This window comes from Massilia pseudoviolaceinigra (assembly GCF_030846505.1).
In the GTDB taxonomy this organism is placed as follows: Bacteria; Pseudomonadota; Gammaproteobacteria; order Burkholderiales; family Burkholderiaceae_D; genus Telluria_A; species Telluria_A violaceinigra.
Genome location: NZ_JAVCWL010000018.1, coordinates 57,511 through 168,911 on the forward strand (window position 1 = coordinate 57,511; position 111,401 = coordinate 168,911).

Below are 111,401 nucleotides of genomic sequence, written 5' to 3' on the forward strand. Positions count from 1 at the left end.
GTTCGCCGGTCGGGCGGGATAGCGATCTTCACCCCGCAGGCGACCGAACGCGTCCGCTTGTTTGTCTGCCTTGCGAGGAGAAATGTAGTGCGCTGGTGTGGGCAATGAGGTCGGTAATGCGGCCAGCTTCGAGCATGGCGGCATTACGTCGGGTTTTACGCGTCGGCTGGAGCAGCGTCTCCATCGGCGCTGGCGGGTGGCGCAAAACTGTCGAGCCAAGTGCGCCACAGGGTCTCGAAACGTTCGTCGAACGGACGTGCGGTGGCGGCGGTCAGGATCAGCGCGCGTTTCGGTCCGATCAAAAAGGCGGCCTGGCGCTGGCGGATCGTCTGGGCTCCGTTCTTGTACTGCGCCTCGATCCGTTCGCCCGACATTTCCGGCTGGTGCGAGCCAAGGCGCTCCGGCGCGCGTGCCAGCAGTTTGTGGCCGGGCATGCGCGCCTTGAGCAGGCCAAGCTGGCGGTCGACATACGTGGTGAGGGTTTCGCCCTCGGCCAGCCAGTCGCGCGCGATGCTCAGGTTGGGCTGGTTTTGCAGGTCGGCCGGCACGAAGATATTGGTGGTGTTGTCCTGGTAGCCCGGAGGCAGTCCGATGCTGCCTTCGTGGATGCCGACGCGGGGCGCCGGCTCGGTGCTGCTTGCTGCTGTGTTCTCGCTCATGCGCTATATCCGTTTTCTGGGGAGTCAAAAAGTAATCGGCGTGGTGCTACTTGGTCGAGTAGCGTGGCGGCGTGCTGATGTTCGCGCAGCGCGGCGGACGCTGGCCGATGCAGCGCTCCAGCATGGCGACCATGGCGGGCAGGGCGCGCCGGCGCGCGATGGCCAGCGCGTTTTCGCCGCGCGCGTTACGCAGGGCCGGGTCGGCGCCCTGGTCCACCAGGAAAGCGCTCAGTTCCAGATTGCCGCCTTCGATGGACAGCATCAGCGGCGTAGCCGCATGCACCCCGGGCTGGTCAATCACGGCACCGAGCTTGAGCATCATGTCGGCCAGCGTGGCTTGCCCGCGCACGTCCGCGTGGTGGGCGCTGTTGGCCAAGTGGTGCAAGGCTGTGTTGCCGTCGTCGTCGCGCTGACGCGTATCGGCGCCGCGGTCGAGGAGGGCGCGGGCGGCGGACCACTGGCCGCTGGCGAGCGCCGCGTGCAGCGCGGTGCCTCCGTGCGCGCTTTGCGGCGCATCGAGCACGGCGCCGGCCTGGTGCAGCATATGGATGGCGTCGACATCGCCTCTGGACGCCGTCATTATCAGGGGCGTGACACCGCCATGGCATGCATTCGGATTGTCGCCGGCGGCCAGGGCTTTTTTCAGCGCGGCGTGGCGCTCCTTGCCGAGGGCGCCAAAGATGCGTGGCGCGCGGACAGACGGCTTGTCGGCCGCGCGGCGTTGGTCGGCCCCGTCGTCGCTGGCGGGACAGCGCTGGAGCGCGGAAGGCTGGTTTGGCAGCGGTGCCGCCCAGGCAAGTGGCAGGCTCAGCACGCAGGCAAGCAGCATCGCGGCACGGGGAGCGTTATTCATTGCCGGGCAGCGAAACGGTGGTTTTTTGGCATGCGTGTCCCAGGTCGGCGAGCAGGTGATCTTGCTCGACCATATGTTAAATATAAAAACAATAAGATTGATTCTAGCAAATCATGCCATCGTCGACAATTCGTACCGTATGCGCATGCATTCCTTTCGATCTGCCAGAAGGCGGCGCCAGCGGCGGAGCGATTGCCACGTCCGACAGCGACAGCGTGGCGCAAGCCCTCGGGCGGCCGATCCGGTTAACATGTTTCCTGCTCATCGGCATGCGTGTCGCCTTCAAGCGCCCCGCGTGAGAATATCTTCAGACAGCGCGTGGCTCCGGCCGTAGTTTGATGGCAGGGTCGCCCAGCACCACATAGTTGCGGCAGTCATCCCGGGCGATACGCGCCGCCAGCAACGCGGATTCGCGCACCGCCTTCCCATACAGTTTTTCCTGCAGCATATTGACCAGTTCCGTACTTAACACCCCCCACTGGCCATTGAATTGATTGGTGGCGTGGCCGATGCGCTGGCCTGCCATGAGCAGGCCGAGCACGTCGCGGAACCCTTGTGTCTGGGCCACGCCACGCTCGGACTGGAAGCTGGAGGCCCACGCCCGATCGACATGTCCCAGCGAAGCGAGCACACCGCCTTGCGGCAAGGCCATCAGTGTTTGCGGTAGCCGCGATGTCGCCGGCTTCGGCATGATGCGCGACTGCGTTTCTTGAAAGTGAAAGTTATCGAACTCGGGTGTGCCAGCCCCATAACAGGCAAAGAAAAAATGAATCATTCCGTGCACGTTGGCGTCCGCCGGCACATCGCTGGCAGCGAACCAGTGCTCGCTGGAGATGCCGCCATAGCCGGGCCACTCGTGGCAGACCAGTGCTCCCTGGTTTTCCGCCTGTCGTTGATCGTCGACACTGAACGCCATGCCGTGCGTCCCGGTGAACAGGATCGATGGTGGTGCGCCGACATTGTTGAGAATGCGCGTCAACGCTTCCTTGGTTGCCTGCTCTTGCAGGGTGGGATTGAGCGAGAAGCCGAATTTTTTTCCCAGAGGGACTGCTTTTGCGCCGCCGGTGCTCCACGGAATGGCGACCTGCTTGGTGAACAGTTGCGAAGCGCGGTCAAAGTCGTGGCATGTGGCAAACAGCTCGATCTGGCGCCTGGTCATCAGGGCCGCGTTGTTTTCAAAGGAAACCACGCTGCGCGCGTAGGCCGACAAGTCCGCCAGCGAAGTGAAATCGAGCCGGCCGACTGCCGCGACAATATCGAGTGCGTATTGAAACTCGAACGGCACGTCGGTGGGCGGGCCGACAATTGTCAGATAATAGGGTACGCCTGAGTCGGGGTCGATCAGGGTGAATGCCGAGCCATGGCGGACCAGCCATTGATTGGCGGTCTCGCCGGGCCGATAGCCGTCGGGGCCACTGAAAATGCGAAAATATTCGCCTGCTTGCCGGCGTCGCAAGGCCACCAGCTCATCCATGGCATCCAGGTAAGGAGTAGGGTCCGCGCCGGCCGCGAATATGATGCCCCAACCGGCTTCCGCGAGATTGTCCGGATCGATTTCGCTGGGCACGCCAAACACATCGCCGCTGCGATCCATGGCTTCGGTAAGGGTGCGCAATTTGACTTCCGCCGCGTGCATGCGCGTCGCGTCCAGGCCCTCGCTTGCATCGCCCAGCGGCCTGCCGGTATCGGCATGGATACCGAATGACAGAGGGGCGTCCGATTCGTCCGTCATGCGGCCTCCTGCGCGGACATCGCCGCTTGCCAGATCAGATGCGCCACTTCAGGCCCGGCAATATCGCTGTGGGCGCCGGACAGGCCATCGAGCTTGCGAATGTATTGGCTGCCGTCGACGTTGTAGACGCAGCCGGGCGCGAACTGATAGGCATCCGCTTGCGCATGCATGAACAGTGCCTTGCCATCGGCAATGCCGCAGATGCCATGAGTGCCGATCGCGCCGAATTGCGGCAGGCCGAAAGAAACCTGATTGGCGACACCAGCCGCCCACGGATAGATTTTTCCCACGGCGTAGTCGTATTTCGATTGCGTGCACACCAGCGGACCACGCACCAGTTTATTGGCCAGTATGTTGCTGAAGTAGCCTGGCACATCGCTTTGAAGTGGATTGGACCTGGCGAATGCCCACAGGGAGGTCGCTCCCTGCACCAGGACGCACGAGTCGATCGGACGCACAAGCGCGGCGCCAGCCTGCCGGCCGAGCACGGCGGAGCTCATGACGATGCAGCCGAAACTATGCCCCATCAGATGAATTCTGAGCGCGGGGGCCGATTGCTGCAGTTTTACCAGTAAAGGATGAAGGCCGTCCTCACCTACGGTCTTGGCCCGCTTCTTCATGGTCCAGAAGGTCAGCTGGCGCAGCGGTGCGAGCAATCTGCTGGCAAGCGCGCCGCCACCGAACGCCACGTTGTCGTCGTCCACCAGGGCTTGGTCAGGATCGAACTTCGCCCGATCCGCCGCGCCGTCGCCGGGCGCGCCGCCATCGCCCAGTGCGAGCGCCTGGTCGAGCTCCAGATACGCTTCGCGGGCCGCGTCGGTCAAGTCATATTCAGCGCAATTGGTCCGCAAATCGGCGAACAGCTTGTGCAGCGCGGCGCGCACAGCGGGCGTATCACCCAATTCGCTGGCGTAGTGATCTTCCAGCGATTGCACGGAGGCGCCGGATCCGGGCGCGAAACTGGCGCCCGGTGCCAGCGCTTCATTGCCCCAGGCCAGGCTGGGCCAGTGAAATCCGATGTGCATTTCCTTGAAACCAGGCTGGCGTTGCAGCATCTGCGCGCGATCCGCGCTGCGGGCGGCAAAAGCGCCGATCCAGCGGTCGTATTGATCGACGGCGTCGCGCACAGCGCCTTTCCAGCCGTGACTCCACAGGAAGACGTCGGTGATGCCGTCCTCCACTACCGTTTGGATCGCGCGTGCGCTGATCGGTCCTTGCGGCCAATCCGGATCGGGCGACGGTTCGCCGCCTTGTGCATTCACGGCCACCAGCACATAGCTGGCGTCTGTTCCTGGAATGGCGCGGTAAGGCATGGGTATCTCCTTGAGGTGGTCATTGCGGCGCGCTGCATGGTGTCGGTTTCTCCGTCACGCCCTTGAAATACGTTCTTAGGTCCTTGTCGCTGAAACTACGTCGATTGGCGAGGAAACATGCCTTGCTTATCCAGGTCTCCGGGCGCAGGTCCCAGATGGCCGTGCCTGCGCGCGAAGAGGTGGCTAACCATTTTCCATCCTTGGAAATAGCCAGCGAGTTGATTGCCGAGTCATGAAAATCATTCGCGATTTTCATGGGGAAGAGGAACTCTGGCTGAAACACCTGCAGACCTCCCTTGGCGTCGCCGATGGCGACGATTCCGTTGTCACTGATCGTCATGGCACTCGGCGGCGTGCTCGATTCTTCTTGAATCCCGGTGCCATGTGGATCTCCCTTGGCGAGAGCGACCGAGTACACCCGCCCAGTGTACTCAGCTACCCATAAATATTTTCCGCTCGGGTCGAATGCGGCAAACTTGACTTTGCCCTTCAGTTGGCCCAGCACCTCGGGGTCGTCGCGAAACGCAGGGCACCCTCCGGCCTTTTCCGTGGCACGCCAGAAGTGCAACTTACCGTACCGCACCGTGACGACATCACTACCCGATGGACGAATGGCCACGACCTCCGTTCGGGGAGACATGCCCCCGGGTAAATTAACGCACTCCGTGGCGCTAAAATTCGGCTGCTGCAATGACCAGATACGGGTGGACAAATCGGTACTCACGATCAATAGCGAGCCGTGCTTATTGACCTGGATCGATTGGAAGAACCCGTCGATGTCGGGCGGCACTCTCAACGGCACACTTCCCGGCGCGGTGTCGCGGACCGCCACGACATGATGGTCTTGCACCAGGAAGGTCGTCTTTGCCAGCTCGGCGCGTGCCGCCCCGGCAATGCGAGGCAATGACCACTGGATCGGCATCCGCGGCTCCGGCACGCTTCCGTCCAGATCGGCCGCAGTCAAGCTGTTCATCGCCGCCACCGTGAGGCGCAGCGTCTTACCGGTCTGGCTCAGGTCGACGAAACTGCTGCTACCGTGCAGGAAATGCCCGAACGGATGGACATCGGCCGTTAATGCCACGTTGAGCAGGTCTCCCTTTTTAGTGGTGACGAATGCACTGTGTCTTTTCGCGTCGACTGCGAAGCTCGCCAGTTCATCAGGAAGCTCGACGATGATTTTGCCGACCGGCGCCGCATTTTCATTTTCTGGAAATGTCCAGTACTTCAGCTGGCCATCCCTCCCGATCGACACCAGCTCCTTATTGTGCAGGTACTGGAGTTGCACTACGTCCTCGTCATGGGCCTCGATGCGCTGGATGTGGGTTTTCGTCGCGGTATTCCAGATAAGGATGTGGCCGCGCCACGTGCCCCCTGCAACGAATCGCCCGTCCGGACTGATAGCGACGCTTGAAAAGAGATCGGCACCATTGTCTTCCCTGAGAATGGGGGCAAACCGCGCTTGTACCGTCCCGTCCCGGGTCTTCAACAAGGTGACCGGTTTCTTGCTTGGAAAGTGCGACACGGCCAAGGATTCTCCGTTGGCCGATAGTGATAGCGCGGGATACACTCCGGTCGCCCTGAACGTCCACACCGGCTCGGTGCTGCCGTCTCGTGCGGATCGTAGATTCCAAGCTGCAACGACGCCACCATAGTATCCTGAGTAAAGAAAGTCCCTATCAGCGACCATGGCGCCAACTTTCTCATGCATGTGACGTGCGAGGGGATTCCTGGTCGCCCTCAGCGCAGGGCCATCCGGCTGTCCGGTTCGGACATCCCAAAGCTGAATACTCCCGTCGTCGTTGCTGCCAGTCGCCAAGCGCCCATCGCCAGGCAGTGCCACAGTCTGAATGCCATTGGGATGGATTTTCTTCAAGAGATCCGCATCGATTTTCCACATTGGCCGCTTGCCGGTGAGGTCGCTTATTTCCACCGCAGAACGGCTGCCAAACCGTACGACGACGCGGTGGTGCTGATCCTGGAAGACGTGCTTCGATACGCGATTACTTTCAGATTCATATTCCATGCTCTTGATATTTCGGGTTCGATTCAGGTAATCGCTCATCATCGTCTTGAAATTGAACGCCACGGCCTTCGGGTTCGCGGTCTGCAAATTCATGCCCTCGACGACTGCACGTGCTTCGAGGCCGATGCCAGGATGACTGCCAATGATCGAAAACACGCCGGCTTGGGAGACGGTGATGTTGATCAGCTTGGCCTGCGTCCTGCTTTCCTCATATTTGTACCCGATGACCACCGTGGCCACAACGATGCTGGCGTAGATGATTCTTAGCAGTCGCTGGTGGCGCATGAAGGTTTCATGCGCTGCCACAAATCTGGTTTCCACCTCGGAGTACGCATCCTCGGCTGACGGCTTCGGGATATTCCGCCTGTTGTGGCGCGACAAGGTCTTGAAGTACGCACCGAGCTCGCCGCCGAGTTGCCATGCGCGCGACAACTGCTGCCAGGCTTCCAGGTTCTTGACGCGCCAATTCTCGATACTTCTGCGCATGGGAATCGCCAGGCTGTCGTGCGATAACTCATACCACTGCCCATCCTCGCGAATCTGGCGGCGGATCAGGTGAACCTCTTCGAGAGAACGGACCTCGGCGGGCGATGGACATTTTTTATCGGCCGTATCGAGCATCGCCGGCGCCCGCAAACCGCTCGGCGTGAGCAGGCGCTGGTCGATCCAGTCGCGCAGGAGACTGGCACGCCTCGGATTGGTGGCGGCGCGCTCCAGGGCATTGTCGCAATACTCCTGGAGCGCGTTGTCCGGATTGTAGTTGACGACGTCGGCGATCCGGATCGCATCGACCTGCTGTCCATGTGCGCTGAGGCGGTTCCACAAGTCCAGGCAGATGACTTGTAGCTGCACCGATTCCACCTTGCCCCCATCGCGTACCGTCGTCGCGCCGCTTGCGTCACGCCCCCGCACTTTGCTCAATTCGCGCACCAGGCGGGTGGCCGCGTCTTCGCCATCTTCCGCCGGGAACGCGACGCCGGCCGCCTGTGCCGGACCTTTGATGGCGGCAATCGCCTGTTCGGTGCTGAGCAAATTGAGGCGGAATGTATTGGTCAGGCGGGTGGGAACGGCATCGCGGAATGGATCGAGCCACGAAAAATACTCTTCCCGCATGCTGAGGATTGTCCAGATCGGACTCACCTCGCGCGACAGCAACTCGCCCAGCTGCTTGAAAAAGTCGCGCTGCTCGTCGAGCGAGGCGCCGTTCAAAAAGACCTCTTCAAACTGATCGATCACCAGCAGCAGGCGCTTCGGCGGCTGCGACTTGGGGATGTCGATGCGATTGACATAGTCGAGCAAACGGTCGCCATCTTGCACTGGCCCGTAAGCGCTCGCTTCAAGCTGGCGCAGGATCGCCTTGACCGGACCGGTACCGTTATCACCACCTACCCGCAGTATCGGCAAGGCCAGGAAACGGGTTTGCAGCTGCGCGAGCAATCCGTTTTTTGCGGTCAGCAGCGATGTCTTTCCGGCGCCGGAAGGGGAATACAGAACGATGATGCGGTCGGCCACCAGGCGCCAGTGCAGTTCTTCGATCTCGCTCTCGCGGCCGAACAGGTCCTGCTCACGGCCGATCGGGCCGGGGCCGACGTAAGGAGCGATCATCGCTGCTTCTCTTGCGAGCGTTGGTTTAACTCGGAGATGAAGGCCGGTACATCGCCCCAATACAGGCGCAATTTGGCTTTCGCCTGCAGATATTTTTCGATGTAGCGGCGCGCGCTGCCAGGGTCCAGCATGCTGTTCGGATCGATCTGGACCGAGAAATGTTCATAATCCGAGCGCAGGTCGCTGCCCTCGAGCTGCAACAGGCTGCGGAACAGGACGCGAAATTCCCACGAATCGGCCTGGAAGCCGATGAACAGCAGCGCGCTGTCGCTCAGTTGAAAACGCACCGACGTGGGAACCACTTCCTTGGTGGACGCAGCTTTGGTCAGATAATCGAAAAACTGATCCTCGGTCATCACCAGCGATGCCGGCTCGGACAGATCGCCGAACAGCTTCACCACGATTGGAAATGCACGCGTTGCCTTGACGGGCAGCCCCGGATGCAGCGCGTTGATTTGCTGAGCGTACTGTTCGTCGCAGCGCTCCGCCGCTTCGTTCCAGCGCAGCAGCCTGACCCGGGGCGTGACGCCTCGTTCCCTGAGCGCGTCGACCAGCAAGTCGCTCGGGTCGGTGGTGATATACACGGCCAGTTTATAGCTGGCCAGGACGGTGTGCGGATCGACAGGGTCGCGCCGGCGGATTGCCGCGCCCACGGTGGAAACAAGCGCGCCCAGTTCGTCGATGACGCCACGGTCGTCCAGGTCGAGAAAGTTTGCCGGTACATCATCCGGATATTTGTCGAGAATGCGACGATAAATACTCTTGTAAAATTCGCGTCTTGGAAACGCGCCCTGGCGTGTAATGGCCAGATACTGCGCCACGCGCGGCAGATCTTCCGCTTCGCGCCCGCTCATGGGATAGCGGTATATGTCGCCCCAATAGCTCGCCAGTTCCCCTCGCGATCCGAACAGGGTTTCGTTCATGGTCGGGCCGAGGATCGGCGTACACGCCGCTGCCTTCAGATTGCCCACGATCGACTCCCAGGGATCAGCTCCCGCTTCGGTGATGCCAAAGCCCGGCGGATACCAGATCCGTGCGCTGTCCAGGCGGGTGAACACGACCGGCATCCACCAGTCGGGATGGTCCATGACCCGGCTGCGCGCCGTCGCTGCGGCCCGGTCGACTTCACCGTGATCGGCGAGATGCTGGAAGAAGGTGGGCATGAACTGGCTGGCGGTTTCCATCGTCAAGTTGCCTTGCATGGCCAGCACGGCGGGCACGCCTTCCCTGGCGAGCATGGGACCGAGGGCGGCCAGGGCATCGCGTGCGGATGACCCGACGCCGGCGCTTTGGCAGGAACAGAGAACGATCAGGCTAGGCGGCCGCGCGAGCGAACCGATGCGTGCGGCGAAATCCTCGCCGGTGACCAGCGCGGCATTGCCGGTCTCGTCTTCCAGCCACAGGGCGGGGCCCTTCGGTCCCAGGGTGCCATGGCAGACCAGATACAGGATGTCGACATCGTTGCTCAAGCCATCGATGATATTGTCCAGCGTGGCAGCGCCAGGCGCTTGCAGCGTTTTGGCCGGTACCGGATGCAGCGCACCGCGGGCATTGCTGATCTGCTGATCGACGTCGATGGGCGTGAAGTCATCGGCGAGATCTTGCGGATTCGCCACGGCCAGCAATGCCTGGATGCCCTGCTTGGCGCGCAGCAGGGGAAGCCGGAATTCTGCAGAGAACAGATAACGCGAGAATACGCACTGGCCGTTGCGCAACAGGGGTTTCTGGCTTGCCGGGTCGACCATCGTTTCCCAGGGCAGGCTATGCAGGATCGACGCCCCCGGATCGATGCGCAGTCGTATCCGCAACGCCATGGCACGGTCGGCAGCGCGCACGCGCGCGGCCACGTAGGCGCTGGCCAGTTCGGCGGGGCCGAGGAGTATCTCCGACAGCAGCTTGCCTGCATCGATCGGTATTGCCGCGAGCAGCCGCGGATCCTTGAGATCGAGCTGAATCGGTACGAATGGGGTAATGGCATCGCCTTCGTCGAGGCGCTGGCGGGCATTTGCCTGGAAACCGTCTAGTGAATCTCGCTGGATAACTATTTCAAGTTCGGAATAGCCCTTCATGCATCACCTTCCAGTCGATTAAGTCTGTCAGAAGTTTTAATACAGTGAAATCAAGGGCTACCAGCCAGCAACACACGGTGCGGCATGTATTGCGCAAAGGAATGAAGGACGACTTTCCGGGAAGTCAATATGACATCACGCTGCAAAGATGGCAATTCGTTTTTGATAAGCTTGTTGCAGAAATGGTTTGACATGGAATGCGAGCGGCACCTGCGCCGGGCCGTTCGCAACGACGTCGTTCAGCATGAGTTTGTCGGCGCGGACCTCACCCGGTCGCGGGCGCGCACGGCGGCCCGCGCGGGGCTGCTTAGCGCGGCGCCATTTGCGCAGGGGACAGCGTGATATTGGTATCCGGCCCGGCGTCGAGAAGGATTTTCTGTGCGATATGCTTGTTGGCCGGCGCCAGCACGTTGAAGTGATCGGCGCCCTGAACCGGAACGAAGCGGATCTGCGGGTTGCGCGTGGTGCCGCGCATGGCTAGCAGCGAATCGATATTGCCGCCCGCGCCTTCGATCACAAAGACGGGCGAGCGTACCGATGCGAGCCAGCGTCCGGGCGAGCGCAGCGCCGCTTCGCGCGGATTGGCGGGATTGAAGCCCGTGAAGCGGCCGCCGTAGCCGTCGATCTCGTCGACCGGGCCGAATGCAAAGACGGCGCGAAAGCGGGTTGAGGTTTCTGCGGTGAGCAGCGCCAGGGTGCCGCCGGTACTGTGCCCGCCCAGGTAAATCCGGTCCGGGTCGACGTACGGCTGTTTTTCCAGGTAGGCGGCGGCGGCCAGCACGTCGTCGACTTCGCCGAGGAAGCCTTCTCGCACGCCGGGATTGTCGTTCCCGCCCCGCAGCGATGGGAACATCATGATGATGCCCGCCTTGCGATAGGCGCTTGCCGTCTGGTCGTTGCTGACCGGCCCCGGCTCCCACAGATCGTCGATGCTATTGGAGTCGCCGCCGGTGATCCAGATGATGGCCGGATGCTTTTTGCCGTCGCGCGGATCGGGTGTCAGGTAGGCACCCAGCTTGCCGGAAGCGGCGTCGTAACGCACGAGGTTGAACACATCGGCCGGCGGTGCCGGGATGGGCGGCTGCGGGGGCATCTTGCGGATCAGGGTGGTGCGAAAGCCCTTGCGCGCCTCGGCCAGGGTCCCGGCATCAGGGGATTTGGCCGCGCTCGCGGTCTGCGCCTGCGCGGCGGCGTGCAGGTGGGCGCCAAGGGCGGTCGATAGCACCAGTATCAGCGCGGGCAAGCGGGGCAAATTCATCGTACATCCTTTGATAGTGACGCCGTGGCGTTGACAGGCATGGGGGAGGTGCGCGGCGTGAAGCACGGTGCGCGCTCAAATGCGTTGTGAGGCCGGCAGGCGAATAAGGCTTTTTCTCCGGCGCAGCAACCTTTGCAATATAGAAAAACTTTGCGGCTGTGGCAAGGTTTTTTGGGAGGAGGCGGGCGCAATGTGCACGCGTTTGAGCCGGCGATCCGATGGATGGCCGGGTATTAATGTGATGCCGATTTCCTCGCGCTTACTTGCGGCGGCTCAGTTCAAGCAGGACCACGTCATTTTCACGCAAGGGCAGTTTGATGGTGAAACGCCCGTCGGCGCCCACGCGCACCGTTTTTTGCTCATCAGGCTTGCCGCTGGCGAGCGATTTCAGGGCCGCGACCTGGCTTTTCCCCAGCTGTTTCGGCGAACCCATGCCGATGTAGGCGGTGAACGCATCGTTGCGTTTGTACCCGACCGTGGAGATCTTCATCGTGTAGCTGCCGGTTTTCAGTCCGCTCATATTCACCTCGGCCTGGCCTTTGTCCCTGGAAGGCAAGTCCTTGATGAAATACTGCTGATTGTTGACACCCTCCGGAAGTGTGCGCGTGTAATCCCACAGCAGCAGCTGGACGTTGCCCCGTTCGTCGGTGGTGGCGAATGATTGGCTGTCGCTGTTTTTCAGCGCGGTCGGCCCGAGCTGGTTGAGGAACTGATAGGCGAAATAAGCGGGTTTCTTTATTCCCTGGGTGTTCATCAGGCCAAAGCCGCCGTGAAAGGCTTCGATGCGCGGCCCGGCTTCTTCAAAGATATCGGTGAACACCCAGTAGGACATCGATTGCGCCGCGCCGCCGACCTGCTTGAGCTTTTGCAGAATGTAGGCGGCCTGGTGGTAGCTGTCGTGCGTGGGATCGGATGGCGTGTACGACGAACTCCATTCCGTGTAGTGGAGTTCCAGCTTTGGCATCGCCGATGCCGCGATTTCCTTGCGGTTCCTGAGCACGTCGCCGCTGACCGCGCCCTTTTCCTTGCTGAGCACCGTGCCGGTGGTGCCGTATTCATCGAGGAAGCCTTGATCGACGCCGTAGGTGTGCGTGCTGACGAAATCGAGCGGCACCGCATTGCTGGCACAGTAAGCGATCATTTCCGGTATCCACGCGGCACCGGCGGTGGCCGGGCCGCCCACCTTGTAACTGGCATTGACGCTCTTGATCGCACGCGCGGCATGGCTGTAGAGCTTGAAGTAGGCGTCCTGCGAGGCGGCCCAGAAACCGTCCAGGTTCGGTTCGTTCCACACTTCAAAATACCAGCTGGCCACTTCCTGCGCGCCGTAGCGTTCGGTGAAGTGTTCGGTCAGGGCTTTGATCAGGCGTTCCCATGCGGCATAGTCTTTGGGTGGGGTGACGTTGCCGCGCCACCAGAAGACGGTTTTCTCGCCGCTGGCCATCTGCGACGGCATGAATCCGAGTTCGACGAAGGGTTTCACGCCAATGCTCAGCAGATAATCGTATAGCGCGTCGACATATTGAAAGTTGTACTGCTCCTTGCCCTGCGCATCAACCCGGTACACCGCCATGTCGTCGGAAAGCAGGCCGTGCATGCGGATATATTTGAATCCCGCATCGCGCTTGATCTGGGCGAGCTGCTGCTGCCAGTCGGCGCGCAAGCCCTCGTTCGCGCGGCCGGCACCGATGGAAAAATTGAAAGCCGGGTCGAGCTGTCCCGCAATGGCGGTGGTGTCGATGTCGATCACGCGCGTTTGCGCCTGGCTTGCCAGCGGAAGCGCCAATATGGCACTGATTAGTAAAACGCCGATGTTCTTTGGACTCATGTGTCGCTCTCTCGCAGGATGTAGGAATACAGCAATCCTGCATTCTGGAAGAGATGCATCGGTGCCGCCATCATGAAAACTGCGTAATGGCTTTATGAAATTAGACACCGGTGCTCCTGACTTGCCGTATGCGGTTATGGTTAAATGAGTTCCTTTTCCGATTGGAACGACGATGACCGCAGATACCGCAACCGCCCCCAAATGGGGCATGGCGCTCGACCTGGAACGCTGCATCGGATGCCACGCCTGCTCGGTGGCTTGCAAAGTCGAAAACTCAGTTCCACTAGGAAACTTCCGCACCAAGGTGTATTACTACGACTTCACTGCCATCAATCCCTTCAACAAGAAGGAAACAATGAAGCGCGCCTTTTTGCCGACGCTGTGCATGCAGTGCGAGGACGCCCCCTGCCTGAGCGCCTGCGAACAGGACGCGATCACGCGCGACGCCGACGGCATTGTGCGTATCAACGAGGACAAGTGCGACGGTGATCGCTCGTGCATCAAAGCCTGCCCTTACGGCGCGATCCACCAGGACCCGGTGACCAAGCTGGCCGACAAATGCGACTTCTGCTCGCACCGGCTGGAGGCCGACCTGCTGCCCGCCTGCGTTGAAGTGTGTCCGGCCGATGTATTCGCCTTCGGTGACCTGAACGACCCGGCCAGCCGCATCAATGCGTTCAACCAGCGGCACGGCAAGGAACTGTCGGTGCTCAAACCCGAAGAGAAGACCAGGCCCGCCGTCAAATACCGCGGCATCGGCACGGTGGCTCCGCGCGCGATGGAAAAGAAAATCCCCAAGGGCCGCAACCACGACCCTTTCTCGTATGAAGTCGATACCTGGAGCCAGCTGCAATCGACGTTCGCTCGTTCCACCGTGAAGAAAGGCTGAGAACATGGACCGCAGATCATTCATCAGGAACGGCATCGGATCGATGGCGACGCTCGGCGTGGGCGAACTGATTCTCCTTAACCCGTCCACCGCGCAGGCGATGGCGTACCGGCCGGTGGCAAACGGCAAACAGCGCAAGATCAAGAACAACTACAAGACAGCCACGCGCGTCACCAGCGTGTGCCTGAACTGCTCCACCGTGTGCGGCATTGAAGGCTTTGTGCAAGATAACAAGGTGATCAAGATCCGCGGCAATCCGCTCGACCCGAACATGGGCAGCCACATGACGTGCGCCAAGGGCCAGTCCGGCCCTAACGTCAACGATTATCCGGAGCGCTTGCTCTACCCCCTCAAGCGCGCCGGCGAGCGTGGTTCGGGCCTGTGGAAGCGGATCACCTGGGAAGAAGCGTATGAAGAGATTGCCCGCCGCATTCGCGCCAGTGTCGATGCCGGCCACCCGGAACGCGTGTGCATCCACCAGGGCCGCTCGCGCATCGAGGCGGAGATCGGCCGCTTCCTCGACGCCATCGGCACGCCGGTATTGCTCAATCACCGCGCGATCTGTTCGTCGAACAAGCGCGCGGCCAATTACGTGTCGCTCGGCGAGACGGACTGGGAATCGATCGATGCGGAGCGCTGCACCTACTTCCTTAACTTCGGCTCCAATTTTTATGAAGCGCACCAGGGGGGACTGCACCTGGTGTCGCGCGTGGTCAAGGCCCGCTACGACCACGGGGCCAAGCTGGTCACGTTCGACGTGAGGCTGTCCAACACGGCCGGGCGCAGCGACGAATGGCATCAGCCGTTTCCGGGCACCGAAGGGGCCATTGCCCTGGCCATGGCCCACGTGATCGTGCGCGAGAACGAAATCGACCGCGATTTTATCGACAAATTCGTCCAGCCAGGGCTGGAAACCATCCGCACCTGGCTGGCGCCATGTACGCCAGCATGGGCGGCGAAGCTGTCGGGCGTAGCGGCGGCCGACATCACCCGGCTGGCGCTGGAATTCGCGCGCAAGCGGCCGGCGGTGGCGGCCTTCACCAATCGTGGCACGGGCGCGCACTACAACGGTTTTAATGCCGAACGCGCGGTCGTCATGCTCAATGCCTTGGTGGGGTCGGTCGCCAAGGAGGGCGGCTATTGCTACGGTCTCGATGAAAAGCTGTCACCGGCGCGCTATCCGGCCCCGGAGCCAAGGCCGCCCAAGCCGACCATCAGGACCGACCTGGAAGACCCGCCGGAGTGGCCGCTGGCGAACCGCTGGCAAAAGATGAAGGTCGGCCAGGTCGTGTTCGATTATTTGCGCCAGGGGCGCGCCAAGCTGGACGTCTACCTCAGCTATACAATCGCCGCGCCGATGACCTGGCCGGAAGGACGAAGCACGACCGTCGAGGTGCTCAAAGATGAAAAGCTGATTCCCTTCCACGCCTGTTCGGATGTGGTGTATTCCGAAATGGCGCACTACGCCGACATGATACTGCCCGATGCCACTTACTTGGAACGCTGGGGCATGGACATCCGCAACAATATGGAGCTGCAGCATTTTGTAACGCTGCGCCAGCCGATGGTGACCCCGCCCGGTAGCGCAACCAGCTTTGCCGATGTGCTGTTCGAAATCGGCAAACGGCTCGGTCCCGAGCAGGCGAAGTACTTCAGGTTCGGCAAGCACGAAGACTTTGTGCGGCATCAGTGTTCGAAGCTGCCGACCAGGGGCGCGGACGGGAAGGTATTCAAGGATGGCTTCGAATACATGAAGCACTATGGCGTGTACGTCGATAGCGCGGCGCCCAAACCGTACGAGGTGTACCGCAAGCCGCTGGCCGCGGCGCTGGTGCAAGGCAGCCGCGTGGACGGGAAAACCCGCGTGATCTACAAGGCCGATGACAAGGGCAAGGAAAAGGCGATCGGGCTGATGGTCGGCGAGGTCCCGGTGCGCGGTTTCACGACACCGTCGCGCAAGTTCGAGATCCATGCGCCCGAGGTGGCGAAGGTGGCTGCGACGATCGGCATGGTTGACGACGGGCTGCCGACCTTCCATCAGGTTCCATCGCACGTGGGGCTGGCGGCCGATCGCCTGATCCTGACCACGTTCAAATGGAACGTGCACACGCAGGGCAGGACCGCGTCGCAGAAGTATCTGGCCGAGATCGTGCATGATAATCCGATGTGGATTCATGCGGCGACCGCGAAGAAGCTGGGTATCAAGACCGGCGACACGGTGGAGCTGACCACGTATCGGCCGCTCAGTGGTGCGGTAGGGGACAAGGCGTACCGGGGCACGGGTGAGGTACTGGGCTCGGCGACGGTGAAGGCATTCGTCACCAAGGGTATTCATCCGCGGGTGGTGGCGGTATCCAATTCGCTGGGCTGGATCACGGGTGGACGCTCTTGCGAGGGTGAGCGCGGGCGGCGCGTGGAGGTGGCGGCCAAAGGGCTGGCGCCCGATGCGGCGCAAGCGTTCGGGCCAGCGCCGGCGGTCGACGATCTGGAGTTCGGCTTATGGTGGGACGAGAAGCATGGCGGACGCGGAAGCGGCGTGAATATCAATGCGATTCTGCCGATCAATCCGCAGCCCTTGGTAGGGATGCAGGCGTGGTTCGATACGGTTTGTTCGATCCGGAAAATTGTCTGAAGGCACGAAAAACACCGATAGCGCGGTGTGCCATTGCAGCCGGGGCGGCTGATGTTTGTGAGTGCCCATGCGTGACGAGTGTCAGCGCATTGGGCAGCCTGCAAGGATCTTATTGTTTGGCGATGAACTGCTTTTGCTTGCGGCGCGCGGCCAGCAATACTGCCAGGCCCGCACCCAGCATCAGGTAGCTTTCCGGCTCAGGTACTGCCGAGATGGTCCACGTGCCTTGTTCGTTCCATACCGCAGCGGCGTGAAGCGCTGTGTCTGTGTGGAGCGCGATATCGTGAGCGTCATTCGGGGCGAAAAAACTGTAATTCGTGGACAGGGATTGAAGGTTGCTCGAGCCGCTTTCGATGTTGAAAAACCATCCTTTCATGGCGCCCTTTTCAAACGTAAAGTCATACGTCAACAAGGCACCCGGCGTGTTCGAATTCATACTGATTTTCCCTGCACTGCCACTCCATGCTCCAAGTGGTTCCATCCACGGCATTCCAGAGATTGTTCCGGAAAAGTCATCCGCGATATCAAGTGTGAAACTAGCCAGCATTCGGCTGCTGGTCGTGTTAATGGTATCGAAGGTCAATGCGTTACCAGTGTAGTTGTACGTGGCCGCTTGGGCGGAGAGCGCACTGGCTGCGGTCAAGAGGAGCGCAGCGGTAAGGCGGAGTAAGTTCATTGATATCTTTCGATAAATTGGCGGAATGTCATCCTATGCCGAATTTATCCAAAGAGCAATTTTAATGTTTAATTTGAACGTTTTGTTGTTGTGAGTCCAAATTCGGCGTGGTGGTTGAGCTGCAGCCTGCCCAACCGATGCTTCTACGGTGGACGAGCAAGGCCAACCCCGGCGCAACGCCATGGAGGATGGCGGGCCGGGCAGGAAGTTTTAGGAAAGGATGAATGCGAGGACTGGTCGGGGTGAGAGGATTCGAACCTCCGGCCTCTGCGTCCCGAACGCAGCGCTCTACCAGGCTGAGCCACACCCCGACGGGTGGTCAGATCACAGGTATTAAATTATGCCGCTCAGTGGTTCCTGTCAACTGCGAAGGTACACAGTTGCATCAAGCTTTGTTTGTACAGGCTGTCCGGCAAACCAGCGATGGCGTTGGCTGCGCGCTTGGCGGCAATTTCCGCCTCGCGCCGCGTGAAGTCCAGGGCGCCGCTGCTGGTCACAGCCGCCAGGATGACGTCGAAATGCTGCTCGTCACCTTGCTCGATGCAGTTGCGCACCAGTTCACGCTGTTCCGGCGTGCCGTTTTCCATCAGCCAGATCAGCGGCAAGGTCGGCTTGCCTTCGCGCAGGTCGTCGCCGACGTTCTTGCCGATTTCGCTGGCGTCGCCCGCGTAGTCGAGCACGTCGTCGATCAGCTGGAAGGCCGTGCCCAGCGAGCGGCCGTATTCGCCGGCCGCGCTGATCTCGTCATCGCTGGCGCCGGAAATGAGCGCACCGAGTTCCGCCGCCGCCTCGAACAGCTTGGCTGTCTTGGAGCGGATCACTTTCAGGTAGCTTTCCTGTGTGACATCCGGATCGTGCATGTTCAGCAGCTGCAGCACTTCCCCTTCGGCGATCACGTTGGTCGCGTCCGACAGGATCTGCATGACGCGCATATTGTTCAGGCCAACCATCATCTGGAACGAGCGCGAGTACAGGAAGTCGCCCACCAGCACCGATGCCGCATTGCCGAACAGGGCATTGGCGGTCTGGCGCCCGCGCCGCATCGACGATTCGTCGACCACGTCGTCGTGCAGCAGGGTAGCGGTGTGGATGAATTCGACCACGGCCGCCAGTTCATGGTGGGCCGTGCCCTTGTAGCCATAGGCGTTCGCCACCAGCAGCACCAGCACGGGGCGGATGCGCTTGCCTCCGGCACTGATGATGTACTCGGCGATCTGGTTGACCAGGCTGACCTCGGAATGCAGGCGCTCGCGGATCACCGTGTTGACTGCCTCCATGTCCGGAGCAATCGATTGGGCGATGGTATTTTGTTGTGCGTGTAAGATGGCGGCGGACAAGGCGAACCTGCAATGGACGTTAGGTGCGGCGATTATACGACACCGCGCCTGTTTCCGTCCCATGCTCAACGGTTACGCCCGCCCGCAGGCACAGCCCGCGGCCGGCCGGCGCAGCGCCTTGTAGTTGTCGACATACCACGAACCTGTGGCCTTGTGCATGTCTTTTGACGAAAAAAACCAATCCATGTATAATCTGCGGTTCCCCCGGCTCCGGCCAGGGAATTTTTTAACATCTGATGAGGTTTCCTATCATGTACGCGGTCATAAAAACCGGTGGCAAACAATACAAAGTTGTCGCTGGCGAAAAACTTAAAGTAGAACAGATACCGGCAGACATTGGTTCCGAACTCACCATCGATCAAGTTCTCGCAGTAGGCGCGGGCGACACCATCAAGTTTGGTGCGCCATTGGTCGAAGGTGCAACGGTACTGGTAACTGTTGTGGCACACGGTCGTCACGATAAAGTGAAGATTTTCAAGATGCGTCGTCGTAAGCACTACCAAAAGCATCAGGGCCATCGCCAGAATTTCACCGAAATTCAAATCGTTTCGATCAACGGTTAATGCCGTGTGCCAGGCTCAATGAGCCCGGCTAGATCAGTCCAAAGTAACCAGCTATCCAGGAGTATTTAAATGGCACACAAAAAAGGCGGCGGCACAACGCGCAACGGCCGTGACTCAGAATCAAAACGCCTTGGCGTTAAAGTCTACGGCGGCCAGACCATCAATGCCGGCGGCATCATCATCCGTCAGCGCGGCACCCCAGTGCGCGCAGGCGAAAACGTCGGCACCGGCAAGGATCACACCCTGTTCGCGCTGGTCGACGGCAAGGTGAAGTTCGTTGTCAAGGGCGCAGGCTCGAAGCAGTTCGTTACCGTTGTTGCTAACGACCCAGCTCCAGCAGCAGTCGCAGCGTAAGTTGTATCCGCGCTGTCATGGCGCACATTTGTAAGGCGCAAGCCTTCCATTGAAAGGCTCTGCCCACGGTAGAGCCTTTTTAGTTTTAGGGCGGCACAAAATATGAAGTTTATCGACGAAGCAAAAATCGAGGTCATCGCTGGCGACGGCGGCAATGGCTGCGCATCGTTCTGTCGCGAGAAATTCCGGCCTTTCGGCGGCCCGGACGGCGGCGACGGCGGCAAGGGTGGGTCCATCTGGGCGGTTGCGGATCGCAACATCAACACCCTGGTCGACTTCCGTTACTCCAAAATGCACAAGGGTAAGGACGGCGAGCCCGGACGCGGCGCGGATTGCTACGGCAAGGGCGCGGAAGACATCTACATGCGCATGCCGGTCGGCACCTTGATCGTCGATAACAACAACGGCGAGATCATCGCCGATCTGACCGAGCACGGCCAGACCGAGCTGCTGGCCAAGGGCGGCGAGGGCGGCTGGGGCAATATCCACTTCAAGTCCTCGACCAACCGCGCCCCGCGTCAAAAGACCGAAGGCAAGGAAGGCGAACGGCGCGAGCTGCGCCTGGAACTCAAAGTTCTGGCCGACGTGGGCCTGCTGGGTATGCCGAACGCCGGCAAGTCGACCTTTATCACGGCCGTGTCCAACGCCAAGCCGAAGATCGCCGACTACCCGTTCACGACCCTGCACCCGAACCTGGGCGTGGTGCGCGTGTCGCACGAAAAGAGTTTCGTCATCGCCGATATTCCCGGCCTGATCGAAGGCGCCTCCGAAGGCGCGGGCCTCGGCCACCAGTTCCTGCGTCACCTGCAGCGTACCGGTCTGCTGCTGCACATCGTCGACATGGCACCGTTCGAGACCAATGTGGATCCGGTCAAGGAAGCCAAGGCCCTGATCAAGGAACTCGAAAAGTACGACGAGTCGCTGGTCGACAAGCCGCGCTGGTTCGTCCTCAACAAGCTCGATGTGGTGCCGGAAGAAGACCGCAAGAAGCTGGTCAAGGATTTCGTCAAGCGCATGGCCTGGAAGGGTCCTGTGTTCGAGATTTCGGCATTGAGCCATGAAGGCTGCCCGGAGCTGGTCAACGCCATCTACCTGCACCTCGAGACCGTCAAGAAGAGCGAGCACCGCGCCGAAGAAACGCAGATGACCGAAGAAGCACGCGGCATCGCGTCGATCGATCCGGACGATCCGCGCTTCAAGATTCTCGACTAAAATTGGCAGTACCCATGCTTAGACAGAAGCTGCGTGCGCAGCTTCTGAACCTGATCGCCCTCGCCAGTTCGCTGGCCGCATTAGCGGCTTTGCTGGACCCGGACCGGGTGGCGATCGCCATGGGCGTGTTTCTTGTTGGCGTGAACGGCTACAGCCAGTTCTTCGCCATGTATGTCGGCGTGAGGGCAGCTACAGCAGCCCTGGCGCTGCTGGCAGCAAGGCAGGCCGACCAGCCTGTCCTCGGCGATATCACCGCATTGTTCGTCCTGGCGCAGCCGGCCGGCCGCTTTGTCGCGGCCTTTGCCATTGGCCTGCCCCAGGGATTGTTGTTAGTCGTTTGCGGGATCGAACTGGCGGCAGGGCTCCTGCTGCTCGCCTTGCGCCCGCGCTTAAGAGCCGCTGCCCCATGAACTCCGTCATCCAGACTGCTACCCGCATCATCATCAAAGTCGGCTCCTCGCTCGTCACCAATGACGGGCGCGGGCTCGATCACGCCGCCATCGCGCGCTGGGCCGCGCAAATCGCCGCCCTGCGCGCCCTCGGCAAGGAAGTCGTGATGGTCAGCTCCGGCGCCATCGCCGAAGGCATGCTGCGCCTCGGCTTCGAGAAGCGCCCGACCGATATCCACGAACTGCAGGCCTGCGCCGCCGTCGGCCAGATGGGCCTGGCGCAGATCTACGAAACCAGCTTTCGCGCGCACGGCCTGGGCACGGCCCAGGTGCTGCTCACCCACGCCGACCTGGCCGACCGCGAACGCTACCTGAACGCGCGCTCCACGCTCACCACCTTGCTGCGCCTGGGCGTGGTCCCGATCATCAACGAGAACGATACCGTCGTCACCGACGAGATCAAGTTCGGCGACAACGACACCCTGGGTGCGCTGGTGGCCAACCTGATCGAAGCCGACGCCCTGGTCATCCTCACCGACCAGCATGGCCTGTTCAGCGCCGATCCGCGCAAGGACCCGCAAGCGGTGCTCATCGCCGAGGGCAAGGCGGGCGACCCGGCGCTCGAAGCGATGGCCGGCGGCGCCGGCAGCAGCATCGGGCGCGGCGGCATGCTGACCAAGATCCTGGCCGCCAAGCGCGCCGCCGGATCGGGCGCGCACACCATCATCGCGTGGGGCCGCGACAGCGACGTGCTCACGCGCCTGGCCGCCGGCGAGGCGATCGGCACCCAGCTGCGCGCCCAGACCGGGCGCCTGACGGCGCGCAAGCAGTGGATGGCGGACCATCTGCACACCGCCGGCAAGGTGGTGCTCGACGCCGGCGCGGTGCAAAAGCTGTCGAAAGAGGGCAAGTCGCTGCTGCCGATCGGCGTGATCGAAGTGCGCGGCGAATTCGGACGCGGCGCCGTCATCACCTGCCTGGCCGAAGATGGCACGGAAGTGGCGCGCGGCCTGTCCAACTACACCAGCAGCGAAGCGCGCCGCATCCTGCGCAAGCCCTCGTCCGAAATCGAAAAGCTGCTCGGCTTCCTCGAAGGCCCGGAACTGATCCACCGCGATAACCTGGTCCTGCTCTGATCGGCTTCGGCGCCGTTCCGTATGAAAGAATTTTTCTTCAAATTCCTCGGCTGGATCGGCGTGCTGGTGTTCCTGCTGTTCGGGTTCCTGTACTACGTGTTCACCTTCAGCGTGTTGCTGTTTTTCGTGACCCTGCTCGCGATGCTGGTGTGCGCGCCGCCGTCGCGCCAGTTCATCATCGACCGCACCGGCTTGAACCTGTACGGGCGCGGCATGGCCACCGCCTTCGTCGCGCTGTTCATCGCGCAGGCGTGGGTCGGCATTTCCGAGAACGTGGAAGTATTTGAGCAGGCGGAGGTCCAGAAGGAGCGTGACGCCGCCCGGGCCCTGGCCAACGCGCGCGCCGGCGAACGGGCGCGCTTCCTCGCCGCCAAGCCGGCCATCGTCGCCGACATCGCCGCCAAGCGCGACCAGGGCATGCTGACCGAAGCGCTGGCGCTGATCGACAAGCACGCGGCGCGCACGCCCGATCCCGATCTCGACAAACTGCGCCTGTCGATCCGGATCGCCGAAACCGAAGCGGGCCTCAAGGACGAAGCGGCGGTGCCGCTGCGCCAGCGCCTGGCCCTGTACAAGCTCCTGGCGACGCTCGATCCGTCCAGCACGCGCTACGCCGGCAGGGTGGCCGTGCTCGACGCGGAACTACAGGAGACCAGCGCACGCGAACAGGCGGAGACTGAGCGCGTGAGCGCCGCCAATGGCCGTAACGCCATGCTGGCGCGCCAGTTCGACAAGCGCAGCGGCGCGCACCTCAAGCTGCAGGCGGAACTCAAGCGCACCATGATGAACCCGGCCAGCTACGCGCACGTGGAAACCACCTTTCTCGATACCGGCAAGGGAATGAGCGTGTGGACCACCTTCCGCGGCAAGAACGCAGCGGGCGACACGGCCGAGAACAGCGTCGCCGCCACCGTGGACGACAGCGGCAACGTGCTCACCATCGAGGACTAGCGTCCCGTCAGCGGCAGATCGCGTTGTTCCGGCGAAAACGGCGCCGTCCCGGTATCATGGCATTCTTGCCACCGATTCACCGAGCCACATGATCAATTCACTCAAGCGCTTCTTCACCCGCCCGCAAAGCGTCGTCCCGGCCGCGCCCACCGGCGAGACGACCTTGTACAACGTCTACTGCACGCGCCATACGATCGCGCAGCCGGCCTTCGCGCACGAGCTGCAAGGGCGGCGCGACCTGTCCGATGGCGAGCTGCTGACGCACCTGCATACCTTCTGCGGCTATGTGTTCGCCCGCGGCACAGAAGCCATGACGCGCGATAAATACCACGTCATCCTGCACCTGCAGCGCGTGCAGCATCACCTGAGCATGGCCGTGGCCGACAACGAACTGCCGGCGCTGCATGCCTGGGCGCGCGACTCGAACGCGCTGCTGTTCACGCCCGACGGCCATGTGCGCGATCCTGACGGCCATATCCTGATCAACGTCGCCGACGGCCAGGCCGCCGCCGGCGCGAGCGTGCCGTATCCGGCGCCGGCGTGGACGCGCAAGAGCGCCACCGAAGCGGCGCTGGCGGCGCGCTCGATCGAGGTGCCAGCGAGCCTGCCGCCGCTGGCATGTGAAGAAGAACTGACCCTGCGCGACCGGGACGAGGTCATCGGCCGCGCGCGCGCCTTGCTGCTGGTGGCCCTGCGCGCCGAATCGGTGGCTGCGGGCGAGCCGATGCCGGTCGCCACCTTGCTCGATAAAATGCCGCTGGCCGACGACAGCCTGTCGCCGGCGGAACGCGCCTTCCTGGCGCTGGAGTCACCGTCCGAGCATGAGTGCGCGCAGTTCCTGTGGCGTTACGAGAGCCTGTACGTGCTGCAGTGGGCGCTGGGCATGGTCGACGCGCTGCCGTTTCCGGATGCGCCCTGCGACACCGCCGCCGCCGTGGCGCGCCAGATCGAGATGCGCGGGCCCGAACTGCGTGACGCCGGCCAGATTGTCGACGCGCTCGACCAGACCTACCGCCTGCACTGGCATATCCGCCAGATCCGCCTGAAAAAGACCGGCGCGGAATTCGGCGCCGATGCCGACGTGGTGATGGAACGCCATCACGCCCTCAACTGGCTGATTCGCTTCCAGCACGCCGACTGGGACGAGGTCGACACGCCGACCTGACGGCTAGCGTTTGAGCAGTTCGTCCTGATACAGCGCCAGGTCGTCGGCCGAAAAGCAGCAGAACACCACTTCACGAATGCCCGGTGCCGTGAGCAGCGCTTCGCGCACGCTGGCCACCGCGGTGCCCGCAGCCAGTGCCACCGGGTAGCCGTAAATGCCGGTGCTGATCGCCGGGAAGGCAATCGACTCCAGATCGCGCGCGGCGGCGATGCCGATGGCGCGCCGGTAGCAGCTCGCCAGCAGCGCCGCTTCGTCGTTGCCGCCGCCGCGCCACACCGGGCCAACGGTGTGGATGATGCACTTGGCAGGAAGGCGATACGCTTCGGTGGCCTTGGCGTCTCCGGTTTTGCAGCCGCCGAGCAGGCGGCATTCATGGACCAGTTCCGGTCCGGCGGCGCGGTGAATCGCGCCATCGACTCCGCCGCCGCCGAGCAGGGAGGAGTTGGCGGCGTTGACGATGGCATCGACCTGCAAGGTGGTGATGTCGGCGCGCACGGCCCGCAGTACAGCGCCGTTCTGGTGAGCCGGGTGTTGCGTCATGAGATTCTCCAAAAATCGTCGTGCCAGGCCCGCGCCGGAACGCGCGGCTACTTCACCGCCGGCGCCGGCGTCTTCGCCTTGTACTCGCACAAATCGGCAATCATGCAGTTCCAGCACAAGGGTTTGCGCGCGATGCAGGTGTAGCGGCCGTGCAGAATCAGCCAGTGATGCGCATCCTGCAAAAACTCCTTGGGCACGAACTTGAGCAGCTTCTGCTCGACCACCACCACGTCCTTGCCGGGAGCGATGGCGGTGCGGTTCGACACCCGGAAAATATGCGTATCGACCGCGATGGTCGGGTCGCCGAAGGCCGTATTGAGCACCACGTTGGCCGTCTTGCGTCCCACCCCCGGCAGCGCTTCGAGCGCCTCGCGCGAATGCGGCACTTCGCCACCGTGCAGGTCGATCAGCATCTGGCAGGTGGCCATCACGTTCTTGGCCTTGGTGTGATACAGGCCGATGGTCTGGATGTACGACTTCAGTTCGTCGATCCCCAGCGCCAGGATGGCCGCCGGCGTGTTGGCCACCGGGTACAGGCGGCGCGTGGCCTTGTTCACGCCCACGTCGGTCGCTTGCGCCGACAGCAGCACCGCGATCAGGAGTTCAAACGGCGTGGTGTACTCGAGTTCCGTGGTCGGATGGGGATTGGCGGCGCGGAAGCGGCTGAAAATTTCAAAGCGTTTGGCTGGATTCATCGATTATTCTTCCGCGGGCGGCGCCGCCTTCTGGCGCGCGCGTTCCATGGCGGCTGCGATGATGGCGCGCTTACGCTCCTTCTCGGCGATTTCCTCAGGCGTGTTGGTCGGCTGCGCCGTCACTTCCTGCATCTTGGCGACGGCCTTGGCGGCCAGGCGCGCATCGTTTTCCTCGCGCTCGCGCTGCAGGCGGGCGGTGCGGAAGTCGTGCCGGTCGCGCGCGGCGTCGGCCTGTTCCTGCGACCACGCGGCCCAGCCGGTGCGCTCGCCCGTCACCGGCATCATGCTGATGCAGTCGACCGGGCAGGGCGCCACGCACAGGTCGCAGCCGGTGCACAAACCCGGCAGGATGGTGTGCATCTGCTTGGCCGCGCCCATGATCGCGTCGACCGGGCAGGCCTGGATGCACAGCGTGCAGCCGATGCACAGCGCTTCATCGATAAACGCCACCGGGCGCGCTCGCTCGACGCCATTGGCCGGATTGATCGGAATGACCTTGCGGTTCAACAGCGCTGCCAGGCGCGCCACGCCTTCGATACCGCCCGGCGGACACTGGTTGATGTCGGCCGTGCCATCGGCGATGGCCTCGGCGTACGGACGGCAGGCGGCGTATCCGCATTTGGTGCACTGGGTCTGCGGCAGCAGGTCTTCGATGTGGTCGGCCAGGGTCTTGGTCACGGCGGCGGCGGGCAAGCAGGGTGGGAAAGCGACATTATAGTCGCCGCCCGGCTTCCTCACCGGCGCTGCGGGCGCGCGGCGAAGCGCGACGGACGAAAAAATGCCGCGCGTGGAACTTAACCCATGCGCGGCATTTTCAGGAGAGAACGGGAATCAGCCGTGCTATCAGCCGTGCTTCTGGATGAACTCGCCGATCTTCGGGCAAATCACTTCGCGCCAGCGACGGCCCGAGAAAATGCCGTAGTGGCCGCATTTCGGCGCCACGAAATCCTGCTGCATCTCGGCCGGAATGCCGCTGCACAAATCATGCGCGGCCTGGGTCTGGCCGGCGCCGGAGATGTCGTCCAGTTCGCCTTCTACCGTGAACAGCGCCACCGTGGTGATGTCCTGCGGACGCACCAGGTTGCCGCCGACAGTCCACGTGCCCTTCGGCAGGCGGTGTTCCTGGAACACGGTCTTGATGGTGTCCAGGTAGTATTCGGCCGGCATGTCGAGCACGGCGTTGTACTCGTTGTAGAACTGGCGATGGCCTTCGGCCGGTTCATCGTCGCCCGCCACCAGGTGGTTATAGAACTCGCGGTGGCTCTGCGCGTGGCGGCCCGGATTCATGGCGATGAAGCCGGCGTGCTGCAGGAAGCCCGGATACACCTTGCGCCCGAACCCAGGATAGTTGGCCGGCACCGCGTAGATCACCGTGTTCTCGAACCACGAAAACGGTTTTTCGATGGCCAGGTCGTTGACCGCGGTGGGCGACTTGCGCGGATCGATCGGGCCCCCCATCATGGTCATGGTTTTCGGCAGCTTCGGATCCTTGGCGGTCGCCATCAGCGAGATCGCGGCCAGCACCGGCACGGTCGGCTGGCACACCGAAATGACATGCAGATCGGGTGCGAGCAGGCGGATAAAATCCTGCACGTAGAAGATATAGTCGTCCAGGTGGAACGGCCCTTCCGACTGCGGCACCATGCGCGCATCGGTCCAGTCGGTGATGTACACGTCGTGGCCGGTGAGCAGCCCGCGCACGGTATCGCGCAGCAGGGTCGAGTGGTGGCCCGACAGCGGCGCGACCAGCAGCACCTTCGGCTGGCCCAGTTTTTCGATGGCCTTGTCGTTCAGGTCTTTCTTGAAATGCAGCAGGCGGCAGAATGGGCGGGTGACCACCACCTGCTCGATGATACCGATAGTTTCACCGCCGATGACGGTCGATGTGATGTCGAAAGGCGGTTTTTCGTAATCCTTGCCGAGTCGGTACATCAGCTCGTAGCCAGCGGCGATACGCTGCGCAAACGGCGTGTGCGCGAACGGGGACACTGGATTGGAAAAGAGTTTGGAGGACGCGTCGGCCCACTGCATCAGTGGCGTCAGGAACGAGCGTTGCATCTCGTGCAATTGGTAAAGCATACATATTCCTTCGTTGTAATCGTTGCCTTGCAATCGTTTGCGTAAGGTGTGCTGATTAATTATAGGCCATTTGAAAGGCGTGCCTGCAATTTAGCATTCTTGTTGGAAATTCAGCGCGGCTGTCAGTTTCAGGCAAGCCAAGCGTGTTGGATACACCGTTTTAACACACAACGGTGCGCTTCGTTTATGAGCTACCTAACGCAGCATGAAAAATGCCCCGGCTGAGCGGGGCATATGTTGTGGCGGTAAGACTTATCCGGCCGAGCTTGCTGCAACCAACTCTTAGTCGAAGGTTGGCGTCTCGACGCCGAGGATCTTGTGCAGTTTCGGCGATGTCGTCGTGTACTGCATGTGGATCTTCTTGTCCGGGAAGATGTAAGGCGCCGCGCCGAAGGCAGCCAGCGCCGCTTCGTGGAAGCCCGACAGGATCAGCTTCTTCTTGCCCGGATAGGTGTTGATGTCGCCCACCGCAAAGATGCCCGGCACGTTGGTTTCGAACTTCTCGGTGTTCTGCACCTTGAGCTGGCGGCGCTCGATGTCCAGGCCCCATTCGGCGATCGGGCCGAGCTTTGGCGACAGGCCGAAGAATACCAGCAGCATGTCGAGCGGTACGCGGCGGGTGACGCCGTCGGCGCCGGTCACTTTCACTTCGCTCAGCTTGCCGTCTTTTTCATCGAAGCCGGTGACCTGGCCGATGATCAGTTGCATTTCGTACGCTTCGCACAGCGCCTTCATCTTGGCCACCGATGCCGGCGCGGCGCGGAAGTCTTCGCGGCGGTGCAGCAGCACGACCGATTCGGCCTTGCCCACGAAGTTCAGGGCCCAGTCCAGCGCGGAGTCGCCGCCGCCGCAAATGACCAGGTTCTTGCCTTCGAACTGGCTTGGATCCTTGACGCGGTAGTGCACCTGGGTGCCGTCGAACGCTTCGATGCCGTCGACCTTGATGGTGCGCGCCTGGAACGAACCGACGCCGGCCGCGATGAAGATGGTCTTGGTGATGAACTGGGTGCCGGTCGAGGTTTCGACGTTGAAGCGGCCGTCTTCACGGCGCTGCACCACGGTCACTTCCTGGTTCAGGTGGAAGGTTGGCTCGAACGGCTCGATCTGCTTGAGCAGGTTGTCGGTCAGTTCCTGGCCGGTGCACACCGGCACGGCCGGGATGTCGTAGATCGGCTTGTCGGGATACAGTTCAACGCACTGTCCGCCCACGGCCGGCAGCGAATCGATCACATGGGCTTTAATTTCCAGCAAGCCGAGCTCGAACACCTGGAACAATCCGACCGGGCCTGCGCCGATGATCACGGCATCGGTATCGATGGCGCCGGCAAAGGAACTATTGGCAGCCAGGCTGCCTGCTTCATGGTTGGCGATGATAGTCATGCGCTTACTTCCTGTTGATTTTGGGGTAGGGTGCAGCTTGCAGCAGTGCATGGAGCGTTGCTGCGAATGGCCGACAGTGTGCCACGATGGAGACGATCTTGCTGGCGCGAACCTGAAATGCCGGGCCGCGAGGGCGGTCCGGCAGGGCTGCTGGCTGGCTTAACGGATCAGCTGATCGATCTTGTCCTTGACGTCTTTCCACTGCTCCGCTTCGGGCAGCGCCGGTTTGGTCTTGGTGATGGAGGGCCAGGCGCGCGCCAGTTCAACGTTGATCTTGATGAACTGCTGCTGATCGGCCGGCACATCTTCTTCCGCGTAGATGGCGTTGACGGGACATTCGGCCACGCAGACGGCGCAATCGATGCATTCGTCCGGATCGATCGTCAGAAAATTCGGGCCTTCCCGGAAACAATCTACCGGGCATACATCGACGCAATCGGTGTAACGACAGCTGATGCACGATTCGGTGACAACGTGGGTCATAACAGTCCTATCAGTGAAAAGGGTGCTGCGGGCCGGTGGCGAGGGGCATACGCCGACCATAGCAAAGCACTGTATTTTAAGGCAATTCGCTTATTCCTACAATTCAGGCTTATACACAATCCACATAAGCAAATGCGCCGTTGCACCCGCACACACGGGCTTTTTTGCTCAAAAACCAAGACTTGTTTTCTTGCCACCCAAGCGAGCTGAACAGAAATGGTCGCCCTGATAACGGTGCGCGGGTTTGATGCAGCGCAAGGTGCGCACCAAATTGCGTTACAGCAGGAACATGATCATCGCCATGATGGTCGGCGGCAGCGCGCCCGCCAGCAATCCGGCCACGCCGATCGATTCATCCTCGAAGCCATCGCGCACCAGGGCCGCGCCCGCCGGATTGGGGGCGTTGGCGATGATGGTCAGGCCGCCGCCGGCCACCGCGCCGGCTACCAGCATGTACTTGGCCTGGTCGGACAAGCCGACGATCAGCGAGCCCAGATAGGTGAGGGCGGCATTGTCGGTGATTGCGGTGAGAAAGGTGGCGCCGAAAAACAGCGCGGTCGGGCCCAGGCTGGACACGATCGGCTGCAGCCACCACTGCTGCATGCCGCCCAGCACCACCAGCCCGGCCAGGAAGAATCCGACCAGCAAGCCTTCCTTGAGGATCAGGGGATTCTGGTATTTTTCGTAGGCGTGGGTAAAGCCGATGAAGAACATGAACAGGCCCATGAAGATGACCGGATGGTGCGCAAAGCCTACCACGGCGGCCAGGAAGGCCAGGTGGATCGCGCTCACCAGCAGCGGTACCTTGAGGGCGCCCGGCGCCGGCGCGGGCGCGTCGACGATGTGCTTGCGCAGCATGACGGTCACGACGGTGGCGTTGATGAGCACGGCGATGGCGGCGCGCCAGCCGAAGGTTGACGCCATGAACGCGCTATCCCAGTTCCAGGCGGAAGCGACCATCAGCACCGGCGGCGCGGCGAACGAGGTGAGCGTGCCCCCGATCGACACATTGACGAAAAGCACGCCGAGGGCGGCGTACTTGAGCCACTCCGGCATATCCTTGCGAAAGATTTGCGGCGCCAGCATGAGCGCGGCCAGGGTCATGGCGGCCGGTTCCGTGATGAGCGAGCCGATGAGCGGCACCAGCGCCAGGCACAGCCACACGTTGACCACGGGCGTGCGCAGCGGCACCAGGCGGGCAAGGGTGGCGATGACGGCGCGGATCGCTTCGAGCACCGGCTTGGACGCCGCCACCACCATGATCACGAATACGAACAGCGGTTCGGTGTACGTGCGCGATTCGGCGTAGGCGATGGCTTCCTTGCCGCCGACCATGAAGGCCATGGCCACGATCAGGATCAGTGCCCACAGGCCAAACACGACCTCGACCTCGCCGAAGAAATGGAACAGCCCGGCGTGACGCGGATAGCGGTCGGCCAGGCGTTCGAAACTCTTGGCGGCAAAGGTGTGCGCCAGGGCGAGTCCGAACAGGATCGCGGCGATGAGTTGCATGTCGCTCATGGGATTCCAATAAAAAGTAGCCGAAAAGTATTATAGAGCGAGTATCGGGCGGGAGGCGGGTGGCGGGACCGAACTAGGCGTGCCGAGCTCAACAAGGTATCATGTGCGCGAAAAACACAACAAGGAAAGTCATGGCTGACATCAGCATCGTTCAGGAACACTGCCTGACACCGAACAAGGCGCGCGAAGCGGCCCAGAAAGTGGCCGACAAGATTGCCGCCGAATATGGGCTCGAATGTGCGTGGCAGGGCGACGTGCTCCATTTCGAGCGCAGCGGCGTGCACGGATCGCTGGCCGTGGAAGCGCAGCAGGTCGAGATGAATATCAGGCTGGGGTTCTTGATGAGTGCGTTCGCGCCGGCGATCGAAGCGAAGGTGACGGAAAAGATGAAGGCGGTATTCGGCGCAGCCTGAAGCGGCCGCGCCGTGGTGTTACAGGGGCTGGATCAGCCCTTCAATTCTTCGATCAGGTCCACGTACTGCTGCATGGCGTCGTCCTTGGACGTGCCCTTGAAACCATCCCACGCATCGTATTTGGCGCGCCCGACCATGTCGGTGAAGCCTGGACGGTTACCGTCGGTATCGCCCACGGCAGCCTGCTTGTACAGGGCGTAGATCTTCAGCAGCGTCATGTTATCGGGCCGTTCCGGCAGATTCTTGGAATCGGCCAAGGCCTGGTCAAACTGTTCCTGCAAGCTCATCGTATCTCCTGGGGTGGCTGAAATTAGTGACGAGAATCTTAGCGCAAGTTACACGCCATCAGCCGGAAAAGCGCAAGAGATTAGAGGGGATGCTCAGCTTGACTAGTCCTTCCCCTCCGCCTCGGCCTTCGCCTTAGCCGCCTTTTCCTCATCGCTGTCGCGGAACGGATAGGTAGCCACCTTCACGGCGCCCTTGGTCACCGCGACCCCGGTACTGACCGCCGCCGAGCCGACCGCCACGCCGGCGCTGACCACCGCGCCGGTCACCGCAACGACCGCGCAGCCGCTCGACAGGGTAACGGCCAGCAAGGCCACTGCGCAGCGCAGGGCGCCCATCGACATGCTTAAACCTTGAGCAGTTCGACGTCGAAAATCAGCGTGGCGTTCGGCGGAATCACGCCGCCCGCGCCGCGCGCGCCGTAACCGAGGCTCGCCGGGATCGTCAGGCGCCGCGCGCCGCCAACCTTCATACCTTGCACGCCTTCATCCCAGCCGCGGATGACCTGGCCGGCGCCCAGCGAAAACTGGAACGGGTCGTTGCGGTCCTTGCTGGAATCGAACTTGGCGCCGGCGGTGCCGTCGTCGTTGCGCAGCCAGCCGGTGTAATGCACGGTGACGTGCTGGCCGGCTTGCGCTTCGGCGCCTTCGCCGACGGTGGTGTCTTCGTACTGGAGGCCGGAATCGGTAGTGATAGTGGACATGGTTTTCCTTGTTAATCGGTGTGATTGGCGATTGTAGTGCATGACGTGTCAAAGCGCTATTGACGCCAGCCCCGTACGCGCCCAAAGCGCGCTACACTGCGTGGACTTTTTGACTACATCCGGCCGCTTTCCATGACCAACACCCCCTGGCGCCCCGTCGCCACCGCCTACCGCCGCGCCCTCATCTCGCAGGCCAACCCGAAGATGCTGCTGCTGACGGTGATTCCCTTCGTGCTGTCGGTGGTGCTGTGGGCCGTGCTGCTGGCCTTCGGCTTCCAGCCGCTGCTCGATTACGTCCAGACCCTGTTCCAGGACAACGACTGGTTCAAGACCAGCAGCGGCATGCTCGGTTCCTTCGGCATGAGCGCGCTGAAAACCATGATCGTGCCGCTGATCGCCATGCTCCTGCTGCTGCCGCTGATGATCCTGACCGCGATCGTGTTCATGGGCGTGGCCGCCATGCCGCCCATCACGCGGCACGTCGCCGCGCGCCACTTCAGCACCCTCGAAGCGAAGCACGGCGGCAGCTTCGTGGCCAGCATCGCCATCAACGTCAGCAGCGCCGTGCTGTTCCTGGTGGTCTGGATACTGACCCTGCCGCTGTATGTCTTCCCGCCGCTGGCGGTGCTGGTGCAGGTGGTGCTGTGGGGCTGGCTGACCTCGCGCGTGATGGTCTACGACGCCCTGGAAGACTACGCCAGCGCCGAGGAGCTGAAGGAGCTGCGGCGCCGCCACCGCCCGCAGCTGGCCTTCATCGGCATGATTTCGGGCTTCATCGGCGCCTTGCCGGGCATCGTCTGGATCGGCGGGGCGCTCATGTCGGTGCTGCTGTTCCCCTTCCTTGCGGCGATCTCGATCTGGCTGTATGTGCTCATCTTCGTATTTACCGCGCTGTGGTTCCAGTACTACTGCATGCAGGCGCTGGCCGAGCTGCGCGCCGGGCAGGAGGCGCCGCTGGCCGTCGCCCCCGAGGCGGCGCCCCCTGCCTGACGCGCTTTCATGGCACACTGATCACTTTTGCAACAACGGAGAAACACATGGCCATCGGTTTGATCATCATCGGCGATGAAATCTTGTCGGGCAAGCGGCGCGACCAGCACTTTCCCAAGGTGCTCGAGCTGCTCGCCGAGCGCGGCCTCAAGCTGGACTGGGCCGAGTACCTGGGCGATGATCCGGCGCGCATCGTCGCCACCCTGAAACGCACCATCGCCAGCGGCGACATCGTGTTTTCGTGCGGCGGCATCGGTGCCACGCCGGACGACCACACGCGCCAGTGCGCCGCCACGGCGCTTGGCGTGCCGCTGGTGCTGCATGCGCAGGGACGGGCCAACATCGAAGAGCGCATCGGCGACATGGCGCGCGACGCCGGCACCACGGCCGACCTCAATTCACCGGAAAACCTGCACCGCCTCAAAATGGCCGAGTTCCCGCAAGGGGCGTCGCTGATCCCCAACGCCTACAACAAGATCGCCGGTTTCACGGTCGGCACCCATCACTTCGTGCCCGGCTTTCCGGTCATGGCCTGGCCGATGATCGCCTGGGTGCTCGATAACTGCTACAGCCACCTGTTCAACCGCCAGCCGCACAGCGAACAGTCGGTGCTGGTGTACGGTTCGATGGAGTCGACCCTCAATCCGCTGATGGAAGCGCTCGAAGCCGACTACGCTCCGGTCAAGGTCTTCAGCCTGCCGAGCGTGGGCGACGCAATCACGCGCGGCCACATCGAACTGGGCGTCAAGGGCGAGCCTTCCCTGACCGCGTCGGCCTTCGCCGACATGTGCGCGCAGCTCACCGGCATGCGGATCGAATTCGCCCCGTGCGTCACCTCGTGCGACGCGCCCGTGTGACCGGCGTGTGACGCCTTTTGTGGCAGTGCTTTTGCACGGCGCGCTGAGCCGTTGTTTTTTTGCGAAAAACAAACGGCCAGATCAAGTTTTCTTGAACATGCCTTCGCCACGGTCACCCGATGTGGTGGAATGGTGACCGTGCATCACTCCGATCTCGCGTGAGATTTGAGTGAGAATTTAACGAGTGAATTTTTAACACCACAGGAATGCGATTGACCACCCGATCACACGAAGCGACCCGTTGCACGATGGCGAAGGTTGATGCGGTGATTGCAGGGACGATTGATTTGAACCGGTTGAGCCATCATGGAAAGTAATCGTCGTTTTCGACGGCCCCGCATCGTCGCCAGCGCGGTGCGCAAATTGCGCGCCCGCGCAGCGTTGATCCAACTCGGCCAGGTGCCGCCCGAGCCGGATGACGGCACGGCGGCGCAGCCTCCCCACCTTTCCCTCGTTCCCGACGGCGCCGCCGGCGCATCCGACACGTACACCGATACCGATACTGACACCGATACCTTGCCCAATTCCGAAACCGAAACCGAAACCGAGCCGCAAGGCACCCCGCCGCGCCGCCGCAGCCGCGTCAAACTGGTCCTGTGGCTGCTGATATTGGTCTTGCTGGGCGCCGGCGTCTGGTGGGTGCTCGATGAAGTGCGCACCTCGTCGATGCAGGCCAAGTACTTTGCCGGCATCGCCAAAAAGATCAGCTACAAGGTCGAGAAGGGCCCGAGCACCAATATCCGCTTCCCGCACGACAGCCCGTACGACGAGCGGCTCGGCTATGCCAACATGCCCGACTACCTGGCCAAGCTCAAGTCGCGCGACTTCATGATCGATTCGCAGGCGCGCCTGTCGCCCAAGATGGTGGAGCTGGCCGACCAGGGCCTGTTCGCGACCTACCGCGAAAAGACCAAGGTCGGCCTCGAAATTCTCGACTGCCGCAGCGAACCGCTGTTTTTGGCGCGCTACCCGGAGCGCTTCTACGAGAAGTTCGACGATGCGCCGTCCTCGCTCGTCAAGAGCCTGCTGTTCATCGAAAACCGCGAACTGCTCGACCCGACCTACCCGAAACGCAATCCCGCCGTCGAGTGGGACCGCTTCAGCAAGGCCGTCTTCGACAAGTCGCTGCACGTGTTCAGCGGCGGCGACAAGCGCTCGGCCGGCGGCAGCACGCTGGCCACCCAGATCGAAAAATACCGCCATTCGCCGGACGGGCGCACCAATTCGCTGTCGGAAAAGGCGCGCCAGATGGTTTCGGCCACCTTGCGCGCCTACCAGTACGGCGAAGACACCACGCGCGCCCGGCGCCAGATCGTCATCGACTACCTCAACACGGTGCCGCTGTCGGCCAAGCCAGGCTACGGGGAAGTGAACGGCATCGGCGACGGCATGTGGGTCTGGTACGGACGCGATTTCGCGGCCATGAACAAGGTACTGAAAGAAGATCCGCAGTCGCCTGAAGCGGTGCTGGTGTACAAACAGGCGCTGTCGCTGATGATCGCCCAGCGCCGTCCTGCCCACTACCTGGGCGCCGGCGCCAACGACCTCGAAAACCTGACCAACACCCACTTGCGCGTGCTGGCCCAGGCCGGCGTGATCACGCCGCAGCTGCGCGACGCCGCACTGGCCGTCAAGCTCGAACCAGCCAAGGGTTCCGGCGTGGCGCCGCCGGCGGCCAATGCCTTTGTATCGCGCAAGGCATCGAATGCGGTGCGTACCCACCTGGCCGGATTGCTGGGCGATTCGCGCCTGTATAACCTGGACCGCCTCGACCTGTCCGTGGTCAGCACGCTCGACTCCGAAGCGCAAAAGGCCGTCACCGCCATGCTGCGCAAGCTGCGCGACGCCGAATCGGCCCAGGAGGCCGGCCTGACCGGCAAGGGCATGCTGGGCAATGGCGACCCGGCCAACGTGGTCTACAGCTTCACGCTCATGGAACGCGGCGAGAAAGCCAACTACCTGCGCGTGCAGACCGATAACTACGACCAGCCGCTCGACATCAACGAAGGCGCCAAGCTCGATCTGGGCTCCACCGCCAAACTGCGCACCCTGGTGACCTACATGGACATCGTCGACCAGCTGTACCAGCGCTTCAACGGCATGAGCGCCGAGGAACTGCGCAAGACCGTGGTCGATCCGAAGGACCGGCTCTCGCAATGGGCGATTGAATACTTTCTGACGCTGCCGTCGGGCGCGGCGCGCGACCTGCCGGCCATGCTGGAAGCGGCGATCGAACGCAAGTACTCGGGCAGCCCGGCCGAAGGCTTCTTCACCGGCGGCGGCATGCACACCTTCGGCAACTTCAGCAAGCTCGATAACTCGCGCATCCTGAGCGTGCGCGAAGCGTTGCGCAGCTCGACCAACCTGGTGTTCGTGCGCCTGATGCGCGACGTGGTGCGCTACTACATGTTCCAGCTGCCCGGTTCCTCGGCGGCGCTGCTGGCCGATTCCGACGATCCGCGCCGCGCCGAATACCTGGCCCGCTTCGCCGACCGCGAAGGGCGCGAGTTCCTCGGCCGCTTCTATAACAAGTACAAGGGCAAGAACGCGGCCGACGCTGAAAAAGTGCTGCTGGCGAGCTTCCGTCCGACTCCGACCCGGCTGGCCAACGTGCACCGCACGATCGCCCCGAACGCCACGCTGGCCCAGTTTACGGCCTTCGTGAAGGACAACCTGGTATCGGCCAATGAAGTGCCGGACGAGCGCATCGCGCGCATGTACGACCAGTATGCGCCGGCCAACATGTCGCTGGCCGACCGCGGCTACCTGGCCACCATCCACCCGCTCGAACTGTGGCTGGTCGGTTACTTCCGCGCCAATCCGAACGCCACGTACTCCGACATGGTGGCGGCCAGCGCCAAGCAGCGCCAGGAAGTCTATTCCTGGCTGTTCAACACGCACCGCAAGCATGCGCAGGACCGCCGCATTGCCGGGCTGCTGGAAGTCGAAGCGTTCCTGAAGATCCATGCGCAGTGGAAGAAGATGGGTTATCCGTTCGATTCGCTGGTGCCGTCGTACGCGACCACCTTGGGTGCGTCGGCCGACCGTCCGGCGTCGCTGGCCGAGATGATGGGCATTATCGTCAACAAGGGCGTGCGCAAACCGGTGCAGCGCATCGACTCGCTGCACTTTGCCGCGGATACGCCGTACGAAACGCTGGTCAAGCAGGCCAAGAGCGCGCCGGGCGAGCAGATTCTGGCGCCGGAAGTGGCGCGCGCGGTCGCCGATGCGATTCGCGGCGTGGTATCGGACGGTACCGCCAAGCGCGTCAAGACCGCCTTCAAGATGGCTGACGGCAGCATCATCGCCGTGGGCGGCAAGACCGGTACGGGCGACCAGCGCTTCGAGGTGTATGGCGGTGGTGGGCGGCTGATCGAATCGCGTTACGTGAACCGCTCGGCGACGTTTGTCTTCAACATCGGCGAACGCTTTTTCGGCAGCATGACGGCGTATGTGCACGGACCGTCGTCGGCCGACTACGACTTCACCAGCGCCTTGCCGGTGCAGTTGCTGACGGTGCTGGCGCCCGCCCTGATGCCGATGATCGAGCCGCCGGCTGACAGCACGGCCAAGCAGTGCGTGCGTTGATGGCGGCTGCGCTCCATGTTCCATGTTCCATGGTAGTTGAGGGCCAAGCCGATCACGGGTTAGTGCCGCCAAACTAAGAACCGTCTTTCCCGCGAAGGCGGGAATCCAATTTTGTCGAGCCGCTTATGGCTGCAGCAAGAACTTGGATTCCCGCCTTCGCGGGAAAGACGGTTTTTAGGTTAACGGTAGAGGTAGAGCCGAGGACGGCGGATGCAGGCCGTCGGCCATGGCCTGGACTGATTGCCCTTGCATGTTCGTGTGAATGTTGGCATCGTACCGAACCATGAAACCTTTGCAACGTGCGATGTCCAAAATCCGGAAGTTTACCCAGTTCTCGTTTCGCGACCTGGTAGCCACCGCCGGCCCCACCGTCCTTACCATCGTCGCGCTGTGCGCGCTCGCCTACTTCCTCGTCGATCCCTCGCCGCCGCGCAAGGTCACGCTCGGCACCGGCCAGGAAAACAGCGCTTACGAGGAATTCGGCAAGAAATACGCGGCCAGATTGGGCAAGCACGGCATCGAGGTCACCTTGCAGCGCTCCCTCGGTTCGCAGGACAACCTGCAGCACCTCAACGAAGGCAAGGTCGATATCGCTTTTGTCCAGAGCGGGTCGACCGAGCAGGCCGAAGCCCAACGCAAGGGACTGGTCTCGATCGGCAGCCTGTTCACCGAACCGGTCTGGCTGTTCCTGCGCGAGGATGCCAAGGTTACCCAGATCGCGCAGCTCAAGGGCTTGAAAATCAACCTCGGACCGGAAGGCAGCGGCGTACCGAAGCTGTTTCGCCAGGTTCTGGCGCTGAACGGCGTCGAGCCGGGCGACCTGACCATCGGTGCGCTGGAAAACACGCCGGGCACGGTGGAGCTGCTCGAAGGACGCATCGATGGCCTCGTGTTCAGCTCCGGCCCGGATGCGCCGCTGGTGCAGATGCTGCTGCAAACACCGGGCTTCAAACTGTTCGATTTCACGCAGGCCGAGGCGTATTCGCGGCGCCTGCCGTTCGTCTCGCACGTGGTGCTGCCGCGCGGGATTGTCGATGTCGGGCGCGATTTGCCGGCCCAGGACTATCACCTGATCGCGCCAACGGCGACGCTGGTGGCGCGCGAGGATTTGCATCCGGCGCTGATCGACCTGTACGTGCAGGCAGCGAGCGAGATTCATGGCGGAACAGGCTGGTTCCAGCAGCAGGGACAGTTCCCCTCGGCGCGCTATACCGAAATTCCCGTAGCGCGCGAAGCGGCCAAGTTCTACAAGGATGGCGCGCCGCTGCTTCAGCGCTACATGAGCTTCTGGCTGGCCAATTTCTTCGACCGGATGTGGGTCGTGGTGGTGGCGCTGGCGGCGCTGGTGCTGCCCTTGTCGAAGGTGGTGCCGCCCTTGTACGTGTGGCGCATCCGCTCGCGCGTGTACCGCTGGTACGGGCAGCTGCGTACGGTGGAGCAGGAACTGGAGGCGGCCCAGGGACCGCAGCGCGCCGAAGTTTGCTCCGGGCTGTTGAAACGCCTGGATGAAATAGAGGAAATGGTGAACCAGATTTCGATTCCGCTGGCGTTCGCCGATGGCTTGTATGGGCTGCGTAGCCATATCAATTTCGTGCGGCAGCGGGTGAAGAACGCCGTGGCCGATGATCAAGCCCGCGCTGCCGAACCTGCGCCGGGCGCCCTCGCGTAACGCGGGAAGCCGGTTTGCCGTATAACGAATGAAGCGAGGAGGCTGGCGATGGGCATCGACAAACAGAGAATGTGGCTCGCGTTCCTTACGGCGCCCTTGTTGCCAGGGCTGCTGCTTTCAATCACATTGAACGCACGCGACGGGGCAGTGACCGGGGCTATTTTTCTAGGTTCGGTTGTATTCTGTCATTTGCCATCCTTGCTATTCGGACTGCCACTCGTTTTATACCTCGAGTCCCGAAAGAAGCTGTATATGTCAAACCTGATCCTGCCCGGCGCATGTGTGGGCATCCTGGTTTTTCACCTTTTCCTGGCGTACGTAGTAGATTTTTACGGGGGCGCTGATCACACGTACACGTACAGGTTCTCGTGGTTCTCATGGCTAGCGGGAGGTGGACTGGGGATAGTGATCACCATCCTGTTTAGTGTGATTGCAGGGTATCCGGCCGCGAGAATGTTTGACCGGCCCGATAGAAAATGAGCCAGTCGCCGGATCGGTCGCAATACTATGTCGATGGTCCGCCGGTCTCCAGCACAGCAGCCGGCGCCACCGGCGCGCTGGCGCCGGGTTGGTGAGCCGTCAGGAAATCATGCTCCCAACCACGGCAAGCCCGCCTTGCACCATCCACCGACCGTCTTGCGGTGACCTTCCGCATCCTTGTCGCCCTCGAAGCCTTCCAAAATATCGAACGACTGCGTGTACCCATGCTCCGTCGCCACGCGCGCGGCGTGACGCGACCTGACGCCCGAGCGGCACAAAAACAGCAGCACTTCGTCCTTCTGCGCCACCGCTTCCAGCTGTTGCACGAAATCGGGATTGGGTGCGCCGTCCGGCCAGGTGCTCCACTGTACCGCGCAGTGCTGCTGCGCCGCAATGGCGACCTTGCCGACCCACGCGCGCTCGGCGTCGGTGCGCACGTCGACCAGCCGCACGCGCGCTTCGCTTTGCAGCAGTTCCCACGCTTCCTGCGGCGTCACCGCTCCTGCATACGGTTGGCCGGGCGCGCGGGTGCGGGCGGCGGCAAGCAGGGTATCGGCGTTACTCATGGCATATTCCTCGGTCAAGTTTGCGATTATTATATGAGCGGCGCACCACGGCGCGGCATTTTTACCTTTTCGGTGCATGATGCATCAACTTGGTGCAATCCGAAAGATTCGCACCAAGGCGGTGCACTTGCGTTCAGGCGCCCGACCCGGCGCCGCGGCAGGGACTCCGGAGTTTAGTGATATTTGGCAGCATTTTCAACGCTGCTGTGCCATTCGGTCCGCATGGTCCGGCTGGCACGCTTTCTGCTATGATCCCTGTGAGTTTTGCCGCCGAGGTGGCAACCCCCCATTTATATTAGGAGAGATACGCATGGCAATGACGGCCGCAGAAGTCTTGGAAATGGTTAAAGAGAAGCACGTTCGCTTTGTGGACTTTCGCTTCGCCGACACGCGTGGCAAAGAGCAGCACGTAACGGTTCCGGTATCGCACTTCGATCTCGACAAATTTGAATCGGGCCACGCTTTCGACGGCTCGTCGATCGCCGGCTGGAAGGGCATCGAAGCGTCCGACATGCTGCTCATGCCAGACCCGAACACGGCCAACATCGATCCGTTCATGGAAGAAGTCACGCTGTTCATGCAGTGCGACGTCATCGAGCCAGCCGACGGCAAGGGCTACGACCGCGATCCGCGTTCGATCGCCAAGCGCGCCGAAGCCTACCTCAAGTCGACCGGCATCGGCGACACCGCCTACTTCGGCCCTGAGCCGGAATTCTTCATCTTCGACAGCGTGCGCTGGAAGATCGACATGTCGGGCTGCTTCGTCAAGATCGATTCGGATGAATCGTCGTGGGCGACCGATGCCAAGACCGAAGGCGGCAACAGCGGCCACCGTCCTACCGTCAAGGGCGGTTACTTCCCGGTGCCACCAGTCGATTCGTTCCAGGACATGCGCTCGGAAATGTGCCTCATCCTCGAAGAACTGGGCATCCCGGTCGAAGTGCACCACCACGAAGTGGCCGGCGCCGGCCAGAATGAAATCGGCACCAGGTTCTCGACGCTGGTCGAGCGCGCCGACTGGACCCAGAACCTGAAATACGTGGTCTGGAACGTGGCCCACAGCTATGGCAAGACCGCTACCTTCATGCCGAAACCGATCGTTGGCGACAACGGCTCGGGCATGCACGTGCACCAGTCGATCTGGAAAGACGGCAAGAACCTGTTCGCCGGCGACGGCTATGCCGGCCTGTCGGAAGATGCGCTGTTCTACATCGGCGGCATCATCAAGCACGCCAAGGCACTGAACGCGATCACCAACCCGGGCACCAACTCGTACAAGCGCCTGGTGCCGGGCTACGAAGCGCCGGTCAAGCTGGCTTACTCGGCCAAGAACCGTTCGGCCTCGATCCGCATCCCGCACGTGGCGAACCCGAAAGGCCGCCGCATCGAGACCCGCTTCCCGGATCCGCTGGCCAACGTGTACCTGTGCTTCGCCGCGCTGCTGATGGCTGGCCTGGACGGTATCGCCAACAAGATCCATCCGGGCGAAGCAGCGTCGAAAGACCTGTACCACCTGCCGCCGGAAGAAGACGCGCTGATCCCGACGGTATGCGCCTCGCTCGAAGAAGCGCTCGATAACCTGAACAAGGACCGCGAGTTCCTGACACGCGGTGGTGTTTTCAGCAACAGCATGATCGATGCCTACATCGAACTGAAAATGCAGGACGTGCAGCGCATGCGCATGACCACGCACCCGGCCGAGTTCGACATGTACTACTCGCTGTAATTGTTTTTGGTTGGCAATCATTGCCAACGTGCAGCATCTATGGCCGGGGAGACATCAAAACGTATCTCTCCGGTACAAAAACGCGAGGAAGGCCAAGGCTTTCCTCGCGTTTTTCATTGGATGTTGTATATTCGGTTGAATCTAATTACTCCACGGAATTCCGTGAAACAACGCTGATGCTTATGATAACGAGGATGTCCCGAATTCGCCCGCACCGACCGCTGCGTTCGCCTTTGCTGGCGCTGGTGCTGCTCGCCGGCCTCGGCGCGCAGCTGCCGGCCCGGGCCGACATCTATTTGTGCGTCGATGCCAGCGGGCGCAAGGAGTTGACCGACAACCCCAAGCCGGGCTGCAAGCAGCTCGATGTGCCCAACAATATCCCCGCTCCGTCGGGGCGCAAGAGCAGCGGTCCGGCCAAGCCGGTGACCACGCCGACCGATTTCCCCAAGGTGGGCGACAGCGAGCAGCGCGCGCGCGACTCCGACCGGCGCCAGATTCTCAACGACGAACTGCGCGCCGAAGAGAAAAAGCTGGCCGAACTCAAACGCGAATACAACAAGGGCGAGCCTGAACGCCAGGGCAACGAGAAGAACTACGCCAAGTACGAAGAGCGGGTCAAGTCGATGGCCGAGAACATCGCGCGCGCCGAGAAGAACATCGAAGCGCTGCGACGCGAAATTTCAAACATCAAATGACCCCGGTCTTGCCCCCGGCCGCGCCTTCCGTATCGCGGCGCGAGGCCCTGGCCGGCCTCGATTTGCTGGCGTCGGCCGTGCTGCTGGTCGACGCCGACGGCACCATCACCTTCGCCAACGCGGCCGCCGAGAATCTGCTGGAAAGCTCGCTCAGGGCCCTGCAACGCCAGCAGCTCCATACCCTGTTCCTCAACGCCGAGGAATTGCTCAATCTGTGCGCGCAGGCGCTGGCCCATAAATATTCCGACCTGCGCCAGGACCTGACCCTGGAGCGCAGCGGGCGCGACCCGCTGCATGTGCACAGTATCGTCAGCGAGGCCGGCGAATCGGGCATCGTGATCGAACTGCGCGAGAACGTGCAGCAGCTTAAACTCGACCGCGAAGAGCGCATCCTCGACCAGAGCCAGGTCAACAAGGAACTGGTGCGCAACCTCGCACATGAAATCAAAAATCCCCTGGGCGGCATCCGCGGCGCGGCGCAGCTGCTCGAACTCGAACTGCCGGCGCGCCATCTGACCCAGCTGCGCGAATACACGCAGGTGATCATCAAGGAAGCGGACCGCCTGCAAACCCTGGTCGACCGCCTGCTGGCGCCGCACCGGCGTCCGCATATCGTCGGCGACGTCAATATCCATGAAGTGTGCGAGCGTGTGCGCAGCCTGATCCTGGCCGAGTTCCCGCTTGGGCTCTCCATCCGGCGCGATTACGATGCGTCGATTCCCGAGTTCAGGGGCGACAAGGAACAGCTGATCCAGACCGTGCTCAATATCGCGCACAATGCCGCGCAGGCCCTGTCCGAGCGCGTCAATGCGGGCGACGCCGAGCTGGTTTTCAAGACCCGCGTGGCGCGCCAGGTGACCCTGGCCAAGGTGCGCTACGGGCTGGCATTAGACTTGCATATCATCGACAATGGACCGGGCATCCCGCCGCAGATCCGCGACCGCATTTTCTATCCCCTGGTATCGGGACGGGAGGGCGGCAGCGGTCTGGGGCTGACACTGGCGCAGACCTTCGTGCAGCAGCACATGGGTGTGATCGAGTGCGAAAGCCGGCCTGGATTTACGGATTTCAGGATCCTGTTGCCGCTGCCATAAGCCGCGCCTCAGCCCCGGAATCCGGGTCCCATCAATTGAAGATCCATATTGCGGGGAAGCGCGAACACATGAAACCAATCTGGATAGTCGACGACGACGCCTCGATCCGCTGGGTGCTTGAAAAAGCCCTGGCGCGCGAGAACCTCGCGACCAAAAGCTTTTCCAACGCGCGCGATGCGATGGCCGCGCTCGAATTCGATACGCCGCAAGTGCTGGTGTCCGACATCCGCATGCCGGGCGAGTCGGGGCTGGACCTGCTGCAAACCGTGAAGGCCAACCATCCCGGCCTGCCGGTCATCATCATCACCGCGTTTTCCGATCTCGATTCGGCGGTGGCGGCCTTCCAGGGCGGCGCCTTCGAGTACCTGGCCAAGCCGTTCGACATCGACAAGGCGGTGGAACTGATCCGGCGCGCGCTTGAAGAAAGCCTGCGCGAGACCAGCATCGAATCCGGTCCCACCGACACCCCCGAAATCCTGGGCCAGGCGCCGGCCATGCAGGAAGTGTTCCGCGCCATCGGGCGCTTGTCGCAGTCGAATGTGACGGTGCTGATCACGGGCGAATCGGGCACCGGCAAGGAGCTGGTCGCGCGCGCGCTGCACAAGCACAGCCCGCGCGCGCAGCAGCCCTTCATCGCCTTGAATACGGCGGCAATCCCGAAGGACTTGCTCGAATCCGAACTGTTCGGCCACGAGCGCGGCGCCTTCACCGGCGCCCAGACCACGCGGCGCGGGCGCTTCGAGCAGGCCGAAAACGGCACCCTGTTTTTGGATGAAATCGGCGACATGCCGTTCGACCTGCAAACGCGCCTGCTGCGGGTGCTGTCGGACGGCCACTTTTACCGGGTCGGCGGGCACCAGCCGATGAAGGCCAATGTGCGCGTCATCACGGCGACCCACCAGAACCTGGAACAGCGCGTGCGCGACGGCCTGTTTCGCGAAGACTTGTACCATCGCCTCAACGTGATCCGCCTGCGCCTGCCCAGTTTGCGGGAGCGGCGCGAGGATATCCCTCTTTTGGTGCGCCACTTCCTGGTGCAGAGCGCGCGCCAGCTCGGCGTGGAGGCCAAGCGCATGAGCGATCCGGCGCTGCATTTTCTCACCGGGCTCGATTTGCCGGGCAATGTGCGCCAGCTGGAAAACCTGTGCAACTGGATCACCGTGATGGCGCCCGGGCAGACGGTGGACGTGAAGGACATGCCGCTCGAACTGACGCAGGAAGGCGGGGCTGAAACGGCGCTGCCGCTGGCCATGGGCGACAGTGCGGCGCAACCGGCCAACGGCCAGGTAGGCGTCCTCGCGGGCGGCGCCGGCGTGGCGCTGGGAGCGGCCGACGGCTGGATTGGCTTGCTGGAGCTGCAGGCTGCCAGCATGCTGGCGGCCGGGCAGTCGGAGGTGATGGATGTGCTGGGACGGCAGTTCGAGTCGGCGCTGATCAAGACGGCGCTCAAGCACACGCACGGGCGCAAGAACGATGCCGCGGTGCGCCTGGGGATCGGCCGCAACACCATCACCCGCAAGATCGCCGAGCTGGGGATCGATGGCGCCAAGGACGAGTAGGGCGGCGGAGGGCGCGTGCTCCCGTCCGGCGGCGGCATGGTGTAAGCTTCTGTCCAATTTATTGTTGGAACCACCATGCTGATCAACTGCGTCGCCTACCAGGAAGGCAAAAAGCTGTCCGACATTTCCGTCGAAGCCATCAGCGACTATATTCAAAAACCCGACTGCTTCGTGTGGGTAGCCCTGAAGGATGCCCAGCCGGACGAACTGGACATCATGCAGCACGAATTCGGCCTGCACGAACTGGCGGTGGAAGATGCGCTGCGCGGCCACCAGCGCCCCAAGATCGAGGAGTACGGCGACTCGCTGTTCGTGGTCGTGCAAACGGTCGAGATGGATGGCGATGAGATGAGCGTGGGCCAGGTGGCCATGTTCGTCGGCGACAATTACGTGCTCTCGGTGCGCAACAATGTCATGCGCGGTTTTCTCGGCGTGCGCGCGCGCGCCGAACGCGAACCGCACCTGCTGGGCAAAGGCTCGTCGTTCGTGCTCTATGCGCTGATGGATGCCGTGGTCGACCGCTATTTTCCGGTGGTCGATGCGCTCGAAACGGAACTCGAAACGATCGAAGACCGGATTTTTATCCGCGGCTCGCAGCGCACCAATATCGAACGTCTGTATGAACTCAAGCGCAAGGTGCTGGTGCTGCGCCACGCGGTCACGCCGCTGCTCGACGCCATCGGCAAGCTGCATGGCGGGCGGGTGCCGTCGTTCTGCCGCGACACCCAGGAATACTTCCGCGATGTGCACGATCACCTGCAACGCATCAACGGCGCGCTCGATACCATCCGCGACACCATCGGCACGGCGATCCAGGTCAACCTGTCGATGGTCGCCATCGACGATGGCGAAGTCAATAAACGGCTGGCCGCGTGGGCCGCGATCTTCGCGGTGTTTACCGCGTTCGCCGGGGTGTGGGGGATGAACTTCGAGTTCATGCCGGAGCTGAAGTGGAAGTACGGCTACGCCGTTGCGATCAGCGCGATGGTCAGCGTGTGCGTCTACCTGTACTACCGGTTCAGGAAATCGGGCTGGCTGTAGCGCCCATGACGTGAAGGCAAAAAGAAACGGCGAACCCTGGTTCGCCGTTGCGCTATCAGGGCCTGCTTACCCTGCCATCGACAGCGCCACCGCCTCCGCCACCTTGATGCCATCGACCGCCGCCGACAAAATGCCGCCCGCGTAGCCGGCGCCTTCGCCGGCCGGGAACAGGCCGCGCGTGTTCAGGCTTTGCAGGTTGTCGTCGCGGCGCTTGATGCGGATCGGCGACGAGGTGCGCGTTTCCACGCCGGTCAGCACCGCGTCTTCCTGGTAGTAGCCGCGGATCTGCTTGTCGAAGGCCGGGAAGGCTTCGCGCATGGCGATGATGGCGTAGTCGGGCAGGGCGGTGCCCAGGTCGGTCAGGTGCACCGCCGGCTTGAACGACGGGACCACCGAACCGAAGGCGGTCGAGGCGCGTCCCTTGACGAAGTCGCCCATCAGCTGCCCCGGCGCGTCGTAGGTGCCACCGCCCAGCGCGAACGCGCCTTCTTCCAGGCGGCGCTGGAGCGCGATGCCGGCCAGCGGATGGCCCGGGTTGTCGACATAGTCGGCCGGCGTAATGCCCACCACGATGGCACTGTTGGCATTGCGCTCGTTGCGCGAATACTGGCTCATGCCGTTGGTGACCACGCGCCCCGGCTCGGAGGCGGCGGCGACGACCGTGCCGCCCGGGCACATGCAGAAGCTGTACACCGAACGGCCGTTGGCGGCGTGGTGCACCAGTTTATAGTCGGCCGCACCGAGAATCTTGTTGCCGGCGTTCGGACCGAAGCGGCAGGCGTCGATCAGCGACTGCGGGTGCTCGACCCGGAAACCGACCGAAAACGGCTTCGCTTCTATATAGACGCCGCGCTCGTAGAGCATCTCGAAGGTGTCGCGCGCGCTGTGGCCGATGGCCAGCACCACATGGCGCGTGGGGATATGCTCGCCGCTGGCCAGGGTGATGCCGCGGATCTGGCGCGCGTCGCCGTCGCCCTCCACCTCGATATCGGTGACCTTGCTCTCGAAGCGGTATTCGCCGCCCAGCGCGATGATGTTCTCGCGCATCTGTTCGACCATCTTGACCAGGCGGAAGGTGCCGATGTGCGGTTTGCTCACGTACATGATCTCGTCCGGCGCGCCGGCCTTGACGAATTCGGTCAGCACCTTGCGGCCGTAGTGCTTGGGATCCTTGATCTGGCTGTACAGCTTGCCGTCGGAAAAGGTGCCGGCCCCGCCTTCGCCGTACTGGACGTTCGATTCCGGGTTCAGCTCGCGCTTGCGCCAGAAGCCGAAGGTGTCGACGGTGCGCTCGCGCACCACCTTGCCGCGTTCGAGGATCAGCGGGCGCAGGCCCATCTGGGCCAGGATCAGCGCCGCGAACAGCCCGCACGGGCCGGTACCGATCACGACCGGACGCTCGTTGCGGTCGTGGCCCTGCAGCTGCTCGCCGCCGGCAACGAAGGTGTAGCCGGTGTCGGGCGCGGGCAGGACATGCGCGTCGTGCTGCAGGCGCGCCAGCACGAGCGCTTCGTCGCGCAGTTCGGCATCGATGGCATAGATCAGCACGATGGCGCTGCGCTTTCTCGCGTCGTAGCTGCGCTTGAACACACTGAACCCGAGCAGGTCGGTGCCGGCAATGCCCAGGCGCGCCAGGATTGCCTCGCGCAGGTCGGCGCCGGCATGGTCGAGCGGGAGTTTGAGTTCGTTAATTCGCAGCATAGAGTCGTTCGTGGTTCAGGGTGGGGAAAGCAAGGCAGGGCGCTATTTTACCGGGTGCATCGCCTGATGGGCGAATCGGGGCGCCTGGGCACGGTATTTTCGACCTCAAGGTGTTGCTGCGCGACTAGTAAAGTGTAGTCGAGAAAATTTGTTGCAAAACAGACTCATTCATTATTCTAATTTTGCGGCAGCGCACCATATTTCATTCGGTGTATTGATGCAAAGAAAGAATTTTCGCTGTAGTCGCTGCGAAAACTGCAAATCGGCTGGTTTTGGCCGCCATTTTTTTGTCGCTGACCCGATAATGCCCGTTGCAGAAATGATGCGACGCCCAGGCGTGCGCGCCGCTGCCGGGTGATGTTGAGCCCGGTAACGCGCCAGCGCCGCCGGGACCCGAAAGGCTGTCGTGCAAGCAAGCTGCTGTAGTGTCGTTATCCTCATCCTAAACGGAGTTCTAAAAATGATGTTTCAAGAGAAGATTGGCGTACGTTCCGTTCGCCTCGCCCTCGGCCTGTTAGCCGGTTTCGTCGCCGGCCAAGCACTGGCTCAGGATGCTCCTATCCAGCGCGTTGAGATCACCGGTTCGAGCATCAAGCGAATCGTGAAAGAAGGCGCACTGCCAGTGCAGGTGGTGTCGAAGGAAGTGATCGCCCGTTCCGGCGCGACCACCGTTGCCGACCTGATCCAGAAACTGCCAGCGATGCAGGGTTTCACGATTGAAGCGATTGCCGCCGGTACCAACTCGGGTGGCCGCTCCACCGCGTCGATCCACGGCCTGGGCGGCACTTACACCCTGGTCCTGCTGAACGGCCGCCGCATGGCGCCTTTCCAGGACAGCGGCAGCTCGGTCAACCTGAACTCGATTCCGATGAGCGCGGTTGAGCGCGTCGAAGTGCTGAGCGACGGCGCCTCCGCCCTGTACGGCGCCGACGCCATCGCCGGCGTCATCAACTTCATCCTCAAGAAAAACTACCGCGGCCTGACCCTGGACGCGGGCGTAACGGTACCGACCAACCCGGGCGGCAAGAGCGCCAACGCTGGCTTCACCTGGGGCTTCGGCGACCTGGAAACGAACCGCTTCAACCTGTTGATGACCTATCGTCACGACGAGCAGAAGAAGGTCAAGGCAACCGAGCGCGAGTTCAGCAAAACGTCGTACATTCCACTGGGCCACGACGGCCAGAGCTATATCTACGACCGCACCTCGACATCGGGCACCGCAGCGAACGTGAACGTCGCGTTCAAGAATCCGAAAGCTGACCAGATCGGCTTTAACCCGTACAAGAAAGTCAACGGCGCATGCCCGACCGGCTTCTTCGACTACCTGTCGAACACCGCCACCACCGAGTACTGCGCCGTCGACAGCGCCTCGACCGTGGAAACCGTGCCTGAATCGAAGCGCGACACCCTGTTCACCTCGTTCCGCCTCAAGTTCAGCGACAACCTGACCGGCTTTGCCGACCTGGCATTGGGCCGCTTCGACCTGACGGCGCGTATCGCCGCCAACCCGGTCAGCGTGGCTGTGCCGATCGGTTCGCCAGTCTACAATCAGTATGTCGCACCGTACCTGAGCGCCGATCAGCGCGCCGATGTCAAGACCGCCACCGCGACCTACCGCGCGACCGAATTCGGCACCCGCGACAGCCGCACCATCACCGACGTCGGCCACTTCGTCGTTGGCCTGGAAGCGAATGCCGCAGGCTGGGACATGAACACGGGCGCCACGTACTCGAAGTACCAGCTCGACGAGCGTTACACCGGCGGCTACCTGTTGAACAAGGAATTCCGCAGCCTGATCGGCGGCACCAGCTTCAATCCATTCCTGCCGGCCGGTTCGCCATCGTCTCCAACGGCTGAACAGATCAATGGTTCGGTCTTCCGCGGTTCGATCCGTGAAGCGTATTCGGTCCTGCGCGGCGTCGACCTGCGCGCATCGCGCGAACTGTTCACCCTGCCAGGCGGCGCCAGCAGCATCGGCCTGGGCGGCGACTACCGCGAACTGCACCAGGTGCAGACTGCCTCGGCCGCGGCCAAGAATGGCACGATCTACAGTTTCACTACCCCGAATCAATTCGACTACACCCGCGACTCCGCCGGTGCCTTCGCCGAATTGGCGCTGCCGCTGATGAAGAACCTGGAAGTGACGACCGCCATCCGCTACGACCGTTATTCGGGCGTGGAAGACAAGATCGCCAAGCGCACCAAGGGTGAAACCCAGAGCGCCAGCACCTACAAGATCAGCGCACGCTACACCCCGACCACGGCCCTGCTGTTGCGCGGTTCGTACGGTACCGGTTTCCGCGTCGCCGACCAGAACGACATCGCCAACACCCTGGTGGCCAACGGCTTCACGTCCGCGCCGTATGCTTGCCCGGCAGATCTGGTAGCGATCGACGCGTCCCTGTGCCGTCCGGGTGTGAACCAGTACAACTCGTACCTCGGTGGTAACGAAAAACTGCGTCCGGAAGAATCGAAGCAGTTCACCCTGGGCTTCCGCCTCGAGCCATCGTCGAGCGTGACGTTCGGCGCCGACCTGTGGGACGTCAAGATGACCAACCAGGTGTCGAACGTCGGCGAAATCCAGGCGTTTGCCAATCCAGCCAAATACCGCCAGCTGTTTACCGAGTTCGCCGATCCAGCGACCGGCATCAAGAATTGGGCCTTCATCCGCGCCCCGATCAATATCGGCAAGGCGCACAATCGTGGTATCGACTGGGATCTGACCGTCGGCGAGAAGTATTCGTTCGGCAAAATGACGCTGAACGTCAATGGCACCCACATGCTCAAGGCCAGCTACACCATTCCGGGTTCGGACACCGAGTGGACCGACAGCATGGATAAATACGGCATCGACAATCAGGTCACCTTCCGCGATATCATCAAGTTCGGCGCGACCCTGGAAACCGGTCCGATGACCAATGCGCTGACGTTGAACTACCGCAATGGTTACACCGACCAGGCCGCTAACTTGTACAACGTGGCGACCAAGGCCGCAGCCGTCAGCCAGATCCGTCTGCAAGTGCCTTCGTACAGCACCGTCGACTACCAGGGTAAGTTTGCGATCAGCAAAATGTGGGAAGTTCGCGGCGGTATCAAGAACCTGATGGACAAAGAGCCGCCACTGACCCTGCGTACGTCGCAGGGCCACCAGGTTGGTTACGATGCGCGTTACGCGGACACGATGGGTCGCACCGTCTACCTCAACACCAGCTACAAGTTCTAAGCAGCTGTTACGACGTAAGTCATCATGAAAGGCGCGTTGCTTCGGCAACGCGCTTTTTTTTCGTCTGGACGGGGAGGGGAAAGAACCTGGGTAGCCGCGTGCCGCCCTGGCGCGCGAAGTCGCTTCCGGCCATGCCGGCAACGACGGCTGACGTTGCCGGCGTCAGCTGCGGAGGAAAGTTACAGGCCGCCCCAGAGGGCGTTGAGGGCGGCGACGGCGGCGATGCCGGCCGTCTCGGTGCGCAGGATGCGCGGGCCCATCGATAGCGCCAGGGCGCCGCGCGCCATCGCGCTATCTTCTTCCTGTATGCTGAAGCCGCCTTCCGGGCCGATCATCAGCGACAGCGCCTGGGGCGGCTGGTGCCTGGCCCAGTCGGCCAGCGACTGGCCGCCGCGCGGGCTGAGCAGGATGCGCTTGTGCATGTCCTGCTGGGCCATCCAGTGGTGCAGATCGTCTACCGGGGCCAGCCGCGCCAGCCGGTTGCGCCCGCTCTGCTCGGACGCGGACACGATCACGCCCTGCCAGTGCGCCTGTTTTTTCTCGGCGCGCTCGCTAGAGAGGCGCACCACGCAGCGCTGCGCGGCCAGCGGCTGGATCGCCGCCACCCCCATCTCGACCGCCTTTTCGATGATCCAGTCCATCTTGGACGCTTCCGGCAATGCCTGGGCCAGGGTGATTTCGTAGGGCAGTTCGACGTCGCGCGCGACAAAGGCCTTGACCGTCACGCTGGCGCGGCGCTTCTCGACGCTGGCCAGGTGGGCGATGTATTCGCCGCCATCGCCGTTGAACAGGCACAGTTCGGCGCCGATCTGCAGCCGCAGCACATGGACGTGGTGGGCCACTGCCTCGGGCAGGTCGAGCGTGGCGCCGATCGCCAGCGGCAGGGAGCAATAGAAACGGGGCATGAAATCCTGATAAGTAGTGGGAGCCGGCAGGGGCGCGAAGTGCTTCATTTTAATTCGGCACCCTCTGGTCTGGTAAAATACTTGGCTCGGTACTCCATGCAGCGCCACCCGCATTCCCAATCCTACGACCTCACTGATTCGACCCATGAAAACGACGCTCCCTACCACTTTGATGGCCAACGCGATCCGCGCGCTGGCAATGGATGCAGTTCAACAGGCCAATTCCGGCCATCCGGGCATGCCGATGGGCATGGCGGAAATCGCCGTGGCGCTGTGGGCCGGCCACTACAAGCACAATCCGTCGAACCCGAAGTGGCTCAACCGCGACCGCTTCCTGCTCTCGAACGGACACGGCTCGATGCTGCACTATGCGCTGCTGCACCTGTCGGGCTACGACCTGACGATGGCCGATCTGAAAAACTTCCGCCAGATGCACTCGAAGACCCCGGGCCATCCGGAAGTCGATATCACCCCGGGCGTGGAAACGACCACCGGCCCGCTCGGCCAGGGCATTGCCAACGCGGTCGGCATGGCGCTCTCCGAATACCTGCTGGCGGCTGAATTCAACAAGCCCGGCTTCGACGTGGTCGACCACTACACCTACGCATTCCTGGGCGACGGTTGCCTGATGGAAGGCATCTCGCACGAAGTGTGCGCGCTGGCCGGCACCCTGGGCTTGAACCGCCTGATCGCCCTGTACGACGACAATGGCATTTCGATCGACGGCAAGGTCGAAGGCTGGTTCACCGACGACACCCCGAAACGGTTCGAGTCCTACGGCTGGAACGTGATCGCCGCCGTCGACGGCCACAGCGTGGCAGCGGTCGATGCCGCGATTGCCGAAGCGAAGCTGTCGTCCAAGCCGACCCTGATCTGCTGCAAGACCATCATCGGCAAGGGTTCGCCCAACCTGCAGGGCGGCGACAAGGTGCACGGCGCCGCGCTGGGCGAGAAGGAAGTCGCCGCCGTGCGCGAGCACCTGCTGTGGACCTCGGTCCCGTTCGAGATTCCGGCCGAGGTGTACACGGCCTGGGACGCGAAAGAGCAAGGCGCGGCCATGGAAGCGCAGTGGAATACCAAGTTCGCGGCCTACCGCGCGCAATACCCTGAGCTGGCCGCCGAATTCGAGCGCCGCATGAAGGGCGAATTGCCGGCCGACTTCAAAGCGACCCTGGATGCCGCGATTGCCGCCTGCGTCGAGAAGAAAGAAAACATCGCGACCCGCAAGGCCAGCCAGAACGCGATCCAGGCGCTGGCGCCGACCCTGCCGGAATTCCTGGGCGGCTCGGCCGACCTGACGGGTTCGAACCTGACCAACTGGAAAGAGTGCATCGCACTGCGTTCCGGCAAGCCGGGCAACCACATCAACTACGGCGTGCGCGAGTTCGGCATGAGCGCCATCATGAACGGTATCGCCCTGCATGGCGGCTACATCCCGTTCGGCGCCACCTTCCTCACCTTTTCCGACTACAGCCGCAACGCGCTGCGCATGGCCGCGCTGATGAAGCTGCGCTCGATCTTCGTGTTCACCCACGATTCGATCGGCCTGGGCGAAGACGGCCCGACCCACCAGTCGGTCGAGCACGTTTCTTCCCTGCGCCTGATTCCGAACCTGGACAACTGGCGTCCGTGCGACACCGTTGAATCGGCCGCCGCCTGGGGCGCTGCCGTGCAGCGCAAGGATGGCCCATCGACCCTGATCTTCTCGCGCCAGAACCTGCCGTTCCAGGAACGCACCCCAGCCCAGATCGCCGACATCGCGCGCGGCGGCTACGTGCTGCAAGATGTCGCAGATGCCAAGGCGATCCTGATCGCCACCGGTTCCGAAATCGAACTGGCCACCAAGGCTGCCGCGGCGCTGGCCGCCGAAGGCATCCTGGTGCGCGTGGTGTCGATGCCGTCGACCGATGTGTACGACCGCCAGGACGCCGCCTACAAGGCCAGCGTGTTGACGCGCGGCGTGCCGCGGGTGGCGATCGAAGCGGGCGTGAGCGACTTTTGGTATAAATACGTTGGCCTGGAAGGCGCCGTGGTCGGCATCGACACCTTCGGCGAATCGGCGCCGGCGCCGGTGCTGTTCAAGCACTTCGGCTTCACGGTCGAGAACGTGGTTGCCAAGGTCAAGTCGGTACTGACGAACTAAGCTAAGCGCGGGCGCGGCGCCGCGTGGCGGCCGCGTCCGTCCTCCCCATTTTTATCACTCAGGAGCAAAGTAATGACGATCAAAGTTGCAATCAACGGTTATGGCCGTATCGGCCGCAATGTCCTGCGCGCTTTCTACGAAGGCGGCAAGAAACACGACATCCAGATCGTGGCGATCAACGACCTGGGCGATGCCAAGTCGAACGCGCACCTGACCCGTTACGACACGGCGCACGGCAAGTTCCCTGGCACCGTCACGGTCGAAGGCGACAACATGATCGTCAACGGCGACTCGATCCGCGTGTTCGCGCAGCGCAATCCAGCTGAAATTCCATGGGGCGAGCTGGGCGTGGACGTTGTCCTGGAGTGCACCGGTTTCTTCACCACCAAGGAAAAAGCCTCGGCCCACCTGAAGGGCGGCGCCAAGAAAGTCATCATTTCGGCACCGGGCGGCAAGGATGTCGACGCCACCATCGTGTTCGGCGTGAACGAAGGCGTCCTGAAAGCGAGCGATACCGTCATTTCGAACGCATCGTGCACCACCAACTGCCTGGCTCCGCTGGTCAAGCCGCTCAACGACGCCATCGGCCTGGAAACCGGCCTGATGACCACTGTGCACGCTTACACCAACGACCAGGTGCTGTCGGACGTGATGCATGAAGACCTGCGCCGCGCGCGTTCGGCCACGATGAGCATGATCCCGACCAAGACCGGCGCTGCCGCCGCGGTTGGCCTGGTGCTGCCTGAGCTGAACGGCAAGCTGGACGGTTTCGCGATCCGCGTGCCGACCATCAATGTCTCGCTGGTCGACCTGAGCTTCATCGCCAAGCGCGACACGACGGTGGACGAAGTCAATGCCCTGATGAAAGCGGCATCCGAAGGCGCGTTGAAAGACGTGCTGACCTACCAGACCGAGCCGCTGGTATCGATCGACTTCAACCACAATCCGGCCTCGTCGAATTTCGATTCGACCCTGACCAAGGTGTCGGGCCGCCTGGTGAAGGTATCGTCGTGGTACGACAACGAGTGGGGTTTCTCGAACCGCATGCTGGACACCACGGTAGCACTGATGAACGCCAAGTAATACCTGGCAGCATCGCCAAAAAACGCCCTCCGGGGCGTTTTTTTTCGCCCGCGTGTTCGCCATCGAAAGTTTAAACAATCGGGCTCACAAGGCGCAAGGCGACGCCCCACACCGGGGTCAGAGCTCTGACTAGCAACGATTTCACCAAATGTCGTAACCATGAGGGGTAAGGGCCGCATGCCTGTCCCTGCGTGCCGGGCAGCGCCACGAACGAGAGCGAGTTTCAGTGTGGTTCAGCAAAAATTTCTAATTAGAGCTCTGACCCCGGTTGTAGGTGGTCGCCCCGAACAGGATTAGGAGCCGGCATCGTATTCGCAGGATTCGCTTATTTGTAGATGCCGGACCCGACCATCATGTCGTCGACCCGCTCGACATAGCCCGCCTTGTTCTCGACCGCCTTGGTCACCGGATTGGGCCATTTGAAGTCGACCCAGCCATTGCCCGCGGGCGACTTGGCGAGATCGGCCATCTCCTTGATCATCAGCTTGCCGTTACTGTCGGCCAGTGCCATCAGGTTCTTGCCCACGATCTTGGGATTGTTGCCGTGGGCCAGGGCGACGCCGTTCAGGTCGTACACATACACATACAGATCCCGATCGTGGAACTCCTTGTTGGCCGTGTCGGAAATCGCCGCGAACGCCTTGGCCTTGTCGGTCTTGATCAGCGCGATCGCTTTCTTGACCATGGCGACCGCTTCGCCGGCACTGCCCTTGTCGGCCGACCATGCCGCACCCGGCAGGGCCAGCAGGGCGACGCTCAGGTAGCTTGCGGAAAACAATGTTCTCATCAATACACTCCCATCCCGGTAAACGGCGCGTTGTTGCGTGGGACCATTATGCCGATGTTCTCTGAAAATCTTCGGAAACTCCACGAATCCATGCGCAAATACTACAGTCATCCGAACTGAACTACATACGCCCGGGATGGTCTAAACGCCGGGTTTTATATATGCATAATCGTGGAAAAACAACAAATTCGATGGCAAAATTGGCGTAAATGCATAAGGCATTTGATTCCTGTCATCGTTCGTGCGAGATTCTATTTACCCATACATATAAATGGGTTTTAGAACATACAAGAGTCGATTTTCTACAAGGAATTCTTACCTGGAGTCATCTTGAAAAAGCACTTTGTATTGAAACAGAGCGTCATCGCCGTCGCTTTAACCCTGGGTACTTCCCATGTCGCCCTGGCCCAAGAGGCTGCAGCGGCGCCCGCCGCCACCGTGTACATCACCGGCTCGAACCTGAAGCGCACCGAGAAAGAGGGCACCCAGCCGATCCAGGTGATTACCAGCAAGGATATCCGCGACAGCGGCGCCGCCACGGTCACTGAACTGATGCGTAAAGTGCCCTCCATGGGCAGCGACATCAACCTCGACACCAACGATGGCGGTTTCTCGCGCGGCGTCTCGACCGCCTCGCTGCGCGGCCTGTCGTCGACCTCGACCCTGATCCTGCTCAACGGCCGCCGCATGACGCCGGCCGCTTACGCCGATCCGAACAACGGCAATTCGACCCTGTACGATCTGAATGCGATTCCGTTGTCGGCCCTGGAACGGGTCGAGATCCTCAAGGATGGCGCCTCGGCTGTGTACGGCTCCGACGCCATCGGCGGCGTGATCAACTTCATCACCAAGACCAACTACCAGGGCACCGAAGTGTCGGCCCGCGCCAGCGCCAACGACGATGGCAAATTTGCCCGCAAAGGCGCCAACTTCTTCTTCGGCAAGGGGGACGTCGAGAGCGACGGCTACAACGTCTTCATCACCGCCGACGTGTCCCAGCGCGACCGCGTGTTGCGCAAGGATGTCAAGGATATCGAGTTCGAAACCTATCAATTGCTCAACGGGCGCTTCGCCACGCCGTACGGCAGCACCACTTCCGGCTCGCCATCGTTTTACCGCGAGAGCGCACCGGGCTCCCGCAACTTCGCGGTGAACCGCACTAACATGGGCCAGCGCATGATCACGCGCACCAATTGCGAACCGTCCCAGCAGCTGGTGGGTTCGACCGCGATGGGCTTGCCGGCGACCAGCGTGTTCATCGGACGCACTTTCTGTAACTTCGACGCGAGCCGTTTCTCCGAAGGCATCGGCGACGGCAAGGATGCCAGCGTGATGACGCGCGGCGTGTTCAAGCTGGGCCAGAACACCAAGGCCTTCGCCGAAGCGGGCTACGCGCGCACCAAGCGCTCCTATACCAGCAATCCGAGCACCATCGGCACCTCCACCATCACCAACTTCACCAGCGCCGCGGTGGGCGATCCATTCCAGGCCATCCTGGGCATCGGCCACCCGGACAATCCTTTCCCCGACGCCCGCTCCTCGGTCACTTACCGTTTCGAGAACCTGCGCGGCGGCACCGAGACCATCAACGACAATGCGCGCGTGGTGGCCGGCCTGCAGGGCAATGTGGGCAACTGGGACTGGGAAAGCGCCGTGCTGTACAACAAGGCGACCCAGGAAGATACCTATTTCGGCATGCTCTACCTGCCGACCCTGCGCAAGCTCAATTCCGGCACCTCGCTGGCGGCGCTGTCGGCCGATCCGACCCTGGCGCGCGATGTGACGAGCAACAACATGGCCTCGATCCTGCAATGGGATGCCAAAGTGTCGACCCAGTTCGGCCAGCTTGGCGGCGGCGCCATGGGCCTGGCGGTGGGCGCCGAAGTACGGCGCGAGAAAATCAAGATGACGCCCGATGCCGCTCTGGCGCGCGGTGACATTTATGGCCTGGCCAACACCGTCATCGACGGCGAACGCGACGTCAAATCGGCCTTCGTCGAGCTGCGCACGCCATTCCTGAAAAACTTCGAGATGGATTTCGCCGGCCGCGTCGACAAGTATCCTGGCATCAAAACCAACTTCGTGCCGAAAATCGGCGCGAAATGGACCGTCTCCGACGGCATCGCCCTGCGCGGTACCTATGGGCGCGGTTTCCGCGCGCCGGCGCTGGTGCAGGTGACACCGGGCGGGGCCCAGTTCTTCCTGAGGGACCTGTACGATCCGCGCCGCTGCGAAGCGGACCGCGAAACCCCGCGCGAGGGCGCGACCGAACTCGATTGCGCCAAGAGCGCCGCCGGTACCGGCGGCGCCAATCCCGACCTGGTGCCGGAAAAATCGAAGAGCCTTTCCTTCGGCGTGCTGTTCTCGCCGACCAGCACCTTCGACATCGGCCTGGACTTCTACAAGATCCGCAAGGAAGGCGAAGTCGCCCTCGGTTCCGAGGAAGATGCCCTGCGCGACGAAGACCGCACCCCGGGCAACGTGGTGCGCGATACGAACCCGGCCAACTGGGTACGCGATGCCAACGGCAATGTGGTCCAGAACAGCGGCCCGCTGCTGATGGTCAAGCTGCCGTGGAAAAACCAGGGCTCGGTGGAAGTGCGCGGCGTCGATATCGACGTGGCGTACCGCAAGAACCTGGGCGAGTGGGGTTCGCTGAACTCGAAACTGACCTCGAGCTACATGGACTATTACTCGCTGGCTGCGAACGCGGGCGATCCTGAGCGCAACCTGGTCGGCACGAATGTGGGCTATGCCGACTACAGCTTGCCGAACAGCTACCTGCCACGCTGGAAGAGCACCCTGTCGTCGTCGTGGAGCATGGGCGCGCATGCGTTCAACGCCAGCATCGACTACACCGGGCGCGTTTCGCTGCTGCGCCGCTACAACCGCGAGGTCACCTACGACCAGCCGTTCTGCCAGTACGGCGCGCGCCAGGACAGCGACGCCGCGAAGGACCGCGACACCAGCGTGCCGCTGTATGAAGCGTATTTCCCGGAATGCTCGATCAACAGCTGGACCCGTTTTGGCCTCGGTTACACCTACACCGGGATCAAGAACCTGACCCTGAACCTGAACATCCAGAACGTGCTCGACACCAAGGCGCCTTACGACCCGGCTGTCGGCACCAACAGTTCCGTCCAGCCGCTGGCCGGCTACAACGAGGGTTTGCACAATCCTTACGGCCGCTACTTCCAGCTGACGGCGCGCTACGCGTTCTAAGCTGATTGTGCGGTAAGAAAAACCCGGCCCGCGCCGGGTTTTTTTTCGTCCGCAGCGGCGCTGGCACCAGCCTTTTGTAGCGTGGAAAATACGAAAATGCCCGTATGAACGTTTTTTTGTGAAATCTGCTTGGCCTTCAATCCACCTTTGTGCGAGATTTATGGCCCTCGCCACCGCGCGGGCCTGCGGGCGCGTACGGCACGAGATCGGAAAACACGTTCTATTCATACTTATAAAGCAAGCCGGGAGCCCAATTGAACCAGAAACTCGCATTGAAACGCAGCGTCGTCGCCGTCGCCCTGACCCTGGGCGCGGCCCAGGTCGCCCTGGCGCAGCAAAGCGCGGCACAGCCGATCCAGAAAGTCATCGTCACCGGCTCGAACATCAAGCGCGCGGTCGATACCGAAACTTCGTCGACGGTGCAAGTGGTTGGCAAGGCCGAGATCGCCGCCATCGGCGCCAGTACCGTCAAGGACGTGCTCGACACGCTGACCTCGAGCGGCACCACGACCCTGTCGGACAAGAGCGGCGGCCTTTCCTTCGCCGGCGGCGCCTCGGGCGTATCGCTGCGCAACCTGGGCAAGAATTCCACGCTGACCCTGCTCAACGGACGGCGCGTGGCCAACTACGGCCTGGCCGACGGCGGCCAGCAAACCTTCGTCAACATCGACGCCATGCCGTCCGAAGCGATCGAACGCATCGAGATCCTGCTCGACGGCGCCTCCGCCGTGTACGGTTCGGACGCGGTTGCCGGCGTGATCAACATCATCACCAAGCGCGATTTCCAGGGCGTGCTGGCCAAGGGCGGGATGCGCCAATCCCTGCTCAACAGCAAGCTGGACAAGGACAAGACCGCTTCCCTGACCATGGGCATGGGCGACTTCGAAGCCGACGGCTACAATGTGTTCGGCCACTTCGAGGCTTACCACCGTTCGCCGTACTCGAACCGCGACATCATCAATACCGTGCCGGCCTTCTGGGGCCAGTATGTCAATCCGAGTTTCGGCGTGCAGTCGACCTACTCGTATCCGGGCAACTTCGTCGACCGCTATCCCAACCCGTATCCAGCCAATCCCGCGCTGGCCGGCAAGAGCTTCAGCACCCCGCGCGCCGGTTGCGACAACGTGGTCGACGGCACCTGCCGCTACGACCAGTGGGCCGGCGTGGGCCGCAGCCCGGAAGCGAAGCGCTACAATTTCTTCGGTACCGGACGCATGAAGCTGGGCGGCAACCGGGTCGGCTTTTCCGAACTGACCCTGGGCCAGACCAACACCACCTACTACAACGCGGCGCCGATCCTGCAATACACCGGTACCCCCTCGACCTGGTATAACAGCAGGGACCGCAAGTTAAGCTCGTACACCGAGCCGAAACTGCCGGTCGGCCATCCGGACAATCCTTACGATTTCCCGGTCGCCCTGCGTTACCGCTACGCCGACGCTGCGCTCACGTCCAAGAAAGATGCGAAAGCGAAGCAATACCGGGTGCTGGCCGGAATCGAAGGCAGCGACTTCGGCTGGGACTGGTCGACGGCGGTCGGCATGATGGGCTCGAAAGTCAACAACGTCGATCGCGGCCGTCGCAATGCGGCCGCATACGACGCCGCGATCAAGAGCGGCGAATACCGCTTCGGCGGTGTCAACAGCCCGGACCTGCTGCTGCGCATGTTCCCGGTGTACGTCTTCGGCGGCGAGTCGAAGCAGAGCTTCATCGATGCCAAGGCCACGCGCGAGCTGATGCAGCTTGACGGCGGCCCGCTCAGCCTGGCGATCGGCGCCGACTTCCGGCGCGATTCCTTCAAGGCTTTTGTCAGCGACAACGTCTCCAGCGGCCAGATTGTGGGCATTGGTTCGATCAACGTCGAGGGCGCGCGCAACATCAGCGCCGCTTTTGCCGAAGTCAATGCGCCGCTGACCAAGGCGCTTGAAATGAACGCGGCGGTGCGTGCCGACAAGGTAGGCAAGACCGACCTGTCGCTGGTGCCGAAAGTGGGCATGCGCTACGAAGTGAACAAGCGCTTCATGGTCCGTGCCACCGTGGCCAACGGCTTCCGCGCGCCGAACCTGGCGGAAACGGGCAAGGTCGAGCTGTCGGCCTTCCGCAACAGCATCGTCGATCCGAAGCGTTGCGCCACCGCCAACCAGCTGTACGCGGCGCTCAAGACCGGCACCACGATCGACCAGGCCGAGGCGCTGCGCGCGCGCGAAAGCGGTTGCAGCGTCAGCTTCGCCTCCTCCACCCAGGGCAACCCCGAGCTGGAACCGGAAAAATCGCGCAGCTACAACCTGGGCTTCGTGGTCGAACCGCTGGCCAACCTGAGCATGACGCTCGACTACTACCATATCGAGCGCCGCAACGAAATCGATACCAAGGGTACGTCCCAGCTGCTGGCCGATGAAGACCGCCGTCCGGGCTCGGTCAACCGCCTGGGCGTGACGGCCGACGACCAGCGCCTGGCGGCGCGTGCCAAGGAATTGACCGGCAAGGACATCGTGTTCCCGGTCGGTCCGATCGCATCGATCTCGAACCGTTACGAAAACATGAACCGCACCCGCGTGTCCGGTCTGGACATGGAATTGAACCACCGCTGGAACATGGGTTCGGCCGGCAAGCTGGTGAGCAATCTGAAAGCCAACTACCAGCTCGATTACCGCAGCTGGGATACGGTGACCGATACCTTTACGGAAAACCTGGCGGGCAACTACGAGAACCCACGCTACCGCGTGCGGGCATCGACGGCATGGTCGCGCGGCGCCTGGAACGTGGGCGGCGCGCTGACCTACATCCCGGGTACGCGTCTGTACGAGAACAAGTACGACGACAACTACATGGCCGCCGGTTGCGAAGGGCAGGGTTTTACGCCGGAATACTGCCAGATCAAGCGTGATGTGGTCACCGACATGAACTTGACCTACACCGGCTTTGCCAAGACCACCTTGTACCTGAACCTGTACAACGTGTTCGACCGCGCGCCGGTGGCCGACGTGCGTGCCACCGATGTGCCATCGCGCGGCCGTTCGGTCCGCATCGCGGCGCAGTATCAGTTCTGATGCTGTGATGCAGGGCGCCGCCTGGCGGCGTCAATCAAAAAACCCGGCCTTGCGCCGGGTTTTTTTTAGGGAACGACGAATCCGCTGCGCTAAGGCGCTTCTCCCTCCAGATCGAACACCGCCGCCCACAAGCGCCGCACCGCCGCGCTGTGGCGCGCCACCAGCGCCGGATCGATGCGCGCGCTATCCTTGCCCTGCAGGCGCAACTGGTGCTGCAGCTTGCGCATGGCGCGGTAGGCGTCGCCCACCGCCAGCGCCAGGTCGGCATCGATCAGCCCGAGGTCGGCGAACATGCGCAGCAGCCCGATGTTGCCCAGATTAACCGTCAGCTGCGGGTACTGCGCGGCATGGCGCAGTACCAGGTACTGCGACATGAATTCGACATCGATCATGCCGCCCTCATCCTGCTTGAGCTCGAACTGGCCCGGGCGGCTCGGATAAGCGTCGTGCATCTTCTTGCGCATCTTGAGCACTTCGTCGCGCAGTTCGCCGGCGCGCGCCGTGCGGTCCAGGCGCAGCACGCCTTCGCGCACCGCTTCGAAGCGCTCGCCGATGGCCGTATCGCCGGCGCAAAAGCGCGCCCGCGTGAGCGCCTGGTGTTCCCAGATCCAGGCTGAATTTTCCTGGTAGCGCTCGAACGCCGCCACGCTCGACACCAGCATGCCGCTGGCACCGTCCGGGCGCAGCGCGGTATCGATGTCGAACAGGATGCCGGCCGAGGTGTGCGCCGTCATCCAGGTAATGAAGCGTTGGGCCAGCTTGGCGTAGTTGCCGGGCGCTTCCTGGTCGTCGTCGTCGAACAGGAAAATGACGTCCAGGTCCGACACATAGCCGAGTTCCTTGCCGCCCAGCTTGCCGTAGGCGATGACGGCGAAGCGCGGCACCTCGCGGTGGCGCGTGGCGATCGCCTGCCAGGCGGCGTCGATGGTGGCCGCGACGATGGTGTCGGCCAGCGCCGACAGGTAGTCGGCCAGCTTTTCCACGGTCAGTTCGCCCGCCAGGTCTTGCGCCAGCAGGCGGAACAGCTGTGCGTGGTGGGCTTCGCGCAGGATATCCATCTGGCGTTCGGTGTCGCCGGCGGCCGCGCCCAGTTGTTCCTTCAGTTCGGCGGCCAGGGCGGCGCAGTCGGGCACGGCACTCCTGACGCGCTCGTCGAGCAGTTCGTCGAGCACGATCGGGTGCTGGGTCAGGAAGGTCGCCGCCCAGCCGCTGGCGTACATCATGCGGATCACGCGCTCGAGGGTGTGCGGGTATTCGGTCAGCAGCGACAGGTAGGCCGAGCGGCGCGCGATGGCTTCGAAAAACGCCAGCAGGCGCGTGAGGGTGGAGCTGGCGCTGCCGGAACCGGCTTCCTGCGCCGTCTTGGCGATCAGGGGCAGGGCGGCATTGACCAGCGCCAGCAGCCGGGTGCGGCTCGCTTCCGGCAAGGCTTGCACCTTGCCGGACTGCCAGGTGCTCATCAGGCGCTGGGCGGCGCCGCCGGCATCGTCGAAGCTGAGCGCGCGCAAGTGCGCTTCGATCGCTTCGCGGTTGTCGAGGTCGGCCCCGGCCCAGCTGCTGGCCGCCGGGTCGACCGTCTCGCCGCTCTGCTCGGATTTGTCGCTGAAAATGGCGTCGAACTGGGCGGCGACAAAATGGCGGTGCTGTTCCAGCTGCGCCAGCAGGGTGGCCACGTCCGGCAGGCGCATCATTTGCGCGATGACGGCGCGGTCGGCCTCGCTGGCGGGCAGGGTGTGGGTCTGGGCATCGTCCAGGTATTGCAGGCGGTGTTCCAGGTTGCGCAGGAAACTGTAGGAGTCGAGCAGCTGGCCGACCGTGTCCGGGGTCAGTAATTCCTTGTCGGCAAGTACGCGCAGGGTGGCGCGGGTGGAACGGTCGCGCAGGGCGGCATCGCGCCCGCCGCGGATCAGCTGGAACACCTGGGCCAGGAATTCGATTTCGCGGATCCCGCCGCGCCCCAGCTTGACGTTGTTGCTGCGGTCCGGGTGCAGCCGTTCCTGGCGGTCGACCTCGGCGCGGATCTGGGCGTGCATGGTGCGGATCGCATCGATCACGCCGAAATCGAGGTAGCGCCGGTACACGAAGGGATGGACGATGGCTTCCAGCGCGGCGATGTCGGCCTCGGTGCCGCTAACCGCGCGCGCCTTGACCCAGGCGTAGCGCTCCCATTCGCGGCCCTGGACGATCAGGTATTCCTCCACCATGTTCAGGCTGGCAACGAGGGGGCCGGAGTTGCCGTTCGGGCGCAGCGCCATGTCGACCCGGAAAGTGAAGCCATCTTCGGTGATTTCGGACAGGGCGGCGATCAGTTTCTTGCCCAGGCGCGCGAAAAATTCATGGTTCGACAAGGGGCGCTGGCCCGGACCGGCGGCGGTGTCGCCATCTTCCGGGTAGACGAAGATCAGGTCGATGTCGGACGAGACATTCAGTTCGGCGCCGCCTTGCTTGCCCATAGCCAACACAATCATTTCCTGCGGCAAGCCCGATTCGTAGCCGACCGGCATGCCGTGACTGGCCACCTGTTCGGCCATCAGGGCCGCCAGATGGGTGCGGATGGCGAAATCGGCGAAGGCGGTCATGCTGGCGACCACTTCGGCCAGGTCGGCCCGGCCATCGAGGTCGCGTTCGATCAGGCCGGCCACCAGCAGGTTGCGCAGGCGGCGCATGGCGCGCACGGGCGGCAGCGCGGCGCCGTCGGGACCGCGCTGGCTGGCCAGCGCTTGCGCCAGGTCGAGCTGGTCGAGGGGGCTGGCGCCCAGGGCGGCGACGGCGCCGGCGCGGCTGGGGTCGGCCGCCAGCCAGCGTTGGTAAAAGCGCGACAGCGGTGTCAGGGAAGCTTGATTCATGGATTGGCGTCGGGTCAGGGTGAGTGAAAGTCGGGTTCAGCCACGCCCGTATAAGGTAGAATTGGCGCGCCGCGATAGGCCGCGCCGCCTCAGGCCGCGCCGCGGTGCGGATCAGGACGATGGTAAGGGAGCGGGCGGCATTGATGCAAGCGCTACCTTATTGCAATACATTTACACGGCGGACCCTTTATCAGTTTATTGATGCACACACCGGAAGCACCGACGCCCGCCGAGCACCTGCCCATCGCAGAGCGCTGGCGGCGGCTGCGTTCCGCCTATCGGGTGTGCAACCGCGCCACCCACCATGTGCTGGGCTTTACCATCAAGCTGGCGCTGCTGGTGTATTTCATCTTCACCATCGTGTTTCTGGTGCTGCGCTATGTGGTTTTGCCGAATATTGACTATTACAAGGGCAATATCGAGCGCATCGCCAGCCGCGCGCTGGGCAGCGAGGTGACCATCACCCGCATCTACGCGTCCTGGCGCGGCCTGCGCCCGAACCTGTTTTTGGGCGACGTGATCGTGCGCGATCCCGGGGGGCGCCAGGTGCTGAGCCTGCCGAGCGTGTCGGCCACCCTGTCATGGTGGAGCGTGCCGACCCTGGAACCTCGTTTTTACTCCCTGGAAATTATTCGTCCCGACCTCGATATCCGGCGCGACGCCGCCGGCCAGCTGTTCGTGGCCGGCATGCTGATCAAGCGCCATGCCGATGGCGACGGCAGCGGCGCCGACTGGGCCTTCAAGCAGCGCCAGATCGTGATCCGCGAAGGCCGGGTGCAGTGGACCGACCAGTTGCGCGGCGCCCCGCCGCTGGCGCTGGAGAACGTCGACATGGTGCTGAAGAACCGCTGGCAGCACCACCGCTTCGGCTTGCGCGCCACGCCCCCGGCCAGCCTGGCCGGGCCGCTCGACGTGCGCGCCGACTTTGTCCATCCGCGCTTCGCCAAGCGCATGGCCGACGTGCGCCAGTGGAAGGGCGAGCTGTACGCCGACCTGCCCGATACCGACCTGTCCGCCTGGACGCCGTACCTCGATTATCCGGTCAAGGTGAGCCAGGGCCAGGGATCGGTGCGCGCCTGGCTGAGCCTGGACCGGGCCAAGCTGGCCGGTTTCACCGCCGACGTCGTGCTGGCCGGGGTGTCGGCGCGCCTCGGACGCGATTTGCCGGCGCTGGAACTGGCGCGCGTGCGCGGCCGCTTGTCGGCGCGCGAGACCTTCGCCAGCGGCAGCAACCGCGGTGCTCCGGCCTTCGGCGCGCACGGCCACGAAGTGAGCCTCACCGATTTTTCCCTGCTCACCGCCGACGGCCTGAGCCTGGCGCCGACCACCTTGTCCGAGTCCTACGTGCCGGCGCGCGGCAAGACGCCCGAGCAGGTGACGGTGAGCGCGCGCCAGCTCGACCTGGAAACGCTGGCCAAGCTGGCCGGCCAGCTGCCGCTCACGCCGGGGCAGCGCCAGATGCTGGCCGAGGCCGGCTTGCGCGGGCGGGTGAGCGACTTTTCGGCGCAGTGGCAGGGCAGGTTCCCGGACATTGCCAGCTACCGCGTGCGCGGCAAGCTCGACGGCCTGAGCATGCGCGCCCAGCCGGCCCGGCTGGCCGTGGCCAAGAGCGCGAACACGCCGGCGCGCGCGGCCGTGCCGCCCATTCCCGGCATCGAAAACCTGTCCGGCATGCTCGACGCGAGCGAGCAGGGCGGCGCGATCAGCCTCGATTCGCAGCAACTGGTGCTGCAATTGCCGGCCTGGTTCGCCGACCCGGCCATGCCGTTCGACCAGTTCGCCGCGCGCGCGCGCTGGCGCTTTGCGACCGGCAATAAATTGATGGTGGACCTGGACAGCCTGAACTTTGTCCAGGGCGCGCTGAGCGGATCGCTCTCCGGCACGCACCAGATGACCCTCGGGTCGCAGCCGGGCAAGCCGGCCGCGATCGTCGACGTCAGCGGCACGCTCAGCGGGTTTGCCATCAACACCATCGGGCGCTACCTGCCCCTGGCCACCCCGGAACACCTGCGCGGCTGGCTGACCGGCGCGCTGGAAGACGGCGTGGCCCAGGATGCCACCTTCCGCCTGCGCGGCGACCTGGCGCATTTTCCGTTCCGTACCAATACGCCGGGCGAGCGCAAGGGCGAGTTCCGGGTCGGCGGACGCCTGGAAAACGCGCGCCTGAACTACGCGCCCGGCCATTTCGCCCCCGACGGCGTGGCGCCGGTGTGGCCGCAGGCCGAGCAGATCAACGGCACGTTTCTGTTCGAGCGCGCGCGCATGGAAATCAAGGGCGACACGGGCCGCACCCGCGGCGTGGCGTTGAGCGCGGTTACGGCTGTGATCGCCGACCTGGCCGACCCGGACAAGGTGCTGGAAATCGATGGCAACGCGGCCGCGCCGATGCAGGATTTCCTCGGCTACGTGGAAGCGAGCCCGGTGCTGAACTGGATCGGGCGCTTTACCGAACACACGCGCGCCAGCGGCAACGCCAAGCTGGCGCTCAAGCTGCAGTTGCCGCTGAACCATCTGATCGAATCGAAGGTGCAGGGCACCTTGCAACTGATGGGCAACGACGTGGTGCTGTTCGACCCCTTGCCACCGTTGCAGGCGGCCATCGGCAAGCTCGAATTCAACGAACGCGGCATCAACCTGAACGGCGTCGGCGCCAGCTTCCTGGGCGGGCCGCTGGCCCTGACCGGCGGCAGCGGCCGCGACAATGCCATCGTGATCAAGCTGAGCGGCGTGGCCACGGCCGACGGCATCCGCAAGACCTATCCCGCGCCCGCCTTGCGCCATGTGCTGGGGCTGGTCTCGGGCGGCACCCGCTACACCGGCTCGGTGGTGGTCAAGGATCACCAGGCGCTGGTGACGGTCGACTCGACCCTGGCGGGCCTGGGCGTGGACTTGCCGGCACCCCTGAACAAGGCGGCCGCCGACACCCTGCCGCTGCATTTCACCCTGGGCGGCCTGCACGGCACGGACCCTGGCGTGGCGCGCGATGAAATCCGGTTGGCGCTGGGCGCCAACATGGGCGCGCGCTACCAGAGGATCAAGCACGGCAAGGGACCATGGCGGGTCGAGAGCGGCGGCATCGGCGTGAACGTGCCGGCCCCGGCCCCGGACAGCGGCGTGATGGTCAATGTCGACATGAAAACGCTCAACGTCGACCAGTGGATCGCGATCGCCGCCTCGGTGGCGCATGCCGCGCCCGAACCTGTGGGCGGCACCCCGCCGGCCGTTGCCCCTGCGGCCAGCGCCCCGGCGGCCGGCGTACCGGCGGCCGGCGTACCGGCGGGCACCGGAGCGGGCGATGGCGGCATGGACCTGGCGCAGTACGTGGTGGCCGATGTGCTGGCCGCGCGCGCTGGCGAACTGATCATCAGCGAGCGCAAGCTCGACAACGTGGTGGTGGGCGCTTCCCACGTGAAGGATACCTGGCAGGCGAATATCGATGCGCGCCAGGTGGCCGGCCACATCACCTGGGTCGAGGGCGCCGGCGGCCAGGGCCTGGGCAAGGTCACGGCGCGCCTGGCATCGCTGATCATTCCCGAGTCGGCCGCGGCCGGCGTGAAGGACTTGCTCGAAGGCGGCAAGAGCGCCGCGGCCACCATCCCGGCGCTCGATATCGTGGCCGAGCACTTCGAACTGTTCAACAAGAAACTGGGCCGGCTGGAACTGGTCGCCAGCAACGCCCAGGTTGCGAGCGGGCGCGAGTGGCAGATCAACAGCCTGCTGCTGGCCAATCCGGACGGCGTGCTGCGCAGCACCGGTAAATGGGTGACGCGGGAAGGGCAGAGCAATACCAGCCTGAATTTCTCCATGGAGATCGAGGATGCGGGCAAGCTGCTCGACCGCTTCGGTTTCCCGGAAACGCTGCGCCGCGGCAAGGGCAAGATGTCGGGCGACATCGCCTGGAACGGCTTGCCGTATTCGCTCGATATCCCTAGCCTGTCGGGCAAGATCGACATGCGCGTGGCGTCCGGCCAGTTCCTCAAGCAAGACCCGGGCGCGGCCAAGCTGCTGGGCGTGCTGAGCCTGCAAATGCTGCCGCGCCTGCTCAAGCTCGATTTCCACGATGTGTTTTCGGAAGGGCTGGCGTTCGACGGCATCAGCGCCAACGCCAGCATCACGCGCGGCGTGGTACGCACCGACAACCTCAAGATGCATGGCGTGGCCGCCACCGTGCTCATGGCCGGCACGGCCGACATTGCAAACGAGTCGACCAACCTCCATGTGGTGGTGATCCCCGAATTTAACCTGGGCACCGGCCCGCTGGTGTACGCGCTGGCGGTCAATCCGGTGGTCGGGCTGGGCAGCTTCCTCGCGCAACTGTTCCTGCGCGCCCCCGTGATGCGCGCGCTGACCTATGAGATGCAGATCACCGGCCCGTGGAAGGCGCCGGTCATCACCAAGCTGGGTTCGCCCAAGGGGCCGCCACCGCTGGCCGTGCCGGCAAGCAACGTCAAGCCGGGGACCAACTGAAGCGAACGACCGCAACGACCGACTGGAGACAATGACATGAGCACCGTGGCCGCAGTACAAATGATCAGCACCCCTGATGTCGCCGAGAACATCGCTACCGCCCGCCGGCTGGTGCGCGATGCGGCCGCGCGCGGCGCCACCCTGGTGACCTTGCCGGAATACTGGCCCATCATGGGCATGAGCGACACCGACAAGGTGGCCCATGCCGAAGCGCCCGGGCAGGGCCCGATCCAGGAGTGCATGGCGCAGGCCGCGCGCGAGCACGGCATCTGGCTGATCGGCGGCACCTTGCCGCTGGTGTCCCCCGACGCCGGGCGCGTGATGAACACCACCCTGGTGTACGACCCGCAGGGCCGCCCGGTGCACCGTTACGACAAGATCCACCTGTTCGGCTTTACCCGCGGCGCCGAAAGCTACGACGAGGCGCGCACCATCGTGCCGGGCGAGGCCGTGGTGACGTTCGAGGCGCCGTTCGGGCGGGTCGGCTTGTCGGTCTGCTACGACCTGCGTTTTCCCGAGCTGTACCGGGCCATGGGCGAGTGCGCGCTGATGGTCGTCACCGCCGCCTTTACCCACACCACGGGCCTGGCGCACTGGGAAGTGCTGCTGCGCGCGCGCGCCATCGAAAACCAGTGCTATGTGCTGGCGTCGGCCCAGGGCGGCACCCACCAGAACGGACGCCGCACCTTCGGCCACAGCATGCTGATCGACCCCTGGGGCGAGGTCAAGGCCGTGCTGGAAGAGGGCGAGGGCATCGTCAGCGGCGCGCTCGATCCGGCCTTCCTGGCGGGGGTGCGCGAAAGCTTGCCTGCGCTCAAGCACCGCAAACTGTGAGCTACCGCAATAAGCCGACTATGGCACAATGGCTGATCCACACTGAAAGACCCGCAAAATGACCCCGTTCGAACCGAATCTCTCCTCCCTGGCTGTCGCGCGCGATGTGCTGCTGACGCCATTTGGCCTCGATGAAGGCAAGCTCCTCTCCACCCTGGGTACGATGTTCACCCACAAGGTCGATTACGCCGATCTGTATTTCCAGTTCACCAAGAGTGAAGGCTGGAGCCTGGAAGAAGGCATCGTCAAGACCGGCAGTTTCTCGATCGACCAGGGCGTGGGCGTACGCGCCGTGTCGGGCGACAAGACCGCTTTCTCTTACTCCGATGAAATCTCGGAACGTGCCCTGCTCGACGCGGCCGCGGCCACGCGCACCATTGCGCGCGCCGGCGCCGGCAAGATCAAGGTGGCGTCCTCGATGACGCCGGTGGGCGGACGCTCGCTGTACCTGCCCAACGATCCGCTGGCCTCGCTCGACGCGACGGCCAAGGTCAAGCTGCTTGAGCGCGTGGAAAAAATGGCACGCGCGAAAGATCCGCGCGTGGTGCAGGTGATGGCGGGTCTGGCCGGCGAATACGATGTGGTGCTGGTGGTGCGCAGCGATGGCGTGCTGGCGGCCGATATCCGGCCGCTGGTGCGGGTCTCGGTGACGGTCATTGTCGAGCAGAACGGCCGCCGTGAAATGGGCTCGTCCGGCGGCGGCGGGCGCTACAACTACGGCTATTTCGACGACGTGGTGCTCGAGCGCTACGCGGAGGAGGCGGTCAAGGCGGCCGTGGTCAATCTCGATGCGCGTCCGGCCCCGGCCGGGCCGATGACCATCGTGCTCGGACCGGGCTGGCCCGGCGTGCTGCTGCACGAAGCGATCGGACACGGGCTCGAAGGCGACTTCAACCGCAAGGGTTCGTCGGCGTTTTCGGGCCGTATCGGCGAGCGCGTTGCCGCCAAGGGCGTGACCGTGGTCGACGACGGCACCCTGGCCGACCGCCGCGGTTCGCTCAACATGGATGACGAAGGCAATCCGACCCAGTGCACGACGCTGATCGAAGATGGCATCCTGAAGGGCTACATCCAGGACACGATGAATGCGCGCCTGATGAAGATGCCGGTGACGGGCAATGCGCGGCGCGAATCGTTCGCGCACCTGCCGATGCCGCGCATGACCAACACGTATATGCTGGGCGGCGACAAGGACCCGGAAGAAATCCTGGCCTCGGTCAAGAACGGCTTGTACGCGGTCAATTTTGGCGGCGGCCAGGTCGATATCACCAACGGCAAGTTCGTGTTCTCGGCCAGCGAAGCGTACATGATCGAAAACGGCAAGGTCACCTATCCGGTCAAGGGCGCCACCCTGATCGGTAACGGTCCGGACGTGCTCAACCGCGTATCGATGATCGGCAACGACATGCGCCTCGATTCCGGCGTGGGCGTGTGCGGCAAGGAAGGCCAGAGCGTGCCGGTCGGCGTGGGCCAGCCGACCTTGCGCATCGAAGAGGTGACGGTGGGCGGCACGGCGTAAGTTTTCCAGGGCCGGCGACTTTTCAGCGCCGTCAAGCGCCGTCATTGCCGGCACTGTTACACGAAGGGCGCACTTCCGGTGCGCCCTTTGTGCTTTTCCGGCCGGCGTGCCGGCTGGCCGCACCGGGACCTGCGTACTCCGGACTTCGTATTCAGAACTTCGTACTCAGAACTTCGTACTCAGAACTTGTACGTGGCCCTCACGTAAAACGTCCGTCCGAGCGGGTCCGTGTAGCGCGGATCGTAGCCCTGCTGGAAGGTCGTACTCTGGACCGTGAAGGGCGGGTCGTCGTCGAGCAGGTTCTTGACGCCGGCGGTCACGCTGACCTTCTGGTTGGCCGTGTAGGTGCCCGCCAGGCTCCAGGTCGAGTAATGTCCCACGCGGCCGGGCACGACTCCGTTTTCATCGGGCTGGTCGTCGTAACCGGACAGGTAGCGGTTGGACAGGGTCATGTTCACGGGACCGCGGGTCCATCCCAGACTGGCGTTGTGACGCCAGCGGAATACCGGACTGGCATCGGCATAGCGCCCCACGTTGACGGTGAACGGCCCGTTGCGCTCGTTCTGATAGTCGTAGCGGTCCACCCAGGTGCCATCGACCCCCAGGGTAAAGTCGCCCCACTGGGCGCGCTGGAGGCGCCACAGCAGTCCCACGTCGACGCCGCGGGTCTTGACCTCGCCCAGGTTCTGGGTGATGGTCAGCACGTAGTCGAGCCGGGTGCGGGCGGCATTGTAGAAATACAGGTTCTGGTATTTCTGGTAGTTGCCGAAGATTGATTCCTCCGCCAGGGCGCTGATCTGGTCCTTGAGCCGGATATCCCAGTAGTCGAGCGACAAGGTCAGGTCGCGCGTCGGTTCGAGCACGAGCCCGGCGCTGTAGGTGCGCGAACGTTCGGGCTTGACGTCGGGGTTGCCGCCCTGACGCTGGTTTTGTTGCTGGTCGCAGGCCAGATTGGGATTGGCCCCGGGAACCGCCGTACCGCCCGGACACAGCACCGGATCGTTCCACGGGTTGCCGGTGTTGGTGGTGGTCTGCGGCCCGTGCAGATCGTACAGGGTGGGGGCGCGGAAACCCTTGTTGAACGAGCCGCGCACCAGCACCTGCTTGCTGGGCTGCCAGCGCAGCGCCACCTTGGGGTTGAAGCTGTGGCCGAAGTCGGTGTAATCGTCGTAGCGCGCGGCCAGGTTGACTTCGAGGTCCTTGATGACCGGGATGTTGAACTCGGTGAACACGGCGCCGATGTTGCGGCTGCCGCTCTGGTCCTGGGCGTCGGCGTAGCCGGAACTGGACGCCTGGCTGGCCAGCGCGCGGTCGACGCGGTAGTCGGCTTCGTCGCGCCGGAATTCGCCGCCGAGCGCAAAGCCGAGCGGGCCGGCGGGCAGGGTCATCAACTCGCGGCTGGCCTTGAAGTCGATGGCGCCGCTCTTGATCTTGGCGCGCAAATATTCGCCCAGAAGCAGCGACTGGCCAAGGTACTCATTGCCGGCGGGCGTCTGCTCGCCGAACGGATTGAGCAAGCCGCTGCCCACGCCTTCGATGATGCGCGCATCGATCACGTAGCCGCCGGTGAACGCGCTGCGGGCCCGCCCCATCGCATACGACAGGCCGGCGCTGTAGTCCCAGCCGCCAAGCGTGCCTTCCATGCTGGCCAGCAGGCGGTCCGACAGGCTCACGTCCAAGCCTTCGCGCTTGCCGGTCACCAGAGGCCGCCAGCTGACGTCGAGCGGCTCGCCGGTCAGGCCGGTCACGGCCGGGGTGATGCCGGCGCCCGGATAGAAGGGGCTGGTATTGGTCATGGTCAGCCCGATGCCGGCCAGCGGCGGTGGCGCCACGCGTGCTTCGTTGGTGCTGCGGCTGTGCAGGTATTCCAGGGTGGCGGTATGGTCGGTCCCGAGTTTTTTGCTGAAGCGGCCAAGGAAGGTTTCCTGCTTGGTCAGGGGAATCAGGTCGACGAACTGGGTCGAGTCGAAACGGCAGTTCGGCGCGCCGGTCAGGTTGGGGATCGAGTAGGGCGGACGGCAACCGCTGGCAAAGCTGGGATTGCCCGAGATGCCTTCCTCGGAAAAGAAGTTGGCGGGGAAGGTGGTGCCGCTGGTCTGGTACATGCCGCGCTCGGGGCGCACGCCGGTGCGCGCGAAGTCGCGGTCGGTGGCCGTGAGCGAGGACTGGCGGTGAAAGTCGACAATGCCGAGCACGTTGTAGCCGTCGGTGGCCAGGTCGCCCCAGCCGCCGATGACGTTCACGCGCTGCTCGTCGCCGCCGCCCGAGCCGGCCGGTTCGTACGCTTCCACGCTCACTTCCAGGCCGCGGTAGGAGCGCTTGGTGACAAAGTTGATCACGCCGCCGATGGCGTCGCTGCCGTAGATGGCCGAGGCGCCATCGCGCAGCACCTCGACCCGGTCGAGCGCGGCGACGGGAATGATGTTCAGGTCGACCGTGTCGGCAAAGAACGGGTGGTTGGCCAGGCGCCGGCCGTTGAGCAGCACCAGGGTCTTGTCCCCGCCCAGGCCGCGCAGGTTGGCCGTGGCGCGCCCGCCGGTGCCGGAGCCGACCGACTGGCTGGCGCCGGTCGAGGTCTGGTTCATCGGGATCGTGGCCAGCACTTCCTGCGCGGTCGAGAGGCCCTGCTTGGCAAAGTCTTCGGCGCGCAGCGAGGTGATCGGCAATGCGGTTTGCGCCTCGAGGCGCCGCCTGATCGAGGTGCCGACGATTTCGACTTTTTGCATGGTCTGGGAAGTGTCGGCGGGGGTCTGGGCCTGTGCGGGCAGGGCCAGCATGCCGGCGCCGAGCAGGGCGCCGCCGGCGCACAGGCCGCGGATGGCGGCGGATAAGGCTTTTTCAATCATGGATTGCTCCGGTAATCAAACGGTTGGTGAAAGGGTGCTGCTAAAGAAAGGGTGCTGCTAAAAGGTGTAACGCACGCCCGCCGTGAAAAAACGCCCCACGGCGCCGGCATAGTCGAGCGGGTTATAGCCCGTGGCGCCGTAGGTCAGCGGGTCGAGCGGGGCGATCTGGTCGAAGATGTTTTGCGCCGTTCCGAACACGTCGATGCGCGGCGCCGGCTTCCAGCGCACGGTCAGGTCGACCGTGGTGAAGGAGGGCAGTTCGCAGTCGGCCGGGGCCGGGTCGCCGTTGGCGAAGTGGCTGGCGCAACCGGCCGGGTCGTTCTTGAACAGGGTATTCTTGAGTTTGCCCCGGTAGTTCACGTTGGCCGACACGCGCCACGCCGCGCGCTCCCATGACAGCCTGAAATTGACCCGGTCGTCGGGCGTGCCGATGCAGTTGGTGACGTCGCAGTTGCCGTGGGTGCCGGCGTAGTCGCGCGTGCTGCCGTCCTGCTCGGTACGCTGCCACTTGAACAGGTGAGTCCACTTGACATCCATGCTCGCTTCGCCGGTGCCCGGCCCGAAGTCGAAGCGCTGGCGCAGGTCGAGGTCGGCGCCGCGCACCTGGGTCCGCGCCGAATTGACGTAGCTGGCCAGCACCGCCGTGATCGGGCCGGGGTCGCCGGGACGGGCGGCGCTGCTCGGATCGCGCGCGATGCGGCCCGCCGCGATGGCGGCGTCGCTCTGCTCCTGGTTGATTTCGTTCTTGCGCTTGATCTCCCACAGGTCGAGCGCGATATTGGTGCGCCGGTAGGGATCCCACACCATGCCGACATTGATGCTGCGCGATTTTTCGGGCGACAGCGCCGGGTTGGGCGAGGTGATGATCGCCACCGACGCCGGGCTGCAGGCGATCTCGATGCCCAGGGCGCAGCGCAGCGGGTCGGCCGCGGTGGAGTACGCGGCCAGGCCGCCGACCCCGTTTTCGGCCGTGCTCGGCGCGCGAAAGCCGCGCGCGTACGTGCCGCGCAAGGCAAACTGGCGCACCGGCGTCCATTTGACGCCGAACTTCGGTGTGTAGGAGTCGCCCGCATCGGTGTAGTGGTCGGCCCTCAGCGCAGCGGACAGTTCCACGGTGCTGTGCACGGGCGCGAGCACCTCGCCGTACAGCGCGCCCACGTTGCGCGCGCCCTTGTAGGCCGAATAGCCCTGGCCGATGATGTTGCCGCGCCCGGTGCCGGGGACGGCTTCCAGATCGGCTGTTTCGCGGCGGAATTCACCGCCGAACGCGATGCCGAGATTGCCGCCGGGCAGTTCGGTCAGCTGGCGCGACGCGCGCAGGTCGATCTGGGCGATGCGGCTCTTGGCATCGTTGTTCAGCGTCGGCGCCAGTGCCGCGTACAGGGCCGGCGCATTGAGCCCGGCGTTTTCGGCGATGCGCCAGACGGTACCGGGCGGCAGCGCGGCATAGGCCGGATGGGCGCGGGCCGCCGCCACGTTTTCCGGACTCGGATTGAGCAGTGCGTACAGGACGTCGCGCTGCGGATAACGGCTGCGTTCGCTACTGACCTGGTTTTGCGAGTACAGCAGGGCGGTGTCCAGCTCCCACCGGCCCATGCTGCCCTTGGCGCCGAGCAGGAAGCGGACGAAGTCCGAGTCGATCTTGCTCGTGCGTGGTCCGAGGTCGGCCGCCATGTAGCGCAGCCGCGCCGGCCTGCCGAAGTACGGATTGTCGGGATGGGCCGCGCCCAGCGCCACGGAGGTGCTGGTGACCGGCCCGGCGGGAGAGCCGACCGCGCTGCTGACCGCCGACGGCGTGGAAGACGATGCCGATTCGCTGCGGTACAGGTTCAGTTCGGCGTAGGTTTGCAGCTCCGGGGTGGCCTGGAACGTGGCGCGCCCGAAAAAGTTGATCCGCTCCTGGCTGGGCTGGATCTGGCCGTACAGCTGCGCCGCGTCGACCAGGCAGCCGCCGCCCGGGTCGCCCTGCGGATGGCGCGTGAAGTTGGCGCAGGCCGCGCCCGGAAAGGTGCGCGTGAAGCCGGCCCCGCCCAGGTTGCCGCGGTTGACGTAGTCGAGCGTATCGGGGTTGCGTACATTGCCGTTGATGGCGCTGCCGGCGGCATTGTTGACGGTGATGGCGCCGGTGCCCCCGAGCGACTCCTGGGCGCTGAAACCCCAGGGGCGCAGGTCGCCGCGCCCGATGTGGCCGCGCCCGGCGCGGTCGCGGTTCCAAATGGCGCCGCGCCGCCCGTACTCGAGGCTGGCCAGGACGTTGTAGCGGTCGGCGTCCAGGTCGCCGCTGCCCCAGGTGACGGAGGCGACGCCATCGTTGCCGTCGCGTTCGCGCGACTGGCCGAAGCTGGCGCGCAGCGCCGTGCCGTGAAAGTCGCGCCGCAGGATCACGTTGACCACGCCGGCGATCGCGTCCGAGCCGTAGATGGCCGAGGCGCCATCCTTGAGTACTTCGATCCGCTCGACCGCATCGGCCGGGATGATGTTCAGGTCGGAAAACATCTTCTGGCCATCGTCGGCCAGGCCGTAGGGCGCCACCCTGCGCCCGTTGAGCAGGACCAGGGTGGAGGCGGCGCCCAGGCCGCGCAGCGAGATGCCGGAAGCGCCGCTGGCGAAGCCGCTGCCGAAACTGGACGGCACCGACCCCTGGTTGTCGACGGCCAGGGTTTGCAGCAGTTCGGCCACCGTGGTTTTGCCGGAACGCTCGATATCGTTGCGGTTCAGGGTGATGACGGCGGCCGCGGTTTCGGCCGTGGCGCGCGGGATGTGGGTGCCGGTGATTTCCACCCGCGGCATGGGGCCGGGCGGCGCCGGGGTTTGGGCCTGGGCGGCCAGCGAGAGCAGGGCCAGGCTGGCACCGCCGCCGCCGGCGAGCAGGTGCCTTAGCGGACAGGAAATGACGGATTCTTTCATTGCGGACTCCGGAAAACGGTTGACTGCCCCGCCCGCTTCGCCCCGGGATGACCATGATCTAGGTCAATCTATCTATTTGGAAAAGTTGACCGGGGTTTGATCTGGCGCAAGGATCGGCTGAGGACTGGATGGACCGAGTTTTGCACCGGGCGCGCCGGCACGACTGATCTGGATCAAACGTGACAAGCATCCGGGCGCCCATTGTGGGGAAGGCGCAACCGCTTGTGGCGTATCGCCTTGACGAACGCCGATAAAACAGCTTGCCAAATTGCAGGAATCGTTGTTATAGTCGTTGCACCACATTTGGATTCTTGCCATGCACAACGTCTTTTTCTTTACCTGCTACTTTTACTTTAGCAATTCCAACCCTAAGGCGGTGGAGTAGCGGCAGGTTCACGTAGCAATGACGAGATCTTGCAATATCCAGAAAAACCGCCAGCCATGGCGGTTTTTTTTTAGCCCATCCATTTTGAATGACCCAGCCACGGAGAAAAGCATGCCACGCACCGACGATCTACGCATCCGCGAAATGAAGGAATTGACGCCGCCCTCCCACCTGATCCGCGAGTTTGCCTGCGGCGAGCGCGCCGAGCAGACCGCCAGCGCGTCGCGCGTGGCGCTGCACCGCATCCTGCACGGCCAGGACGACCGCCTGATGGTGGTGATCGGCCCGTGCTCGATCCACGATACCAAGGCGGCCATGGAATACGCGCGCCGCCTGATCGGCGAGCGCGAACGTTTCAAGGACGAGCTGGAAATCGTCATGCGCGTGTACTTCGAGAAGCCGCGCACCACGGTCGGCTGGAAGGGCTTGATCAACGATCCGTACATGGACAACAGCTTCCGCATCAACGACGGGCTGCGCATGGCGCGCGAGCTGCTGCGCGACATCAACGAACTGGGCTTGCCGGCCGGGACCGAGTACCTGGACGTGATCAGTCCGCAGTACATCGCCGACCTGATCAGCTGGGGTGCGATCGGCGCGCGCACCACCGAGTCGCAGGTGCACCGCGAACTGGCGTCCGGGCTGTCCTGTCCGGTGGGCTTCAAGAACGGAACCGACGGCAACGTCAAGATCGCGGTCGAAGCGATCAAGGCGGCCTCGCACCCGCACCATTTCCTGTCGGTGACCAAAGGCGGGCATTCGGCGATCGTCTCGACCAACGGCAATGAGGATTGCCACGTCATCCTGCGCGGCGGCAAGACACCCAACTATGATGCCGCCAGCGTGGAACTGGCCTGCCAGCAAATCGCGGCACTCGGCCTGGCGGCGCGACTGATGATCGACGCGTCGCATGCCAACAGTTCCAAGAAGCCGGAAAACCAGGTGCCGGTGTGCGCCGACATCGCGGCCCAGGTGGCCGGCGGCGACGAGCGCATCGTCGGCGTGATGGTGGAGTCGCATCTGGTGGGCGGCCGCCAGGATCTGGTGCCGGGCAAGGAACTGGTCTACGGCCAGTCGATCACCGATGGCTGCATCGACTGGGACAGCAGCGTGGCCGTGCTCGAAGGCCTGGCCGCGGCTGTGCGCCAGCGCCGCGTGCGCCAGGACCTGTGAGCGTTAACCGAGGGTCGCGCTGACGGTTGCGCCGACTGTTGCGCGGGGCTGCGCCAGCACCCCGCTGTTTTCCCGAAGCGCCGGCGGCGGTGCCGGCGCGCGCGGGCAGGCGTATCGAACGGCGCCAGCGCCCGCAAGGCGCGCTTCAAACGTGCCAAATTTGCCTCCGCGACGAGCGGGCACGGCTTCGCATTGCAAACCACGGCAATCAATTACCTTTATTCAATCACAATTTCCTGGCCTGCACGTAAAAAAATGCCCCGGAAACGTATGCAGGACACCAAGCCTGTTGTTTATATGCATATTCGGTATTTACCGTTGACATCAATTATTCCCGTATGTTTCTATCTTGGGCTTGATTGGCAAAAAGGCATAGCCGAACGCCAATTGACAAGTCGCTCTATGCGAAGTGAAGAAGTTCAGCCGACGGAGACAGCGCTACCAAGAACTCGGCTGGTTGTACCTTGCAACGGAAGACTCCGCAATCCGGATCCGGCCACCGCAAGGTTCGCTACTTAAATTGATGCACCCTCCAAAAGATGGTGTTAATACTAATATTTTATAAAATCAAGGGATTTCACACATGATGACAGAAACCGTTTTATCGCGTTCACTGCGCCTGGTTTTCTCGGGCGGTATCGCCGTCGGCCTTGGCCTCGCAGCACTGCCTGCCGTGGCGCAGACCGCTTCCCAGGACAACTCGATGCAGCGCGTCGAGATCACCGGCTCCTCGATCAAGCGCGTCGCCGCTGAAACCGCACTGCCTGTCACCATTCTTCGCCGCGAAGACATCGAGCGCACCGGCGCCACCTCGGCCCAGGATCTGGTCAACCTGATCCCGGGTAACTTCGGTGGCGGCGTCACCGCCAACAACGTCGGCGCGTCCGGTGTGCCATCGACCGCCAACCTGCGCGCCCTGGGCGCCCGTTACACGCTGGTGCTGCTCAACGGCCGCCGCGTGGCCAACTATGCGGTCGGTAACAACCCGGTCGACTTGAATTCGATTCCGCTGTCGGCCATCGAACGCATCGAAGTGCTGCGCGATGGCGCCTCCGCCGTGTACGGCGCCGATGCGGTTGCGGGCGTGATCAACTTCATCCTGCGCAAGGATTACAAGGGCGTGGAAGTATCCGCCTTCAAGACCCATGTCGACCAGGGTGGCGGCGACACCAAGAGCTTCAATATCACGGCCGGCTTCGGCGACCTCGCGACCGACCGCTTCAACGTGCTGGTCAGCGCCAACCACGAAGAGAACGACAAGCTGACCGCCAGCCAGCGCAGCTTTTCCACCACCTCCGTGCGTCCCGATCTGGGCATCAACAAGTCCTCGCCGCGTAACGGCGTGCCCAACCTGAATTTCAACGACACGCTTGGCAACAAGTATGTCGGCGTCAATCCTTACCGTTACAACGGTTGCGACAATCCCGAATTCAGCCTGGTGGTCATCAGCGAAAAAGGCTGCGGCACCGACTACGTCAAATACATCGACCTGATTCCGGAAGCGAAGCACTCGAACCTTGTGACGCGCGCGGTCTTCAAGCTCACTGAAAACCACGAACTGTTCGCCGAAGCGGCCTACACCCGCGACAAGATGATCTCGGCCTCGTCGCCGGCACCGTACACCGAGACGATGCGCTATCCGGCCAACGGCCGCTTCTACCCGAAGAGCGTCAAGCTGCCTAAGGGCCTGGTTCTGCCCGCCGGCTACAAAATGCCGAACGGCAGCGTCACCACGGCCGAAACCGTACTGGCTGCCGATATGGATGTGACGCCGACCGGTCCGATCACCGGCACCTGGCGTACCGTCCCGGGCGGCGGGCGCAACGACCTGACCACGACCGAGAACACCCGCATCGTGGTGGGCGCCAAGGGCAATCTGGTGGGCTGGGATTACGAGACCGCCTTAACCTACGGCAAGAACGAGGTCGAGATTTCCTTCGGTCCAGGCCGCTTCAGCTACTCCAAGCTGAAACCGCTGGTCGATTCCGGCGAAATCAACGTGTTCGGCACGCAAGACGCGGCCAGCTTGGCCGGCCTGCTCGGTTCGCAGCTGACCGGCTTCCAGAACGGCGGCACCTCGGTTTCGAAAGAGTTCGACTACCGCATGTCCAAGGAACTGTTTACCATGCCGCACGGCGCGGTCGGATTCTCGGTGGGTACCTCGTTCCGCAAGGAAGAGTTGAAACAGGTGTCCTCGCCAGTGCTGGCCTCGGGTGACGAAGTCGGCGGCGCCGGTGAAATCCCGAGCGTCTCGGGCGACCGCCAGGTGTTCGGCCTGTTCAGCGAAGCGGTCATTCCGGTTTTCAAGAACTTCGAACTGACCGCCGCCGCACGCTACGACAAGTACAAGAACGGTTTCGGCACCGAGTTCGACAACATCAGCCCGAAACTCGGCTTCACCTTCCGTCCAAGCACCGCCATCATGATGCGCGGTTCGGTGGCCCGCGGCTTCCGCGCGCCGACCCTGGTCGACAACCTGAATCCGAAGGCGATCAACAATACCTCGGCCAACTTCAGCGACCCGGTGCGCTGCCCGAATGGCGTGCGTATCAATGAATCGGTCGGCGAACGGCAGGACGAGTGCGACGTTCAGCTGAGCACCCAAAACAGCGGCAATCCCGACCTCAAGCCTGAGAAATCGAAGCAGTTCACCCTTGGCCTGGTATTCCAGCCGACCGCCAATTTCAGCGGCTCGATCGATTACTGGAACGTAAAGATCGACAAGTCGATCAATGCCATGTCCGAAACCACGGTGTTCAACGATCCGGTCGGTAACGTGGCCCAGTTCTATCGTTATGATCCGCAAATCGAGGATAAATACCAGGAAGATCTTGAGATCGCGAAGAAGGCCAATCTGCCGCCGCCGCCAGTACCGGTCGGTGGTATGGATCTGCCGTACAAAGCCAGCACCAACAAGGATTTCCCGCTCGCGTACGTGGCCCTGCCACGCGTGAACACGGGTAAATTCTTCGCCGCCGGCGTCGACCTGAACCTGAACTATCGCCAGAAGATGGGCGACATGGGCACCATCGGCGCCAACTACGATGTGACCTACTACACCGACCACGGTTATCAGTATGAAGGTTCGCCGGAAGTGAGCGACCTGGGCGACTACAAGGATTTCGGTCCGACGCCACGCTACCGCCACACACTGGGCACCACTTACGCCATCGGCCAGTGGAATGCTTCGCTCACGCATAACTACACCAAAGGCTACAAGGATTACACCGATGTGGCATCGGTGGGCCCGGACTACCCGCTGGTGCGCAAGGTCGATGCTTATTCGACCTTCGACGCGGCGCTGGGCTGGAAGCCGATGAAAAACGTGAGCGTCACTCTGGGCGTGAAAAACCTGACGGACGAAGATCCGCCATCGTCGCGTAACGCCGCCAACTTCCAGGTTGGTTACGACGCGACCTTCACCAACCCGCTGGGCCGCACGTTCTACGCACGTCTGAACTACAAGTTCCTGTAATTGCCGGAGTGCGCGGCGGTTGACAGACAGCCATCGCGTACTCTTGTAAGAAACTTGTATGACGTAAAAAACCCCGCCGGACATTCTGTCCGGCGGGGTTTTTTCTTTGGCGGCCCGCTTCCGCCCGTGCTAAAGCGTACAGTTTTCCCGAGTGGCAACTGACACCAGACGCGCGTCCAATTGACGCATCCATACCCAGGATATTTCGGACCTGCTAATCGGATCGGTCGATGAGCTGCACTGCAATGCGTCCATCAAGGTTGGGACACCTGCGCATTGACATTTTACATGGCTAAAATTTATCATGGTGATAAAATATGTCGATACTGTGGGCAGTCCAACCTACCCGTGTTCCTGCCTTTACGATAGGCAAGCGCACAATTGCGGAAGGGCCGTTGATTGACTTGGCGAAGCTGCAACAGCTTATTGCGAACGGAAGTGTGGCTGTCGAGAACGATGAGCATATGTGGGTTGCTACGCGTAAATGACGTCGCGATCTGGAGAAGTACAGTTGGGACCATGCCCAAGAAGGCCGCATGTTGTGCGCGCTTCGTCCCGGGCGTCACCCCAAGGGTGATTACAAAAAGTCCGAGTGGTGCGAAGTGGACGGAGGCGGCATGTTCCCCTGTGACGTTTACCATTTGCCCTTTGATGAATTGAGAGGGGAAAGAAATCCCAACGGCCTGTCCATCTCTATGAAATTTTCCTTGGATGAGCACGGCGAGTTGATGTTGGTGCTGGTTTCCTGCCACCTCTAACGAATGTATGAAGGCTGCCATGACGACAACGATGATCTGCCGGGTCTGCAAACGCGGCACCTTGCGCGAGGTGGTGTCTCGTCGCGAATTTTTCCCGAACAAGACCACTGTCAGCATGGAGCTGCTGCGATCGCAATGCGACGCGTGCGGTGTTGTCAGCACCCTGTCCGCGCAGCACGCGGACAATCTGCGCAGGCTGGCCGCGCGCAAGCCGCAATACGGCGTGCAGTTGATGGGCGAAGAGTACATTGCACTGCGCAAGCGCTATGGGTTGACGCAGCAGCAGGCATCGAAGATATTCGGCAAGGGCCTGATCGCATTTTCCAGATACGAGAACGAGGACTCGTATCCGGATACCTCGACCCGACTTCTGATCGAGCTCGCCATTGCCCGTCCGGACATTCTCAAAACGCTGGCGGACCGCGCCGAGGTCACGATCCCGCTGTGGAAAGAGCGGTGCGCAGACGAGAAACAGATGACCGCCGGCCAATGCCAAGCAGCCACATCCAGCCGCGCTCCCATCACGCATGCGTAAGGGGTAGCGCAGAGCACGGTACCCCCATGCCAACCGCAATCCGCACAGCAGCGGGCCGCCGTTCCTGAGACGCCGATCAGTGATCGATCCTGCAAGGACGAAAAAAAACCGCCGGGCTCCGGCGGTTTTTTTGTCAGCTGAAAACGCTTAGAACGCGTAGCTGGCGCGCAGATACACGGCGCGGCCGATCGGGTCGCTGAAGCGCGGATCGTAACCCTTCTGGAACAGGGTTCCCTGGTTCGAGAATGGCGGCTGTTCGTCGAGCAGGTTTTTCAGGCCGGCGGTCAGGGTCAGTCCCTTGATGCCGCTGTAGCTGCCCGACAGGTTCAGCAGGCTGTACGCTTCGACCTTGTGCTTGAACTCGTCGGCGACCTGATTCTGATCCTGGTACGAGGACTTGAACGATTGCGACAGGTTGGCGCCCCACGGGCCGCTGTTCCAGTTCAGCGACGCAGTGTGCTGCCAGCGGAACACCGGCGCCATGTCGGCGTAGCGGCCCACGTTGTGCACGAATTCGCCGTTGCGCTCGTTCTGGTAGTCGTACTTGTGCACATAGGTGCCGTCCATGGTCACGGTGAAGTTGCCCACGCTGGTGCGCGGCAGGCGCAAGGTCATGCTGACGTCGACGCCGTCGGTCTTGACTTCGCCCAGGTTGTTGAGGAAGTTTTCGATCGCATTCGGCGAGCCGTCCGGATTACGCAGGAACAGCGCCTTGTACTTCTCGTAGTTGCCGTAGATGGTTTGCTCAGGCAGGGCGGCGATCTTGTCCTTCAACTGGATATTCCAGTAGTCGGCGGCGATCGTCACGCTCGGGATCGGCTCGATCACGGCGCCGAAGGAGAACGACTTCGATTTTTCCGGCTTCAAGTTGATATTGCCACCCTGCAGCTTGAACTGTTGCAGATCGCAATCGCGCAGCGGATTCGAACCTGGCTGCGGCTTGCCGCCCGGGCACAGGATCGGATCGTTGTAGCTGTCGTTGGTATCGTTGCGCGACGGCGGACCGTTTTTCTCGAACAGGGTCGGGGCGCGGAAACCGGTGCTGGCCGAGCCGCGCACCAGCAGCTGCGGGGTCGGCTGGTAGCGCAGGCCGATCTTCGGGTTGGTGGTGTTGCCGACGTCGCTGTAGCGGTCGTAACGGGCCGCCAGCTGCACTTCCAGTTCCTTGGTGAACGGCAGGTTCAGTTCGGTGAACACGGCCTGGATGTTGCGCGAACCCGTCTTCGACAGCGAACCCGACAGACCCGAGCTCGACGCCTGCGAAGCGATCGCGCGGTTGACGTTGAAGTCAGCCGTCTCGCGCCGGATTTCGGTGCCGACCGCCACCGCCATCTGGCCGCCGCCCATCGGCATCAGGTCGCGGCTGGCCTTGAAGTCGAACGCGGTGTTCTTCACTTCGGCGCTCTGCACGCGGCCGCGCAGGGCGGTGCTCTCCAGATAGGTCTTGCCGGCCGCATCCTGCAGCGCGAACGGGTTGAGGATGCCATTGGCCACGCCGGCCGCGAACGCGGCGTCGGCCACGTAGCCGCCCACGAAGTCTTCGCTCGACTTCGACATCGAGTGCGACAGGCCGCCCTTGTAATCCCAGCCCGCCAGCAAGCCTTCCATGCCGAACACGATGCGGTCGGCCTTGCCTTGTGAATCGATGGTGCGCTGGCCCGATTCGAGCGGACGCCAGTTGATCGACAGCGGCCCGCCGGACACGCCGCTGGTCGGATAGTATTTACTGGTGTTGGGCATGATCAGCCCGGTTTGCGGCGGTGGCGCCGTGCGCGAGGTCACGTCGTTTTGCGAATGCAAAAATTCCAGGCTGGCCAGATGGTCGGCGCCCAGCTTCATGCTGGCGCGCGCGAAAATGGCCAGTTGTTCCTGGTCGGGCATGCTGTCGATCTGGCGCGTGTAATCCTGGCGGCAGATGCCGGCCGCGTTCGGGACCGAGAACGGTGGGTTGCAACCGCTGGCCCAGCCCGGATTGCCCGACTTGTCGGCGCCGGCATCATAGAAATTGCCGGGGAAGGTGGTGCCGCTGGTCAGGTTCAGTCCGCGGCTCGGTACGATCCCGGTTTTCGAGAATTCGCGCTGCTGCGAGTTGATCGATTCCTGCTTGTGCCAGTCGACCACGCCGAAGACGTTGAAGCCGTCCTTGTCGAGGTTGCCGAAGCCGGTGGACAGGTTGACGCGCTCTTCGTCGCCGCCGGCCTTGCGTGGGCGCACCAGTTCGCCGGTGATGGTGGTGGTGTTGACCGAGCGCTTGGTGATGAAGTTGATCACGCCGCCGATGGCGTCGGTGCCGTAGATGGCGGACGCGCCGTCGCGCAGCACTTCAACGCGGTCCAGGGCGGAGAGGGGAATCATGTTCAGGTCGACGCTGGAGCTGTCGTACGGGTGGTTGGCGAGGCGCCGGCCGTTGAGCAGCACCAGCGTCTTGTCGCCGCCCAGGCCGCGCAAGTCGGCGCTGGCCTGGCCCCCGGTCGGCAAGCCGCTGCTGTTGCCGCCAACGACGTTGCCGCTGCCCATGGTGGTCTGGTTCGATGGAATGCGCGACAGCGCTTCCTGGGCCGTGGTCAATCCCTGTTTGATGAACTCGTCGGCTTTGATGACGCTCAGCGGCGTGGCGGTTTCGCTTTGCATGCGTTTGATCGACGATCCGGTGATCTCGACGCGCTGCATTGGCTGGCCGTCCTGTGCGAACGCCGCGCCTGCGAGTCCGCCGCCGGCAGCGAAAATCGCGCCCAACGACAGGGATAATACGGTTGGCTTCATCATGCTGTTCAACTCCATCCAAAAGTGAGAGGGGACTATAGAATCATCAGGTGCTGCGGGTGTCAATCGTGCAAGATTCCGTTTGATCAAAATACAACGGAAATGGCTAAATTGTTTAGCTTGATTTACAAAGTAAGCTTCCAGTCAGCAAGCATGTTCCTGCAGGCAGCAATTGCTGCTGTTGAACAGCGTGCCGACGATCGGCGTATGCATATGCACATCGTGGCGGGCGTAAAAAAGGGCGATGCCTGCGCATCGCCCGGTGTCATGCGTTCACTGCCGGTTCAGGCTAGAACTGGTAGCGCGCGCCGGCCTTGAAGTAGCGGCCGATGGCGCCGCTGGCGTCCATCGGGTTGTAGCTCATGCCGCCGTAGGTGAGCGGATCGAGCGGTGCCACCTTGTCGAACAGATTGTTGATCGAACCGAACAGCTGGAAGTTCTTCGACAGGTTGTAGCGCACCGACAGGTCGGTCGCGGTGAACGAGCCGAGCGTGCATTCGGCGTTCGGCGCCGGGGTGCCGTTGGCGAATTTCGATGCGCACAGGTCGCCCTCGAACTGCACGTTCTTCATCTTCGAACGGTAGTTGGTGGTGAGCGTCAGGTTCAGGTCTTGCCAGTCCCAGCCTGCCACGAAGCTGATCTTCTGCTTCGGCGTACCGGCGCAGTTGGAGGTGTCGCAATTGCCGTGGGTGCCGGCGTACTGGTACTTGACGGCAGCCGATTCGGCCCGGATCCACGAATCGATGTAGGTCCAGGTCAGGCCCAGGTTGGCGCGGCCCATGTCGCCGAGGCGGAACTTCTGCTTGATGTCCAGGTCGACACCCTTGATCTCGGTGAAGCTCGAATTGCGGTACGGCGCGTTCGAGATCAGGATGGTGCCGGTGTTCGGAATGGCGACGCCGCCGACCACCAGGTTGTTATCGGCGCGCACGGCGGTCGGCAGGGCTGCCGCTTCGTTGTACGGCAGCGGATTGATTTCGTCGCTGCGCTTGATCTTCCACAGGTCGACCGACAGGCTGGTATCGTTCAGCGGATCCCAGACCATGCCGAGCGTCATGCCTTTCGAGGTTTCCGGCTTGAGGGCCGGATTGCCGACCTTGACCGCGGCCAGCGAGATCGCGCAATCGGTGGCGCTGCCGCCGCCGGCTGCCGGCGTGCCGCCAGGGCAACGGATCGGATCGCGCGTGGTGGCGGTGCCGGTCGAGCGCGACGAGGCGCTCGCTTCGGCGGCGCCCGGCGCGCGGAAACCTTCCGAGTAGGTGCCGCGCAGGGCGAAGGTTTTGAGCGGAGTCCACTTGGCGCCCAGTTTCGGCGTGGTCGAGGAGAAGTTGGTGTACTTGTCGTAACGCAGCGCGGCCGACAGTTCCACCGATTTCAGCACCGGCGCCGCCACTTCGAGGAACACGGCCGAAATTTTCTCTTCGCCCTTGGCGGCCACGTAGGACGAGTTGATGCTGCCGTCCTCGGTGCCCGACAGGGATGGATTGTCGAGTTTTTCGCGGCGGTGCTCACCGCCCACGGCCAGGCCCATGGCGCCGCCCGGCAGCTGGAACAGCTCGCGCGAGGCCTTGAAGTCGACGATGTCGAGCTGGGTGGTCGAATGCGAGGTGGCGGTGCGCACCATGGCTGCGTACAGCGAGGCCGGGTTCTTGCCGGCCTGCTCGCCGATATAGTACGGGAAGTACGGGCTGGCCGGATTGCCCAGCGCGGCCTGGACCACGCGCAGGTTCAGCATATTGCTGTACTTGAGGTCGAGTTTCGATTCCGAATGCACGTAGGACGTGTCGAAATCCCAGCCCATGCCCGCGCCCTTCAGGCCCACCACGAGGCGGTTGAATTCATTGTTGACCGAACGCTCGCTCGGACCGACGTCGAAGGCCGAATAGCGCACGCGCACCGGCACGCCGTACGGGTTTTGCGGGTGGTTGGCGGCCAGCTGCATGGTGGTGCCGGCGCCCGAACCCCAGTTGGTCACGCCGGTCGGATTGGCGGCCGTCGGCGGACCGGCATAGGTGCGTGTGATTTCGCCCGGCACCAGGGTGAACGAGGTGTCGCGTTTCGAGTAGCCGACTTCGCCGTACACCTGCAGGTCCTCGCCCAGCTTCTTGCTCACGCGCGTGTACAGATTCAGGCCATCGACCTGCGGCTGCATCGAGCGGAACTGGTCGTGGTGCCACAGGCAGCCGCCTTGCGGATCGCTGTTGACGGTCTTCGACAGGGCGGCGCAGCCGGGCAGCGACACGTAGGTATTGTTGGCCGGATTGCGGATCGAGCCGGTCGGGCTGGCGCCGGTGTTGTTGCTGCCCGCCAGATAGCCGGAAGCGAACTGGGTATCCATCGCATAGCCGTACGGACGCAGGTCGCCGTGGCCGATCCAGCCGCGGTTGGCGCGGTCCTTGTTTTTGAGTTCGTTGTTGGTGTAGTACTCGGCGTTGACCAGCACGTTGTAACCGTCGGCTTCCAGGTTGCCCTTGCCCCAGGTCAGCGAGCCCTTGGCCATTTCGCCGTCCTTGTATTTGGACTGGCCGATCGTGCCCTTGGCGATCAGGCCCGTGAAATCCTTGCGCAGGATGATGTTGACCACGCCCGCGATCGCGTCCGCGCCATAGGTCGAGGAAGCGCCGTCTTTCAGCACTTCAATGCGCTCGACCGCTTCCATCGGAATGGTCGACAGGTCGGTAAAGCTCTTCTGGCCATCGTCGGCGCGCGCGAACGGCGCCATGCGGCGCCCGTTGAGCAGCACCAGGGTCGACGTGGCGCCCAGGCCGCGCAGCGAAATGGCGGTCGAACCGGCGGCAAAACCGTTGCCGAAGCCTGTCGGCAGGGAACCGGCACCATCGGCGGTGAGGGTCTGGAGGTATTCCGCGACCGTGCCCTTGCCGGACTTGGCCATGTCTTGCGCGGTAATGACTTGTACTGGAGAAGCCGTTTCGGCGCTGGCGCGCTTGATGCTGGAACCGGTGACTTCGACCCGCTGGATGGGACCGGTTGGTGCGTCCTGCGCCATGGCCGGTGCGGCCACGGAAAGTGCTGCCGAAGCGATCGCCAGAGAGACGGCGTGCGCAATTGCGGTTTTTCTAAACATGTGTAACTCCAGAGGGTATCAATGTTAAAGACGTCTGTACCTGCATGCCTGTTTCGCTTTTTGCGCCATTTCCAGCACAGGCTTGCTGAAATGGGCAGAAAACACATGCAGTCTCCCGTTTTCTTGGGAAATAGTTGGTGAGAACATTTTCCAAGCGCACATATATCAACACCTGGGTGTCGGACTGTCAATGTACACATCGTTCATTTTGGCAGCGAAACAACAGTTTCTGGGCGCTACAAATTTGTACTTGAATTTGTGGGCGTAGTCTGTCGTTAGCCTGTGTTTACAGGGGCGCGGGGAAGGCATGGCGCGCTCGGACATTGTTCGCCCGTCATGACCGCGCGCGGCCGAAATGCGCTATCGTGATGGCCTGCGCAACGGCGCCACTGAACCGAACCACGACCAGGAAAGACCGCGCCACACCCGATGCTTGCCTATATCCTGCGCCGCCTGTGGCAGATGCTGCCCACCATGGCCGGCGTCGTGCTGCTGGTGTTCATCTTGTTTAACTGGATTGGCGGCGATCCCGCGTATCTGCTCGCCGGCAAGATGTCCGATGCCGCCGAGATCGAGAACATCCGGCGCCAGCTCGGCACCGACCAGCCGCTGCACGTGCAGTTGTGGATCTTCGTCAAGCAGATCGTGACCTTTGATTTCGGCAACGCATGGAGTACCGGCGAGCCGGTCTCGCGCATCATCGCCAGCCGGCTGGGGCCGTCGCTGACGGTGCTCATTCCCCTCACCGTGCTCGAGACCGTGATCGGCATCGCGCTGGCGCTGGCCGTGGCGTTCGTGCGCGGCTCGCTGACCGACCGCGCGGTGATGGTGGCCTGCACGGTCGGCATGTCGGTCAGCATTTTGGTGTACATCATCGCCTTCCAGTACGGCCTGGCCTACAAGCTGGGCCTGTTCCCGGTGCAGGGCTGGGGCACGGGGCTGGGCGAGAATCTGCTGCGCTATGCGGCGCTGCCGGTGCTGATCGGGCTGGCGGTGTCGATCGCGCCGACCCTGCGCCTGTACCGCAGTTTCGTGCTCGACGAAGTGCACCAGGACTATGTGCGCACGGCGCGCGCCAAGGGTTTGTCCGAGCGGCGCATCATGTGGGTGCACGTGCTGCGCAATGCCGCCATTCCCATCATCACCCACGTGATGGCGAACCTGCCGGCGCTGCTGATCGGCGCGTTTTTGCTGGAACGGTTCTTCGGCATTCCCGGCATCGGGCGCGAAGTCATTCTGGCGGTCGAGCGCAGCGATTTTCCGGTGATCAAGGCGATTACCGTGTACGTGGCCGCCGCCACCATGGTGTTCAATCTGCTGGCCGACCTGCTGTACAAGGCGGTCGATCCGCGCGTGCAGCTCGCATGAGGATGGGCGCACCAGCGAACGCGCCGGCCGGGCTGTGGACCCTGGTCATGCGGCGCCTGCGCGCCGACCGCGTGGCGATGGTCTCGCTGGCCGTGGTCGCGCTGTTCCTGGCCATGCTGGCGCTCTCGCTCATGGGCGCGATCGGCGCCGGCTGGGAACAGGAGGTGGCGGTCACCTACGCGCCGCCATCGTTCATCGGCCCCGACGCGGTGATGGAGCAGGGCGCCGGCGTGGCGCGCACGGCGCCGCCGCCGAACGGTTTCGATCCGCTGGCCGGCGACATCGCCGCCATCATCGAAGCGCAGGGCGCCGCCATCACCGCGCCGCCGCCCGCGCGCCTTGCCACGCTGGCGTTCGGGGCCGACAAATGGGGCCACGACGTCCTGCTCAAGACCATCAAGGGCGGCGAAACCTCGATCGTGGTGGGACTGGCGGCGGCGCTGCTGGCGGTCTTTCTGGGCACCTTGTTCGGCGCGTTTTCCGGCTACTTCGGCGGCGTGGTCGACGACCTGTTCAACTGGTTCTACAGCGTGTTCACCTCGATCCCCTCGATCCTGATGATCCTGGCGGTGGCCGCCGTGCTGCAGCACAAGGGCGTCACCACCATCGTGCTCATTCTCGGGCTGACCGGCTGGACCGGGCCGTACCGCCTGATCCGCGCCGAATACATGAAGCACAAGGGGCGCGAATACGTGATGGCGGCCGACGCCATCGGCGCCTCGCACTGGCGCAAGATGTTCTCGCATATTTTTCCCAACATCAGCCATGTGGCGCTGGTGCAGTTGTCGATCCTGGCGGTCGGCTTCATCAAGGCCGAAGTGATCCTCAGTTTTCTCGGCTTCGGCGTGCCGGTCGGCGTGGTGTCGTGGGGCAGCATGCTCAATGAAGCGCAGAACGAACTGATCCTCGGCAAATGGTGGCAGCTGACCGCCGCCGCGACCGCCATGGCGCTGCTGGTGACGGCGTTTTCGCTGTTCACCGATGCGCTGCGCGACGCGCTCGATCCGAAACTCAAGTAGAAGGCCCGCATGCTGCTTCAAGTAGACAATCTGCGCATTGCCTTTCGCGTCGACAAGCACACCACGGTCCAAGCGGTGCGCGGCGTGTCGTTCGCGGTGCCGCGCAATGCCACCGTGGCGCTGGTGGGCGAATCGGGCAGCGGCAAGTCGGTCAGCTCGCTGGCGGTGATGGGCTTGCTCGCGCCCGAAACGACGCTGATCGATCCGGCCTCGCGCATCGTGTTCGACGGGCGCGACTTGCTGGCGCTGCCGGCGCGCGAGCGGCGCCGCCTGTGCGGCAAGGAGATCGCGATGATCTTCCAGGAGCCGATGTCCTCGCTCAATCCTGTGCTGACGGTCGGCTACCAGATCGGCGAAGTGCTGCGCCTGCACATGGGCATGAGCGCCAGGCAGGCGAGGGCACGCACGCTGGCCTTGCTCGATGAAGTGGGCATGCCGGACCCTGCGCACAAGATCGATGCCTATCCCGGCCAGCTGTCGGGCGGCCAGCAGCAGCGCGTGATGATCGCGATGGCAATCGCGTGCGAGCCGGCCCTGCTGATCGCCGACGAGCCGACCACCGCGCTCGACGTCACCATCCAGAAGCAGATCATGGCCCTCATCGCCCGCCTGCAACAGCAGCGCGCCATGTCGGTGCTGTTCATCACGCACGACCTGGGGCTGGTCAGCGAGATTGCCGACCACGTGATCGTGATGCGCCACGGCGAGGTGCGCGAGCAGGGCCCGGCGCGCCAGGTGCTGGACCAGCCGGCCGATGCCTACACGCGCGCGCTGCTGCACTGCCGCCCGCGGCTGGACCAGCGTCCGCTGCGTCTGCCGGTGCTGGACGATTATCTGGACGATCAATCGGAAACGCGCGAGCAAGCCGCCGGCGCCCAGCGCGAGCGTGGCTACGCGGCCGGCGACGAGGAAGTGCTGGTCGTGCGCAACCTGAGCAAGAGTTTTTATGCGCGCGAAGGGCTGTTCGGCAAGCGCGAGCTGCGCGCCGTGAGCGACGTGTCGTTCACCCTGGCGCGCGGCAAGACGCTGGGCGTGGTGGGCGAGTCGGGCTCGGGCAAGAGCACGGTCGGACTGACCCTGCTGCGGCTGCATAAGGCCACCGGGGGCACGGCGATGTTCGACGGCAAGGACCTGATCGGCATGCCGGCGCGCCAATTCATGGCGTACAAGCGGCGCATCCAGATCGTTTTTCAAAACCCCTACGCCTCGCTCAATCCGCGCTTCACGGTGGGGCAGATCCTGCTCGAACCGATGCGCATTCACGGCATTGGCGCGCGCGACGGCGAGCGCACGGCCATGGCGCTGCAACTGCTCGACAAGGTGGGCTTGCCGGCGCAGGCGATGCAGCGCTACCCGCACGAGTTTTCGGGCGGGCAGCGCCAGCGCATCGCCATTGCGCGCTGCCTGACCATGCGTCCGGAGATTCTGGTGTGCGACGAATCGGTGTCGGCGCTCGACGTCTCGGTGCAGGCGCAGGTCCTCAATCTGCTGCAGGATCTGCAGGACGAATACCGCATGAGTTACATCTTTATTTCGCACGACCTGTCGGTGGTGAAGTACATGGCCGACCGGGTCATGGTGATGCGCGCCGGCAGCGTGGTGGAGATGGCCGATTCCGACGAGCTGTACCGCAATCCGCAGCATGCGTACACCAGGGCCTTGCTGGGAGCGATTGCGCGCACGTAAAGACGCCGCTGCGCGACGGGCGGCTGCGGCGATGAAGGGTCCGGGCGAATTGCGGCGCATTTTCGGCTAAGATAGCGCCATGCCCAATCTTATCGAATTGCTTCAGCTCTACGGTGTGCTCATCGTGTTTGCCATCGTACTGGTCGAGCAAATCGGACTGCCGATTCCCGCTTTCCCGATCCTGATCGTGGCCGGTGCGCTGGCCGCGGGCGGCGAGATCAGCTGGCCGGTGTGCCTGGCCGCCAGCGTCGGCGCGTGCCTGATCAGCGACGTGTTCTGGTTCAACGCCGGGCGCTTTTACGGCAAGCGCATTCTGCGGCTGCTGTGCAAAATCTCGCTCTCGCCCGACTACTGCGTCAGCCAGACCGAAGACCGCTTCAACCGCTTCGGTCCCAAATCGCTGATGGTCGCCAAATTCATTCCGGGCTTTAATATCATCGCCTCGCCCATGTCCGGCGCGCTGGGCGTGAGCACGCCGCGCTTTTTGGCATTTAGCATGACCGGCAGCCTGCTGTGGAGCGGCACCGGGATTGCCATCGGCGCCATCTTCCACAAGAGTGTCGACAAAGTGCTGGTCATGCTCGAAGACATGGGCAGCACCGCCCTGATGGTCCTGCTGACCTTGCTCGCATTGTTCGTCTTGTACAAGTACATCGAACGGCGCCGCTTCCGCCAGGGCATGCAGATCGAGCGCATCAGCATGAGCGAGCTGGTCCAGCTGATCCACGGCGGACAGCAGCCGATCATCATCGACGCGCGCAGCATTACCGCCCAGCAGCTCGAACAAGCCGTGCCCGGCGCGCTGATCTACAACGCCTGCGCGCCAGAGAGCTTCATGGCGCTGCTCGACAAGGAACGCCACATCGTCGTCTATTGCAGCTGCCCCAACGATGTCACGGCGGCCCAGGTCGCCAAGCAACTGATTTCCAAGGGCTATCACCGTGCCCGTCCCCTGCACGGCGGACTGGACGCGTGGAACGCCCACCACGCCGGGCAGAGCGACCCCCTCACTGTCCACGCGGGCTGATCTCTCGACTTCCAACACTGTTTTGCCGCTGTTGCGCGTAGCTATACTACGCACAATGGTGTCCAAGCTCGCCTGCAAGCAGGATTTTATCGCTGGATTGTACTAAAACTACAAAGAAAGCTTGCACCTCGGGCATGTGATCCATTAAGCTTGGCGAGTCCATAGAACACTCGCCACCATGACTCAGCACTACACCGCGCCATCTTCCGTTTCCCCGTCCCCAAGCTATGCCGACGGGCCGCGCCTGCTGGCCGACATCGGCGGCACCAACGCCCGCTTCGCGCTGGAGACTGCGCCCGGGCAGACCGGGCTGATCGCGGTTCTGCCCTGTGCCGACTATCCGACCCTGGCCGATGCCCTGCGCGCCTACCTCGGCTCGCCGAAGGTGCTTGCCGCCGGCGTGGGTGCCTTGCGTCACGCCGCGCTGGCCATTGCCAATCCGATTACGGGTGACCTGGTGCGCATGACCAACCATCACTGGGAGTTCTCGATCGCCGCATTGCGGCTCGAGTGCGGCTTCGAAACATTGGAAGTGGTCAATGACTTTACCGCGCTGGCGCGAGCCTTGCCGCACTTGGCCGATAGCCAGAAGCGGCAGATCGGCGGCGGCGTGGCGCGTGCGCGTACGCCGCTGGGGCTGGTCGGGGCCGGAACCGGGCTGGGCGTGTCGGGACTGATTCCGGCCGGCGACAGCTGGACAGCGTTGCTCAGCGAAGGCGGACACGTGACGTTTTCGCCGGCCAACGAGACCGAAATTGCGATTTTGCAATTCGCGTGGTGCCAGTACGAGCACGTATCGGCCGAGCGCCTGCTGTCGGGCGATGGCATCGAGCTGATCTACCGCGCGCTGGCGCACCATGCGGGGCAGATGGCGCAGGAGCTCGATGCTCCCGAGATTTCGCGGCGCGCGCTGGCGGGGGAGTGCGCCCTGTGCGACCAGGCGATCGAAGCCTTCTGCGGCATGCTGGGCACGGTAGCGGGCAATCTGGCCATTACGCTCGGTGCGCAGGGCGGTATCTATATAGGTGGCGGCATTGTGCCGCGGCTGGGCGAGCGCTTTGCGCGGTCGTGCTTCCGCAGCCGCTTCGAGCAAAAGGGGCGCTTCGTCAACTATCTGGCGCAAGTGCCGACGTTCGTCATCACGGCCGAGTATCCCGCCTTCCTCGGCGTCTCCGCCATCCTCGCCGAAAAACTCGGCAGCTAAAAAATTTCCTAACCTGGGTCAGACCTCCGATTAGCAATAAAAGTGTTTCGATTCGGAGGTCTGGCCCCGGTTATGACACTTAATTCCTACAACCGGGGTCAGAGCTCTGGCTAGCAATTAGTTGCATCTAAAATGCTCCCAGCACCGGGGTCAGAGCTCTGACTAGCAATTAGTTGCGACATCTAGCGCGGTAAACGGCATTTCAGCACGATTACTGTCTGAAAATTTCGGTGATGGCGCTTCGCTTTCATAGAGCCGAGGCAGGGCCGGGCTTGGGCAGCACCGTTATCGGGCATCCGCCTGACAACTAATTGCTAATCAGAGGTCAGGCCCCGGTTGAGGCTTGTTTTGCAGCCAGTGGGCAACTAATTGCTAGTCAGAGCTCTGACCCCGGTTTGGGGCGCGGGCCATTTTGGTGCAAGCATTTGCAGGGGTTTCTGACGCCGGTGCTTGTCCTTTTCGCGCTTTTATCAGGTACAATGGCCGCAGTTGGAGGAAACGATGTCGATCGTTCGTGTAGTGCGCGCCCGGAGCTTGGCCTCCTTGCCGCTGCGGCGAACCAGCGTTTCTCTTGAAAATCAACGGTTTAGCCTCGCCAGGTATGCAGGTAACCGTGTGGCAGGGTTCGCATCTCGCCACCAGTAACATTCCCGCCCAGCGCGCTTCGTCCCGGGCGACGGATTCCAGTTTCAACGTGTTTCTCTGCAAATCGGCGTCATTCTGTGACGCGCGCTGCCATGCGTTGAGTGGTATTTGTTTGATTTTTTCTCTGCAGACCTAATTGCAACATCCGCACACGACATCGTTATGAATACTGATGAGGCCAAACGGGTCCTCGAAACCGCTTTGCTCTGTGCGCGCGAGCCCATGTCGATTCACGGCATGAAGAAGCTGTTCGTCGATGTCGATGACCATGGCCGCCCGATGGGCGCCGCGGTCGGCGCCGATACCATCAAGATCATGCTCGAGGAATTGCGCCGCGACTGGAGCGAGCGCGGTATCGAAATCGTCAGCCTGGCCAGCGGCTGGCGCTTCCAGAGCCGCCCGGAAATGAAGCAGTACCTCGATCGCCTGAGCCCGGAAAAGCCGCAGAAGTATTCGCGCGCCACCCTGGAAACGCTGGCGATCATCGCTTACCGCCAGCCTGTCACACGCGGCGATATCGAAGAAATACGTGGCGTTGCCGTTAATTCGCAGACGATCAAGATGCTGGAAGACCGCGGCTGGATCGATGCCATCGGCCACCGCGAAGTGATCGGCCGCCCGGCCTTGCTGGGCACGACCAAGCAGTTCCTTGACGATTTGGGGTTGAATTCGCTGTCCCAGCTGCCTCCGTTGCAGCAAATCAGCGACATGCAGGGCGGTCACGAAATGGAAGCACTCGAGGCGGCCTTGCAGGAAAATTTTGATAAAGCGGCGGCCTCGGAGGCCGCAAACGACGATGGTGCAGGTAGCGGCGACGCGCAGGAGGATATTCCTTCCGCCGTCGCGGATGCGGCCGGCTCCGATACTTCATCTCTTGAAGTCCTCATCCACGACCCTGCGCCAGAAATAACGGTTGACGCTGCGCCAGGTCAGCACAACCAAGAAACGAATAATGAATCCAACTAAATCGACAGAGACAAGTACCGCCGACGTAACAGGCATGGATGAGGCCGTGGCCAAGCCAAAACGCCGCACCAAGGCACAGATAGAGGCGGACGCCGCCGCCGGCACCGACGCGCCGAAACCGAAGCGCGCCGCCGCCAAGAAGGCCGTCGCCGACGTCGAGGCCGCCGCGCCCGCCGAGGTGCCGGCCAAGCCGGCAGCCAAGCCGCGCGCGAAGAAGGTCGTTGCAGTTGAAGCGGCCGCCGTGGTAGCGGCAGAGTCCGCTCCGGCAGCCGCCAGCGCCGCAGCGCCTGCAGCAGATGCGCCGGCCCCGGCCGCCCGCAAGCCGCGCGCGCCGAAAGCAGCCGTCGCCGATGCCGCGCCAGCGCCCGCCGTCGATGCCGCCGCCCCGGCCGCCGACGGCGCCGCGCCTGCGAACCACGAACGCGGCCCACGTCCGCCACGCGGCCCGCGCCAGATGCGCGAACTGCGCGGCCAGCGCGAAGCCCGCATCCAGATGGAGCGCGCCGAATTGGGCGAGCCGGAAGTGGTCGCCGAAGCACCGGCCGAGCCGGTTGCCCGTCCTGAGCGCGGTCCACGCCCGGAGCGCAGCCTGGATGCCAAGCCGCGCGTGAAAAAGAACAAAAAAGGCAATCCAGGCTTGCAGCACCACGGCAAGAACAAGATGAACGATGCCGATGCCGCGTTTTCGTACGTGACCTCGGACGCGTTCGACGCCAACGACGGCGGCCGCGCGCAGCCAGTCAAGCAGGTGCGCCGCGACCTGACCTCCGACGACGACGCACCGAAGCTGCACAAGGTGCTGGCCGAAGCCGGCCTCGGTTCGCGCCGCGACATGGAAGAGCTGATCATCGCCGGCCGCGTTTCGGTCAATGGCGAGCCGGCCCACATCGGCCAGCGCATCCTGCCGACCGACGCCGTGCGCATCAACGGCAAGCTGATTCACCGCAAGGTCACCAGCAAGCCGCCGCGCGTGCTGGTGTACCACAAGCCGGCCGGCGAAATCGTCAGCCATGACGATCCGGAAGGCCGTCCATCGGTGTTTGACCGCCTGCCGACCATGAAGGCCGGCAAGTGGCTGGCCGTCGGCCGCCTCGACTTCAATACCGAGGGCTTGCTGTTGTTCACGACCTCGGGTGACCTGGCCAACCGCCTGATGCACCCGCGCTACAACATCGACCGCGAGTACGCGGTGCGTACCCTGGGCGAGCTGGAAGAGGGCATGCGCCAGAAGCTGCTGGCCGGCGTCGAGCTCGACGACGGCGTGGCGTCCTTCACCAAGATCGCCGATGGCGGCGGTGAAGGCATCAACAAATGGTACCGCGTGGTCATCGGCGAAGGCCGCAACCGCGAGGTGCGCCGCATGTTCGAGGCGATCGGCCTGACCGTCTCGCGCCTGATCCGTACCCGCTACGGCATCATGACCCTGCCAAGCAACCTCAAGCGCGGTCGCTGGGATGAGATGGAAGAAAACACCGTGCGCGACCTGCTGGCCGCGTTCGGCGTCGAGAAAAAAGGCGCCGGCAATGACGCGCGCGGTCCGAAAGGGCGCAGCGACGCCAAGCCGCGCACCGACGAGGACAAGCGTTCCGATGGCAACCGCATCGACCGCGTCGACGCCAACCGCAATGCCGATCCGTTTGGTCCGCCAAATGGGCGTGGTGGTGCGGGACGCGGCGCCGGCGGCCGTCCGCAAGGACGTCCGGGTGGTGCGGGCGGTGGCATGGGCGGCGGCTTGGGTGGACAGGCGCGCAGTGCCGGCGGCTTCGATGGCCAGAGCCGTGGCCAGGGCCAGGGTCGCCCGCAGGGTGATGGACAGCCGCGTTCGGCTCGTCCCCAGGGCGATGCGCAGCCGCGCACCGGCCGTCCCGGGGGCAATGGTGGCAATGGTGGCGGGGCCAAGGGGCCGCGCCAGCCGGATCCGCTGCAAACGACCTTCGGTTTCGGCAATGCAGGTGGCGGTAATCGCCGTCCGCAGGGTCCGCAAGGCCCGCGCAGCGCCGATCACGGCATGCCGCGTCGCGGTCGCCGGGGTTAATTTTCCCGCCAGGCTCGCGCTGCGCTTACCTGGCCCGGCGCGGGAACGATGACGACGGAAGTGTCGGCTTTGGGGTGTTGTTTTGTGATCCGCGCCCCGCGCACGCATCGCCGCACGGCACCCGCCCTGCGGCTTTTGTTTTAAAATTGATAAGTGTTGTATGCCTGTTCATTTGCCCGTCATCGGATTGCGGGCAGCCCGATAACAGGTTATAATCTGCAGCCTAATAAAAGTTCTTCCCACCACAGACTGGTGCAAGTGCTTTCATCTGGTTGGGAGTATAGGAAGATGGGCAGATGCCCATTTTTTTTTTGGTAAATCGTTTTTAGTGGTCCCGCGGGACCGTGATCTGGAGAACTTGTTTGCAGCAGTTTGAATTAATCGCCAAGACAGTCAGTGGCCTGGGCTACGAACTCGTTGATGTCGAACGGGGCGAGCGCGGCATCCTGCGCGTGTATATCGATTTCACTGCAGCCGACGCGGCCGAAAAAGGCCCGATTACGGTCGAGGACTGCGCCACCGTGAGTCACCAGCTGTCGCACGTGCTGACTGTGGAAAACGTCAGCTACGAGCGCCTGGAAATCTCGTCGCCGGGGCTCGACCGCCCGGTGCGTACCCTGGCCGATTTCGCGCGTTTCGCCGGTTGCGAATGCACCGTGAAGCTGCGCGTGGCCATGCCTGGTACGGCCGACCGCAAGACCTACACCGGTATCTTGCAGGCCCCGGAGGGCGAGAATATCGCATTGGAATTTGAAAGCAAGGATGGTCCGGCGCTGTTGGAGTTTACGCTCGCCGACTTGGATAAGGCACGCTTGGTGCCGCAGGTGGATTTTAGGAGTCGCAAAGCATGAGTCGCGAAGTTTTGTTATTGGTTGATGCGCTGGCGCGCGAAAAAAATGTCGATAAAGATGTGGTCTTCGGGGCGCTCGAATTCGCCTTGGCGCAAGCCACGAAGAAGCGTTACGAGGGCGAAGTCGACATTCGCGTGTCCATCGACCGTGATTCGGGCGAGTTCGAATCCTTCCGCCGCTGGCACGTCGTGCCCGACGAGGCCGGCCTGCAGCTGCCCGACCAGGAAATCCTGCACTTCGAAGCCAAGGAAAACATCCCCGACATCGAAGTCGACGAATATATCGAAGAACCGATCGAGTCCGTCGAATTCGGCCGCCGCTTCGCGCAAGACACCAAACAGGTGGTCCTGCAGCGTGTGCGCGACGCCGAGCGCGAACAGATCCTGGTCGACTTCCTGGAGCGCGGCGACTCGCTCGTGACCGGCACCATCAAGCGCATGGAACGCGGCGACGCGATCGTCGAATCGGGCAAGATCGAAGCACGCCTGCCACGCGACCAGATGATCCCGAAAGAGAATCTGCGTATCGGCGACCGTGTGCGCGCTTATATCCTGCGCATCGACCGCAATATGCGCGGCCCGCAGGTGATCCTGTCGCGCACCGCGCCGGAATTCATCATGAAGCTGTTCGAACTGGAAGTGCCGGAAATCGAACAAGGCTTGCTGGAAATTAAATCGGCTGCCCGCGATGCGGGTGTGCGCGCCAAGATCGCCGTGTATACGGCCGACAAGCGCATCGACCCGATCGGTACTTGCGTCGGCATGCGCGGTTCGCGCGTGCAGGCCGTGACCGGTGAACTGGGCGGCGAACGCGTCGACATCGTGCTGTGGTCGGAAGACCCGGCGCAATTCGTCATCGGTGCCCTGGCTCCGGCCAATGTGTCGTCGATCATGGTCGACGAAGAAAAGCATGCGATGGACGTCGTGGTCGACGAGGAAAACCTGGCCATCGCGATCGGCCGTTCCGGCCAGAACGTGCGCCTGGCTGCCGAGCTGACCGGCTGGAAGATCAATATCATGACGGCGGAAGAGTCCGAGAATAAATCGGCTCAGGAAACCGCGGCAGTACGCGCGCTGTTCATGGAAAAACTCGACGTCGACCAGGAAGTGGCCGACATCCTGGTGGAAGAAGGCTTCGCTAGCTTGGAGGAAATCGCGTATGTGCCGATTTCCGAGATGCTCGATATCGAATCCTTCGACGAAGATACCGTCAACGAACTGCGGACCCGTGCCCGTGATGCGCTGGTGACTGAAGCAATTGCTTCGGAAGAAGGCCTGGAAGGGATGGACGAGCAGCTGGTTAACCTGGAAGGCATGGACCGCAACACTGCGGGCAAGCTGGGCCTGGCCGGTATCAAGAACGTTGAGGCGTTCGCGGCGCTCGCGTACGACGAATTTGGCGCTATTTTGGCGCTGGCGTCGGACCGTGCACGTGATCTGATCAAGAATGAATTTAATGATGTGACCGACGACGAGATGAAGCTGGTCGACTCAAAGTATGACGACCGCGCCAAGGCGCTGCAGGCGAAAGCCTGGAGCCTGGCAGAAGTGGCCAAGGCTTAATTTGAGTAACCTTATCATCTGTCTCGACACAAAGAAAAGAGGACTGAATGGCGAGTAACAACGTAGCCCAATTTGCCACCGAACTGAAGATGCCTGCAGATTTGCTGCTGACGCAGCTGCGTTCTGCCGGCGTCGATAAAAGTTCGACGTCAGATCCATTGTCGAAAGATGATAAGGATAAGTTGTTGGATCACCTGCGCCGTACCCACGGCACGGCGACCGACACCGAGAAGAAGAAAATCACGCTGACGCGCAAGGAAACCACTGAGATCAAGCAGGCTGACGCCACTGGCAAGTCGCGCACGATCCAGGTAGAAGTGCGCAAGAAGCGCACGTTCGTGCAGCGCGACGATCCGGCACCGGCGCCAGCGCCAGTGGCCGCGGCGCCCGTTGCACCAGTGATCGACGCGGCCGAAGTGGCCCGTCGCGAGGAAGAGGCACGCCGCCAGCAAGAGCTGATCGCGCGCCAGGAAGCCGACCTGCGTGAAAAGCAGGAGCGCCTCGCCAAGCTCGACGCCGAAAAGGAAGCCCAGGCCAAGCAGGCCGAGACCGACGCCAAGAAAGAAGCGGATGCGGAAGCGAAGCGCGCCGCCGCTGCCGCCGCCGCCGCCGCCGCTGGCGCCGACCAGGCTGCCGCCGACGAGTCGAAGAAAGCTGCTGCCGAAGAAGCCAAGAAGAAGGCTGCCGTTGCTGCGCAAGAAGCTGCGGCCCGTGCCGAAGCGAACGACCGCGCCCGCAAGGCCGTGGCCGACGAAGTGGCGCAGATCAAGGCCATGATGAATGCGCCGCGGCGCGCGATCAAGGCGCCTGAGCCAGTTCCTCCACCGGTCGCGGCATTGAAGCCGAAGCCGCCCGAAGGCACGCTGCACAAGCCAGCCGACAAGAAGCCGGGCGACAAGCCGGGCGACAAGAAGCCGGTTACGGCGGACAAGAAGTCGATCAAGTCGGCCAATGTGTCGTCGACCTGGTCGGACGACGCGAAAAAGCGCGGCGCGCCGGGTTCGATCAAGCCACGTGGCAACACCGGTTCGCCGGGTGGCCGTGACAGCTGGCGCGGTGGCGCCAAGGGCCGTCGCCCATCGCACAGCGATGACCGCGAAACCAATTTCCAGGCGCCGACCGAAGCGGTCATCAAGGACGTTCACGTTCCTGAGACCATCACGGTCGCCGAACTGGCACACAAGATGTCGGTGAAGGCATCGGAAGTGATCAAGCAGCTGATGAAGCTGGGCCAGATGTGCACCATTAACCAGGTGCTGGATCAGGAAACGGCGATGATTCTGGTGGAAGAGATGGGCCACAAGGCATTTGCGGCTGAACTCGACGATCCGGAAGCACTGCTGGCCGACCAGGGCGAACACGCCCACTTCGAAGCCGTCTCGCGCGCACCGGTGGTCACCGTCATGGGGCACGTCGACCATGGCAAGACCTCGCTGCTCGATTACATTCGCCGTGCCAAAGTGGCGTCGGGCGAAGCGGGCGGGATCACGCAGCACATCGGCGCTTACCACGTCGAAACGCCGCGCGGCATCATCACCTTCCTCGATACCCCGGGTCACGAAGCGTTTACCGCGATGCGTGCCCGTGGCGCCAAGGCAACCGACATCGTGATTCTGGTGGTTGCCGCCGACGATGGCGTGATGCCGCAGACGAAGGAAGCAATTGCTCACGCAAAAGCTGCCGGCGTACCGCTGGTCGTGGCGATCAACAAGATCGACAAGCCGGGTGCGAATCTGGACCGCGTCAAGCAGGAACTGGTTGCCGAACAAGTCGTGCCGGAAGAATACGGTGGCGAATCGCCATTCGTGCCGGTGTCGGCCAAGACCGGCGAAGGTATCGATGCGCTGCTGGAACAGGTTCTGCTGCAAGCCGAAGTGCTGGAACTGAAAGCCCCGGTCGACGCGCCAGCGCGTGGCCTGGTGGTCGAGGGACGTCTGGACAAGGGCCGTGGTCCTGTCGCGACGATCCTGGTGCAGTCCGGCACCCTGCGTCGCGGCGACGTGATCCTGGCTGGTTCCTCGTATGGCCGCGTGCGCGCCATGCTGGACGAGAACGGCAAGGCGATCAGCGAAGCTGGTCCGTCGATCCCGGTCGAAATCCAGGGTCTGACCGAAGTGCCGGTTGCCGGTGAAGAAGTCATGGTCATGGCCGACGAGCGTAAAGCGCGTGAAATTGGTCTGTTCCGTCAAGGTAAGTTCCGCGACGTCAAACTGGCCAAGCAGCAAGCGGCGAAACTGGAAAACATGTTCGACAACATGGGCGAAGGCGAAGTCAAGAATCTGCCGGTCATCGTCAAGACCGACGTGCAGGGTTCGCAGGAAGCGCTGGTTGGCTCGCTGCAGAAACTGTCGACCTCCGAAGTGCGGGTACAGGTTGTGCACGCGGCGGTCGGCGGCATTACGGAATCGGACGTCAATCTGGCGGTGGCATCGAAAGCGGTCATCATCGGCTTTAACACCCGTGCTGACGCCCAGGCGCGCAAGCTGGCCGAGTCGAACGGCGTGGACATTCGCTACTACAACATCATTTACGATGCGATCGACGAGATCAAGGCGGCGTTGTCGGGCATGCTGGCACCGGAGAAGCGCGAGCACATCACCGGTCAGGTCGAGATTCGCCAGGTTATCCTGGTCTCGAAAGTGGGCGCGATTGCCGGTTGCCTGGTCACCGATGGCGTGGTCAAGCGTTCGTCCTCGGTACGCCTGCTGCGCAACAACATCGTGGTGTGGACTGGCGAGATCGATTCGCTCAAGCGCTTCAAGGACGACGCGAAAGAAGTGCGCGCCGGTCTGGAGTGCGGCCTGTCGCTCAAGAACTACAACGATATCGAAGTCGGCGACGTCCTCGAAGTGTTCGAAGTTCAAGAGATCGCCCGTACGCTGTAATCGTTGGATGCACAACTGTGAGGCGCCCTGGAAACGGGGCGCCGAACCGGTGGCCGCCAGCTGACGCTATTGCGGCCACCGCCCCACAAAACCGTCATTTCCGCCTGCGCGGGAATGACGGTTTTTAAGTTTGTGGTATTCGGCCCTGACGCCGGCTCCGGCGCTGCGCTTTTCCACCTTACAAAATCATAAAGAGTAGTATACGACCATGGCTAAACACAGCAAAACCATTCCCGCCCGCGGCTTGCGCGTGGCCGACCAGATCCAGCGCGACCTGGCCGAAATCGTCGCGTACGGTCTGAAAGACCCGCGCATCGGCATGATCACCATCACCGAAGTGCAGATCACTCCCGACTACGCCCACGCCAAGGTGTTCTTCACCATGTTCAAGGACGACAAGGAATCGATCAAGAACACGGTCGATGGCCTCGGCGCCGCTGCCGGCTTCATCCGCAACCAGCTGGGCAAGCGCCTGCACATCCACACCTTGCCGATGCTGCACTTCGTGCACGACACCTCGACCTCGCGCGGCATGGAAATGTCGCTGCTGATCGACCAGGCCAACGCCACCCGCGCGGCCGATGCCGAGCCGGATCCGGTGCCGGAAGACCAAGCCAAGCCGGACGCCGAATAAGCCAGCATGAAACAAGCCCATATCAAACGCGTGCGCGACCTGGTCGACGGCGTGCTGCTGCTCGACAAACCGGTCGGCCTGTCGTCCAACGACGCGCTGATCAAGGCCAAGCGTGTGCTCAACGCCAAGAAAGCCGGCCACACCGGCACGCTCGACCCGTTCGCCACGGGTTTGCTGCCGCTGTGCTTCGGCGAAGCGACCAAATTCTCGCAAGACTTGCTCGAAGCCGACAAGACCTACGAAACCACGGTCCACCTGGGTATCACCACCACCACCGGCGACACCGAAGGCGAAGCGATCGACATGCGCGACGTCGACGTCACCCTGGCCCAGATCGAAGCCGTGCTGCCGCAGTTCCGCGGCCCCATCATGCAAGTGCCGCCGATGTATTCGGCCCTCAAGCGCGACGGCAAGGCCTATTACGAGTACGCGCGCGAAGGCATCACCCTGGAGCGCGAAGCGCGCCCGGTCACCATCCTCAAGCTGGAACTGATTTCGTTCGAAACGCCGCTGCTGAAGTTAGCGGTTACTTGCAGCAAGGGCACGTATATCCGCGTGCTGGGCGAAGACATCGGCCACGCGCTCGGCTGCGGCGCCCACCTGATCCAGCTGCGCCGCACCCAGGTCGGCGCGCTGACCATTGATGGCATGGTGACGCTGGAAGCATTGCAGGCGCACGCCGAACCGCTTACCCTGCTGGCGCCGGTCGATGCCTTGCTGTCGAGTTTCCCTGCTGTGCAGCTGACCGAGGAACTGGCCAAGCGCTTCCTGCAGGGCCAGCGCCTGGCGCTCGGTAAGGAAGCACTCACTTTGCCGGACAGCCTGGGCCGGGTGAGGGTGTATCACGACACCCGCCTGCTGGGCACGGCGAACTTGCAGGAATACGCGATCCTGGCGCCCGAGCGCCTGATCGCCGCTTCGCACGCCTAAATGGCGTTCACGCCCTTCCACCTCGGTCCCGGTGCGGCCATGAAAGCCGTGGGCGGGCGCCATTTCAGCTTCATGGTGTTCGGCGGCGCGCAAGTGCTGATGGACATCGAGCCGCTGGTGGGCCTGATCCAGGACGCCGACATCCTGCACGGTCCGACCCATACCCTGGCTGGCGCGCTGCTCATCGGCGGCGTGGCCGCGCTCACCGGCAAGCCGGTCAGCGAATTCGTGCTCAGGCTCCTGAATATTCCTCATCAACGGATCAGCTGGCTGGCCTCGTGCACGGGAGCGTTTCTGGGCACGCTGTCGCACATCGTGCTCGACGCCATCATGCACAGCGATATGCATCCGTGGCGGCCGCTGTCAGATGCCAACCAACTGCTCGACTTCGTGTCGCTGGGCACGTTGCATCTGGCTTGCCTGGTGCTGGCGGTGGTGGGGGGAGCGGTGGCCGCCTGGCGGCATCACAACGAAAACCGCCGGCGGCGCTGGTAGCGGCAGGCGGCTTACCGAGCGGGGCCAAAGTAAGCGCCGCCACGCGCCCGCTGGCGATCGGCCCCTTGTACGAGTAGAAGGGAAGGGGCGGGGGGCGGGCGGCGCATGTCATGCGGACGACACAAAATAGCGTCAGACTTTCACCAAAGCGGTGCATCAGCGCTGGGGACCTGTGGTGAAAAAAGCAGCAAGCCATTGAAATTGCAGGGCTTTTCAAATTGGTGGTGCGCAATACACCGCTTTAGCATGCTATACTAGTCGGTTCCTGATTTAAGCAGCACCGTACACCTTCGTACACCACGTACATTTCCGTTCCTTACGACCATGTCAAATTCAAAACGCGCAATTCGTAACATCGCTATCATCGCCCACGTTGACCACGGCAAAACCACGCTCGTGGACAAGCTGCTGCGCCAATCCGGTACCTTCCGTGAAAACCAGGCAGTCGAAACCCGCGTAATGGATTCGAACGACCTCGAAAAAGAACGTGGCATTACGATTCTGTCGAAGAACTGCGCGGTTGAATACGAAGGCACCCACATCAACATCGTCGACACCCCAGGCCACGCCGACTTCGGCGGCGAAGTCGAGCGCGTGCTGTCGATGGTCGACTCGGTACTGCTGCTGGTCGATGCCCAAGAAGGCCCGATGCCACAGACCCGCTTCGTGACGCGTAAAGCGCTGGCGCTCGGTCTCAAGCCGATCGTCGTCGTCAACAAGATCGACCGTCCGGGCGCGCGCGCTGAATGGGCGATCAACCAGACGTTCGAACTGTTCGACAAACTGGGCGCCACCGACGAACAGCTCGACTTCCCGGTCGTGTTCGCATCGGCCCTGAACGGCTACGCCAGCCTCGATTCGGAAGTGCGCGAAGGCGACATGACCCCGCTGTTCGAAGCCATCCTCAAGCACGTTCCTGTGCGTGACGACAATCCTGACGGCCCGCTGCAGATGCAAGTGACCTCGCTCGATTACTCGTCGTACGTCGGCAAGATCGGCATTGGCCGTATCTCGCGCGGCCGCATCAAGTCCGGCCAGGACGTCATCGTCCTGAACGGTCCTGATTCGACCCCGATCAAGGGCCGCATCAACCAGGTTCTGAACTTCAAGGGCCTCGAGCGCGTGCTGGTTGACGAAGCGGTTGCCGGCGACATCGTCTTGATCAACGGTATCGACGAAATCGGCATCGGTTCGACCATCTGCCAGCCGGACACCCCGGATGCGCTGGAAATGCTGACCGTCGACGAGCCGACCCTGACCATGAACTTCATGGTCAACAACTCGCCACTGGCCGGCCGCGAAGGCAAGTTCGTCACCAGCCGCCAGCTGCGCGACCGTCTGGACCGCGAACTGAAAGCCAACGTTGCCCTGCGCGTAGCGCCGACCGACGACGACACGATTTTCGAAGTCTCGGGCCGCGGCGAGCTGCACCTGACGATTCTGATCGAAAACATGCGTCGCGAAGGGTTCGAACTGGCCGTATCGCGTCCACGCGTGGTGTTCAAAATGGTTGATGGCGTGCGCCACGAGCCGTTCGAGCAACTGTCGGTTGACGTTGAAGAAGCCAACCAGGGCGGCGTCATGGAAGAACTGGGCCGTCGTCGTGGCGACCTGCAGAACATGGAATCGGATGGCAAGGGCCGTGTTCGTCTCGAGTACAAGATTCCTGCGCGTGGCCTGATCGGCTTCCAGGGCGAATTCATGACCCTGACCCGCGGCACCGGCCTGATGAGCCACGTATTCGACGAATACGCACCGGTCGACAACTCGAAAGGCGAAATGGCTGGCCGTCGCAACGGCGTGCTGATCTCGCAGGACGACGGCGCAGCGGTTGCTTACGCGATCTGGAAACTGCAGGACCGCGGCCGCATGTTCGTGGTTCACAACGACCCGGTGTACGAAGGCATGATCATCGGCATTCACTCGCGCGACAACGACCTGGTCGTCAACCCGATCAAGGGCAAGCAGCTGACCAACGTGCGTTCGTCGGGTACCGATGAAGCGGTGCGCCTGGTACCGCCAATCCAGATGTCGCTCGAATACGCGGTGGAATTCATCGCCGACGACGAACTGGTTGAAATCACGCCTAAATCGATCCGTCTGCGCAAGCGCTACCTGAAAGAGCACGAGCGTAAAAAAGCTGGCCGCGATTCCGCGTAATTGACGCGTACGGAGTGCCCCGCATTCCGTAGCGACAACGCCTTCCCTCGGGCTTGCATCCACTTGATGCGGGTCTGACGGAAGGCGTTTTGCATTTCAGCACACCGGGGTCAGACCTCCGACTCGAAATATTTCTTAATTGGGGTCAGAGCTCTGACTCGAAACATTGCAGAAAGAACATGCATGTCCTACCCGTATTTAAGCGATGTCATCAGGGACTTCACCGGCATCGACCTGCCGCTGCCGATTGCCACCTTCGGCCTGCTGGTCGCCTGCGCCATCATGGCCGGTGCCGAGTGCCTTAAACGCGAGCTGGCCCGGCTGTACGCGGCCGGCCGCATTGGTCCGGCCCACAAGCGCGTCAAGGGTGACGATGGGGTGGTGAGCGAGGTGGCGGTGCCGCCCCAGGACATCGTCAACGATCTCGCCTTTGTCGTGGTGCTGGTGGGCGTGGTCGGCGCGCGCCTGTTCCACATCCTGGAGCATACCGATCAGTTCATGGCCGATCCGTGGAGTATGATTTTCAGCCGCTCCGGGCTCAGCGTATTCGGCGGGCTGATCCTCGGGACGGTGGCCGGGGTGATCTGCATCCGGCGCTGGCAGTTGCCGATCCGCCCCCTGCTCGACGCGGTGGCGCCAGCCATGATGCTCGGTTACGCGCTCGGCCGTGTCGGCTGCCAGATCTCCGGCGACGGCGACTGGGGCACGGCGGCGAACATGGCGCTGAAACCCGACTGGCTGCCGACCTGGTTCTGGGCGCAAACCTACGACAACAATATTTTCGGCGAAGTGCTCGCGGCGCCGGGCGTGTATCCGACGTCGGTGTACGAAACGGTGATGGCGCTGGCCTGTTTCGCGCTGCTGTGGGCGCTGCGCAGGCACGCTTTCCGGAGCGGCTGGCTGTTTTCGGTGTACCTGGTGCTGGCGGGGCTGGAGCGCTTGCTGATCGAGCAAATCCGGGTCAATCCGGTGCTCGACTTCGGCGGTATTCAAGCAAGCCAGGCCGAGATCGTCGCGGTGGCCCTGGCGCTGGCCGGGCTGGCGGGATTGGCAATGCTGAGCCGTCGCACGGACGCTGCGCAGAGCCAGGCCGCCGCCGTACCCGCACCCTAGCAAAAGTGCAAAACCCGCCGCAGCGGGTTTGACAATGTTTCGAGTTAAAGCTCTGACCCCGGTTGTAAGAAAAATCAAGTCGGCGTCGGACTAATTGGCAGTATTG

The 111,401-nt window shown here is 62.9% G+C and carries 77 protein-coding genes and 1 tRNA gene (1 of these 78 running past the window's edge); 47 read left to right on the plus strand and 31 right to left on the minus strand.

Translation table 11 applies throughout. The features are described 5' to 3' along the window. On the plus strand, nucleotides 1–22 hold the end of the coding sequence (locus tag RBA40_RS18455) for a hypothetical protein (RefSeq protein ID WP_306649232.1). Its footprint begins 425 nt before the window's first position; the window shows 22 of its 447 coding nt (coding positions 426–447); its start codon lies beyond the left edge, outside the window; its stop codon occupies nucleotides 20–22. Between the two features lie 133 nt (nucleotides 23–155). Here the strand turns inward: RBA40_RS18455 and RBA40_RS18460 are convergent, their stop codons facing one another. Continuing rightward, the gene (locus tag RBA40_RS18460; protein ID WP_306649233.1) at nucleotides 156–659 is read right to left on the minus strand and encodes a DcrB-related protein; all 504 of its coding nucleotides are present in this window, start codon (nucleotides 657–659) and stop codon (nucleotides 156–158) included. A 46-nt stretch (nucleotides 660–705) separates the two neighbouring features. Beyond that, entirely contained in the window at nucleotides 706–1,512 is an 807-nt protein-coding gene (locus RBA40_RS18465; protein ID WP_306649234.1) for an ankyrin repeat domain-containing protein, read from the minus strand. A 113-nt stretch (nucleotides 1,513–1,625) separates the two neighbouring features. Here RBA40_RS18465 and RBA40_RS18470 point away from each other — a divergent pair, with 113 nt between their 5' ends. Then, on the plus strand, nucleotides 1,626–1,811 hold the full coding sequence (locus tag RBA40_RS18470) for a hypothetical protein (protein WP_306649235.1): 186 nt from the start codon (nucleotides 1,626–1,628) through the stop codon (nucleotides 1,809–1,811). A gap of 8 nt (nucleotides 1,812–1,819) precedes the next feature. Here the strand turns inward: RBA40_RS18470 and RBA40_RS18475 are convergent, their stop codons facing one another. The 6 genes from RBA40_RS18475 to RBA40_RS18500 all read right to left on the minus strand — a co-directional run bounded on the left by RBA40_RS18475 (nucleotide 1,820) and on the right by RBA40_RS18500 (nucleotide 13,550). After that, nucleotides 1,820–3,244 carry a C25 family cysteine peptidase gene (locus tag RBA40_RS18475; protein WP_306649236.1) on the minus strand — a complete coding sequence of 475 codons (1,425 nt, stop codon included), beginning with the start codon at nucleotides 3,242–3,244 and terminating at the stop codon, nucleotides 1,820–1,822. Further along, complete coding sequence (locus RBA40_RS18480) at nucleotides 3,241–4,518, minus strand: hypothetical protein (protein ID WP_306649237.1); 1,278 nt, start codon at nucleotides 4,516–4,518, stop codon at nucleotides 3,241–3,243. The genes RBA40_RS18475 and RBA40_RS18480 overlap by 4 nt, the downstream gene beginning before the upstream one ends. 58 nt (nucleotides 4,519–4,576) lie before the next feature. Beyond that, complete coding sequence (locus RBA40_RS18485; protein ID WP_306649238.1) at nucleotides 4,577–8,185, minus strand: nSTAND1 domain-containing NTPase; 3,609 nt, start codon at nucleotides 8,183–8,185, stop codon at nucleotides 4,577–4,579. Beyond that, nucleotides 8,182–10,254, minus strand: coding sequence for a CHAT domain-containing protein (locus tag RBA40_RS18490; protein ID WP_306649239.1), 2,073 nt, complete (start codon nucleotides 10,252–10,254; stop codon nucleotides 8,182–8,184). Before RBA40_RS18490 ends, RBA40_RS18485 begins: the two co-directional genes overlap by 4 nt. Before the next feature lie 307 nt (nucleotides 10,255–10,561). Then, complete coding sequence (locus RBA40_RS18495; RefSeq protein ID WP_306649240.1) at nucleotides 10,562–11,512, minus strand: alpha/beta hydrolase family protein; 951 nt, start codon at nucleotides 11,510–11,512, stop codon at nucleotides 10,562–10,564. Between the two features lie 259 nt (nucleotides 11,513–11,771). Next, nucleotides 11,772–13,550: a GH39 family glycosyl hydrolase gene (locus RBA40_RS18500; protein ID WP_306649241.1), complete on the minus strand. Its 1,779-nt coding sequence runs from the start codon at nucleotides 13,548–13,550 to the stop codon at nucleotides 11,772–11,774. Between RBA40_RS18500 and RBA40_RS18505 the strand changes: the two genes are divergently transcribed. Next, complete coding sequence (locus RBA40_RS18505) at nucleotides 13,513–14,229, plus strand: 4Fe-4S dicluster domain-containing protein (RefSeq protein WP_306649242.1); 717 nt, start codon at nucleotides 13,513–13,515, stop codon at nucleotides 14,227–14,229. The genes RBA40_RS18500 and RBA40_RS18505 overlap by 38 nt on opposite strands. Before the next feature lie 4 nt (nucleotides 14,230–14,233). After that, nucleotides 14,234–16,861 (plus strand): molybdopterin-containing oxidoreductase family protein, encoded by a 2,628-nt coding sequence (locus tag RBA40_RS18510; RefSeq protein ID WP_306649243.1) that lies wholly within the window; start codon nucleotides 14,234–14,236, stop codon nucleotides 16,859–16,861. A gap of 109 nt (nucleotides 16,862–16,970) precedes the next feature. Here RBA40_RS18510 and RBA40_RS18515 read toward each other — a convergent pair whose 3' ends face one another. The 3 genes from RBA40_RS18515 to ispB all read right to left on the minus strand — a co-directional run bounded on the left by RBA40_RS18515 (nucleotide 16,971) and on the right by ispB (nucleotide 18,874). Continuing rightward, entirely contained in the window at nucleotides 16,971–17,537 is a 567-nt protein-coding gene (locus tag RBA40_RS18515) for a PEP-CTERM sorting domain-containing protein (RefSeq protein WP_306649244.1), read from the minus strand. Between the two features lie 234 nt (nucleotides 17,538–17,771). Beyond that, a tRNA-Pro gene (locus tag RBA40_RS18520) sits at nucleotides 17,772–17,848 on the minus strand. Between the two features lie 36 nt (nucleotides 17,849–17,884). Beyond that, a complete protein-coding gene (gene ispB / locus RBA40_RS18525; RefSeq protein ID WP_306649245.1) occupies nucleotides 17,885–18,874 on the minus strand; it encodes an octaprenyl diphosphate synthase in 990 nt (329 codons plus the stop codon). Nucleotides 18,875–19,125: 251 nt separating this feature from the next. On the opposite strand from ispB, the gene rplU reads away from it, so the two are divergent. The 7 genes from rplU to RBA40_RS18560 all read left to right on the plus strand — a co-directional run bounded on the left by rplU (nucleotide 19,126) and on the right by RBA40_RS18560 (nucleotide 24,644). Continuing rightward, entirely contained in the window at nucleotides 19,126–19,437 is a 312-nt protein-coding gene (rplU, locus tag RBA40_RS18530) for a 50S ribosomal protein L21 (protein ID WP_054268134.1), read from the plus strand. A gap of 69 nt (nucleotides 19,438–19,506) precedes the next feature. After that, complete coding sequence (rpmA, locus tag RBA40_RS18535) at nucleotides 19,507–19,791, plus strand: 50S ribosomal protein L27 (RefSeq protein WP_054266569.1); 285 nt, start codon at nucleotides 19,507–19,509, stop codon at nucleotides 19,789–19,791. Nucleotides 19,792–19,893: 102 nt separating this feature from the next. Then, nucleotides 19,894–21,003, plus strand: coding sequence for a GTPase ObgE (obgE, locus tag RBA40_RS18540; protein ID WP_099874544.1), 1,110 nt, complete (start codon nucleotides 19,894–19,896; stop codon nucleotides 21,001–21,003). A gap of 14 nt (nucleotides 21,004–21,017) precedes the next feature. Then, nucleotides 21,018–21,413 carry a hypothetical protein gene (locus RBA40_RS18545; RefSeq protein ID WP_099874545.1) on the plus strand — a complete coding sequence of 132 codons (396 nt, stop codon included), beginning with the start codon at nucleotides 21,018–21,020 and terminating at the stop codon, nucleotides 21,411–21,413. Beyond that, the gene (gene proB / locus RBA40_RS18550; RefSeq protein WP_306649246.1) at nucleotides 21,410–22,528 is read left to right on the plus strand and encodes a glutamate 5-kinase; all 1,119 of its coding nucleotides are present in this window, start codon (nucleotides 21,410–21,412) and stop codon (nucleotides 22,526–22,528) included. The genes RBA40_RS18545 and proB overlap by 4 nt, the downstream gene beginning before the upstream one ends. A gap of 21 nt (nucleotides 22,529–22,549) precedes the next feature. Further along, nucleotides 22,550–23,479, plus strand: a complete 930-nt coding sequence (locus RBA40_RS18555) for a hypothetical protein (protein ID WP_306649247.1) — start codon at nucleotides 22,550–22,552, stop codon at nucleotides 23,477–23,479. An 88-nt stretch (nucleotides 23,480–23,567) separates the two neighbouring features. Further along, a complete protein-coding gene (locus tag RBA40_RS18560) occupies nucleotides 23,568–24,644 on the plus strand; it encodes a DUF4272 domain-containing protein (RefSeq protein ID WP_306649248.1) in 1,077 nt (358 codons plus the stop codon). Nucleotides 24,645–24,647: 3 nt separating this feature from the next. Here RBA40_RS18560 and RBA40_RS18565 read toward each other — a convergent pair whose 3' ends face one another. The 7 genes from RBA40_RS18565 to RBA40_RS18595 form a co-directional block, all read right to left on the minus strand. Further along, the gene (locus RBA40_RS18565) at nucleotides 24,648–25,184 is read right to left on the minus strand and encodes an O-acetyl-ADP-ribose deacetylase (RefSeq protein ID WP_306649249.1); all 537 of its coding nucleotides are present in this window, start codon (nucleotides 25,182–25,184) and stop codon (nucleotides 24,648–24,650) included. A gap of 47 nt (nucleotides 25,185–25,231) precedes the next feature. Next, nucleotides 25,232–25,879 (minus strand): endonuclease III, encoded by a 648-nt coding sequence (nth, locus tag RBA40_RS18570; RefSeq protein ID WP_306649250.1) that lies wholly within the window; start codon nucleotides 25,877–25,879, stop codon nucleotides 25,232–25,234. 3 nt (nucleotides 25,880–25,882) lie between these two features. After that, nucleotides 25,883–26,557, minus strand: coding sequence for an electron transport complex subunit RsxB (gene rsxB, locus RBA40_RS18575; protein WP_306649251.1), 675 nt, complete (start codon nucleotides 26,555–26,557; stop codon nucleotides 25,883–25,885). Nucleotides 26,558–26,722: 165 nt separating this feature from the next. Then, nucleotides 26,723–27,958 (minus strand): polyhydroxyalkanoate depolymerase, encoded by a 1,236-nt coding sequence (locus RBA40_RS18580; protein ID WP_306649252.1) that lies wholly within the window; start codon nucleotides 27,956–27,958, stop codon nucleotides 26,723–26,725. A 282-nt stretch (nucleotides 27,959–28,240) separates the two neighbouring features. Beyond that, nucleotides 28,241–29,338 carry an NAD(P)/FAD-dependent oxidoreductase gene (locus RBA40_RS18585; protein WP_306649253.1) on the minus strand — a complete coding sequence of 366 codons (1,098 nt, stop codon included), beginning with the start codon at nucleotides 29,336–29,338 and terminating at the stop codon, nucleotides 28,241–28,243. 159 nt (nucleotides 29,339–29,497) lie between these two features. Beyond that, the gene (gene fdxA / locus RBA40_RS18590) at nucleotides 29,498–29,821 is read right to left on the minus strand and encodes a ferredoxin FdxA (RefSeq protein WP_099874553.1); all 324 of its coding nucleotides are present in this window, start codon (nucleotides 29,819–29,821) and stop codon (nucleotides 29,498–29,500) included. A 276-nt stretch (nucleotides 29,822–30,097) separates the two neighbouring features. Further along, nucleotides 30,098–31,342 (minus strand): putative Na+/H+ antiporter, encoded by a 1,245-nt coding sequence (locus RBA40_RS18595; RefSeq protein ID WP_306649254.1) that lies wholly within the window; start codon nucleotides 31,340–31,342, stop codon nucleotides 30,098–30,100. Between the two features lie 131 nt (nucleotides 31,343–31,473). Between RBA40_RS18595 and RBA40_RS18600 the strand changes: the two genes are divergently transcribed. Then, nucleotides 31,474–31,755, plus strand: coding sequence for a polyhydroxyalkanoic acid system family protein (locus RBA40_RS18600; RefSeq protein ID WP_099874555.1), 282 nt, complete (start codon nucleotides 31,474–31,476; stop codon nucleotides 31,753–31,755). 32 nt (nucleotides 31,756–31,787) lie between these two features. On the opposite strand, the gene RBA40_RS18605 is transcribed toward RBA40_RS18600, so the two are convergent. The 3 genes from RBA40_RS18605 to RBA40_RS18615 form a co-directional block, all read right to left on the minus strand. Beyond that, nucleotides 31,788–32,042 carry an acyl-CoA-binding protein gene (locus RBA40_RS18605; protein WP_099874556.1) on the minus strand — a complete coding sequence of 85 codons (255 nt, stop codon included), beginning with the start codon at nucleotides 32,040–32,042 and terminating at the stop codon, nucleotides 31,788–31,790. 102 nt (nucleotides 32,043–32,144) lie between these two features. Beyond that, complete coding sequence (locus RBA40_RS18610) at nucleotides 32,145–32,384, minus strand: hypothetical protein (RefSeq protein WP_306649255.1); 240 nt, start codon at nucleotides 32,382–32,384, stop codon at nucleotides 32,145–32,147. Nucleotides 32,385–32,386: 2 nt separating this feature from the next. Further along, nucleotides 32,387–32,743 carry an FKBP-type peptidyl-prolyl cis-trans isomerase gene (locus RBA40_RS18615; protein ID WP_306626501.1) on the minus strand — a complete coding sequence of 119 codons (357 nt, stop codon included), beginning with the start codon at nucleotides 32,741–32,743 and terminating at the stop codon, nucleotides 32,387–32,389. Between the two features lie 132 nt (nucleotides 32,744–32,875). On the opposite strand from RBA40_RS18615, the gene RBA40_RS18620 reads away from it, so the two are divergent. The 4 genes from RBA40_RS18620 (at nucleotide 32,876) to RBA40_RS18635 (ending at nucleotide 39,847) form a co-directional block, all read left to right on the plus strand. Then, the gene (locus RBA40_RS18620) at nucleotides 32,876–33,733 is read left to right on the plus strand and encodes an EI24 domain-containing protein (RefSeq protein ID WP_306649256.1); all 858 of its coding nucleotides are present in this window, start codon (nucleotides 32,876–32,878) and stop codon (nucleotides 33,731–33,733) included. Between the two features lie 47 nt (nucleotides 33,734–33,780). Then, nucleotides 33,781–34,590, plus strand: coding sequence for a competence/damage-inducible protein A (locus tag RBA40_RS18625; protein ID WP_306649257.1), 810 nt, complete (start codon nucleotides 33,781–33,783; stop codon nucleotides 34,588–34,590). Nucleotides 34,591–34,896: 306 nt separating this feature from the next. Further along, the gene (locus RBA40_RS18630; protein ID WP_306649258.1) at nucleotides 34,897–38,178 is read left to right on the plus strand and encodes a transglycosylase domain-containing protein; all 3,282 of its coding nucleotides are present in this window, start codon (nucleotides 34,897–34,899) and stop codon (nucleotides 38,176–38,178) included. Between the two features lie 304 nt (nucleotides 38,179–38,482). Next, nucleotides 38,483–39,847 (plus strand): TAXI family TRAP transporter solute-binding subunit, encoded by a 1,365-nt coding sequence (locus tag RBA40_RS18635; protein WP_306649259.1) that lies wholly within the window; start codon nucleotides 38,483–38,485, stop codon nucleotides 39,845–39,847. Nucleotides 39,848–40,434: 587 nt separating this feature from the next. On the opposite strand, the gene RBA40_RS18640 is transcribed toward RBA40_RS18635, so the two are convergent. Next, a complete protein-coding gene (locus RBA40_RS18640; RefSeq protein WP_306649260.1) occupies nucleotides 40,435–40,893 on the minus strand; it encodes a rhodanese-like domain-containing protein in 459 nt (152 codons plus the stop codon). A gap of 310 nt (nucleotides 40,894–41,203) precedes the next feature. Between RBA40_RS18640 and glnA the strand changes: the two genes are divergently transcribed. From glnA to corA, 5 genes are all read left to right on the plus strand, one after another. Continuing rightward, a complete protein-coding gene (gene glnA, locus RBA40_RS18645) occupies nucleotides 41,204–42,619 on the plus strand; it encodes a type I glutamate--ammonia ligase (protein WP_099874562.1) in 1,416 nt (471 codons plus the stop codon). Nucleotides 42,620–42,813: 194 nt separating this feature from the next. Then, entirely contained in the window at nucleotides 42,814–43,314 is a 501-nt protein-coding gene (locus RBA40_RS18650) for a DUF4124 domain-containing protein (RefSeq protein WP_306649261.1), read from the plus strand. Next, nucleotides 43,311–44,408, plus strand: coding sequence for a nitrogen regulation protein NR(II) (glnL, locus tag RBA40_RS18655; protein WP_306649262.1), 1,098 nt, complete (start codon nucleotides 43,311–43,313; stop codon nucleotides 44,406–44,408). Before RBA40_RS18650 ends, glnL begins: the two co-directional genes overlap by 4 nt. A 68-nt stretch (nucleotides 44,409–44,476) precedes the next feature. Continuing rightward, nucleotides 44,477–45,967, plus strand: a complete 1,491-nt coding sequence (ntrC, locus tag RBA40_RS18660) for a nitrogen regulation protein NR(I) (RefSeq protein WP_306649263.1) — start codon at nucleotides 44,477–44,479, stop codon at nucleotides 45,965–45,967. A 75-nt stretch (nucleotides 45,968–46,042) separates the two neighbouring features. Then, nucleotides 46,043–47,008 (plus strand): magnesium/cobalt transporter CorA, encoded by a 966-nt coding sequence (gene corA / locus RBA40_RS18665; protein WP_306649264.1) that lies wholly within the window; start codon nucleotides 46,043–46,045, stop codon nucleotides 47,006–47,008. Nucleotides 47,009–47,074: 66 nt separating this feature from the next. Here corA and RBA40_RS18670 read toward each other — a convergent pair whose 3' ends face one another. Both RBA40_RS18670 and RBA40_RS18675 read right to left on the minus strand, forming a co-directional pair. Beyond that, nucleotides 47,075–48,709, minus strand: coding sequence for an NAD(P)/FAD-dependent oxidoreductase (locus tag RBA40_RS18670; RefSeq protein WP_306649265.1), 1,635 nt, complete (start codon nucleotides 48,707–48,709; stop codon nucleotides 47,075–47,077). A 202-nt stretch (nucleotides 48,710–48,911) separates the two neighbouring features. Beyond that, a complete protein-coding gene (locus tag RBA40_RS18675; protein ID WP_306649266.1) occupies nucleotides 48,912–49,121 on the minus strand; it encodes a hypothetical protein in 210 nt (69 codons plus the stop codon). Nucleotides 49,122–49,169: 48 nt separating this feature from the next. Here RBA40_RS18675 and RBA40_RS18680 point away from each other — a divergent pair, with 48 nt between their 5' ends. Next, entirely contained in the window at nucleotides 49,170–51,932 is a 2,763-nt protein-coding gene (locus RBA40_RS18680) for a TonB-dependent receptor (protein WP_306649267.1), read from the plus strand. A 179-nt stretch (nucleotides 51,933–52,111) separates the two neighbouring features. Here RBA40_RS18680 and RBA40_RS18685 read toward each other — a convergent pair whose 3' ends face one another. Further along, on the minus strand, nucleotides 52,112–52,837 hold the full coding sequence (locus tag RBA40_RS18685) for a 16S rRNA (uracil(1498)-N(3))-methyltransferase (RefSeq protein WP_306649268.1): 726 nt from the start codon (nucleotides 52,835–52,837) through the stop codon (nucleotides 52,112–52,114). Between the two features lie 145 nt (nucleotides 52,838–52,982). Here RBA40_RS18685 and tkt point away from each other — a divergent pair, with 145 nt between their 5' ends. Beyond that, the gene (gene tkt / locus RBA40_RS18690; RefSeq protein ID WP_306649269.1) at nucleotides 52,983–54,980 is read left to right on the plus strand and encodes a transketolase; all 1,998 of its coding nucleotides are present in this window, start codon (nucleotides 52,983–52,985) and stop codon (nucleotides 54,978–54,980) included. A gap of 72 nt (nucleotides 54,981–55,052) precedes the next feature. Continuing rightward, complete coding sequence (gene gap / locus RBA40_RS18695) at nucleotides 55,053–56,063, plus strand: type I glyceraldehyde-3-phosphate dehydrogenase (RefSeq protein ID WP_306649270.1); 1,011 nt, start codon at nucleotides 55,053–55,055, stop codon at nucleotides 56,061–56,063. A 325-nt stretch (nucleotides 56,064–56,388) separates the two neighbouring features. Here the strand turns inward: gap and RBA40_RS18700 are convergent, their stop codons facing one another. Continuing rightward, nucleotides 56,389–56,850 carry a cache domain-containing protein gene (locus tag RBA40_RS18700; protein WP_306649271.1) on the minus strand — a complete coding sequence of 154 codons (462 nt, stop codon included), beginning with the start codon at nucleotides 56,848–56,850 and terminating at the stop codon, nucleotides 56,389–56,391. A gap of 330 nt (nucleotides 56,851–57,180) precedes the next feature. Here RBA40_RS18700 and RBA40_RS18705 point away from each other — a divergent pair, with 330 nt between their 5' ends. Together RBA40_RS18705 and RBA40_RS18710 are read left to right on the plus strand one after the other, a co-directional pair. After that, entirely contained in the window at nucleotides 57,181–60,072 is a 2,892-nt protein-coding gene (locus RBA40_RS18705; RefSeq protein ID WP_306649272.1) for a TonB-dependent receptor domain-containing protein, read from the plus strand. Nucleotides 60,073–60,326: 254 nt separating this feature from the next. Then, nucleotides 60,327–63,122: a TonB-dependent receptor plug domain-containing protein gene (locus RBA40_RS18710; protein WP_306649273.1), complete on the plus strand. Its 2,796-nt coding sequence runs from the start codon at nucleotides 60,327–60,329 to the stop codon at nucleotides 63,120–63,122. Between the two features lie 89 nt (nucleotides 63,123–63,211). On the opposite strand, the gene glnE is transcribed toward RBA40_RS18710, so the two are convergent. Next, on the minus strand, nucleotides 63,212–65,968 hold the full coding sequence (glnE, locus tag RBA40_RS18715) for a bifunctional [glutamate--ammonia ligase]-adenylyl-L-tyrosine phosphorylase/[glutamate--ammonia-ligase] adenylyltransferase (protein ID WP_374710516.1): 2,757 nt from the start codon (nucleotides 65,966–65,968) through the stop codon (nucleotides 63,212–63,214). 201 nt (nucleotides 65,969–66,169) lie between these two features. Here glnE and RBA40_RS18720 point away from each other — a divergent pair, with 201 nt between their 5' ends. The 3 genes from RBA40_RS18720 to tldD are packed head-to-tail and all read left to right on the plus strand — an operon-like array spanning nucleotide 66,170 to nucleotide 72,788. Further along, complete coding sequence (locus tag RBA40_RS18720; RefSeq protein WP_306649274.1) at nucleotides 66,170–70,435, plus strand: YhdP family protein; 4,266 nt, start codon at nucleotides 66,170–66,172, stop codon at nucleotides 70,433–70,435. Nucleotides 70,436–70,471: 36 nt separating this feature from the next. After that, complete coding sequence (locus tag RBA40_RS18725) at nucleotides 70,472–71,269, plus strand: carbon-nitrogen hydrolase family protein (RefSeq protein WP_306649275.1); 798 nt, start codon at nucleotides 70,472–70,474, stop codon at nucleotides 71,267–71,269. Nucleotides 71,270–71,327: 58 nt separating this feature from the next. Beyond that, nucleotides 71,328–72,788, plus strand: a complete 1,461-nt coding sequence (gene tldD / locus RBA40_RS18730; protein ID WP_099874580.1) for a metalloprotease TldD — start codon at nucleotides 71,328–71,330, stop codon at nucleotides 72,786–72,788. Nucleotides 72,789–72,967: 179 nt separating this feature from the next. Here the strand turns inward: tldD and RBA40_RS18735 are convergent, their stop codons facing one another. After that, on the minus strand, nucleotides 72,968–75,634 hold the full coding sequence (locus RBA40_RS18735; RefSeq protein WP_306649276.1) for a TonB-dependent receptor: 2,667 nt from the start codon (nucleotides 75,632–75,634) through the stop codon (nucleotides 72,968–72,970). 57 nt (nucleotides 75,635–75,691) lie between these two features. Continuing rightward, nucleotides 75,692–78,541 (minus strand): TonB-dependent receptor, encoded by a 2,850-nt coding sequence (locus tag RBA40_RS18740; protein ID WP_306649277.1) that lies wholly within the window; start codon nucleotides 78,539–78,541, stop codon nucleotides 75,692–75,694. Between the two features lie 496 nt (nucleotides 78,542–79,037). On the opposite strand from RBA40_RS18740, the gene aroG reads away from it, so the two are divergent. The 3 genes from aroG to RBA40_RS18755 all read left to right on the plus strand — a co-directional run bounded on the left by aroG (nucleotide 79,038) and on the right by RBA40_RS18755 (nucleotide 84,867). Beyond that, nucleotides 79,038–80,099, plus strand: a complete 1,062-nt coding sequence (aroG, locus tag RBA40_RS18745) for a 3-deoxy-7-phosphoheptulonate synthase AroG (protein WP_306649278.1) — start codon at nucleotides 79,038–79,040, stop codon at nucleotides 80,097–80,099. Nucleotides 80,100–80,682: 583 nt separating this feature from the next. Then, the gene (locus RBA40_RS18750; RefSeq protein WP_306649279.1) at nucleotides 80,683–83,574 is read left to right on the plus strand and encodes a TonB-dependent receptor plug domain-containing protein; all 2,892 of its coding nucleotides are present in this window, start codon (nucleotides 80,683–80,685) and stop codon (nucleotides 83,572–83,574) included. Between the two features lie 777 nt (nucleotides 83,575–84,351). Then, nucleotides 84,352–84,867 (plus strand): type II TA system antitoxin MqsA family protein, encoded by a 516-nt coding sequence (locus tag RBA40_RS18755; protein WP_306649280.1) that lies wholly within the window; start codon nucleotides 84,352–84,354, stop codon nucleotides 84,865–84,867. Nucleotides 84,868–85,014: 147 nt separating this feature from the next. Here RBA40_RS18755 and RBA40_RS18760 read toward each other — a convergent pair whose 3' ends face one another. Both RBA40_RS18760 and RBA40_RS18765 read right to left on the minus strand, forming a co-directional pair. Continuing rightward, the gene (locus RBA40_RS18760; protein WP_306649281.1) at nucleotides 85,015–87,633 is read right to left on the minus strand and encodes a TonB-dependent receptor; all 2,619 of its coding nucleotides are present in this window, start codon (nucleotides 87,631–87,633) and stop codon (nucleotides 85,015–85,017) included. A 286-nt stretch (nucleotides 87,634–87,919) separates the two neighbouring features. Further along, nucleotides 87,920–90,715 carry a TonB-dependent receptor gene (locus tag RBA40_RS18765; protein ID WP_306649282.1) on the minus strand — a complete coding sequence of 932 codons (2,796 nt, stop codon included), beginning with the start codon at nucleotides 90,713–90,715 and terminating at the stop codon, nucleotides 87,920–87,922. A gap of 429 nt (nucleotides 90,716–91,144) precedes the next feature. Between RBA40_RS18765 and RBA40_RS18770 the strand changes: the two genes are divergently transcribed. The 15 genes from RBA40_RS18770 to RBA40_RS18840 all read left to right on the plus strand — a co-directional run bounded on the left by RBA40_RS18770 (nucleotide 91,145) and on the right by RBA40_RS18840 (nucleotide 111,295). Further along, nucleotides 91,145–92,083, plus strand: coding sequence for an ABC transporter permease (locus RBA40_RS18770; protein WP_306649283.1), 939 nt, complete (start codon nucleotides 91,145–91,147; stop codon nucleotides 92,081–92,083). Beyond that, on the plus strand, nucleotides 92,080–93,102 hold the full coding sequence (locus RBA40_RS18775; protein ID WP_306649284.1) for an ABC transporter permease: 1,023 nt from the start codon (nucleotides 92,080–92,082) through the stop codon (nucleotides 93,100–93,102). Before RBA40_RS18770 ends, RBA40_RS18775 begins: the two co-directional genes overlap by 4 nt. Nucleotides 93,103–93,111: 9 nt before the next feature. Continuing rightward, nucleotides 93,112–94,788 (plus strand): ABC transporter ATP-binding protein, encoded by a 1,677-nt coding sequence (locus RBA40_RS18780; RefSeq protein WP_306649285.1) that lies wholly within the window; start codon nucleotides 93,112–93,114, stop codon nucleotides 94,786–94,788. A gap of 79 nt (nucleotides 94,789–94,867) precedes the next feature. Beyond that, complete coding sequence (locus RBA40_RS18785) at nucleotides 94,868–95,815, plus strand: VTT domain-containing protein (protein WP_306649286.1); 948 nt, start codon at nucleotides 94,868–94,870, stop codon at nucleotides 95,813–95,815. Between the two features lie 178 nt (nucleotides 95,816–95,993). Further along, complete coding sequence (locus tag RBA40_RS18790) at nucleotides 95,994–97,019, plus strand: glucokinase (RefSeq protein ID WP_306649287.1); 1,026 nt, start codon at nucleotides 95,994–95,996, stop codon at nucleotides 97,017–97,019. Nucleotides 97,020–97,826: 807 nt separating this feature from the next. Beyond that, nucleotides 97,827–98,630 carry an SMC-Scp complex subunit ScpB gene (scpB, locus tag RBA40_RS18795; RefSeq protein ID WP_306649288.1) on the plus strand — a complete coding sequence of 268 codons (804 nt, stop codon included), beginning with the start codon at nucleotides 97,827–97,829 and terminating at the stop codon, nucleotides 98,628–98,630. Then, on the plus strand, nucleotides 98,617–100,665 hold the full coding sequence (locus RBA40_RS18800) for a pseudouridine synthase (RefSeq protein ID WP_374710517.1): 2,049 nt from the start codon (nucleotides 98,617–98,619) through the stop codon (nucleotides 100,663–100,665). Before scpB ends, RBA40_RS18800 begins: the two co-directional genes overlap by 14 nt. Nucleotides 100,666–101,027: 362 nt before the next feature. Further along, entirely contained in the window at nucleotides 101,028–101,516 is a 489-nt protein-coding gene (rimP, locus tag RBA40_RS18805) for a ribosome maturation factor RimP (RefSeq protein WP_099874596.1), read from the plus strand. Beyond that, nucleotides 101,513–103,078 carry a transcription termination factor NusA gene (gene nusA / locus RBA40_RS18810; RefSeq protein ID WP_099874597.1) on the plus strand — a complete coding sequence of 522 codons (1,566 nt, stop codon included), beginning with the start codon at nucleotides 101,513–101,515 and terminating at the stop codon, nucleotides 103,076–103,078. The genes rimP and nusA overlap by 4 nt, the downstream gene beginning before the upstream one ends. Nucleotides 103,079–103,125: 47 nt before the next feature. After that, nucleotides 103,126–105,963, plus strand: coding sequence for a translation initiation factor IF-2 (gene infB / locus RBA40_RS18815; protein ID WP_306649289.1), 2,838 nt, complete (start codon nucleotides 103,126–103,128; stop codon nucleotides 105,961–105,963). A 208-nt stretch (nucleotides 105,964–106,171) separates the two neighbouring features. Next, on the plus strand, nucleotides 106,172–106,597 hold the full coding sequence (gene rbfA / locus RBA40_RS18820; RefSeq protein WP_306649290.1) for a 30S ribosome-binding factor RbfA: 426 nt from the start codon (nucleotides 106,172–106,174) through the stop codon (nucleotides 106,595–106,597). A 6-nt stretch (nucleotides 106,598–106,603) separates the two neighbouring features. After that, the gene (truB, locus tag RBA40_RS18825; RefSeq protein WP_099874600.1) at nucleotides 106,604–107,527 is read left to right on the plus strand and encodes a tRNA pseudouridine(55) synthase TruB; all 924 of its coding nucleotides are present in this window, start codon (nucleotides 106,604–106,606) and stop codon (nucleotides 107,525–107,527) included. Beyond that, nucleotides 107,528–108,022 (plus strand): metal-dependent hydrolase, encoded by a 495-nt coding sequence (locus tag RBA40_RS18830; protein ID WP_306649291.1) that lies wholly within the window; start codon nucleotides 107,528–107,530, stop codon nucleotides 108,020–108,022. Between the two features lie 324 nt (nucleotides 108,023–108,346). After that, nucleotides 108,347–110,182, plus strand: coding sequence for a translational GTPase TypA (typA, locus tag RBA40_RS18835; protein ID WP_099874606.1), 1,836 nt, complete (start codon nucleotides 108,347–108,349; stop codon nucleotides 110,180–110,182). A gap of 183 nt (nucleotides 110,183–110,365) precedes the next feature. Continuing rightward, nucleotides 110,366–111,295 carry a prolipoprotein diacylglyceryl transferase gene (locus RBA40_RS18840; protein WP_306649292.1) on the plus strand — a complete coding sequence of 310 codons (930 nt, stop codon included), beginning with the start codon at nucleotides 110,366–110,368 and terminating at the stop codon, nucleotides 111,293–111,295. Nucleotides 111,296–111,401: the final 106 nt, after the last annotated feature.

Excerpts from the sequence above, each read along its gene's own strand:
- RBA40_RS18460 (WP_306649233.1), bottom strand. The coding sequence starts at position 659 with ATGAGCGAGAACACAGCAGCAAGCAGCACCGAGCCGGCGCCCCGCGTC.
- RBA40_RS18465 (WP_306649234.1), bottom strand. The coding sequence starts at position 1,512 with ATGAATAACGCTCCCCGTGCCGCGATGCTGCTTGCCTGCGTGCTGAGC.
- RBA40_RS18470 (WP_306649235.1), top strand. The coding sequence starts at position 1,626 with ATGCCATCGTCGACAATTCGTACCGTATGCGCATGCATTCCTTTCGAT.
- RBA40_RS18475 (WP_306649236.1), bottom strand. The coding sequence starts at position 3,244 with ATGACGGACGAATCGGACGCCCCTCTGTCATTCGGTATCCATGCCGAT.
- RBA40_RS18485 (WP_306649238.1), bottom strand. The coding sequence starts at position 8,185 with ATGATCGCTCCTTACGTCGGCCCCGGCCCGATCGGCCGTGAGCAGGAC.
- RBA40_RS18490 (WP_306649239.1), bottom strand. The coding sequence starts at position 10,254 with ATGAAGGGCTATTCCGAACTTGAAATAGTTATCCAGCGAGATTCACTA.
- RBA40_RS18495 (WP_306649240.1), bottom strand. The coding sequence starts at position 11,512 with ATGAATTTGCCCCGCTTGCCCGCGCTGATACTGGTGCTATCGACCGCC.
- RBA40_RS18505 (WP_306649242.1), top strand. The coding sequence starts at position 13,513 with ATGACCGCAGATACCGCAACCGCCCCCAAATGGGGCATGGCGCTCGAC.
- RBA40_RS18500 (WP_306649241.1), bottom strand. The coding sequence starts at position 13,550 with ATGCCCCATTTGGGGGCGGTTGCGGTATCTGCGGTCATCGTCGTTCCA.
- RBA40_RS18510 (WP_306649243.1), top strand. The coding sequence starts at position 14,234 with ATGGACCGCAGATCATTCATCAGGAACGGCATCGGATCGATGGCGACG.
- RBA40_RS18515 (WP_306649244.1), bottom strand. The coding sequence starts at position 17,537 with ATGAACTTACTCCGCCTTACCGCTGCGCTCCTCTTGACCGCAGCCAGT.
- rplU (WP_054268134.1), top strand. The coding sequence starts at position 19,126 with ATGTACGCGGTCATAAAAACCGGTGGCAAACAATACAAAGTTGTCGCT.
- rpmA (WP_054266569.1), top strand. The coding sequence starts at position 19,507 with ATGGCACACAAAAAAGGCGGCGGCACAACGCGCAACGGCCGTGACTCA.
- obgE (WP_099874544.1), top strand. The coding sequence starts at position 19,894 with ATGAAGTTTATCGACGAAGCAAAAATCGAGGTCATCGCTGGCGACGGC.
- RBA40_RS18545 (WP_099874545.1), top strand. The coding sequence starts at position 21,018 with ATGCTTAGACAGAAGCTGCGTGCGCAGCTTCTGAACCTGATCGCCCTC.
- proB (WP_306649246.1), top strand. The coding sequence starts at position 21,410 with ATGAACTCCGTCATCCAGACTGCTACCCGCATCATCATCAAAGTCGGC.
- RBA40_RS18555 (WP_306649247.1), top strand. The coding sequence starts at position 22,550 with ATGAAAGAATTTTTCTTCAAATTCCTCGGCTGGATCGGCGTGCTGGTG.
- RBA40_RS18560 (WP_306649248.1), top strand. The coding sequence starts at position 23,568 with ATGATCAATTCACTCAAGCGCTTCTTCACCCGCCCGCAAAGCGTCGTC.
- RBA40_RS18565 (WP_306649249.1), bottom strand. The coding sequence starts at position 25,184 with ATGACGCAACACCCGGCTCACCAGAACGGCGCTGTACTGCGGGCCGTG.
- nth (WP_306649250.1), bottom strand. The coding sequence starts at position 25,879 with ATGAATCCAGCCAAACGCTTTGAAATTTTCAGCCGCTTCCGCGCCGCC.
- RBA40_RS18580 (WP_306649252.1), bottom strand. The coding sequence starts at position 27,958 with ATGCTTTACCAATTGCACGAGATGCAACGCTCGTTCCTGACGCCACTG.
- RBA40_RS18585 (WP_306649253.1), bottom strand. The coding sequence starts at position 29,338 with ATGACTATCATCGCCAACCATGAAGCAGGCAGCCTGGCTGCCAATAGT.
- fdxA (WP_099874553.1), bottom strand. The coding sequence starts at position 29,821 with ATGACCCACGTTGTCACCGAATCGTGCATCAGCTGTCGTTACACCGAT.
- RBA40_RS18595 (WP_306649254.1), bottom strand. The coding sequence starts at position 31,342 with ATGAGCGACATGCAACTCATCGCCGCGATCCTGTTCGGACTCGCCCTG.
- RBA40_RS18600 (WP_099874555.1), top strand. The coding sequence starts at position 31,474 with ATGGCTGACATCAGCATCGTTCAGGAACACTGCCTGACACCGAACAAG.
- RBA40_RS18605 (WP_099874556.1), bottom strand. The coding sequence starts at position 32,042 with ATGAGCTTGCAGGAACAGTTTGACCAGGCCTTGGCCGATTCCAAGAAT.
- RBA40_RS18610 (WP_306649255.1), bottom strand. The coding sequence starts at position 32,384 with ATGTCGATGGGCGCCCTGCGCTGCGCAGTGGCCTTGCTGGCCGTTACC.
- RBA40_RS18615 (WP_306626501.1), bottom strand. The coding sequence starts at position 32,743 with ATGTCCACTATCACTACCGATTCCGGCCTCCAGTACGAAGACACCACC.
- RBA40_RS18620 (WP_306649256.1), top strand. The coding sequence starts at position 32,876 with ATGACCAACACCCCCTGGCGCCCCGTCGCCACCGCCTACCGCCGCGCC.
- RBA40_RS18625 (WP_306649257.1), top strand. The coding sequence starts at position 33,781 with ATGGCCATCGGTTTGATCATCATCGGCGATGAAATCTTGTCGGGCAAG.
- RBA40_RS18630 (WP_306649258.1), top strand. The coding sequence starts at position 34,897 with ATGGAAAGTAATCGTCGTTTTCGACGGCCCCGCATCGTCGCCAGCGCG.
- RBA40_RS18635 (WP_306649259.1), top strand. The coding sequence starts at position 38,483 with ATGTCCAAAATCCGGAAGTTTACCCAGTTCTCGTTTCGCGACCTGGTA.
- RBA40_RS18640 (WP_306649260.1), bottom strand. The coding sequence starts at position 40,893 with ATGAGTAACGCCGATACCCTGCTTGCCGCCGCCCGCACCCGCGCGCCC.
- glnA (WP_099874562.1), top strand. The coding sequence starts at position 41,204 with ATGGCAATGACGGCCGCAGAAGTCTTGGAAATGGTTAAAGAGAAGCAC.
- RBA40_RS18650 (WP_306649261.1), top strand. The coding sequence starts at position 42,814 with ATGTCCCGAATTCGCCCGCACCGACCGCTGCGTTCGCCTTTGCTGGCG.
- glnL (WP_306649262.1), top strand. The coding sequence starts at position 43,311 with ATGACCCCGGTCTTGCCCCCGGCCGCGCCTTCCGTATCGCGGCGCGAG.
- ntrC (WP_306649263.1), top strand. The coding sequence starts at position 44,477 with ATGAAACCAATCTGGATAGTCGACGACGACGCCTCGATCCGCTGGGTG.
- corA (WP_306649264.1), top strand. The coding sequence starts at position 46,043 with ATGCTGATCAACTGCGTCGCCTACCAGGAAGGCAAAAAGCTGTCCGAC.
- RBA40_RS18670 (WP_306649265.1), bottom strand. The coding sequence starts at position 48,709 with ATGCTGCGAATTAACGAACTCAAACTCCCGCTCGACCATGCCGGCGCC.
- RBA40_RS18680 (WP_306649267.1), top strand. The coding sequence starts at position 49,170 with ATGATGTTTCAAGAGAAGATTGGCGTACGTTCCGTTCGCCTCGCCCTC.
- RBA40_RS18685 (WP_306649268.1), bottom strand. The coding sequence starts at position 52,837 with ATGCCCCGTTTCTATTGCTCCCTGCCGCTGGCGATCGGCGCCACGCTC.
- tkt (WP_306649269.1), top strand. The coding sequence starts at position 52,983 with ATGAAAACGACGCTCCCTACCACTTTGATGGCCAACGCGATCCGCGCG.
- gap (WP_306649270.1), top strand. The coding sequence starts at position 55,053 with ATGACGATCAAAGTTGCAATCAACGGTTATGGCCGTATCGGCCGCAAT.
- RBA40_RS18700 (WP_306649271.1), bottom strand. The coding sequence starts at position 56,850 with ATGAGAACATTGTTTTCCGCAAGCTACCTGAGCGTCGCCCTGCTGGCC.
- glnE (WP_374710516.1), bottom strand. The coding sequence starts at position 65,968 with ATGAATCAAGCTTCCCTGACACCGCTGTCGCGCTTTTACCAACGCTGG.
- RBA40_RS18720 (WP_306649274.1), top strand. The coding sequence starts at position 66,170 with ATGCACACACCGGAAGCACCGACGCCCGCCGAGCACCTGCCCATCGCA.
- RBA40_RS18725 (WP_306649275.1), top strand. The coding sequence starts at position 70,472 with ATGAGCACCGTGGCCGCAGTACAAATGATCAGCACCCCTGATGTCGCC.
- tldD (WP_099874580.1), top strand. The coding sequence starts at position 71,328 with ATGACCCCGTTCGAACCGAATCTCTCCTCCCTGGCTGTCGCGCGCGAT.
- RBA40_RS18735 (WP_306649276.1), bottom strand. The coding sequence starts at position 75,634 with ATGATTGAAAAAGCCTTATCCGCCGCCATCCGCGGCCTGTGCGCCGGC.
- RBA40_RS18740 (WP_306649277.1), bottom strand. The coding sequence starts at position 78,541 with ATGAAAGAATCCGTCATTTCCTGTCCGCTAAGGCACCTGCTCGCCGGC.
- aroG (WP_306649278.1), top strand. The coding sequence starts at position 79,038 with ATGCCACGCACCGACGATCTACGCATCCGCGAAATGAAGGAATTGACG.
- RBA40_RS18750 (WP_306649279.1), top strand. The coding sequence starts at position 80,683 with ATGATGACAGAAACCGTTTTATCGCGTTCACTGCGCCTGGTTTTCTCG.
- RBA40_RS18755 (WP_306649280.1), top strand. The coding sequence starts at position 84,352 with ATGACGACAACGATGATCTGCCGGGTCTGCAAACGCGGCACCTTGCGC.
- RBA40_RS18760 (WP_306649281.1), bottom strand. The coding sequence starts at position 87,633 with ATGATGAAGCCAACCGTATTATCCCTGTCGTTGGGCGCGATTTTCGCT.
- RBA40_RS18765 (WP_306649282.1), bottom strand. The coding sequence starts at position 90,715 with ATGTTTAGAAAAACCGCAATTGCGCACGCCGTCTCTCTGGCGATCGCT.
- RBA40_RS18770 (WP_306649283.1), top strand. The coding sequence starts at position 91,145 with ATGCTTGCCTATATCCTGCGCCGCCTGTGGCAGATGCTGCCCACCATG.
- RBA40_RS18775 (WP_306649284.1), top strand. The coding sequence starts at position 92,080 with ATGAGGATGGGCGCACCAGCGAACGCGCCGGCCGGGCTGTGGACCCTG.
- RBA40_RS18780 (WP_306649285.1), top strand. The coding sequence starts at position 93,112 with ATGCTGCTTCAAGTAGACAATCTGCGCATTGCCTTTCGCGTCGACAAG.
- RBA40_RS18785 (WP_306649286.1), top strand. The coding sequence starts at position 94,868 with ATGCCCAATCTTATCGAATTGCTTCAGCTCTACGGTGTGCTCATCGTG.
- RBA40_RS18790 (WP_306649287.1), top strand. The coding sequence starts at position 95,994 with ATGACTCAGCACTACACCGCGCCATCTTCCGTTTCCCCGTCCCCAAGC.
- scpB (WP_306649288.1), top strand. The coding sequence starts at position 97,827 with ATGAATACTGATGAGGCCAAACGGGTCCTCGAAACCGCTTTGCTCTGT.
- RBA40_RS18800 (WP_374710517.1), top strand. The coding sequence starts at position 98,617 with ATGAATCCAACTAAATCGACAGAGACAAGTACCGCCGACGTAACAGGC.
- nusA (WP_099874597.1), top strand. The coding sequence starts at position 101,513 with ATGAGTCGCGAAGTTTTGTTATTGGTTGATGCGCTGGCGCGCGAAAAA.
- infB (WP_306649289.1), top strand. The coding sequence starts at position 103,126 with ATGGCGAGTAACAACGTAGCCCAATTTGCCACCGAACTGAAGATGCCT.
- rbfA (WP_306649290.1), top strand. The coding sequence starts at position 106,172 with ATGGCTAAACACAGCAAAACCATTCCCGCCCGCGGCTTGCGCGTGGCC.
- truB (WP_099874600.1), top strand. The coding sequence starts at position 106,604 with ATGAAACAAGCCCATATCAAACGCGTGCGCGACCTGGTCGACGGCGTG.
- RBA40_RS18830 (WP_306649291.1), top strand. The coding sequence starts at position 107,528 with ATGGCGTTCACGCCCTTCCACCTCGGTCCCGGTGCGGCCATGAAAGCC.
- typA (WP_099874606.1), top strand. The coding sequence starts at position 108,347 with ATGTCAAATTCAAAACGCGCAATTCGTAACATCGCTATCATCGCCCAC.
- RBA40_RS18840 (WP_306649292.1), top strand. The coding sequence starts at position 110,366 with ATGTCCTACCCGTATTTAAGCGATGTCATCAGGGACTTCACCGGCATC.